This is a genomic window from Nonomuraea sp. N2-4H (assembly GCF_045291505.1).
GTDB lineage: Bacteria > Actinomycetota > Actinomycetes > Streptosporangiales > Streptosporangiaceae > Nonomuraea > Nonomuraea fastidiosa.
This window is the reverse complement of sequence record NZ_CP147987.1, coordinates 680,725-795,471: the sequence shown is the minus strand read 5'-3', so window position 1 is coordinate 795,471 and position 114,747 is coordinate 680,725. Positions and strand designations below refer to the sequence as shown.

101 protein-coding genes, 3 tRNA genes, 3 rRNA genes, 3 pseudogenes and 1 riboswitch (1 of these 111 only partly in view) are annotated in these 114,747 nt (G+C 69.9%); of the genes and pseudogenes, 43 read left to right on the top strand and 67 right to left on the bottom strand.

Annotated features, from left to right (window positions below; translation table 11 throughout):
• The 4 genes from WBK31_RS03660 to WBK31_RS03645 form a co-directional block, all read left to right on the top strand.
• Positions 1–1,266, top strand: the 3' portion of a protein-coding gene (locus WBK31_RS03660) for a Dyp-type peroxidase (RefSeq protein WP_406674321.1). The gene continues 105 nt to the left of window position 1, outside the view; 1,266 of the gene's 1,371 nt are visible here — the last part of the coding sequence; the start codon falls outside the window, past its left edge; it ends in the stop codon at positions 1,264–1,266.
• 234 nt (positions 1,267–1,500) lie between these two features.
• Positions 1,501–2,190 (top strand): GAP family protein, encoded by a 690-nt coding sequence (locus tag WBK31_RS03655; protein ID WP_364067135.1) that lies wholly within the window; start codon positions 1,501–1,503, stop codon positions 2,188–2,190.
• 79 nt (positions 2,191–2,269) lie between these two features.
• The gene (gene nhaA / locus WBK31_RS03650; RefSeq protein ID WP_364067137.1) at positions 2,270–4,066 is read left to right on the top strand and encodes a Na+/H+ antiporter NhaA; all 1,797 of its coding nucleotides are present in this window, start codon (positions 2,270–2,272) and stop codon (positions 4,064–4,066) included.
• A 43-nt stretch (positions 4,067–4,109) separates the two neighbouring features.
• A complete protein-coding gene (locus WBK31_RS03645; RefSeq protein WP_364067139.1) occupies positions 4,110–4,712 on the top strand; it encodes a hypothetical protein in 603 nt (200 codons plus the stop codon).
• Between the two features lie 38 nt (positions 4,713–4,750).
• On the opposite strand, the gene WBK31_RS03640 is transcribed toward WBK31_RS03645, so the two are convergent.
• Positions 4,751–5,548, bottom strand: a complete 798-nt coding sequence (locus WBK31_RS03640) for an NAD(P)H-binding protein (RefSeq protein WP_364067141.1) — start codon at positions 5,546–5,548, stop codon at positions 4,751–4,753.
• Between the two features lie 78 nt (positions 5,549–5,626).
• On the opposite strand from WBK31_RS03640, the gene WBK31_RS03635 reads away from it, so the two are divergent.
• Positions 5,627–6,058, top strand: coding sequence for a hypothetical protein (locus WBK31_RS03635; RefSeq protein WP_364067143.1), 432 nt, complete (start codon positions 5,627–5,629; stop codon positions 6,056–6,058).
• Here WBK31_RS03635 and WBK31_RS03630 read toward each other — a convergent pair.
• Complete coding sequence (locus WBK31_RS03630; protein ID WP_364067144.1) at positions 6,045–6,497, bottom strand: hypothetical protein; 453 nt, start codon at positions 6,495–6,497, stop codon at positions 6,045–6,047. The two genes, WBK31_RS03635 and WBK31_RS03630, sit on opposite strands and share 14 nt — an antisense overlap.
• A 45-nt stretch (positions 6,498–6,542) precedes the next feature.
• Here WBK31_RS03630 and WBK31_RS03625 point away from each other — a divergent pair, with 45 nt between their 5' ends.
• Both WBK31_RS03625 and WBK31_RS03620 read left to right on the top strand, forming a co-directional pair.
• Positions 6,543–7,520 carry a YafY family protein gene (locus WBK31_RS03625; RefSeq protein ID WP_364067146.1) on the top strand — a complete coding sequence of 326 codons (978 nt, stop codon included), beginning with the start codon at positions 6,543–6,545 and terminating at the stop codon, positions 7,518–7,520.
• A 193-nt stretch (positions 7,521–7,713) separates the two neighbouring features.
• Positions 7,714–8,067: an SPW repeat protein gene (locus WBK31_RS03620; protein WP_364067148.1), complete on the top strand. Its 354-nt coding sequence runs from the start codon at positions 7,714–7,716 to the stop codon at positions 8,065–8,067.
• 169 nt (positions 8,068–8,236) lie between these two features.
• Here WBK31_RS03620 and WBK31_RS03615 read toward each other — a convergent pair.
• The 4 genes from WBK31_RS03615 to nadD form a co-directional block, all read right to left on the bottom strand.
• A tRNA-Ala gene (locus WBK31_RS03615) sits at positions 8,237–8,309 on the bottom strand.
• Positions 8,310–8,530: 221 nt separating this feature from the next.
• Positions 8,531–9,160, bottom strand: a complete 630-nt coding sequence (locus WBK31_RS03610; RefSeq protein WP_378784687.1) for a histidine phosphatase family protein — start codon at positions 9,158–9,160, stop codon at positions 8,531–8,533.
• Positions 9,161–9,206: 46 nt separating this feature from the next.
• Positions 9,207–9,602 carry a ribosome silencing factor gene (gene rsfS, locus WBK31_RS03605; RefSeq protein ID WP_364067152.1) on the bottom strand — a complete coding sequence of 132 codons (396 nt, stop codon included), beginning with the start codon at positions 9,600–9,602 and terminating at the stop codon, positions 9,207–9,209.
• 102 nt (positions 9,603–9,704) lie between these two features.
• Positions 9,705–10,322, bottom strand: coding sequence for a nicotinate-nucleotide adenylyltransferase (nadD, locus tag WBK31_RS03600; RefSeq protein ID WP_364067154.1), 618 nt, complete (start codon positions 10,320–10,322; stop codon positions 9,705–9,707).
• Positions 10,323–10,409: 87 nt separating this feature from the next.
• On the opposite strand from nadD, the gene WBK31_RS03595 reads away from it, so the two are divergent.
• Entirely contained in the window at positions 10,410–11,429 is a 1,020-nt protein-coding gene (locus WBK31_RS03595) for a M48 family metallopeptidase (RefSeq protein ID WP_378784688.1), read from the top strand.
• A gap of 174 nt (positions 11,430–11,603) precedes the next feature.
• Here WBK31_RS03595 and WBK31_RS03590 read toward each other — a convergent pair whose 3' ends face one another.
• The 29 genes and pseudogenes from WBK31_RS03590 to WBK31_RS03450 all read right to left on the bottom strand — a co-directional run bounded on the left by WBK31_RS03590 (position 11,604) and on the right by WBK31_RS03450 (position 49,951).
• Entirely contained in the window at positions 11,604–12,473 is an 870-nt protein-coding gene (locus WBK31_RS03590; protein ID WP_406675578.1) for a hypothetical protein, read from the bottom strand.
• Between the two features lie 233 nt (positions 12,474–12,706).
• Positions 12,707–13,354, bottom strand: a pseudogene (locus WBK31_RS03585) (serine/threonine-protein kinase); the annotation flags it as partial.
• A gap of 142 nt (positions 13,355–13,496) precedes the next feature.
• Positions 13,497–13,673: a hypothetical protein gene (locus WBK31_RS03580; RefSeq protein WP_364067159.1), complete on the bottom strand. Its 177-nt coding sequence runs from the start codon at positions 13,671–13,673 to the stop codon at positions 13,497–13,499.
• Positions 13,674–13,722: 49 nt separating this feature from the next.
• Positions 13,723–14,997, bottom strand: coding sequence for a glutamate-5-semialdehyde dehydrogenase (locus WBK31_RS03575; protein WP_406674320.1), 1,275 nt, complete (start codon positions 14,995–14,997; stop codon positions 13,723–13,725).
• A 22-nt stretch (positions 14,998–15,019) separates the two neighbouring features.
• A complete protein-coding gene (gene proB, locus WBK31_RS03570; protein WP_364067162.1) occupies positions 15,020–16,138 on the bottom strand; it encodes a glutamate 5-kinase in 1,119 nt (372 codons plus the stop codon).
• Between the two features lie 435 nt (positions 16,139–16,573).
• Entirely contained in the window at positions 16,574–17,926 is a 1,353-nt protein-coding gene (gene obgE / locus WBK31_RS03565; RefSeq protein ID WP_364067164.1) for a GTPase ObgE, read from the bottom strand.
• Positions 17,927–18,079: 153 nt separating this feature from the next.
• On the bottom strand, positions 18,080–18,337 hold the full coding sequence (gene rpmA / locus WBK31_RS03560) for a 50S ribosomal protein L27 (protein ID WP_364067166.1): 258 nt from the start codon (positions 18,335–18,337) through the stop codon (positions 18,080–18,082).
• A gap of 14 nt (positions 18,338–18,351) precedes the next feature.
• Positions 18,352–18,654 carry a 50S ribosomal protein L21 gene (gene rplU / locus WBK31_RS03555; protein WP_364067168.1) on the bottom strand — a complete coding sequence of 101 codons (303 nt, stop codon included), beginning with the start codon at positions 18,652–18,654 and terminating at the stop codon, positions 18,352–18,354.
• A 218-nt stretch (positions 18,655–18,872) separates the two neighbouring features.
• Positions 18,873–22,097 (bottom strand): Rne/Rng family ribonuclease, encoded by a 3,225-nt coding sequence (locus tag WBK31_RS03550; RefSeq protein WP_364067170.1) that lies wholly within the window; start codon positions 22,095–22,097, stop codon positions 18,873–18,875.
• Positions 22,098–22,376: 279 nt separating this feature from the next.
• Positions 22,377–23,129 (bottom strand): TIGR03936 family radical SAM-associated protein, encoded by a 753-nt coding sequence (locus WBK31_RS03545; protein ID WP_364067172.1) that lies wholly within the window; start codon positions 23,127–23,129, stop codon positions 22,377–22,379.
• 153 nt (positions 23,130–23,282) lie between these two features.
• Complete coding sequence (locus WBK31_RS03540) at positions 23,283–25,193, bottom strand: TIGR03960 family B12-binding radical SAM protein (RefSeq protein WP_406674319.1); 1,911 nt, start codon at positions 25,191–25,193, stop codon at positions 23,283–23,285.
• Positions 25,194–25,426: 233 nt separating this feature from the next.
• Positions 25,427–26,593, bottom strand: coding sequence for a rod shape-determining protein RodA (gene rodA / locus WBK31_RS03535; protein WP_364067175.1), 1,167 nt, complete (start codon positions 26,591–26,593; stop codon positions 25,427–25,429).
• Positions 26,594–26,939: 346 nt separating this feature from the next.
• A complete protein-coding gene (gene mrdA / locus WBK31_RS03530; RefSeq protein WP_364067177.1) occupies positions 26,940–28,985 on the bottom strand; it encodes a penicillin-binding protein 2 in 2,046 nt (681 codons plus the stop codon).
• The gene (gene mreD / locus WBK31_RS03525) at positions 28,982–29,446 is read right to left on the bottom strand and encodes a rod shape-determining protein MreD (protein ID WP_364067179.1); all 465 of its coding nucleotides are present in this window, start codon (positions 29,444–29,446) and stop codon (positions 28,982–28,984) included. Before mreD ends, mrdA begins: the two co-directional genes overlap by 4 nt.
• 34 nt (positions 29,447–29,480) lie before the next feature.
• On the bottom strand, positions 29,481–30,359 hold the full coding sequence (mreC, locus tag WBK31_RS03520) for a rod shape-determining protein MreC (protein WP_378784697.1): 879 nt from the start codon (positions 30,357–30,359) through the stop codon (positions 29,481–29,483).
• A complete protein-coding gene (locus WBK31_RS03515; protein ID WP_364067183.1) occupies positions 30,359–31,390 on the bottom strand; it encodes a rod shape-determining protein in 1,032 nt (343 codons plus the stop codon). Before WBK31_RS03515 ends, mreC begins: the two co-directional genes overlap by 1 nt.
• A 308-nt stretch (positions 31,391–31,698) precedes the next feature.
• The gene (gene ndk, locus WBK31_RS03510) at positions 31,699–32,130 is read right to left on the bottom strand and encodes a nucleoside-diphosphate kinase (RefSeq protein ID WP_393204204.1); all 432 of its coding nucleotides are present in this window, start codon (positions 32,128–32,130) and stop codon (positions 31,699–31,701) included.
• Between the two features lie 235 nt (positions 32,131–32,365).
• On the bottom strand, positions 32,366–33,853 hold the full coding sequence (locus WBK31_RS03505) for a hypothetical protein (protein ID WP_364067187.1): 1,488 nt from the start codon (positions 33,851–33,853) through the stop codon (positions 32,366–32,368).
• A gap of 97 nt (positions 33,854–33,950) precedes the next feature.
• Entirely contained in the window at positions 33,951–34,289 is a 339-nt protein-coding gene (locus tag WBK31_RS03500; RefSeq protein ID WP_364067189.1) for a DUF4233 domain-containing protein, read from the bottom strand.
• On the bottom strand, positions 34,286–35,578 hold the full coding sequence (locus tag WBK31_RS03495) for a folylpolyglutamate synthase/dihydrofolate synthase family protein (protein ID WP_364067191.1): 1,293 nt from the start codon (positions 35,576–35,578) through the stop codon (positions 34,286–34,288). Before WBK31_RS03495 ends, WBK31_RS03500 begins: the two co-directional genes overlap by 4 nt.
• Before the next feature lie 580 nt (positions 35,579–36,158).
• A 5S ribosomal RNA gene (rrf, locus tag WBK31_RS03490) occupies positions 36,159–36,275 on the bottom strand.
• A 79-nt stretch (positions 36,276–36,354) separates the two neighbouring features.
• Positions 36,355–39,461 (bottom strand): 23S ribosomal RNA (locus WBK31_RS03485).
• A 315-nt stretch (positions 39,462–39,776) separates the two neighbouring features.
• Positions 39,777–41,300 (bottom strand): 16S ribosomal RNA (locus tag WBK31_RS03480).
• The 16S, 23S and 5S rRNA genes sit together here, the layout of an rRNA operon.
• A 456-nt stretch (positions 41,301–41,756) precedes the next feature.
• Positions 41,757–44,330, bottom strand: coding sequence for a valine--tRNA ligase (locus tag WBK31_RS03475; protein ID WP_406674318.1), 2,574 nt, complete (start codon positions 44,328–44,330; stop codon positions 41,757–41,759).
• 85 nt (positions 44,331–44,415) lie between these two features.
• Positions 44,416–45,699: an ATP-dependent Clp protease ATP-binding subunit ClpX gene (gene clpX, locus WBK31_RS03470; RefSeq protein ID WP_138691280.1), complete on the bottom strand. Its 1,284-nt coding sequence runs from the start codon at positions 45,697–45,699 to the stop codon at positions 44,416–44,418.
• Positions 45,700–45,883: 184 nt separating this feature from the next.
• The gene (locus WBK31_RS03465) at positions 45,884–46,507 is read right to left on the bottom strand and encodes an ATP-dependent Clp protease proteolytic subunit (protein ID WP_364057652.1); all 624 of its coding nucleotides are present in this window, start codon (positions 46,505–46,507) and stop codon (positions 45,884–45,886) included.
• 11 nt (positions 46,508–46,518) lie between these two features.
• Positions 46,519–47,151, bottom strand: coding sequence for an ATP-dependent Clp protease proteolytic subunit (locus WBK31_RS03460; protein WP_364057654.1), 633 nt, complete (start codon positions 47,149–47,151; stop codon positions 46,519–46,521).
• Between the two features lie 371 nt (positions 47,152–47,522).
• Entirely contained in the window at positions 47,523–48,905 is a 1,383-nt protein-coding gene (tig, locus tag WBK31_RS03455) for a trigger factor (protein ID WP_364057657.1), read from the bottom strand.
• A gap of 179 nt (positions 48,906–49,084) precedes the next feature.
• On the bottom strand, positions 49,085–49,951 hold the full coding sequence (locus WBK31_RS03450) for a helix-turn-helix transcriptional regulator (protein WP_364057660.1): 867 nt from the start codon (positions 49,949–49,951) through the stop codon (positions 49,085–49,087).
• Positions 49,952–50,185: 234 nt separating this feature from the next.
• Here WBK31_RS03450 and WBK31_RS03445 point away from each other — a divergent pair, with 234 nt between their 5' ends.
• Complete coding sequence (locus WBK31_RS03445) at positions 50,186–50,662, top strand: ATP-binding protein (RefSeq protein WP_364057663.1); 477 nt, start codon at positions 50,186–50,188, stop codon at positions 50,660–50,662.
• A 19-nt stretch (positions 50,663–50,681) separates the two neighbouring features.
• On the opposite strand, the gene WBK31_RS03440 is transcribed toward WBK31_RS03445, so the two are convergent.
• The 4 genes from WBK31_RS03440 to WBK31_RS03425 form a co-directional block, all read right to left on the bottom strand.
• Positions 50,682–51,182: a DinB family protein gene (locus tag WBK31_RS03440; protein ID WP_378784704.1), complete on the bottom strand. Its 501-nt coding sequence runs from the start codon at positions 51,180–51,182 to the stop codon at positions 50,682–50,684.
• A gap of 11 nt (positions 51,183–51,193) precedes the next feature.
• Positions 51,194–51,610, bottom strand: coding sequence for a hypothetical protein (locus tag WBK31_RS03435; protein WP_406674317.1), 417 nt, complete (start codon positions 51,608–51,610; stop codon positions 51,194–51,196).
• Between the two features lie 355 nt (positions 51,611–51,965).
• A complete protein-coding gene (locus WBK31_RS03430; protein ID WP_364057669.1) occupies positions 51,966–52,370 on the bottom strand; it encodes a DoxX family protein in 405 nt (134 codons plus the stop codon).
• Between the two features lie 104 nt (positions 52,371–52,474).
• Positions 52,475–52,975, bottom strand: a complete 501-nt coding sequence (locus WBK31_RS03425) for an MBL fold metallo-hydrolase (RefSeq protein ID WP_406674316.1) — start codon at positions 52,973–52,975, stop codon at positions 52,475–52,477.
• A 216-nt stretch (positions 52,976–53,191) separates the two neighbouring features.
• Between WBK31_RS03425 and WBK31_RS03420 the strand changes: the two genes are divergently transcribed.
• Positions 53,192–53,650 carry a DUF4231 domain-containing protein gene (locus WBK31_RS03420; RefSeq protein ID WP_364057675.1) on the top strand — a complete coding sequence of 153 codons (459 nt, stop codon included), beginning with the start codon at positions 53,192–53,194 and terminating at the stop codon, positions 53,648–53,650.
• 653 nt (positions 53,651–54,303) lie between these two features.
• Here the strand turns inward: WBK31_RS03420 and WBK31_RS03415 are convergent.
• Positions 54,304–54,380 (bottom strand) — tRNA-Pro (locus WBK31_RS03415).
• A gap of 89 nt (positions 54,381–54,469) precedes the next feature.
• On the opposite strand from WBK31_RS03415, the gene WBK31_RS03410 reads away from it, so the two are divergent.
• The 3 genes from WBK31_RS03410 (at position 54,470) to WBK31_RS03400 (ending at position 56,644) form a co-directional block, all read left to right on the top strand.
• A tRNA-Gly gene (locus WBK31_RS03410) sits at positions 54,470–54,543 on the top strand.
• Positions 54,544–54,666: 123 nt separating this feature from the next.
• Positions 54,667–55,329 carry a uridine kinase gene (locus WBK31_RS03405; protein WP_364057677.1) on the top strand — a complete coding sequence of 221 codons (663 nt, stop codon included), beginning with the start codon at positions 54,667–54,669 and terminating at the stop codon, positions 55,327–55,329.
• A 4-nt stretch (positions 55,330–55,333) separates the two neighbouring features.
• Positions 55,334–56,644, top strand: coding sequence for a TrpB-like pyridoxal phosphate-dependent enzyme (locus WBK31_RS03400; RefSeq protein ID WP_406674315.1), 1,311 nt, complete (start codon positions 55,334–55,336; stop codon positions 56,642–56,644).
• A gap of 43 nt (positions 56,645–56,687) precedes the next feature.
• Here WBK31_RS03400 and WBK31_RS03395 read toward each other — a convergent pair whose 3' ends face one another.
• The gene (locus WBK31_RS03395) at positions 56,688–56,765 is read right to left on the bottom strand and encodes a 50S ribosomal protein bL37 (RefSeq protein WP_378790134.1); all 78 of its coding nucleotides are present in this window, start codon (positions 56,763–56,765) and stop codon (positions 56,688–56,690) included.
• Between the two features lie 138 nt (positions 56,766–56,903).
• Between WBK31_RS03395 and WBK31_RS03390 the strand changes: the two genes are divergently transcribed.
• From WBK31_RS03390 to WBK31_RS03380, 3 genes and pseudogenes are all read left to right on the top strand, one after another.
• On the top strand, positions 56,904–57,683 hold the full coding sequence (locus WBK31_RS03390) for a DeoR/GlpR family DNA-binding transcription regulator (protein ID WP_364057683.1): 780 nt from the start codon (positions 56,904–56,906) through the stop codon (positions 57,681–57,683).
• Positions 57,680–58,760, top strand: a pseudogene (gene galT / locus WBK31_RS03385) (galactose-1-phosphate uridylyltransferase). The gene WBK31_RS03390 and the pseudogene galT overlap by 4 nt, the downstream one beginning before the upstream one ends.
• 70 nt (positions 58,761–58,830) lie before the next feature.
• Positions 58,831–58,972, top strand: a riboswitch (cyclic di-AMP (ydaO/yuaA leader).
• Positions 58,973–58,977: 5 nt separating this feature from the next.
• Positions 58,978–59,934, top strand: a complete 957-nt coding sequence (locus tag WBK31_RS03380; RefSeq protein WP_364057689.1) for a hypothetical protein — start codon at positions 58,978–58,980, stop codon at positions 59,932–59,934.
• 165 nt (positions 59,935–60,099) lie between these two features.
• Here WBK31_RS03380 and WBK31_RS03375 read toward each other — a convergent pair whose 3' ends face one another.
• Positions 60,100–61,008 carry a TIGR03620 family F420-dependent LLM class oxidoreductase gene (locus WBK31_RS03375; RefSeq protein WP_378784714.1) on the bottom strand — a complete coding sequence of 303 codons (909 nt, stop codon included), beginning with the start codon at positions 61,006–61,008 and terminating at the stop codon, positions 60,100–60,102.
• A 109-nt stretch (positions 61,009–61,117) separates the two neighbouring features.
• Here WBK31_RS03375 and WBK31_RS03370 point away from each other — a divergent pair, with 109 nt between their 5' ends.
• Positions 61,118–61,726, top strand: a complete 609-nt coding sequence (locus WBK31_RS03370) for a TetR/AcrR family transcriptional regulator (protein ID WP_406674314.1) — start codon at positions 61,118–61,120, stop codon at positions 61,724–61,726.
• A gap of 86 nt (positions 61,727–61,812) precedes the next feature.
• Here the strand turns inward: WBK31_RS03370 and WBK31_RS03365 are convergent, their stop codons facing one another.
• On the bottom strand, positions 61,813–63,117 hold the full coding sequence (locus tag WBK31_RS03365; protein ID WP_364057698.1) for a site-2 protease family protein: 1,305 nt from the start codon (positions 63,115–63,117) through the stop codon (positions 61,813–61,815).
• 154 nt (positions 63,118–63,271) lie between these two features.
• Between WBK31_RS03365 and WBK31_RS03360 the strand changes: the two genes are divergently transcribed.
• Positions 63,272–63,868: a response regulator transcription factor gene (locus tag WBK31_RS03360; RefSeq protein WP_364057701.1), complete on the top strand. Its 597-nt coding sequence runs from the start codon at positions 63,272–63,274 to the stop codon at positions 63,866–63,868.
• Positions 63,869–64,009: 141 nt separating this feature from the next.
• On the opposite strand, the gene WBK31_RS03355 is transcribed toward WBK31_RS03360, so the two are convergent.
• Positions 64,010–65,125: a PP2C family protein-serine/threonine phosphatase gene (locus WBK31_RS03355; RefSeq protein ID WP_378784716.1), complete on the bottom strand. Its 1,116-nt coding sequence runs from the start codon at positions 65,123–65,125 to the stop codon at positions 64,010–64,012.
• Positions 65,126–65,244: 119 nt separating this feature from the next.
• Here WBK31_RS03355 and WBK31_RS03350 point away from each other — a divergent pair, with 119 nt between their 5' ends.
• Together WBK31_RS03350 and WBK31_RS03345 are read left to right on the top strand one after the other, a co-directional pair.
• On the top strand, positions 65,245–66,474 hold the full coding sequence (locus WBK31_RS03350) for a GNAT family N-acetyltransferase (RefSeq protein ID WP_378784718.1): 1,230 nt from the start codon (positions 65,245–65,247) through the stop codon (positions 66,472–66,474).
• Between the two features lie 116 nt (positions 66,475–66,590).
• Positions 66,591–66,737: a hypothetical protein gene (locus tag WBK31_RS03345; protein WP_355420198.1), complete on the top strand. Its 147-nt coding sequence runs from the start codon at positions 66,591–66,593 to the stop codon at positions 66,735–66,737.
• Here the strand turns inward: WBK31_RS03345 and WBK31_RS03340 are convergent, their stop codons facing one another.
• Complete coding sequence (locus WBK31_RS03340) at positions 66,738–67,208, bottom strand: ribose-5-phosphate isomerase (protein WP_364057713.1); 471 nt, start codon at positions 67,206–67,208, stop codon at positions 66,738–66,740.
• A gap of 98 nt (positions 67,209–67,306) precedes the next feature.
• Between WBK31_RS03340 and def the strand changes: the two genes are divergently transcribed.
• Positions 67,307–67,792, top strand: a complete 486-nt coding sequence (gene def / locus WBK31_RS03335) for a peptide deformylase (RefSeq protein WP_364057716.1) — start codon at positions 67,307–67,309, stop codon at positions 67,790–67,792.
• Between the two features lie 10 nt (positions 67,793–67,802).
• The gene (locus WBK31_RS03330; protein WP_364057719.1) at positions 67,803–68,534 is read left to right on the top strand and encodes an SDR family oxidoreductase; all 732 of its coding nucleotides are present in this window, start codon (positions 67,803–67,805) and stop codon (positions 68,532–68,534) included.
• Positions 68,535–68,849: 315 nt separating this feature from the next.
• On the opposite strand, the gene WBK31_RS03325 is transcribed toward WBK31_RS03330, so the two are convergent.
• Complete coding sequence (locus tag WBK31_RS03325) at positions 68,850–70,253, bottom strand: aldehyde dehydrogenase family protein (protein ID WP_364057722.1); 1,404 nt, start codon at positions 70,251–70,253, stop codon at positions 68,850–68,852.
• 100 nt (positions 70,254–70,353) lie between these two features.
• The gene (locus tag WBK31_RS03320; RefSeq protein ID WP_364057725.1) at positions 70,354–70,974 is read right to left on the bottom strand and encodes a disulfide bond formation protein DsbA; all 621 of its coding nucleotides are present in this window, start codon (positions 70,972–70,974) and stop codon (positions 70,354–70,356) included.
• An 89-nt stretch (positions 70,975–71,063) separates the two neighbouring features.
• On the opposite strand from WBK31_RS03320, the gene pepN reads away from it, so the two are divergent.
• From pepN to WBK31_RS03305, 3 genes are all read left to right on the top strand, one after another.
• Positions 71,064–73,628, top strand: a complete 2,565-nt coding sequence (gene pepN, locus WBK31_RS03315) for an aminopeptidase N (protein ID WP_364057728.1) — start codon at positions 71,064–71,066, stop codon at positions 73,626–73,628.
• Between the two features lie 94 nt (positions 73,629–73,722).
• Positions 73,723–75,030, top strand: coding sequence for a protein kinase domain-containing protein (locus WBK31_RS03310; protein ID WP_406674313.1), 1,308 nt, complete (start codon positions 73,723–73,725; stop codon positions 75,028–75,030).
• Between the two features lie 170 nt (positions 75,031–75,200).
• Positions 75,201–76,151 (top strand): hypothetical protein, encoded by a 951-nt coding sequence (locus tag WBK31_RS03305; protein ID WP_364057734.1) that lies wholly within the window; start codon positions 75,201–75,203, stop codon positions 76,149–76,151.
• Positions 76,152–76,233: 82 nt separating this feature from the next.
• On the opposite strand, the gene WBK31_RS03300 is transcribed toward WBK31_RS03305, so the two are convergent.
• From WBK31_RS03300 to WBK31_RS03290, 3 genes are read right to left on the bottom strand one after another with little or no spacing between them, the layout of a single operon-like run.
• On the bottom strand, positions 76,234–76,596 hold the full coding sequence (locus WBK31_RS03300) for a TPM domain-containing protein (protein ID WP_364057737.1): 363 nt from the start codon (positions 76,594–76,596) through the stop codon (positions 76,234–76,236).
• A 54-nt stretch (positions 76,597–76,650) separates the two neighbouring features.
• Positions 76,651–76,941 carry a hypothetical protein gene (locus tag WBK31_RS03295; RefSeq protein ID WP_364057740.1) on the bottom strand — a complete coding sequence of 97 codons (291 nt, stop codon included), beginning with the start codon at positions 76,939–76,941 and terminating at the stop codon, positions 76,651–76,653.
• Positions 76,942–76,993: 52 nt separating this feature from the next.
• Entirely contained in the window at positions 76,994–78,400 is a 1,407-nt protein-coding gene (locus WBK31_RS03290) for an amidase (RefSeq protein WP_406674312.1), read from the bottom strand.
• Positions 78,401–78,540: 140 nt separating this feature from the next.
• Here WBK31_RS03290 and WBK31_RS03285 point away from each other — a divergent pair, with 140 nt between their 5' ends.
• The 4 genes and pseudogenes from WBK31_RS03285 to WBK31_RS03270 all read left to right on the top strand — a co-directional run.
• Positions 78,541–79,371 carry a nuclease-related domain-containing protein gene (locus tag WBK31_RS03285; RefSeq protein ID WP_364057746.1) on the top strand — a complete coding sequence of 277 codons (831 nt, stop codon included), beginning with the start codon at positions 78,541–78,543 and terminating at the stop codon, positions 79,369–79,371.
• Between the two features lie 232 nt (positions 79,372–79,603).
• Positions 79,604–81,442: a dihydroxy-acid dehydratase gene (ilvD, locus tag WBK31_RS03280; RefSeq protein WP_378784725.1), complete on the top strand. Its 1,839-nt coding sequence runs from the start codon at positions 79,604–79,606 to the stop codon at positions 81,440–81,442.
• 242 nt (positions 81,443–81,684) lie between these two features.
• Positions 81,685–82,185, top strand: coding sequence for a WYL domain-containing protein (locus WBK31_RS03275; RefSeq protein ID WP_364057752.1), 501 nt, complete (start codon positions 81,685–81,687; stop codon positions 82,183–82,185).
• 93 nt (positions 82,186–82,278) lie between these two features.
• A pseudogene (locus tag WBK31_RS03270) lies at positions 82,279–83,034 on the top strand (serine hydrolase); the annotation flags it as partial.
• 225 nt (positions 83,035–83,259) lie between these two features.
• On the opposite strand, the gene WBK31_RS03265 reads toward WBK31_RS03270, so the two are convergent.
• From WBK31_RS03265 to WBK31_RS03255, 3 genes are read right to left on the bottom strand one after another with little or no spacing between them, the layout of a single operon-like run.
• Positions 83,260–83,463, bottom strand: a complete 204-nt coding sequence (locus WBK31_RS03265) for a zinc ribbon domain-containing protein (protein WP_364059533.1) — start codon at positions 83,461–83,463, stop codon at positions 83,260–83,262.
• A gap of 18 nt (positions 83,464–83,481) precedes the next feature.
• On the bottom strand, positions 83,482–84,279 hold the full coding sequence (locus WBK31_RS03260; protein ID WP_406674311.1) for a GNAT family N-acetyltransferase: 798 nt from the start codon (positions 84,277–84,279) through the stop codon (positions 83,482–83,484).
• Positions 84,280–84,334: 55 nt separating this feature from the next.
• Entirely contained in the window at positions 84,335–84,841 is a 507-nt protein-coding gene (locus tag WBK31_RS03255; protein ID WP_364057758.1) for an HNH endonuclease, read from the bottom strand.
• 285 nt (positions 84,842–85,126) lie between these two features.
• On the opposite strand from WBK31_RS03255, the gene WBK31_RS03250 reads away from it, so the two are divergent.
• On the top strand, positions 85,127–87,184 hold the full coding sequence (locus WBK31_RS03250; RefSeq protein ID WP_406674310.1) for a prolyl oligopeptidase family protein: 2,058 nt from the start codon (positions 85,127–85,129) through the stop codon (positions 87,182–87,184).
• A gap of 38 nt (positions 87,185–87,222) precedes the next feature.
• Here the strand turns inward: WBK31_RS03250 and purU are convergent, their stop codons facing one another.
• Positions 87,223–88,077 (bottom strand): formyltetrahydrofolate deformylase, encoded by an 855-nt coding sequence (purU, locus tag WBK31_RS03245; RefSeq protein WP_364057764.1) that lies wholly within the window; start codon positions 88,075–88,077, stop codon positions 87,223–87,225.
• Positions 88,078–88,292: 215 nt separating this feature from the next.
• Between purU and WBK31_RS03240 the strand changes: the two genes are divergently transcribed.
• From WBK31_RS03240 to WBK31_RS03225, 4 genes are all read left to right on the top strand, one after another.
• Positions 88,293–89,243, top strand: coding sequence for an inorganic phosphate transporter (locus WBK31_RS03240; protein ID WP_364057767.1), 951 nt, complete (start codon positions 88,293–88,295; stop codon positions 89,241–89,243).
• Positions 89,244–89,310: 67 nt separating this feature from the next.
• The gene (locus WBK31_RS03235; RefSeq protein ID WP_364057770.1) at positions 89,311–89,901 is read left to right on the top strand and encodes a DUF47 family protein; all 591 of its coding nucleotides are present in this window, start codon (positions 89,311–89,313) and stop codon (positions 89,899–89,901) included.
• A 38-nt stretch (positions 89,902–89,939) separates the two neighbouring features.
• Complete coding sequence (locus tag WBK31_RS03230) at positions 89,940–90,272, top strand: ArsR/SmtB family transcription factor (protein ID WP_406674309.1); 333 nt, start codon at positions 89,940–89,942, stop codon at positions 90,270–90,272.
• Positions 90,269–90,718, top strand: a complete 450-nt coding sequence (locus WBK31_RS03225) for an NUDIX domain-containing protein (RefSeq protein ID WP_406674308.1) — start codon at positions 90,269–90,271, stop codon at positions 90,716–90,718. The genes WBK31_RS03230 and WBK31_RS03225 overlap by 4 nt, the downstream gene beginning before the upstream one ends.
• Before the next feature lie 176 nt (positions 90,719–90,894).
• On the opposite strand, the gene WBK31_RS03220 is transcribed toward WBK31_RS03225, so the two are convergent.
• The 6 genes from WBK31_RS03220 to WBK31_RS03195 all read right to left on the bottom strand — a co-directional run bounded on the left by WBK31_RS03220 (position 90,895) and on the right by WBK31_RS03195 (position 98,024).
• Positions 90,895–91,674, bottom strand: a complete 780-nt coding sequence (locus tag WBK31_RS03220; RefSeq protein ID WP_364057779.1) for a hypothetical protein — start codon at positions 91,672–91,674, stop codon at positions 90,895–90,897.
• Between the two features lie 75 nt (positions 91,675–91,749).
• Positions 91,750–92,202 carry a hypothetical protein gene (locus tag WBK31_RS03215; RefSeq protein ID WP_364057782.1) on the bottom strand — a complete coding sequence of 151 codons (453 nt, stop codon included), beginning with the start codon at positions 92,200–92,202 and terminating at the stop codon, positions 91,750–91,752.
• Positions 92,203–92,534: 332 nt separating this feature from the next.
• Entirely contained in the window at positions 92,535–94,241 is a 1,707-nt protein-coding gene (locus WBK31_RS03210) for a tetratricopeptide repeat protein (protein WP_406674307.1), read from the bottom strand.
• Positions 94,242–94,441: 200 nt separating this feature from the next.
• A complete protein-coding gene (locus WBK31_RS03205; protein ID WP_364057788.1) occupies positions 94,442–95,698 on the bottom strand; it encodes a DMT family transporter in 1,257 nt (418 codons plus the stop codon).
• A gap of 302 nt (positions 95,699–96,000) precedes the next feature.
• Complete coding sequence (locus WBK31_RS03200) at positions 96,001–96,489, bottom strand: GNAT family N-acetyltransferase (protein ID WP_364057791.1); 489 nt, start codon at positions 96,487–96,489, stop codon at positions 96,001–96,003.
• Entirely contained in the window at positions 96,486–98,024 is a 1,539-nt protein-coding gene (locus tag WBK31_RS03195) for an XRE family transcriptional regulator (RefSeq protein WP_406674306.1), read from the bottom strand. Before WBK31_RS03195 ends, WBK31_RS03200 begins: the two co-directional genes overlap by 4 nt.
• 276 nt (positions 98,025–98,300) lie before the next feature.
• Between WBK31_RS03195 and WBK31_RS03190 the strand changes: the two genes are divergently transcribed.
• The 4 genes from WBK31_RS03190 (at position 98,301) to WBK31_RS03175 (ending at position 101,960) form a co-directional block, all read left to right on the top strand.
• Positions 98,301–98,585: a hypothetical protein gene (locus tag WBK31_RS03190; protein ID WP_364057797.1), complete on the top strand. Its 285-nt coding sequence runs from the start codon at positions 98,301–98,303 to the stop codon at positions 98,583–98,585.
• A gap of 509 nt (positions 98,586–99,094) precedes the next feature.
• Entirely contained in the window at positions 99,095–100,042 is a 948-nt protein-coding gene (locus WBK31_RS03185) for a mechanosensitive ion channel family protein (protein WP_406674305.1), read from the top strand.
• Between the two features lie 10 nt (positions 100,043–100,052).
• Complete coding sequence (locus tag WBK31_RS03180; RefSeq protein ID WP_364057803.1) at positions 100,053–100,433, top strand: globin; 381 nt, start codon at positions 100,053–100,055, stop codon at positions 100,431–100,433.
• A gap of 18 nt (positions 100,434–100,451) precedes the next feature.
• On the top strand, positions 100,452–101,960 hold the full coding sequence (locus WBK31_RS03175; RefSeq protein ID WP_378790135.1) for a glycoside hydrolase family 13 protein: 1,509 nt from the start codon (positions 100,452–100,454) through the stop codon (positions 101,958–101,960).
• Here the strand turns inward: WBK31_RS03175 and WBK31_RS03170 are convergent.
• From WBK31_RS03170 to WBK31_RS03160, 3 genes are read right to left on the bottom strand one after another with little or no spacing between them, the layout of a single operon-like run.
• Positions 101,955–103,109: an MFS transporter gene (locus WBK31_RS03170; protein ID WP_364057806.1), complete on the bottom strand. Its 1,155-nt coding sequence runs from the start codon at positions 103,107–103,109 to the stop codon at positions 101,955–101,957. The two genes, WBK31_RS03175 and WBK31_RS03170, sit on opposite strands and share 6 nt — an antisense overlap.
• Before the next feature lie 13 nt (positions 103,110–103,122).
• Positions 103,123–103,542 (bottom strand): thioesterase family protein, encoded by a 420-nt coding sequence (locus WBK31_RS03165; protein ID WP_364057809.1) that lies wholly within the window; start codon positions 103,540–103,542, stop codon positions 103,123–103,125.
• A 23-nt stretch (positions 103,543–103,565) separates the two neighbouring features.
• On the bottom strand, positions 103,566–104,996 hold the full coding sequence (locus WBK31_RS03160) for an MFS transporter (RefSeq protein ID WP_364057812.1): 1,431 nt from the start codon (positions 104,994–104,996) through the stop codon (positions 103,566–103,568).
• Positions 104,997–105,071: 75 nt separating this feature from the next.
• Here WBK31_RS03160 and WBK31_RS03155 point away from each other — a divergent pair, with 75 nt between their 5' ends.
• Both WBK31_RS03155 and WBK31_RS03150 read left to right on the top strand, forming a co-directional pair.
• A complete protein-coding gene (locus WBK31_RS03155) occupies positions 105,072–105,971 on the top strand; it encodes an SDR family oxidoreductase (protein ID WP_364057815.1) in 900 nt (299 codons plus the stop codon).
• Position 105,972: 1 nt separating this feature from the next.
• A complete protein-coding gene (locus WBK31_RS03150) occupies positions 105,973–106,791 on the top strand; it encodes a MaoC/PaaZ C-terminal domain-containing protein (RefSeq protein WP_364057818.1) in 819 nt (272 codons plus the stop codon).
• On the opposite strand, the gene WBK31_RS03145 is transcribed toward WBK31_RS03150, so the two are convergent.
• Positions 106,788–107,402, bottom strand: coding sequence for a TetR/AcrR family transcriptional regulator (locus WBK31_RS03145; protein ID WP_364057821.1), 615 nt, complete (start codon positions 107,400–107,402; stop codon positions 106,788–106,790). The genes WBK31_RS03150 and WBK31_RS03145 overlap by 4 nt on opposite strands.
• A 91-nt stretch (positions 107,403–107,493) precedes the next feature.
• Between WBK31_RS03145 and WBK31_RS03140 the strand changes: the two genes are divergently transcribed.
• Both WBK31_RS03140 and WBK31_RS03135 read left to right on the top strand, forming a co-directional pair.
• Positions 107,494–108,666, top strand: a complete 1,173-nt coding sequence (locus WBK31_RS03140; protein ID WP_364057824.1) for an acyl-CoA dehydrogenase family protein — start codon at positions 107,494–107,496, stop codon at positions 108,664–108,666.
• A 5-nt stretch (positions 108,667–108,671) separates the two neighbouring features.
• Positions 108,672–110,759 carry an acetate--CoA ligase family protein gene (locus WBK31_RS03135; RefSeq protein WP_406674304.1) on the top strand — a complete coding sequence of 696 codons (2,088 nt, stop codon included), beginning with the start codon at positions 108,672–108,674 and terminating at the stop codon, positions 110,757–110,759.
• 167 nt (positions 110,760–110,926) lie between these two features.
• Here the strand turns inward: WBK31_RS03135 and WBK31_RS03130 are convergent, their stop codons facing one another.
• The 3 genes from WBK31_RS03130 to WBK31_RS03120 form a co-directional block, all read right to left on the bottom strand.
• On the bottom strand, positions 110,927–112,054 hold the full coding sequence (locus WBK31_RS03130) for a thiolase C-terminal domain-containing protein (protein ID WP_364057830.1): 1,128 nt from the start codon (positions 112,052–112,054) through the stop codon (positions 110,927–110,929).
• A complete protein-coding gene (locus WBK31_RS03125) occupies positions 112,051–112,458 on the bottom strand; it encodes a Zn-ribbon domain-containing OB-fold protein (RefSeq protein ID WP_364057833.1) in 408 nt (135 codons plus the stop codon). The genes WBK31_RS03130 and WBK31_RS03125 overlap by 4 nt, the downstream gene beginning before the upstream one ends.
• A 93-nt stretch (positions 112,459–112,551) precedes the next feature.
• Positions 112,552–113,064, bottom strand: a complete 513-nt coding sequence (locus tag WBK31_RS03120) for a VOC family protein (RefSeq protein ID WP_364057836.1) — start codon at positions 113,062–113,064, stop codon at positions 112,552–112,554.
• Between the two features lie 163 nt (positions 113,065–113,227).
• On the opposite strand from WBK31_RS03120, the gene WBK31_RS03115 reads away from it, so the two are divergent.
• Complete coding sequence (locus WBK31_RS03115; protein ID WP_406674303.1) at positions 113,228–114,547, top strand: MFS transporter; 1,320 nt, start codon at positions 113,228–113,230, stop codon at positions 114,545–114,547.
• Positions 114,548–114,747: the final 200 nt, after the last annotated feature.

Sequence of the window (114,747 nt, the reverse complement as noted above, 5' to 3'; positions counted from 1 at the left end):
GCCCACGTACGCGAGCACATGTCCGTGCTGTTCGTCCGTTTCAACGACGTGGCCGAAGGGCGGGCGTTTCTGCGCCGCCTGGCCACCACCAAAATGAAGTCGGCCCGCCGCCACCTTGAGGAGGTGCGCGATTTCGCGGCCGGCCGCCGGCCCGGCACCTCGTACGTCGGAGTCGGCATCAGCAAGGCCGGCTACCGCGACCTCGGCCACTCGGCCGAAGAGGTGCGCAGGTTCGGCGACCCGGTCTTCCGCGACGGCATGAAGCGGCGCGTCGCCATCGTCAACGATCCGCCCGTCGAGGAGTGGGAGCGCACCTACCAGCGGGAGATCCACGCCGTCATCCTCATCGGCGACGCCGAGCGCGCCCCGGTCGATCGGCTGCGCCAGGAGATCATCGACGACCTGCCCGAGAGCGCCAGGCTGCTGGGCGAGGAGCGCGGTCAGGGCATGCGCAACCCGGCGGGCGACGGCATCGAGCACTTCGGCTACGTCGACGGCCGCAGCCAGCCGCTGTTCCTCGCCGACGAGGTGGACAAGGAGCCGAGGAAGCACTGGGATCCGGCGTTCCCGCTGGGCAACGTGCTCGTGCCCGACCCGTTCGCGCCCGACCCCACCCGCCACCACGGCAGCTACCTGGTGTTCAGGAAGCTGGAGCAGAACGTGCGGGCGTTCAAGGAGATCGAGCGCGACCTGGCCGACGGCCTCGGCCTGCAGGGCGCCGACCGCGAGCGGGCGGGCGCCATGCTCGTCGGCCGCTTCAAGGACGGCACCCCGCTGACGCTGAAGCCCAGGCCGGCCGGAGGTCCCGTCGTCAACGACTTCACGTTCGACGCCGACGACGGCTCCAAGTGCCCGTTTTCAGGGCACGTCAGGAAGACGAACCCGCGCTCGTTCGGGCGCGAGGTGGTCATGGCGCGGCGCGGGCAGACGTACGGCGAGCGCACCGACGACCCGTGGGACGACTCCCCGCCGGAGGAGCGCCCGAGCGGCGAGGTCGGCCTGCTGTTCATGGCGTTCAACTCGAGCCTGCTCGGCCAGTTCGAGTTCATGCAGCAGACCTGGGCCAACAACCCCGACTTCGAGATGCCGGCGACCGGCCACGACCCGGTCATCGGGCAAGGCGAGCGTGACATCGAGGTGAGCTTCCCCAAGGTCTGGGGCAAGCCGGAGACGTCCGTTCCGCAGTCGCAGGTGGCGCAGACCGTCACGATGAAGGGCGGCGAGTACTTCTTCGCGCCTTCCTTGGCCTACCTGCGCAACCTCTGACGCCCGCGCCTCCTCCGGCCCCTCCGGCCCCTGGCCCTCCTCCGGGCCACCTCCGGCTCCTCCGGGCCTCGCCGGCCTTCCGGGCCTCCTCCGGTTCCTCTGGCCCCCTCCGGTTCCTCCGGGCCACCGCCAGCTCCTCCGGGCCCCCTCCGGAGGGGATGAGCATAAGGATGTACGCCGGGTTCAGCCCGCCGGAGGAGGCGGCCGGGAAGCCTCGGTCGGCATCATCGCTTCATGACCGTCGCGCTGCTGCTCACGCTCGCGGCTCTGGCGCTGATCGACAGCACGAGCTTCGGCACCCTCGGCATCCCCGTCTTCCTGCTGCTGACCACGGAACGGGGACGCGGCGGCCGGCTGCTCACCTACCTGGCCACCGTGGCGGGCTTCTACTTCCTGGTCGGGGTGGCGCTCATGCTGGGAGCCGGGGCCGCCATGGACGCGTTCGGCGGCGCGCTGCAGAGCCGGGCCGCCTACGCGGTGCAGCTCGCGATCGGTGTCGTGCTGTTCGCGCTGAGCTTCCGCTTCGACCCCAAGCGGCGGGCGAAGCGCGGGCTGCCGGAGCGCACGTTCACCCCCAAGGTGGGCGGGCCGCGCACGATGGTGCTGCTCGGGCTGACGGCCGGGGCGGTCGAGGTGGCCACGATGCTGCCGTACCTCGGCGCGGTCGGGATCATGACGAGCGCCGGACTGCGGGCGGCACAGTGGCTGCCGGTGCTGGCGGCGTACGTGCTGGTGATGATCCTGCCCGCGCTGGCCTTCATGGTGCTGCGCGCGGCGGCCGGAGCCCGGCTCGAGCCGAAGCTCGAACGGCTGCGTGCCTGGCTGGCCAAGCACTCCGGGTCGATGCTGAGCTGGGCGCTGGCGATCGTCGGCTTCCTGCTCGCCCGCGACGCCGCCTTCCACCTGTTCTTCGAGACCGGCTAGCGTCACTTGCGTCCCTCCTGGAGGCGGCGTTCTGCCACGCATCCCTCCCGCCTAGGATCGCTGCGAGGGGGGATGGGAGATGCTGCGGTCGTTCCTGCGGACCGAGGCGGGCAGCACCAGCGTGCTGCTCGTCGCCACCGTGCTGGCCCTGCTCTGGGCCAACTCGCCGTGGGGCGACACCTACGAGGCGTTCTGGCACACGCCGGTCGGCCTGTCGTTCGGCGACGCCCAGCTCAGCCTCGACCTGCGCCACTGGGTCAACGACGGGCTGATGACGCTCTTCTTCTTCCTCATCGGCCTCGAGGTCTCCTACGAGGTGCGGCTCGGGCAGCTCAGGGACCGGCGGCTGATCGCGGTACCGGCGGTGGCGGCGTTCGGCGGCATGCTCGTCCCCGCCGCGGTCTACCTGCTGTTCAACGCGGGCGGGCCCGGCGCCGGCGGATGGGGCGTGCCGATCGCCACCGACACCGCGTTCGTACTGGGCGTGCTGGCCGTGGTCGGGGCCCGGTGTCCCGAGCCGCTGCGGGCCTTCCTGCTGACGCTGGCGATCGTGGACGACGTGCTCGCGATCATGATCATCGCGATCTTCTACACCGCCGAGCTGTCGGTGCCCGCCCTGATCATCGCCGCGCTGGTGCTCGCGGCCATCGTCACGCTGCGGTGGCTGAAGATCTGGCGGGCGCCCGCGTACATCGTGCTGGGGTTCGCGCTGTGGCTGGCCACGCTGGAGAGCGGCGTGCACCCCACGCTCGTCGGCATCGCGCTCGGCATGCTCGTCTTCGTCTACGCCCCCACCGACCACAAGCTGCTGCTGGCCGGGGAGGCCGTGCAGGGGTTCACGGTCGCGCCGAGCGCGGCCGCCGCCAGGGAGGCCGCGCGGCGCGTCCAGCGGGCCGTCTCGGTGAACGAGCGGCTACAGCTCCGCCTGCACCCGTGGAGCAGCTACGTCATCGTGCCCGTCTTCGCGCTGGCCAACGCCGGCGTGCGGCTCGACGGCGAGACTCTGAGCGCCGCCGTGACCTCGCCCATCGCCATCGGCGTCGCGCTGGGCCTGCTGGTCGGCAAGTTCGCCGGCATCGCGCTCGGCACCTGGCTGCCGCTGCGGCTCAAGTGGGGCATCCTGCCCGGCAACCTCGTCTGGGGCCAGGTGCTCGGCGGGGCCGCCGTGTCCGGCATCGGGTTCACGGTCGCGCTGTTCATCGTGGACCTCGCCTTCGACGACCCGGCGCTGCACGACCAGGCGAAGATCGGCATCCTGGCGGGTTCGCTGCTGTCGGCCGCGCTCGGCTGGGTGATCTTCCGGCTGGCGTGGAACCGTGGCGGCGTGTGCGCCCCGCCCGACGCCGAGCCGTCGCAGGACCTGCCGAAGACGCTGGCCGTGCCCGTGGGGCGGGGCGACCATGTACGCGGGCCCGCCAGCGCCAAGGTGACGATCGTCGAGTACGCCGACTTCGAATGCCCCTACTGCGGCCGCCTCCAGCCCATCCTGGAGGAGGTCCTGCGGCAGAACCCCGATGTGCGCATGGTCTTCCGGCACTTCCCGCTGCGCACCCTGCACCCCCGCGCCGCCCCCGCCGCCATCGTCGCCGAGGCCGCCGCCGACCAGGGCCGGTTCTGGGAGATGCACGACATCCTCTACTCCAACCAGCGCTTCCTCACCGACGCCGACCTTGAGCGCTACGCCGCCCAGCTCGGCGTCGAGCCCTGGGCCGACGTACCGCGCCACGTCGCCAGGATCGCGGTGGACGAGGAGTCGGGGCAGGCGAGCGGCGTGCGCGGCACGCCCACGCTCTTCATCAACGGCGTACGGTACGAGGGCAGCCACGACCTCGACTCGATCACACGTGCGGTGGAAGATCTCCGCCGAGCCACGTAGCGTCGTCAGGTCACCTTTCGTCCCCCCATGGAGTCTTCACCGGATGGGCATGCTGAACCTCGTCATCAACATCATCAACGCGCTGCTCATGGTCATCGTCTTCGTCGGGGGGATCATCCTGCTGGCGGTGCGCAAGAAGGACCACGGTCGCGGCGCGAACCTCGGTATCGCGGGGTGCGTCGTGCTCCTCGTCGGGTTCATCGGCCAGGTCGGTGTCTCCTTCTCCATGAGCACGCTGATCGACAAGCTCGGGCGCACGGCGTACGAGATCGTCCTGCCGGTGGGCACCGGGCTCGGGACCCTGGCGCAGGCGGTCGGCATATCTTTACTGATCTTCGGCGTGGTCGCCCGCCGCACCCCGCAACCGGCCGCCGCCGGGCAGCCGCAGACCTGGCCCACCCAGCCCGGCCACCACGCCCAGCACGGTCAACCCGGCTGGCCGCAGCCCGACCAGGGTCAGCACGGTTGGCCGCAGCCCGGCCACCAGCCCGATCCCGGATGGTCCCAGCCCGGCGGGCACGGTGGGCAGGCACAGCCCGGCTGGGCACCGCAGCAGCCCGGCCAGCAGGCCCAACCCGGTGGACAGCCGCCGCAGCAGGGCTGGCAGCCGCCGTCCCAGGGCTACCAGCCTCCCTCCGAGCAGTAGCACGCGACCGGCACGGCAAATGGACGCAGGAGCCGACCTCAGACCTTGCCGGGACGATCCCCGCTGGAGCGCCCGGCCAGGTAGTCGTCCCAGGTGATAGCGCCCGCAGGGGCCGCCTCGGTGACGAGGTGACCGGCGCGGAAGGCACGGCCGAGCGCGCCGGGGACGCGTACCCGCAGCACCGGCCGCCGCAGCCCGCGCACCCGCAGCCACCGCCGTACGGCCTCCTCCATGGTGAGGGTCTGGGGCCCGCCGTACTCCTCGATCGCACCGGCGGGCCCGCGGGCGACCACCCCGGCCAGGTGCCCGGCCAGGTCGCGTACGTCCACCGGCTGAGCCGGGACGCCCGGATCGACGACCATGACGCCGAACCTGGCCATCCCCTGGAACGCCTCGGCCACGAACTCGTGAAACTGGGTGGCCCGCACGATGCTCCAGGGCACGCCGCCGTCCCGGACGAGCCGCTCAGCGCGTACCTTCGTACGGAAATATCCCCACGGCACCCGATCCACGCCCACGATCGAGACGTAGACGAGATGCCGCACCCCGGCCTCGCGCGCCGCCGCGAGCAGCGCCGCCGTGCCGTCGAGCTCCACCCGCCGGGTGTAGCGCCCCTTGTACGGCGCCGAGGCCAGGTGCAGGACGACGTCGGCCCCCGACACGGCCTCGGCCAGGCCATGCCCGGTCGTCAGGTCCGCCACCACCCATCGCACGCCTCCTGCGCCGGCCCTGCGTGACCGGCTCACGGCCCGCACGTCGTACCCGGCCGCGACCAGCTTCTCCAGCACCGCGCGGCCGAGCCGCCCGCTGCCTCCTGTGACGAGTACAGATGTCATGCAGGCTGGACGACACAGCCGGGAGAAGTGTGACAATGTCGGCGTAAATCCCTATCACGCAGCTCGTCTGAGGGGATCATGACGCGAGAGCAGCCCGGCCCGCACGAGCCCGCCCCCGACTCCGCTCCCGAACACACCCCCGGCCCTGACCCCGCTTCCGATCGCACCCCCGACTTCGAGCCCACCATCAACCTCGATTCCGGCTCCGCTCCCGGCGCCGACCCCGACCGGACGATCAGGCACCGCTTCCCGCGCCCGGCTCCGCTCCCCCAGGGCTCGGCGGAGTCGCCCCATACGCAGCGGCTCCCGTACACCCCCGACCTGCTCCCCGACGTGCCCGTCTACGAGGCCAAGCCGCCCAGGTCCGCCTGGTGGTGGGTGATCGTGGCAGGCGGGCTCGTCCTGCTGATCGCCGCCGGGGCCGTCGCCGCCGTCCTGTGGGCACGCAGCAACGCCGACGCGACCACGCGCCCGCTCCCCGCCGCGACGCAGGCGGTCACGCCCGGCTGAAGTCCATCGTCCAGTTCGTCTCCCACGTACGCCCTCCGTCATCGGAGAACGCCTGCTCCCACCGGGCCGCGCCGGGGCCCATCACCGTCCAGACGAACCTGCACCGCACCCGCCGCCCCGCCACGGTCTCCTCGCCGTGGAACTTCCCGCGGTCCCCGTCGAACCCGCCCACCATGGCCGAGGTGTCCAGCCGCCCCGTGGCGCTGTTCGCCCAGTAGATGGCCCATTGCCCGGCCCGCACGTCGTACAGCCGCACGGTCATCCCGCTGAACCCCTTGGTCGGGAACTCGATCTCATCGACGCTGGCCGCGCCGCCGAAGTGCCGGGTGGCCACCGAGAAACCGGGGAACTCCTCCCATGCGCCGCTTCCCGACAGAGGCTTGATGAGGCGGCGGCTGAGGACGTTCCAGCGGCCGGCGAGGAAGTCGAAGTCGTTCATGCGCGGCACGGTAAGACCGGGTCACTGACAGGTAGTGTCAGCGATGTGCGTGCCTCCCGCTTGGTCTCCATCCTGTTGCTGTTGCAGACACGGGGCCGGATGACCGCGCAGGAGCTGGCGGAGCGGCTTGAGGTGTCCGTACGCACCATCTACCGCGACGTCGAGTCCCTCCACGCGGCCGGTATCCCCCTTTACGGCGACGCGGGCCCCAAAGGGGGATACCGGCTCCTGGACGGCTATCGCACCCGCCTGACCGGTCTGACCGCCGACGAGGCCGAGTCGCTGTTCCTCGCCGGGCTGCCCGGCCCCGCCGCCGAACTGGGGCTCGGGGCGGTGGTGGCGGCGGCGCAGCTCAAGCTGATGGCCGCGCTGCCGGTGGAGCTGCGCGACCGCGCCGGACGCATCCAGGAACGCTTCCTCCTCGACGCGCCCACCTGGTACCGGGACCCCGAGCCGGTCACCCACCTGCCGGCCGTGGCCGACGCCGTCTGGAACGAGCGTCCCCTCCAGGTCCGCTACCGCCGCTGGCGGGCGCCTCAGGAGGTGGAGCGGCGGCTGGAGCCGTACGGGCTGGTCATCAAGGCCGGACGGTGGTACCTGGTGGCGCGCTCCGGCGAGCACGTCCGCACGTACCGCGTCTCGCAGATCCTCGACCTGCACACGCTGCCCGGCGGGTTCGCCCGGCCGGAGGATTTCGATCTGCAGGCGTACTGGCAGGGGTATCTCGCCGAGTTCGAGGCCCGGCTGCGCTGGGGCGAGGCGATCGTACGGCTGTCGCCGCGCGGCGTCGAACGCCTGGCCGACCTGATGACGCCCGGCGTGGTGGCGGCGGCCAGAGAGAGCGCCTCAGCGCCCGACGAGGAGGGCTGGACGCAGGTGACGGTGCCGATCGAGTCGATCGAGCACGCGGTGTGCGAGTTCCTGCGCCTGGGCACCGACGCCGAGGTCCTGTCGCCGCCGGAGTTACGCGAGCGGATGGCGACGACGACGTACGAGCTGGCCGCCCGCTACAACCGCCGGTGATCGAGCCGGCGCGAAGGCCCCCGCCCGGCCCTGCCGAAGTGCCGCCGAACGCCCCGCTACACCTCACGTGCCGGGACGTACACTGTGGAAAAGGTCACATAGCACAGTGGAATCGCTGCCGCCCCCGCCGGGTTGCAGCGATCGACTGACCGAAAAGGCCAGCCGAGTACAAACGCCGATGGCGGAGGTTCTCATGAAGGCATGGTCACGCTGGCAGGACTGGGTCACCCTGGTCGCCGGCATCTACGCGGCACTCTCCCCGATCTGGGTCGACGGCGCTTCGGGTGCCGCCGCTTCACTGATCGTCCTGGGTGTCCTCATCGCGCTCACCTCGCTCGTCTCCCTGGCGAAGCCGGGCACCGTGGCGACGGAATGGCTCAACGCCCTGTGGGGTGTGCTGCTGTTCGTCGCTCCGTGGGCCATCACGTACACCGAGGGCCAGGGGGCGTCCTGGACGTCCTGGGTCGTCGGGGTGGTCACGGTGGTCCTCAGCCTCACCGCCGTCCCTGCGAGCCGCGCCGCACACCGCGAGGCGGCCCAGCACTGACCCGTTCCTCCCCTCAAGGCCGGGCTCAGCGCCCGGCCTTTTCCCATGCTCACGGGCGCCGCGGCACCGCTCCGTCCGGCGGCGCCGCGCGCACGATGTCCCGCTGCTCGGAGCGCCCCGCACAGCAAAAAACCTTGCCCGGCGATCAGCGGGGCAAGGCTTTCGAACGTGGAGCTATGGGGATTCGAACCCCAGACCTCCTCCATGCCATGGAGGCGCGCTACCAACTGCGCTATAGCCCCTGGTCACCGCTCCGAGTCCACCCGTTGCGGCGCTCCGAGAGCATATAGCCAACCGCCCCGATTCACCTAATCGCAACCGTCCCAGTCACCCCGGCAGACCTCACCCGCCACTCCGGCGCCATGCCCGGGCATGCGAAAAGCCGGGTACAGCCCGTTCACACAGGCCGCACCCGGCGGGAGGGAGGCAGACCTACAGGCCGGGACCGCACCCGGGCAGGTGGTCAGACCTCCGCTTCCGGCTTGTCGTCGCTGCGCACCGGCTCGGGCAGCGTGCCGGCGTTGTGCTCGAGCAGCCGCCACCCGCGCCGCCCTTCCTGCAGCACGGACCAGGAGCAGTTGCCCAGCCCGCCGATCGCCGGCCAGAGCTGCTCGGGCAGCCCGAGCAGCTCGCAGATGCCCAGCCGCAGGGCGGCGCCGTGGGAGGCGACGACGAGCAGCCCGTCGTCGTCGAGGCGGGCCGCCCAGCGCCGCATCGCATTGGCGACCCTGGTGGCGACCTCGGTGACGGGCTCTCCGCCCGGAGCCTCCCAGGCGGCGTACTCCTCGGGCCACCGGGCGGCGATCTCCTCCCGGGTCAGCCCCTCCCATTCGCCGCCGCCCCGTTCGCGGAAGTCCTTGTCGATCGCCACGTCGAGGCCGACGAGCCGGCCCAGGGCCTGCGCGGTGTCGTTGGCCCGCTGGAGGTCGGAGGAGACGATCATGGTGGGCCGCAGTGCGGCCAGCAGCGAGGCCGCACGCTCGGCCTGCGCCATGCCGGTCTCGTCGAGGGGGATGTCGGAGTGGCCCTGGAAACGCTGCTCGACGTTCCACAGGGTCTGTCCGTGACGCAGGCACACGATCCTTCTGCTCATGCGGACCGCTCGCAATCGGCGCGAGGCGCCAGGTCGTGTCGGTCGGTCACGCGCGCGCCCGCTGGAGATTGGCCTGCATGACGCTCTCCGGCAGCGTGATGGCCGGGCAGTCCTTCCACAGGCGCTCGAGGGCGTAGAACGTGCGGTCCTCTTCGTGCTGTACGTGCACGACGATGTCGATGTAGTCGAGCAGCACCCACCGCCCTTCACGCTCGCCTTCGCGGCGTACGGGCTTGGCGTCGGCCTCGGTGCGCAGCCGCTCCTCGATCTCGTCGACGATGGCGCGAACCTGGCGGTCGTTGGTGGCGGAGCAGAGCAGGAAGGCGTCGGTGATGACGAGCTGTTCGCTCACGTCGTAGGCCAGAATGTCATCGGCCAGCTTGTCGGCCGCGGCCTCCGCGGCGATGCGCACGAGCTGGACGGCCTTGTCAGATGCGGTCACGATGCGGGTCTGTCCTCCTGTGTCGGCAGCATGCCCTTATGTTGAGGGTACCCTTCCGGGCCGAAACCCCTCACCTACGCCACGAGGACGCCCTGAGCAGGATCATCCGGCCGAGCGATACAGCCCTCGCTTGTTGATGTACTGCACGATTCCGTCGGGCACCAGATACCAGATCGGTTCGCCCTTGGCGACGCGCTGCCGGCACTCGGACGACGAGATGGCCAGCGCGGGGATCTCCAGCAGCGTCACCCGGCCCTCCGGCAGGCCGGGGTCGTGCAAGGTGTGCCCGGGGCGCGTACAGCCGACGAAATGGGCGAGCTGGAACAACTCGTCGGCGCTCTGCCAGCCGAGGATGGCGCCGAGCGCGTCGGCGCCGGTGATGAAGAACAGTTCGACCTCAGGACCGTAAATTTTCGAGATATCGCGCAAAGTGTCGATCGTGAACGTCGGTCCCGGACGGTCGATGTCCACCCGGCTGACGGAGAAGCGCGGGTTCGAGGCGGTCGCGATGACCGTCATCAGGTAGCGGTCCTCGGGCGCCGACACCTCCCGCTCCGACTTCTGGTACGGCCGGCCCGTCGGCACGAAGACCACCTCGTCGAGCTGGAAGTGGTGAGCCACCTCGCTGGCGGCGACGAGGTGCCCGTGGTGGATGGGGTCGAACGTCCCACCCATCACACCTACTCGCCGCTTCCCCTGCACACCAGGCGCATTCATCATGAAACGGACCTTACGCGGACGCTTCCGGACAACTCGACGGCACCCCCCTTCAGGATGACCGCGCATCACTTCCGTTGCGGACGTAGCATGCCGGGCATGACGACCACCCCGGACCGCAATCGCGTCCAACTGCCAGGCATCTCGTCCCGAGCCTACGAACACCCCGCAGACCGGTCCGCCCTGGTCGCTCTGCGCAAGTTGAGTGGGTTCGATACCGTTCTCAAGCAGATGTCCGGCCTCGTCAGTGAGCGCCGGCTCCGCTTGATGTACCTCGCGTCGGCCGTACGAGTGAGCGAGACCCAGTTCCGCTCCCTCTACGACATGGGCCGCGACGCCGCCTACACCCTCGACCTGCACCGGATCCCGGAGATCTACGTTCAGCAGGACCCGCAGGTGCAGGCGAAGGCGATCGGCTTCGACGACCCGTTCATCGTCGTGACCACCGGTCTGCTCAACCTCATGAACGAGGAGGAGCAGCGCTTCGTCATCGGCCACGAGACCTCCCACATCCTGTCGGGGCACGCGGTCTACCGGACGATGCTCGACATCCTCACCCGCCTCGCCACCCGCGTCGCCTGGATCCCGCTCGGCTACATCGGCCTGCGGGCGATCGTCGCGGGCCTGGAGGAGTGGTACCGCAAGTCCGAGCTGTCGTCCGACCGCGGCGGCCTGCTCGTGGGGCAGAACCCCGAGTCGGCCAAGCGCGCGCTGATGAAGCTCGCGGGCGGTGACTACACCCACGAGATGAACATCGAGGCGTTCCTGGAGCAGTTCCAGGAGTACGACACCGCGGGCGACCTTCGCGACGGCTTCCTCAAGGTGCTCAACCTGCTCGGCACGACCCACCCGTTCGCGGTGGTGCGCGTGGCGGAGCTGGACAAGTGGCAGCGCAGCGGCGAGTACGACCGGATCATCGGCGGCGACTACCCCCGTCGGGAGGACGACGCCAGTGCGAGGGTCACCGACGAGATCAAGGCGGCGGCGGAGTCCTACCGCGCCTCCTGGCAGCAGTCGCAGGACCCGTTCATCGGCGTGCTACGCGACGTCGCCGAGGGCGCGGTCAACGCGGGCGAGCGCATCTTCAACCGCTTCGCCCGCCGCGACTGAGCACGGCACCGCCCCAGGTGCGTACGACACCGCTGAGTACGACACCGCCTCCGCGCGGCGGATCCGCCTGATCGGCCGCGCCGGCCCGCCGCCCGTAGCGGCGGGCCACCATGAGCCTCACCGGCGAGCCGCAGGCGCACGGGACCCCGCGGCGAGAAGGCGGCGAGCCGAGGGTCAGAGCAGCAGGGCGATGGCGCGTACGGCGGCCGCGCACAGCGCGACGAACCCGCCCAGCACGGCCAGCGCGCGCAGCCCTTCCCTGCGCAGCTCGGGCAGCCGCTGCCCGACCCGCTCGATCTCGCGCCCGGTGATCCCGCCGCAGAGCATCCCGAACACCACCCCGGCCACGGTCACGGGCGCGGCCTCCTGCCACCAATCGGGCGTGATCTCACCGCCGCCGGTCGCCCACAGCGCACCGCCCGCCGCCACCGCGACGGGCACGCCAGGCCACACGACCGCCGACGAGGCCGCCCCGGCCAGCGCGACGGGGAAGAGCAGCACCCGCAGCAGCACCCGCATGCGCCGGGAGCTGCGCTTCCAGACCATCCAGTGGCTCATCCACAGGGTCCTGGTCAGCACCACGAACAGCGTCGTGATGGCGATCGAGGCGATCGGCCAGATCACCGACACCACCACGCACGGCACGGCCAGCACCGCGAGCAGCAGCAGCGCGCCGTTGCCCGCGGGCAGCGTGGTGTGCGTCTCGCGCAGCCCGGCGGTCTTGCGCCGGTCCTGCGTGGCCGTCCTGCTCCTGACGGCCGCCGCCGTACGCTGCCGCGACGCGGTGACCTTGGCCCTGGGCCCGGTGGTCTTGCCGTCCCCGCCGGTACGTCCGCGCGGCGGCGGCACCTTGCCCTCGGCCCGGCTGCGCGCGAGCGCCTGCCCCTTGCCGTCGGGCACCGCCCGGCTCCCGGCCCGGCCGCTCTCGGGCACGACCCGCCCGGCACGCCCGCCTTCCGGCAGAGCACGCCCGGGACGCCCGCTCTCCGGCACGGCCCGGCCGCCCCGGCTGCGCGGCGGCGGCACCTTGCCCTCGGCGGGCACATTGGCCGGCTCCTCGCTCTGGCCTCGCCGCGCGGCGTCGCGGCCTCATCCGGCGCCGCCCTGCCGCGCGCGGCCGTACCCTTGCCGGACTCCTCCGCAGCGTCGGCAACGCGCCCTGAGGCCGCCTGAGGCTCGCTCTCAGCCGCGCTCGTGGCCTTGGCCAGCCTGGACAGCCGATCGGCCAGCAGAGCCGCCGTGGGCCGCTTACCGGGCTCCCTGTTGAGCGCCGCCCGTATCAGCGGCAACAGCTCCACCGGCACGCCCTTGAGGTCGGCCTGGCCGTTGAGCACCGCGTACATCTGCGCCTCGGCCGTGCCCCGCCCGAACGTCGGCCGCCCCGTCGCCGCGAACGCCACCGTCGCGGCCCAGGCGTGCACGTCGGCGGGCGAGTCGACCTGCTCGTCGGCGAAGATCTCCGGCGCGGTGTAGCCGGGCGTGCCGAGGAACGTACCGGTCATGGTCAGCCGCGTCGCGTCGAGCACCTGGGCGATGCCGAAGTCGATGAGCACCGGGCCGCGCGCGCCCATGATGATGTTGCCCGGCTTGAGGTCGCGGTGCACGACGCCGGCCGCATGGATGATCGCCAGCGCGGCGGCGATGCCCTGCGCGAGCTCGACCAGCTCGGAGACGTCGAGCGGGCCCTCCTTGCGGACGCGCTCCAGCAGCGTGTCGCCCTCGATGTGCTCCATCACCAGGTACGGCCGCGCGCCGTCGAGGTCCGCGTCGAGCACTTTGGCGACGTACGGGCTCTCGACCCTGCGCAGCGCTCGGACCTCGCGCTCCAATCGGATGCGCGAGGTCTCGTCTTCGGCTAGGTCGTGCAGGACCTTGAGCGCGACTCGCTCGCCGCGGCGGGTGGTCGCGAGATACACCTCGCCCATGCCACCCCGGCCGAGCCGCTCGACCAGGCTGTACGGCCCGACCTTGCCGAGCTTGCTCACCGTCCCTCCCCGCCCGGCGCGCCCATAAGGGACACAACCCTAGCGCCGGTGCCGCTGTCACCGCTTGAGGCACGCCGAAGGTTTATCGGCGTGTGTGGTCGGAGAGCATGCTGTCGAGCCGCGTGACAGGCTCGTCCGACAGCCGCCTGCGCCCTTTCCCGCGCCAGTTGACGTGACCTCGGCGCTCCAGCCACAGCATGAGCCGGTCCGCGCCGAACAGCACCGCAGCGGAGAAGGCGAGGGCGACGACGATTTCCATGTGCCCCAGTCAAGCGACGCCACCCGCGCCGGTCAGGCCGACACGCCGACTAACCGGCCACCACCGTGCCCTCTGACGTGCGCAGATGTCCTTCGCCCGTGTAGACCCACTTGGTCGAGGTGAGCTCGGGCAGGCCCATCGGGCCGCGCGCGTGCAGCTTCTGGGTGGAGATGCCGATCTCGGCGCCGAACCCGAACTCGCCGCCGTCGGTGAACCTGGTGGAGGCGTTGACCGCCACGGCGGCCGAGTCGACGAGCGCGACGAACCGCCGGGCGGCCCGCTGCGACCGGGTGACGATGGCATCGGTGTGGGCGGAGCCGTAGCGCCTGATGTGGGCCACGGCCTCCTCCAGCGAGCCGACCACGGCGGCGGCGATGTCGAGCGAGAGGTATTCGGCGGTGAAGTCGTCCTCGGTCGCGGGCACGACCTGCGGGTCGTAGGCGGCGATCCGCTCGTCGCCGTGGACGGTCACGCCGGCCTCGCGCAGCGCCGCCAGCGCCTTGGGCACGAACGCGTCGGCGATGTCCTCGTGGACGAGGAACGTCTCGGCGGCGTTGCACACCGACGGCCGCTGCGCCTTGGCGTTGACCAGGATCTGCACGGCCAGCTCGACGTCGGCCTCGGCGTCGACGTAGACGTGGCAGTTGCCGACGCCGGTCTCGATCACCGGCACCGTGGACTCCTCGACCACCGAGTTGATCAGGGACGCGCCGCCTCGCGGGATCAGCACATCGACCAGGCCGCGGGCCCGCATCAGCTCCTTGACCGAGTCGCGGCTTCGTCCCGGCACGAGCTGGACGGCCCCGGCCGGCACCTCGGTGCCCTCCAGCGCCTCCTGCATGACGCGGACGAGCGCGGTGTTGGAGGAGTAGGCGCTGGACGAGCCGCGCAGCAGCACGGCGTTGCCGCTCTTGAGGCAGAGCGCGGCGGCGTCGACGGTGACGTTGGGGCGGCCCTCGTAGATGATGCCGATCACGCCCAGCGGCACCCTGATCTGGCGCAGCTCGAGACCGTTGGGCAGGGTCGAGCCGCGCACCACCTCGCCGACCGGGTCGGGCAGATCGGCCACCTGGCGTACGGCCTCGGCGATGGCGGCGATCCTGGCCTCGTCGAGCCGGAGCCGGTCGATCATCGCCTCGGATGTGCCCTGGGCCTTGGCCCGCTCGACGTCCTCGGCGTTGGCCGCGACCAGCTCGGCGGCGTGGGCGATCAGGGCGTCGGCGAGGGCGCGCAACGCCCGGTCCTTGGGCGCCCGCGGCAGCGGGGCCAGCTCGGCGGCGGCCTCTCGTGCCGCGCGGGCGACGCTCAGGAACTCTTCGGACATCGCGTGCTCCTCGTTGGAACGTTCAGTTGTGGGATTCCAGTATGACCATGTCGTCGCGGTGGATCAGCTCGCGTTCGTATTCGGGGCCCAGCGTGCTCGCGAGTTCCTTGGTCGAACGCCCGAGCAAGCCGGGGATCTCGGCGGCGTCGAAGTTCACCAGCCCGCGGGCCACCACGCCGCCGTGCGGGGCGCACAGGTCCACGGGATCGCCCGCGGCGAAGTCGCCCTCCACCGAGGTCACCCCGGCGGGCAGCAGCGACTTGCGGCGGCCCACGATGGCCTCGACGGCGCCCTGGTCGAGGTGGAGCCGGCCGCGCCCGGTGGTGGCGTGGGCGAGCCACAGCAGCCGCGTGCCCGGGTGGCGGCCGTCGGGGTGGAAGTAGGTGCCGACGTCGGCGCCGGCCAGCGCCTGGGCCGCGTGGGCGGCCGCGGTCAGCACCACGGGCACGCCGGCTCCGGTGGCGATCCTGGCCGCCTGCACCTTGGTCACCATGCCGCCGGTGCCGACGGACGCGCCGTTCTTGCCCAGCTCGACCCCGACGAGGTCCTCGGGGCCGCGGATCTCGGCCAGCCGGCGCGAACCGCTGCGGCTCGGCGGGCCGTCGTAGAGCGCGTCGACGTCCGACAGCAGAATGAGCGCGTCGGCGTGGATGAGATGCGTCACCAGCGCCGCCAGCCGGTCGTTGTCGCCGAAGCGGATCTCGTCCGTGGCCACCGTGTCGTTCTCGTTGATGATGGGCACGATGCCGAGCTCCAGCAGCCGGTTGAGGGTGCGCTGGGCGTTGGCGTGGTGCGCGCGGCGCATCATGTCGTCGGCGGTCAGCAGCACCTGGCCGACGCGCAGCGAGTAGCGGGCGAAGGAAGAGGTGTAGCGGGCCACCAGCACGCCCTGGCCGACGGATGCGGCGGCCTGCTGGGTGGCGAGGTCGCGCGGTCGCGTGCTCAGCCCGAGCGGGCCGAGGCCCGCCGCGATCGCTCCGGAGGAGACCAGGACGATCTGCGTCCCGGCCCGGCGCCGCGCCGCCAGCACGTCCACCAGGGCATCGACCCTATCGACGTCGATCGTTCCCTGAGGGGTGGTGAGCGAGGAGGAGCCGACCTTGACAACGACTTTCGACGCTGAGCTGATCTGTTCCCGCACGTGTGGAAGCCTATCCGCTCGCACCAGGACGGCTTGAATCGTGCTCAACCCCTGAGACGGGCCGGAAACCGGCTCGGGACACCGACCTGACGCACCGGCTCCACGGCCGCCCACCGCCCCGGAGAACGGCCCCCGGCCCAACCGTCCGGGCAGCCGCGGAAGCCGCCCCACGCGGCCACTGAACCCCCGCGGACGGCGCTTCTGCGCGGACGAGCCCGCGTCTTCGGAGCGGGGTGTGGCGGTCGCTCGCGCTCTCCGCACGGACCGTACGGACCTCACGGGCCGACCCAGCCGTCCGACCTCATGGGCCGACCGACCCAGCCGTCCGATCTCACGGGCCGACCCCGTCCGATCTCCCGGCCGACCCAGCCGTCCGCGAGGGGCGGAGGCCGGTGCGGGGCCGGCCGTCCGTGAACGAACCGGCCGGCGCTGTGGTCAGCCGAGCCGGTTGTCGGTGCCGCGCGGCCCCTGCCGTACGGACTCGGCGTTCACCGTCGGCTGCCAGTCGAAGACGTAACCGCCCTCCATCGGCCCGATGACCACCTCGGCCCCGGGCTCGGCCCCGGCCTTGACCAGCTCCTCCTCGACTCCCAGCCGCTCCAGCCGGTCGGCGAGGTAGCCGACGGCCTCGTCGTTGGTGAAGTCGGTCTGCCTGATCCACCGTTCCGGCTTCTCGCCGGTGATCTGGAACAGGTTGTCGTTGACCCGCCGCACCTGGAACCCGGCCTCGCCGAGCTGTTTGGGCCTGATCACCAGGCGCGTGGGCTCCTCGATCGGCTTGGCGGCCCTGGCCGCGGCGACCCACTCGCCCATCGCGTACGCCAGCTCGCGCAGCCCCTCGCGGGTCGCCGCCGAGATCGTGAAGACCCGCAGCCCCCGCTCCTCGAACTCGGGCCTGACCAGCTCGGCCAGCTCACGCGCGTCGGGCACGTCGGTCTTGTTGAGCACGACGAGCCGCGGCCGGTCCTCCAGCTTCCCGTACGCGTGCAGCTCGGCCTCGATGACCTCGTAGTCGGTGATCGGGTCGCGGCCCGGCTCCATGGTCGCGCAGTCGATGACGTGCACGAGCATGTCGCAGCGTTCGACGTGGCGCAGGAACTCGTGCCCGAGCCCCTTGCCCTCCGACGCGCCGGGGATCAGCCCGGGGACGTCGGCGACCGTGAACACGTTCTCGCCCGCGGTCACCACGCCCAGGTTGGGGATCAGCGTGGTGAACGGGTAGTCGGCGATCTTCGGCTTGGCCGCGCTCAGCGCCGCGATGAGCGAGCTCTTGCCCGCGCTCGGGAACCCGACCAGCGCGACATCCGCGACGCTCTTCAGCTCCAGCACCACGTCGAGCTCGTCGCCCGGCTCGCCGAGCAGCGCGAACCCGGGCGCCTTGCGCTTGGCGGTGGCCAGGGCCGCGTTGCCCAGACCGCCACGGCCGCCCTGCGCGATGACGTACCGCGTACCGGCGCCCACGAGGTCGATCAGCACCTCACCTGTGGCGGCGTCCTTGACCACGGTGCCGTTGGGCACCGGCAGGATCACGTCGTCGCCGTTGGCGCCGTCGCGGTGTGAGCCCTGCCCCTGCTTGCCGTTGGGCGCCTTGCGGTGCGGGCGGCGGTGGTAGTCGAGCAGGGTCGCCGTGTTGGGGTCGACCTCCAGGATGACGTCGCCCCCGCGCCCGCCGTTGCCCCCGTCGGGGCCGCCGAGCGGCTTGAACTTCTCCCGGTGGATGGAGGCGCATCCGTTCCCTCCGTCACCGGCCTTGACGTGCAGGACCACCTGGTCCACGAAGTCCGGCATGCCCTTATCCCTCCATCGCCCCGCAAGGAGGCCTCTCATACCCAAACGCCCCGGCCGTTATGGGAGCATCCCGGCCGTACGAACAGCAAAAGGGGCGGATCGACACGCGATCGGTCGATCCACCCCTGAAAAGTCGAAGGAGAAGGAGGAACCTTACTCCGCGACGGGAACGATGCTCACGGCTCGCCGGCCGCGCTTGACGCCGAACTGCACGTGGCCCGCCTTGAGCGCGAACAGCGTGTCATCGCCACCACGGCCGACGTTGTCGCCGGGGTGGAAGTGGGTGCCGCGCTGACGGACGATGATCTCGCCCGCGTTCACCAGCTGGCCGCCGAAGCGCTTCACACCAAGCCGCTGGGCGTTGGAGTCACGACCGTTCCGGGTGGACGACGCGCCCTTCTTGTGTGCCATCTCTCAAACTCCCGTCAGGCCTGCTCGATGCCGGTGATCTTCACCTGGGTGTACCGCTGGCGGTGGCCCTGGCGCTTCTTGTAACCGGTCTTGCTCTTGTACTTGAGGATGTTGATCTTCGGGCCCTTGGTCTCACCGATGATCTCGGCGTTGACCGTGAACTTGCCCGCCTCGGTCGTCACGTCGCCATCGTTGACGACGAGCACCGTCGGCAGCGCTACCGAAGAGCCGACCTCGCCGGCGACCTTGTCCACCTCGAGGACGTCACCGACGGAGACCTTCTGCTGCCTGCCGCCGCAACGAACGATCGCGTACACCGCGGAACCCTTCTACTGACTCACTGTTGCTTTCGATCATCAGCCGCCTCACGGAGAGGAGGCCGCCGAATGCTGCGCCCGTCATTCGGCCGGTCTGTGACCGACGAACCTTAGTAAGCGCGCCAACAGGGCACGTCACCTGACGCACCGGTTCACCAGGGTACCGGATTACCGGGCCCCTAGGCGAACCGGACGGATCGTCGGAAGCTCGCCGAGAGCTACTCGGCGGACTTGGCTCGGCGCGAGCGTCGCCGCCCCCTGCCGGAAGTCTGGTTTGCCTGGTCGTCCTCAGCCGGGACGTCATCAAGCGCACCGGTCACGGTATCACGGCCTGAGGTGTCCTTGGCCGCGGAAACCTTCTCCGCGACCGCCTTCTCGACCGCCATCTTGCCCTGCGTGCCGCGCGGCTCGGGCTTGCTCTCGACCGGCTCGGTCGAAATCAGCAGGCCACGCCCGTTGCAGCACTCGCACGGCGTCGAGAACGCCTCAAGCAGCCCCTGGCCGACCCGCTTACGGGTCATCTGGACCAGGCCCAGCGAGGTGACCTCGGCCACCTGGTGCTTGGTCCTGTCGCGGGCCAGGCACTCAAGCAGCCGCCGCAGCACCAGGTCGCGGTTGGACTCCAGCACCATGTCGATGAAGTCGATGACGATGATGCCGCCGATGTCGCGCAGCCGGAGCTGGCGGACGATCTCCTCGGCCGCCTCCAGGTTGTTCCTGGTGACGGTCTCCTCCAGGTTGCCGCCCTGGCCGGTGAACTTGCCGGTGTTGACGTCGACGACGGTCATCGCCTCGGTGCGGTCGATGACCAGCGAACCGCCGCTCGGCAGCCACACCTTGCGCTCGAGCGCCTTGGCCAGCTGCTCGTCGATGCGGTACTGCTCGAAGACGTCGCCCTGCTCGGTGTCCCACTTCGACAGCCGCTCGGCCAGGTGGGGAGCCACGTACTTGACGTACTCGTCCACCGTGTCCCAGGCGTCGTCGCCCTGCACCACCAGGTTCGTGAAGTCCTCGTTGAAGACGTCACGCACGACCCGGATCGTCAGGTCCGGCTCGGCCGACAGCAGCTCGGGCGGGCTGGCCGACTTGGCCTTCTTCTGGATGTTCTCCCACTGCGCCGACAGCCTGGCCACGTCGCGGGCCAGCTCCTCCTCCGAGGCGCCCTCGGCCGCCGTGCGCACGATCACGCCGGCGTTCTCCGGCATGACCTTCTTCAGGATGCTCTTGAGGCGGCTGCGCTCCTTGTCGGGCAGCTTGCGGCTGATGCCGGTCATCGACCCGTCGGGAACGTAGACGAGGTAACGCCCTGGCAGGCTGATCTGGGAGGTGAGCCGCGCGCCCTTGTGGCCGATCGGGTCCTTGGTGACCTGCACCAGCACCGACTGGCCGGACTTCAGCGCCGACTCGATCCGCTTCGGCTGCCCCTCCAGACCGACGGTGTCGAAGTTCACCTCACCGGCGTACAGGACGGCGTTCCTGCCCTTGCCGATGTCGACGAACGCCGCCTCCATCGAGGGCAGCACGTTCTGCACCTTGCCGAGGTAGACGTTGCCCACGTACGACTGGCTGGCCTCGCGGTTGACGTAGTGCTCGACGAGCACGCCGTCCTCGAGCACCGCGATCTGCGTACGGTCGCCCTGGCGGCGCACCACCATCATCCGGTCGACCGACTCGCGGCGGGCCAGGAACTCCGACTCGGTGATGATCGGCGGACGCCGGCGGCCCAGCTCGCGCCCCTCGCGGCGGCGCTGCTTCTTGGCCTCGAGCCTGGTCGAGCCGCGCACGCTCTGCACGCCGTCGGTGGCGGTGTCGAGCGCCGCCGTACGGCCGGAGCGCGGCGCGCGGATGCGCACCACCGTGTTCGGCGGGTCGTCGCTGGCCGGCTCGACGTTCTCGTCGGTGCCCCTGCGGCGGCGACGGCGACGGCGGCGCGAGGTGGAGACCTCTTCCTCCTGCGGCGCCTCCTCGGCGACCGGCTCCTCCTCGTGCTCTTCCTCCGGCTGCTGCTCTTCGGTGTCCTCGGACTCGTCGCGCTCGCGGGACTTGCCGCGGCCACGGCCGCCCCTGCGGCGGCGACGGCGGCGGCCGCCGGTCTCTTCCTCGTGCTCGTCGGGCGCGTCGAGGTCGGTCTCCTCGTCGGTGACCGTCTCGTCCACGACGTCGTCGGCGTCGGCCAGGTCGGGCTCGGGCTCCGGCTCGGTCCTGCGCGGCACGGCCGGCTTGGCCTTGCTCGGGTCGGGCGCCTGGAACAGCGGCTCGAAGATCGCGGCGGGCCGCAGGAACGCGGTGCCGGGCTCGGACTCCCTGCGCGCGTTCAGCGCGAACGGGTCGGCGAGCAGGCTCGGCCGCACGGTGTCCTCGTCGAGGTCCTCGCCGGCGGGCTCGTCGTCGAGCGGCTCGTCCTCGGGCAGGGTCTCGACGACGTCATCGTCGTCCCGGCCGGCCTCGGCGCTCCCGGCTGCGGCGGCCTGCGCGGTCACGTCCGCGGTGGTCTCAGCGCTCGCGGCGACCTCGGCGTCCTGGTCGCCGGCTGTGGCGCCGGCCGCGGCCTCGGCGCTCTGAGCGGCCTCTCCGGCCTGCGCACCGGCCACCTCGGTGGTCGCCGTCGCCTCCGCCCCTGCCGCGGCCTCTGCGCTCGCCTCAGGCTCGCCCTCGGCGCTCTCCTCGGCGGCGCGGGCGGCGCGGCTGCGCCTGGTCGTGCCGGTCGTCCTGGTGCGGGTACGCGTCGTCCGCGTCCGCCGGGCAGGCGCCTCCTCACCGGCCTCCTCACCGGCCTCAGCGGCGGCGGCAGCGGTCTCGCCGGCAACGGCACCGGCGTCCTGAACGCCCTCCGCCGCGGCACCGGCATCGGCCGCCGTACCGTCAGCGGCCGCACCCTGGACGGCCGCCGTGCCGTCAGCGGTCGCGGCACCGGCGGCGGTCTCACCGCCCGCGGCGGCGGCGCCTTCGGCCGGCTGCGCATCGGCGGCGGTCTCGGCCGTCGCCGCGGCCTTCTTCCGCGTCCTGGTCCGCTTGGCCGGCGCGGGGACCTCAGCCTCGGCAGGCTTCTCCTGCGCGGCAGCCGCACCCTCGGCGGGCTCTTCCTGAGCCTCCGCCTCAGCGGCCTTCTTGGTCGCACGCCGCCGCGTCGTCGTGGCGGTGGAACGCGTCCTCGTGGTCTTCTTCGGCTTCTCGGCGGCGGCCTCCTCGGCCGCCTCAACCCCGGTCACCTGGCCGTTCTCGGTCCGGCTCGTCCCCGACGCGCCGCTCGGCACGGTCTCCACGGCAGGCGTGGCCAGCATGGCCGTACCGGCTGGAACGGTCTTCACCTTCGGCGTGTCGTCCACGGCGGCGAGCAGCTCGGGCGCCGGCTCACCCGCCGCGCGCTGCACGGCGTTGATCTGCACCGGCTCCACCTTGACCACCGCCGGCGCCGTCCTCGCGGCGGCGACGGTGACCGGCACGGACGCCGGCTCCTCTGGCAGCTCCGGCGGAGGGCCCGCGGGCCTGCTGGAGCGGCGACGCCTGGTCACCTGGGGCTGTTCATTTGTCTCCCCGTCAGGGCCAGTGGCCCCGGCGTTGGGCTCGTTGTCGAGCATGCGGGCGCTCTCCCGTCAGCTCCCGGGCGCGTCGCCGCGCCGCGCAGGAGCCCTCGTGTCTCGTTGTCCGCCGGCGCTCTCGATGAGAGCGCGCCGGCGCCAAGTCCTGTCAGCGGTCGTGCTCGGCTCTCGCCGGGCACGTCCTTAACCGGCGACGTGCTCACCCGCCGGTTCCGCCTCGCCGCCGCGCGTCTCGTCGCGGTCCAGGCCGAGCGGATCGGCAAGCGCACCAGTAGTCGCGTCGAGCGGCCCCTGCGCCAGCCTGGTCACCTCGGGGGGAACCGGCGGCGCGAAGTCGGCCACAAGGCGCAGCCCTGTGAGCACGTCGTCGGGTCGAACGGCAGGCGTCATGTGCCGAACAACCATGCGCAGTATGACACACGGCTCCTCTTGCACCTGAGCTGCGGTTCTGGCGGTTCCCTCGGACACCGTGAGCCTCACGACGGCCTCCCGCGCGTCGAAGCGACGGGGGCCCTTCTTGGTGAGGCGCTCGACCTCCACCGTGCCTGCCGCGAGGAACTTCTCCACCGCCACCTCGGCGAGCTCGCGGTCGGCACCGGGCAGCCGCACCTCCCAGTCGGAGACCTCCAAGCGGTCGGCCAGGCCCCCCGGGCCCGCCTCCACAACGTCGAGAACGTCGAGACCGGGCGGCAGCGACGCGTCCAGGCCCTGTCTGACCTGGTCAGGGTCGCACTGCGCGGTGACACCGATCTCGAGGTATTCGGCCTCGCTGGCGACGCCGGTCGGCGCCGCGCCCGCGTAGGAGATCTTCGGGTGGGGCGAGAAGCCCGCGCTGTAGGCCACCGGAATGCCGGCACGGCGGACCGCCCTCTCGACGGCCCGCGAGATGTCGCGATGGCTGGTGAAGCGCAGGCGGCCGCGCTTGGCGTAACGCACACGAAGGCGCTGCACCGTGGGCGCGGGCGGTGGCCCGTCGGGAACAGGTTTCAGAGCTTGTCGTCCTTCCCTTGTAAGAGTTCCTACGTCTCAGGATAAGCCGCGTTCGCGCGTGAACGTGTACGCCGAGACACGGCTCGCCCACTGAGCGCGCTAGACCACCGTCAGAGGAAGGAGTTTCCGCCCCGTCGGGCCGATCTGAATCTCGGTGCCCATGGTCGGGCACACGCCGCAGTCGTAGCACGGGGTCCAGCGGCAGTCCTCGACCTCACCGCCGGAGATGGCGTCCTGCCAGTCCTGCCACAGCCACTCGCGGTCGAGCCCGGCGTCGAGGTGGTCCCACGGCAGGACCTCGTTCTCCTCGCGCTCGCGGGTGGTGTACCAGTCGACGTCGACGCCGACCTTCTCGGCGGCCTTCATCCAGCGCTCGTACGAGAAGTACTCGCTCCACCCGTCGAAGCGGCCGCCGTCCTCCCAGACGGCCCTGATGACGGCGCCGACCCTGCGGTCGCCCCGCGACAGCAGCCCCTCCACGATGGACGGCTTGCCGTCGTGGTAGCGGTAGCCGATGGCGCGGCCGTACTCCTTGTCGCTGCGCAGCGCGTCGCGCAGCGCCTTGAGCCGCCTGTCGACGGTCTCGTGGTCGGCCTGCGCCGCCCACTGGAACGGGGTGTGCGGCTTGGGTACGAAACCGCCGATGGAGACCGTGCAGCGGATGTCGCGGCTGCCGGTCACCTCACGGCCCGCCTTGATGACCTTCTTGGCCAGGTCGGCGATGCCGAGCACGTCTTCGTCCTGCTCGGTGGGCAGCCCGCACATGAAGTAGAGCTTCACCTGCCGCCACCCCTGCGAGTAGGCCGTGGTGACGGTGCGGATCAGGTCTTCTTCGGTGACCATCTTGTTGATCACCTTGCGCATGCGCTCCGAGCCGCCCTCCGGCGCGAACGTCAGGCCCGAGCGCCTGCCGTTCCTGGAGAACTCGTTGGCCAGGTCGATGTTGAACGCATCGACCCTGGTCGAGGGCAGCGACAGCGAGGTGTTGGTGCCCTCATAGCGGTCGGCGAGGCCCTTGGCGATGTCGCCGATCTCGGAGTGGTCGGCGGACGACAGCGACAGCAGGCCCACCTCGTTGAAGCCGGACTGCTTGATGCCGTTCTCGACCATCGCGCCGATCGTGGTGATCGAGCGCTCGCGTACGGGACGCGTGATCATGCCTGCCTGGCAGAAGCGGCACCCGCGCGTGCAGCCGCGGAAGATCTCCACGCTGAACCGCTCGTGCACCGTCTCGGCCAGCGGCACGAGCGGTTTCTTCGGGTACGGCCACTCGTCGAGGTCCATCACCGTGTGCTTGTGCACCCGCCACGGCACGTCGGGCCGGTTGGGCGCGACGCGCCTGATGCGCCCGTCGGGGTGGTATTCGACGTCGTAGAACTTCGGCACGTAGACCCCGCCGGACTCGGCGAGGCGCATGAGCAGCTCGTCACGGCCGCCCGGCCGGCCCTCCGCCTTCCACTCGCGGATGACCTCGGTGATGGCGATGGAGATCTGCTCCCCGTCGCCGAGCACGGCCGCGTCGAGGAAGTCGGCGATCGGCTCGGGGTTGAAGGCGGCGTGGCCGCCCGCGAGCACGATCGGGTCGTCCTGGCCGCGGTCGACGGCCAGCATCGGGATGCCGGCCAGGTCGAGCGCGGTCAGCAGGTTGGTGTAGCCGAGCTCGGTCGCGAACGACACGCCGAGCACGTCGAAGGCGCGGACCGGGCGGTGCGCGTCGACGGTGAACTGCGGCACGCCCTCTTCGCGCATGAGCTTCTCAAGGTCCGGCCAGACCGCGTACGTGCGCTCGGCGAGCGTGCCCGGCAGCTCGTTGAGAATCTCGTAGAGGATGGCGATGCCCTGGTTGGGCAGCCCGACCTCGTAGGCGTCCGGGTACATCAACGCCCACCGCACGTCGGCGGAGTCCCAGTCCTTGACGGTCGAGTTGAGCTCACCCCCGACGTACTGGATGGGCTTCTGCACCTTCGGCAGCAGCGCTTCCAGGCGGTGGAAAATCGACTCGACAGGCATACGTCCAAGCGTAGCGGCGCTCGGCACCTGCCGAGTCCGCCGTCACATTTCCCGTCGTCACGCCCTGCACCGACCCCACAAAACCACACTGACCAGCACAAACACCACCGTCTCCGAACGCGCACTCGCTAGCCTGCGGCTGCACCGCCACGAGGGCAGGACCAGCATGCGATGCACTGACAGAAGAGCAGACCGGCAGACGATGCGCAGAGTGGCAGGCAGACAGGCAGGCGCTAGTCGAACGACTGCCGCCGGATCTTGATGGCCTGCAGCAACCCGACCGCGATCAGGTTGGCGAAGGTGGCGGTACCGCCGTAGGAGACGAACGGCAGCGGCAGGCCGGTGATCGGCATGATCCCGATCGTCATCCCCACGTTGATGAACGCCTGGAACGCGAACCAGCACACGATCGTGCCCGCGACCAGCGTCCCGAACCGGTCCTCGCACTGCCTGGCGATCTTCAGCCCGCGTAGCAGCACCACGCCGAGCAGCATCACCACCGTCACCGACCCGAGGAACCCGAACTCCTCCCCCGCCACCGTGAAGATGAAGTCGGTGTGCTGCTCGGGCACGAACCGCCCGGTCGTCTGCCCGCCGCCGAGCAGCCCCTTGCCCAGCAGCTGCCCCGACCCGATCGCGATCATGGACTGGGTGCTGTTGTAGCCGACCCCGCGCGGGTCCACGTTCGGATCGACGAACGCCGTGAACCGCGCCACCTGGTACGGCTCCAGCATCTGGAAGTAGAACACCGAGAACACCGCGGCCCCGGCGGCCAGCGTCATCAGCGCGATGACCCGTTTGCGCACTCCCGAGATGACCAGCCCGGACGCCGTGATGATCGCGAGCACCATCGCCGTGCCCAGGTCGGGCTGGAGCATGACCATGCCCATGGTGACGCCGGCGGCGACGAGCGCCAGCACCACATCCAGCCCGCGTGGCCGGTCGGTGCCCTCCGCGGGTTGCGCCAGCAGCATCGCGATGATGAGCAGCAGCCCCACCTTCGCGAACTCCGACGGCTGCACGGCGAACCCGCCGCCCAGCAGGATCCACGAGTGCGACCCGTTGATCGTCGCGCCCAGCGGCGTCAGCACCAGCCCGAGCCCGACCAGCGACAGCAGGTACACCAATGGCGCGTACGCCCGCATCGCCCGATGGTCGATCATCGCCACGAGGCCGCACAGCACCATGCCGATGGTCTCGTTGAGTATGTGCTTCTTGACCAGCCCCGTGGATCCCGGCGCCCACGTCCTGGTCGACGACCACACCAGCAGCGTGCCGATCACCGACAGCCCCAGCACGGCGACCAGCATCAGCCCGTCGAGCCTGCGCACGACGGAGTTCTCGCGCGCCATCCGCCGCAGGAGGGAGGGTCGCCGGATCGCCACCGTACGCGCGTTCACCTCACACCCCTCCCCTCCAGGCCCCCGGCCCCACTCAGCCCCCGCCCAAGCCCGCTCAGTCCCAGCCCCAGCCCAAGCCCACTCAGTCCCAGACGACCAAGGCCCGCGCCCCCACTCGCCCCCCGACACCCCTCGGCCCCGAGCCTTCCCAAACCACAACCACCCTCGGCCGAAAGCCCGCCCCCGCCGCGGCCCCCGCCGACGCCATACCAGGTCATCCACCGACCGCTGCCGGCCGCTGACCCGCTCAAGCCCCGAGCATCGCCGACCCCGAGCCCGCTTCGGCTGAGGCCGCCAAGGGGTCTGAGCCCGCTCAAGCCCCGAGCACCGGCGACCGCAAGCCCGCTCATCCCCCGGCCACCGTTCCGTCGGGGGCGAACCTGGGCAGCCGGGTCGTCAGCCGCCCACCAGGCACCGCGGGCTTGCGCTTGATGCCGTAGATGCCCTCGTAGATCTCCCTGGCAGCCGGTGCGGCCGTCTGGGCGCCCATGCCACCCTGGGAGACCATCACGACGACGACGTACTGAGGATTCTTCGTCGGCGCGAACGACGCGAACCACGAGGTGTCCTGCTTGCCCCAGACCTCCGCCGTGCCGGTCTTGCCGCCCACGCGCACCTTGTTCATCGGGAACCCGGCGAAGGCCCCCGCCGCGGTGCCGTCCTCGGCGACGTGGCTGAGCGCGTTCTTGATGTAGCGCCGCTCCTTCTCGCTCAGCGGCAGCTTGCCGACGACCGGCACCGGGATGGTCCGCACGACCTTGCCGTCGGGCCGCACCTGCGCCCACCCGATGCGCGGGCTGCGCACCTTGCCGTCGCTCACCAGCGCCGCGTAGGCACGCGCGAGCTGCATCGGCGTGACGAGCACGTCGCCCTGGCCGATGGAGAAGTTGGCCGAGTCACCGGGCCGCAGCAGGAAGCCCTCGGTGCAGTTCTCCAGCGCCAGACGCTTGAGGAACTCGGCCCGCGCCTTGTCCTTGACCTCCGGGTACCCCTTGCGCGACCGCTCGCAGTTGGTGGCGCTGGTGCTCTGCCACATGGCCTTCTTCCAGGCCCGGTCGGGGATGCGGCCGGCGGACTCGCCGGGCAGGTCCACCCCGGTCGGCGAGCCGAAGCCGAACGCCCGCGCGGTGTTCGCGAAGATCTCCTTCGGCTTCTTCTTCGGGTAGCGCCCGCCGTCCTTGAGGTACTGCTCATAGGCCGCCTTGTAGAAGATCGTGTCGCACGACTTCACCAGCGCCGTGTGGAGGCTGAGCGTGCCCAGCGGGATGCCGCGGAAGTTGTTGAACGCCCGCCCGCCCACGTTGACGGAGCCGGGGCAGCCGTAGGTGCCGTTGAGCGGATAGCCGGCTCGCAGCATCGCCGTCACCGAGGTGATCTTGAACGTCGAGCCGGGCGCGAACTGCCCGTTGATCGCCCGCGACACGAGCGGCTTGCCCGACTTCTCCGACAGCAGCCACTGGTAGCCGCGCGCCGAGATGCCGCCCGCCCAGATCTCCGGGTCGTAGCTGGGCGCGCTGGCCAGCGCCACCACCCGCCCGGTACGGGCGTCGAGCACCACCGCCGCCCCGCCGTCGGCAGCGGGCGCCGACTTCATGGCCCGGTCGAGCGCCTTCTCCACGACCAGCTGCACCCGCGCGTCGATGCTGGTCACCAGGTGGTCGCCGGGGACGGGTGTGACCTGTTCCTCGACGCCGAGCGCCTTGCCCATGCGGTCGACCTGGACCCTGCGCCACCCGGCCTTGCCCCGCAGCGCGTCGTCGTAGACGTATTCGAGCCCGTCGCGCCCCACCAGGTCGACCCCGGAGAAGCTGGCCTTGAGCCCTTCGCGCTTCTCCAGCTCGGCCTCGGTGACGGGCTGCAGGTAGCCGAGCATCTGCGCCCCGGACCGGCCCAGCGGGTATTGCCGCACGGAGTGGATCTCCGCCGTCACCCCGGGGAACTCCTCCTGACGCTCCAGGATCTGCAGCGCCTCGCGGGTGTCGACCTTCTCGTCCAGCGGGACCGGCTGGTACGGCGACCCCGCCCAGCACGGCTTGCCCACCCCGGGCCCGCAGGGCGTGATGCGCTGCTGCAGGTCGGCGACCGGTTTGCCGAGCACCTGCGACAGCTTGCGGAGCACGCCGATGCCGCGATCCTTCATCCGCAGGAGCTGGTTGCGGTCGACGGAGACGACGAGCGCGGTCTTGTTGCGCACCAGGGGGCGTCCTTTGGCGTCGAGGATCTGCCCGCGCACGGCCGGCACGATGACCGTCCGCGTCCTGGTCTCGGTCGCCCGCGTCACGAACTCCTGCCCGCGCACGACCTGCACCTGCCAGAGCCGCATGGCCAGCACGACCAGCAGCGTCACCACGATGACGTGCAGCACCAGCAACCGCGCCCGCATCCTGGTCATGTCGAGAACCTCGCCTGTCTGCCCCTAGTCGTCAGCCAGATCACGATCGGCGAGACCAGCAGCGTGTAGACGATCGTGACCGGCACCTGCTCGGTGAGGGTGGCCAGCGATACGCGGGGGTCGGAGATCAGGCCGCCCACGGCCGCCGCGAGCAGCGGCGCCATCAGTACGCACAGCACGACCGTGGTGACGGGCCCGCCCGCGCCGCGCCCGGCGACGTAGCCGACGAGCGCCAGCACGAACGCGTATTGGCCCACGAGATGCGCGGTGGGCGGCATGACGTCGACCAGCAGCCCGGTGCAGAACCCGAGCACGGCCCCCGGCGCCGCCCCTCTGGTCAGGGAGGTGCCGATGACGGCGAGCAGCACCAGATCGGGCGCGCCGCCGCCGGGCAGCGCCATCCGGTTGACCAGCATGACCTGCGCCAGCAGCGCCAGCACCACGGAGAACCCGCCGATCACCACGCCCCCTTTCCGTAACCGCTCGCGCCTCGCCTCATCGCGCCGTCTCCTTCGAAGGCAGCACCGCGTCGCGCGGGTCGCGCTTGGGCGCCTCCACCACCACGCCCACCACGTCGAGCGCCGTCAGGTCCGCATACGGCCGCGCGTAGGCGATGCGGGTGAGCTCGCCGGGCGTGGACTCCACTCGCTCGATCACCCCGATCGGCACCCCCGGCACGTACGGCCGCCAGTTCTGCGACCCGAAGCTGACGATCCGCCCGCCCCTGCTCAGCGGCGCCGTCGAGTCGAGCAGCCGGAACTGCACCAGCCGCCCGTGCTCGCCTACGCCGTGCACGACGCCGATCTCCTTGCCGCCCTCGAGGCGTGCCCCGACGGATGAGGCGGGATCGCTGATCAGCGCCACCGTCGAGGTGTGGGAGGTCGCCTGAAGCACCCGCCCCACCAGCCCGTCGCCGTTGATGACGGTCATCTCCGGGTGTACGCCGTCGCCGGTGCCCACGTCGATCTGCACGGCATCCTCGAACCCGGGCAGCCCGCGCCTGGCGATCACGTTGGCGGGGACCGTCTTGTAGCCCCCGATGCCGGCCAGCCCGAGCATCTTCTTCAGCTCCTTGGACCGGTCGGCGTCGAGCTTGCCCGCCAGCAGCCCGGCCCGCAGCTTCGCGTTCTCCTCTTTGAGCGCCTCGATGCGCTCCTGCGCGGCCGGGGCGGTGACGAGCGCGTGCAGGAACGCGCCGACGGGCTGCACGACCACGCTGCTGAACTGCTCCGCCGTGCCGAACAGGTAGGCGCCGGCCGCGCGCAGCGGGCGCAGCGGCGAGCTGTCACCCGTGCGGTGGTCGACGGTCAGGATGACGAGTGCGGCCGCAAGCAGCACTCCCAGGACGAGCCGGGCACGGCGTGAGTCTCTCATCAGTGTCGCGACTCCGGCACCAGGACCTGCTGGAGCGCCTCGAACTCCTCCGCGCACTTGCCGGAGCCGATGGCCACCGAGTCGAGCGCGTTGTCGACCAGGTGGACCGGCATGCCGGTCTCGGCCTTGACCCGCTCGTCGAGCCCCTTGAGCAGCGCCCCGCCGCCGGTGAGCGCGATGCCACGGTCCATGATGTCGCCGGACAGCTCGGGCGGGCACTTGTCGAGCGTGGTCTTGACCGCGTCGACGATCGCGTTGACCGGCTCCTCGGTGGCCTTCCTGATCTCTTCGCTCGACACGATGACGGTCTTGGGCAGCCCGCTGACCAGGTCGCGCCCGCGCACCTCCGCGTGCGACTCCTCGCCGATCGGGCAGGCGGAGCCGATGGCGATCTTGATCTCCTCGGCGGTGCGCTCGCCCAGCATCAGCGAGTATTCCTTCTTCGCGAACGCGATCACCGCCTGGTCGAGCTCGTCACCGCCGATCCTGATCGACTGGCTGGTGACCACGCCGCCCATCGAGATGATCGCCACCTCGGTGGTGCCGCCGCCGATGTCGACCACCATGTTGCCGGTGGGCTCGTGGACGGGCAGCCCGGCTCCGATGGCCGCGGCCATGGGCTCCTCGACGATGTAGACCTTCCTGGCCCCCGCCTGGTAGCCGGCCTCCTTCACCGCCCGCTGCTCCACGCTCGTGATGCCGCTCGGCACGGCGATGATGATGCGCGGCTTGGCGAAATGACGTCTGCGGTGCACCCGCTGGATGAAGTAGCGCAACATCCGTTCGGTGACGTCGAAATCGGCGATCACACCGTCTTTGAGCGGGCGGACCGCGATGATGTTGCCCGGTGTGCGGCCGATCATCCGCTTCGCCTCGATGCCGACCGCCACGATCTTGCTGGTAGCCGTGTTGATCGCGACGACTGACGGCTCGTTGAGCACGATGCCGCGGCCACGCACGTAGACCAACGTGTTGGCGGTGCCCAGGTCGACCGCCATGTCACGGCCGAGGAACGCGAGCTTGCTGCCCATGGGGAACGGAGCCCTCCGTAACGTCGTTCGCGAGTGACTACGGAATGAATTCGAATCGTAACGTGACGTACCCACCGATGCGCGCAATGAGCCATCGCGCCTGTCAAAAATCTCCAGCCCCTACCTCAACCGCAGCTTTGCCCGGATTGCACCACAACATCCGATAGCCGACTGGAACGATCCACCACTTGAGCCACAGCGGTCCCGGCCGCCCACACCCGGCGTCCGCGATGCCAGAACCCTACGCCGCCCCACCGACAGAAAAGCCCGCGCAGCCGAGGCTGCGCGGGCTCGCCGAAGCGGATCGCTCAGAACCGGTCGGGGAAGAAGATCTTGATCTCCCTGGCGGCCGACTCGGGCGAGTCGGAGCCGTGAACGACGTTCTCGCCGATCTCGAGGGCGTGGTCGCCGCGGATCGTGCCGGGGGCGGCCTTGACCGGGTCGGTGGCGCCGGCCAGCGCGCGGAAGGACTCGATGGCCCGCGGCCCCTCGAGGACCATGGCGACCAGGGGCCCCGAGGTGATGAACTCGACCAGCTCGCCGAAGAACGGCTTCTCGGCGTGCTCGGCGTAGTGCGCCTTGGCGGTTTCGGCGTCGAGAGTGCGCAGGTCCATCGCCACGACCTTGAGGCCCTTGCGCTCCACACGGGCGATCACGTCACCGATGAGGCCGCGCTTAACCCCGTCGGGCTTGATCAGGACAAGAGTGCGCTCGGACACGTGGGGTTCTCCTTCGAACATGGGTGTGATCGCGGCCGCGGGCACCGGCCTGGCCGCGAGGTCGCGTCGCGGGGCACGCGCCCACGCGCCGCCGTAGCAGGGCACTCAGCTTACCGTGGCGCGCCCCTACCCTCGTTTCCTCCTCATCCGATCCCGTACGGCGGCGCCTCACCTGGAACCGGCGCCCTCGGGCGATCCCGTACGGCGGCGCCTCACCTGGAACCGGCATCCTCGGGCGATCCCGTACGGCGGCACCTCACCTGGAGCCGGAGTCCTCGGGCGACTGCCCGGGAGGAGGCACCGCGGGTGCGGGCTTGTCACCCGGGCTCAGCGACCCCCACGTCACGACGGGCTCGGCCACGCCCGGCGCCTCAGCGGCGAGCCGGTCGCCGGCGGGCGCGGACACGAGCAGCACGTCGGTGGGCTCAAGCGGCCCCGCGCAGGGCGTCTCGGGCACCGCGGGATCCCTGCCGGGCCGCCGTGCCGTCAGCGCGGCCAGCACGATGATCGCCACCATCAGGAAACCGCTGATCAGCGCCCACCAGTGCAGCGCCCCCATGAAGCCGTCGACCAGCTCCTGCGGCGACCGTACGCCTTCCAGCATCGCCATCTGCACGCCCGCGCCGAGCAGGAACCCCGCCAGCACGCCCGTGCAGCACAGCGTCAGCCCGTACGCGGCCGCGCCGACCCCGACCTCCTGCAGCGCCGCCGTGACCGCGACCGCCGCCCCCACGGCGAGCAGGCTGAACGGAACCGTCAGCACCATCCCGTCGGCCGACGGCACCACGAGCCGCACCGAGCAGAGCCCGACCACCATGGCCAGCAGCCCCAGCGGCACGAGCCAGCGACCGCCGCCGCGCGCGAGCAGCCGCACCGCCACCGCGGCCAGGATCGCGAGCACTCCGGCCACCGTGTACGCCACCCACAGGCCCCGCAGCCCAGGACCGCCGAGCCCGCCCATCTCGGCCATCGTGACCTGCGCCGCGCTCGGCAGCAGCACCACGCCGACCGTTACCATCACGTACGCCATCACACGCCGGTGCGCGCCGCCGACCGAGGCGAGCCCCAGCAGACCGGTCACCGCGAGCGCCGCGATCAGCATCACCGCCCCGGACCGCCAGCCGGCGCTCGCCGTGCTGACGGCCGCCGCGGCGACCACCGCCACCGGCCCCAGGAGCAGCAGCAGCCGCTTCAGCTCGCCGCGTTCGAAGCCCTCGCCGACCGGCCGCCCGGCCATCATCCACACGACCAGATGCACGGCCGCAAGCCCCAGCGCGATGCCCGTGACCATCGGGTACGGCTGCAGCGTCACCCGCCAGCTCGTCACCTCGTCCAGCGGCCACAGCGCGAGCGCCTGCGCCGTGAGCAGGCTCATCGCGAACACACCCGCCCACAGCCCGCGCAGCACCGGCGCCCGGTCCCAGACGGCGACGAGCGTGATCGCCAGCACCCCGCCGGAGCCGAGGCCGCGCAGCACCCGCACCACGCCGACGAGCAGCTCCGACGCCGCGTAGCCGCCCGCCGCGTCGGAAACGGCGACCAGCGCCAGCGCGCCGACTAGCAGCGGCGCCGCGGGCACCCGCCGCGTCAGCGCGACCGCGAGCGGCACCGCCAGCATCAGCGCTGGCAGCGCGAGCCCGTGCGTCCGCATGAGCCCGGCCCCGGCGAGGTCGGGGGGCAGCAGCCCGGCGACGACGGACAGCGTGTTGGGCACCGCGACCACCGCCAGAGGCAGCGAGATCACGATAAGGAGCCCGAGCAGAATGTCGAGCGACCACGATCGACTAGGGCGCGCCTGAAGCGGCGGCCGCGTACTTGGGGGACGGCCATAGTGGCCGACTTTAGCGGGAAGTAGCGCCCTCGACACGGCGAGCGACGATAATCGCCGTTATCCACAGCGCGGCGAAGATCGCGCCGAGGAAGAACATCGTCGGTACGAGGAACCCCGTGCAGATCGCGAGCACCTGCACGACGGTCCCGGCGATGTACCCGAACGGCCACTTGAGCAGGCCCGCGATGACCACGCACAGCACGGCGAGCCCGATGCCGACGGTCACGGCGAGCCCGGTCGCCACTCCGCCGTTGATCGCCACAGGCGTGACGAGCGCGGCGACGATGGCCTCCATGCCGAGCACGGTGCCGCCGAGCCTGCGCATGCCTGGAGTGACGTCGAACTTCATGGTGTTCCGTCCGCTTTGAGGAGCAACCGCGCGTCGCCGGCCGTGACGACGGACCCGGTGATGAACACGCCCGTGCCGCTGAACTCGCCCTCGGCGTCCGCGATGCCGATGGCCTGGTCGATGGCGTCGTCGAGGCGTTCGACGACGTGGATGCGGTCGTCGCCGAAGATCGGCTCGGCCAGCGCGGCCAGCTCCGCCACGGGCATCGACCTGGGCGAGGAGTTACGCGTGAGCACGACCTCGTCGAGCACCGGCTCCAGCAGTTCGAGCAGCGCCTCGACGTCCTTGTCCCGCATCACGCCGACCACGCCGATCACCTTGGCGAAGTCGAACGCCTCATGCAGCCCGTCGAGCGTCGCCTGCATGCCTCCGGGGTTGTGCGCCGCGTCGATCACCACCGTGGGCGAACGCCGCACCACCTCCATCCGCCCCGGCGAGGACGCCGTCGCGAACGCCTGGCGCACCAGATCGACGTCGAGCTGGTCGTCGCCGCCGGTCAGCGCCTCTACCGCGGCCAGCGCGCACACGGCGTTGCTCGCCTGATGAGCGCCGTACAGGGGCAGGTAGACGTCGTCGTAGACGCCCTTGAGCCCGCGGAAGGTGATCAGCTGCCCGCCGATCGCCACCTCCCGGCTCATGACCCCGAACTCCAGGCCCTCGCGCGCCACCACCGCGCCGACCTCGGCCACGCGGCGCATCAGCACCTCAGCCGCCGCCAGCTCCTGCTGCGCGAGCACCGCCGTCTGCCCCTGCTTGATGATGCCGGCCTTCTCCGCCGCGATGCTGGGGATGTCGGGCCCGAGCCGGTCGGTGTGGTCGAGCGAGATGGGCGTGATGACGGACACCACACCGTCCGCCACGTTCGTCGCGTCCCACGAGCCGCCCATGCCGGTCTCGATCACCGCGACGTCGACGGGCGTGTCCGCGAACGCCGCGAACGCCATCGCCGTCAGCAGCTCGAAGAACTGGATCCGCCGGCCTTGCGTGTCGGCCAGCTCGACGTACGGGATGATCTCCTCGTAAACCTGCGCGAAGCGCTCCTCGCTCAGCGGCTCGCCGTCCACCGTGATCCGCTCGCGCATCGACACCAGATGCGGGCTGGTGAACCGCCCCACCCTCAGGTTGCGCTCGCGCAGCAGCGCCTCGGTCAGCCGCGCCGTGCTCGTCTTGCCGTTGGTGCCGGCGATGTGTATGACGGGGTACGCCCGCTGCGGCGAGCCGAGCAGGTCAAGAAGGGCCGCGATCCGATCGAGCGTCGGCTCGAAATCCCACTCGACGCCACGATCCATGATCGCGCGTTCTACCGCACGATAATCCACCCCTCAACCCTACTGACCTCCCACACCGGTCCGTACGCCCCCGTAACGCGGAGGGCCTCCGACAACCCCGGCCAGAGCCCTCAGAGAAGCCGCAAAGCCCCCTCAGCGCCCCGGGCTTCCGAGCGCAAGAACCGCCTCTGAGCGCCACGGTAATGCTCCTGCAGAGGAATGCCTCCGCCCTCGAAAAAGCCCCGCATAAGACCGGCGAAGCAGCTCCGGTAGACCATTCAAGAGGCCGCCCCAGAGCCGCAGGAAAAGGCCCGTCAAGCGCACCACGACCCCGCGCCTGAAGCTTTGGCAGCCGACGAGAGACCGCATCTCCGACGAGCGATATGTCGACCTAAGAAACCAGAACCAGCCGAATCCCGACCCACCCACCACCAGCCAAAGAACCCGGACACACAAAAAGCCCGCACACACAAAAAAGCCCGGACACACAAAAGAGGGGCTCCGACACCACAACAGATGCCAGAACCCCACCCCAACACACACAAAAAAGAGGGGCCTTGGTATCCAAAACCAGATACCAAGACCCCTCTCATCAAAGATTGTCCGGCGGTGACCTACTCTCCCACACCCTCCCGAGTGCAGTACCATCGGCGCTGAGAAGCTTAACTTCCGGGTTCGGAATGTAACCGGGTGTTTCCTTCCCGCCATAACCGCCGTAACCCCACGAAACAGCACACCATTTGCTGTCTCAGAATTGCCTAGTGAACGCGAGCACACGACCCAAAAGAGTCTGCTTTGTGGTCAAGTCCTCGGCCTATTAGTACCGGTCAGCTCCACACGTTACCGCGCTTCCACCTCCGGCCTATCAACCCGGTCATCACCCGGGAGCCTTACCCCACAACGTGGGTGGGAGACCTCATCTCAAGGCGAGCTTCCCGCTTAGATGCCTTCAGCGGTTATCCCTTCCGAACGTAGCCAACCAGCCGTGCACCTGGCGGTACAACTGGCACACCAGAGGTTCGTCCGTCCCGGTCCTCTCGTACTAGGGACAGCCCCTTTCAAGTCTCCTACGCGCGCAGCGGATAGGGACCGAACTGTCTCGCGACGTTCTAAACCCAGCTCGCGTACCGCTTTAATGGGCGAACAGCCCAACCCTTGGGACCTACTCCAGCCCCAGGATGCGACGAGCCGACATCGAGGTGCCAAACCATCCCGTCGATATGGACTCTTGGGGAAGATCAGCCTGTTATCCCCGGGGTACCTTTTAGCCGTTGAGCGACACCGCTTCCACACGCCGATGCCGGATCACTAGTCCCAGCTTTCGCTCCTGCTCGACCCGTCAGTCTCACAGTCAAGCTCCCTTGTGCACTTACACTCAACACCTGATTGCCAACCAGGCTGAGGGAACCTTTGGGCGCCTCCGTTACCCTTTAGGAGGCAACCGCCCCAGTTAAACTACCCACCAGACACTGTCCCCGATCCGGATCACGGACCAGAGTTAGACGTTCAAAACGACCAGAGTGGTATTTCACCAACGACTCCACCCGAACTAGCGTCCGAGCTTCCCAGTCTCCCACCTATCCTACACAAGACGCTCCAAACGCCAATGTCAAGCTGTAGTGAAGGTCCCGGGGTCTTTCCGTCCTGCTGCGCGTAACGAGCATCTTTACTCGTAGTGCAATTTCGCCGGGTCTGCGGTTGAGACAGCGGGGAAGTCGTTACGCCATTCGTGCAGGTCGGAACTTACCCGACAAGGAATTTCGCTACCTTAGGATGGTTATAGTTACCACCGCCGTTTACCGGCGCTTAAGTTCTCACCTTCGCCAACTTACGTCAGCTAAGCGGTCCCCTTAACGTTCCGGCACCGGGCAGGCGTCAGTCCGTATACATCGTCTTACGACTTCGCACGGACCTGTGTTTTTAGTAAACAGTCGCTTCCCCCTGGCCACTGCGACCCCCACCAGCTCCAGCAGCAAGTGCCATCACCAGCAGAGGTCCCCCTTCTCCCGAAGTTACGGGGGCAATTTGCCGAGTTCCTTAACCACAGTTCACCCGATCGCCTTAGTATTCTCTACCTGACCACCTGAGTCGGTTTAGGGTACGGGCCGCCACAACACTCACTAGAGGCTTTTCTCGGCAGCATAGGATCATCCACTTCACCACAATCGGCTCGGCATCACATCTCAGGCAAAAGGAACGCGGATTTGCCTACGTTCCGCCCTACATGCTTACCCCAGGACAACCATCGCCTGGGCTGGACTACCTTCCTGCGTCACCCCATCGTTTACCTACTACCCGATCGGTTCAAGCGTTCACCCTGACAGTCATCCCGAAGGACAACCCGAGCTAAGGACTCTTAGCATCACGAGGTTCAGTATGGGCGCGTTGAAGCGGGTACGGGAATATCAACCCGTTGTCCATCGACTACGCCTGTCGGCCTCGCCTTAGGTCCCGACTTACCCTGGGCGGATTAACCTGGCCCAGGAACCCTTGGTCATCCGGCGCGAGGGTTTCTCACCCTCGATTCGCTACTCATGCCTGCATTCTCACTCGCACAGCCTCCACAACTAGATCACTCTGCTGCTTCACCGGCTGCACGACGCTCCCCTACCCACCAACAGGCTCAGTGTCCTGTCAGTGCCACGACTTCGGCGGTGTGCTTGAGCCCCGCTACATTGTCGGCGCAGAATCACTTGACCAGTGAGCTATTACGCACTCTTTCAAGGATGGCTGCTTCTAAGCCAACCTCCTGGTTGTCTCTGCGACTCCACATCCTTTCCCACTTAGCACACGCTTAGGGGCCTTAGTCGGTGATCTGGGCTGTTTCCCTCTCGACTACGAACCTTATCGCCCGCAGTCTCACTGCCACGCTCTCACTTACCGGCATTCGGAGTTTGGCTGACGTCAGTAACCTTGTCGGGCCCATCGGCCATCCAGTGCTCTACCTCCGGCAAGAAACACGCAACGCTGCACCTAAATGCATTTCGGGGAGAACCAGCTATCACGGAGTTTGATTGGCCTTTCACCCCTACACACAGATCATCCCCCAGGTTTTCAACCCTGGTGGGTTCGGTCCTCCACCCAGTCTTACCTGAGCTTCAACCTGCCCATGCGTAGATCACCCCGCTTCGGGTCTACAGCATGCGACTCAAACGCCCTCTTCAGACTCGCTTTCGCTACGGCTCCCCCACACGGGTTAACCTCGCCACACACCATAACTCGCAGGCTCATTCTTCAAAAGGCACGCAGTCACATCACAGCTGAGCAAGCCCAGCTAAGCTCCTACGGCTTGTAGGCACACGGTTTCAGGTACTCTTTCACAACCCCTCACCGGGGCACTTTTCACCTTTCCCTCACGGTACTCGTGCACTATCGGTCACCAGGGAGTATTTAGGCTTACCAGGTGGTCCTGGCAGATTCACACAGGATTCCTCGAGCCCCGTGCTACTTGGGATCCCCTCCAACAGTCCATCCAATTTCGCCTACCCGGCTCTCACGGTCTACGGCGCCCCTTCCCAGAGGCTTCAGCTATCAGACGGATTTATCACTGCTCGTGGCTCCGGCAGAAGCCACCGGAAGGTCCCACAACCCCGAACATGCAACGCCTGCCGGCTATCACACACGCCCGGTTTAGCCTCATCCGCTTTCGCTCACCACTACTCACGGAATCACTATTGTTTTCTCTTCCTACGGGTACTGAGATGTTTCACTTCCCCGCGTTACCACCAACCGCCCTATACATTCAGGCGGAGGCAACACCACATGACTGGTGCTAGGTTTCCCCATTCGGACATCCCCGGATCAACGTCTGGTTGGCGACTCCCCGAGGCTTATCGCAGCCTCCCACGTCCTTCATCGGCTCCTGATGCCAAGGCATCCACCGTGTGCCCTAAAAAACTTGGCCACAAAGATGCTCGCGTCCACTATGCAAATCTCAAACAACAAACAGCGATCCACATCCAAGCCCGATAATCACTGGACTCTTCAATGGCCCTGTCTCCAAGGAACCGGTCGCCCGTTTCCTCAGGACCCAACAGTGTGCCCGATACCCCACGACCCCTGAACCTGCCCTTCCCACTCCCAGCCATCCCCACGAAGGAGAAGACCAGACGGTACTAACCAGGCAGCGACCGCGCTGCGCCGAATAACCAGTGCTCCACTCGTGAGCTGTCACCACCCCACCAGACACTCGCCGGTGAAGAGTGAAGATGCTCCTTAGAAAGGAGGTGATCCAGCCGCACCTTCCGGTACGGCTACCTTGTTACGACTTCGTCCCAATCGCCAGCCCCACCTTCGACCGCTCCCCCCACAAGGGTTGGGCCACGGGCTTCGGGTGTTGCCGACTTTCGTGACGTGACGGGCGGTGTGTACAAGGCCCGGGAACGTATTCACCGCAGCATTGCTGATCTGCGATTACTAGCGACTCCGACTTCATGGGGTCGAGTTGCAGACCCCAATCCGAACTGAGACCGGCTTTTAGGGATTCGCTCCACCTCACGGTATCGCAGCCCTCTGTACCGGCCATTGTAGCATGTTTGCAGCCCAAGACATAAGGGGCATGATGACTTGACGTCATCCCCACCTTCCTCCGAGTTGACCCCGGCAGTCCCCCATGAGTCCCCAACCCTCCGAAGAGGTTGCTGGCAACATGGAGCAAGGGTTGCGCTCGTTGCGGGACTTAACCCAACATCTCACGACACGAGCTGACGACAGCCATGCACCACCTGTCACCCAGCCCAAAAGGGAAACCCCATCTCTGAGGCGGTCCGGGTGATGTCAAACCTTGGTAAGGTTCTTCGCGTTGCGTCGAATTAAGCAACATGCTCCGCCGCTTGTGCGGGCCCCCGTCAATTCCTTTGAGTTTTAGCCTTGCGGCCGTACTCCCCAGGCGGGGCGCTTAATGCGTTAGCTCCGGCACGGAGATCGTGGAAGACCCCCACACCTAGCGCCCAACGTTTACAGCGTGGACTACCAGGGTATCTAATCCTGTTCGCTCCCCACGCTTTCGCTCCTCAGCGTCAGGTAAGGCCCAGCAAGCCGCCTTCGCCACCGGTGTTCCTCCTGATATCTGCGCATTTCACCGCTACACCAGGAATTCCACTTGCCCCTACCTACCTCTAGCCGGCCCGTATCCACCGCAGACCCGCAGTTAAGCTGCGGGCTTTCACGGCAGACGCGACCAGCCACCTACGAGCTCTTTACGCCCAATAATTCCGGACAACGCTTGCGCCCTACGTATTACCGCGGCTGCTGGCACGTAGTTCAGCCGGCGCTTCTTCTGCAGGTACACGTCAACTTCGTCCCTGCTGAAAGAGGTTTACAACCCGAAGGCCGTCATCCCCCACGCGGCGTCGCTGCGTCAGGCTTCCGCCCATTGCGCAATATTCCCCACTGCTGCCTCCCGTAGGAGTCTGGGCCGTGTCTCAGTCCCAGTGTGGCCGGTCGCCCTCTCAGGCCGGCTACCCGTCGTCGCCTTGGTAGGCCACTACCCCACCAACAAGCTGATAGGCCGCGAGCCCATCCCCAACCGAAAAAACTTTCCACCACCAGACCATGCGATCGGTGGTCGTATCCGGTATTAGACCCAGTTTCCCAGGCTTATCCCAGAGTCAGGGGCAGGTTGCTCACGTGTTACTCACCCGTTCGCCGCTCGAGTACCCCCGAAGGGGCCTTTCCGCTCGACTTGCATGTGTTAAGCACGCCGCCAGCGTTCGTCCTGAGCCAGGATCAAACTCTCCAAACAATGTCTGGAAAACAATCCCAGCCGACATCAACAACATTGATGCCAACTAAAAGGAATCCACGTCATGGAAACATGACGGGGTAATGCATCATGCACTGGCTTTTAACACACTGTTGAGTTCTCAAGAAACGGACGCGTACATCCGCACCAGAATCCTTGGGAGACCCTGGTGCGCGAGGCGCACACTTCGTTTCCTCCAGATTACCCGATCCGGACGAATCTTGTCAAACCGCCCGTTCCGGGATCTTCCGGACTCGCCTCTCTCCGAGGCAACCCTTCAAACTTACTCCAACATTCGGCTCTTGTCCAACCGCACGGCGGACGCAACCCGAAGATCGGGGTTCGTTCACTGGGATGTCAGGGCCGGGCGGCCCTGCGGTTCAAAACTTTACCAGCCTCTGGGACCGGGAAGGTCCATCTCCGGTAACAAATGGACCTTCCCGGCGACCGTACGGTCTAAACGCCCAGAGCGGCGAGCTGTGCCTCAAGGCGCTCGATGTCCGCGGACGCCTGCTCGGCACGTGCCTTGACCTTGGCCACCACTTCCTGCGGCGCCTTGGCCATGAACTGCTCGTTGCCCAGCTTGGCGGCCACCTGCGCGGCCTCCTTGCGGGCGGCGGCGAGATCCTTCTCCAGGCGCTTGCGCTCGGCCGCGACGTCGATGGCGCCGGCGGTGTCGAGCTCAACGGTCACACCGCTCACCGTCAGGCGCGCGGTGGTGCTGAACGACTCCCCAGGCTCCGTCAGGCGCAGCAGCGCGCGTATGGCGCTCTCCTGGCCGGTCAGCGGCGTGCCGGACAGGCCGAGCCGCGCGGCCACCTTCTGGCCGGGCTTGAGCCCCTGATCGGAGCGGAACCGGCGGACCTCGGTCACCAGCTCCTGCAACGCCTCGATCTCCGCCTCGGCGGCCGGGTCGGTGTAGCGCGGGTCGGCCGTGGGCCACGGGGCGATCACGATCGACTCGCCGCCGGTGACGGCCCGCCACAGCTCCTCGGTCACGAACGGCACCAGCGGATGCAGCAACCGCAGCAGCGCGTCGAGCACGTGGCCGAGCACCAGCCGGGTGTGCTCAAGGCCCTCGGCGAGCTGGATCTTGGCCAGCTCGAGGTACCAGTCGCACACCTCGTCCCAGGCGAAGTGGTAGAGCAGGTCGGACGCCTTGGCGAACTCGAACTCCTCGAACGCCGCGTCGGCCTGGGTGATGACGGACTGCAGCCGCGACAGGATCCACCGGTCGGCCGCCGTCAGCTCGGCGCCCTCCAGCGAGCCCACGGCGGCGCCGTTCATCAGGGCGAACCTGGTGGCGTTCCAGATCTTGTTGCAGAAGTTGCGCGAGCCTGCCGCCCACTCCTCGCTCACCGCGACGTCGGCGCCGGGGTTGGCGCCGCGCAGCAGCGTGAAGCGGGTGGCGTCGGCGCCGAAGCGCTCGACCCAGTCGAGCGGGTCGACCACGTTGCCGAAGGACTTCGACATCTTCTTGCCGTACTGGTCGCGGACCATGCCGTGCAGCGCGACGACACGGAACGGCGGCTCGCCGTCCATGGCGTACAGGCCGAACATCATCATCCTGGCGACCCAGAAGAACAGGATGTCGTAGCCCGTCACCAGCACCGAGGTCGGGTAGAAGCGCTCCAGGTCGGGCGTGCGGTCGGGCCAGCCGAGCGTGGAGAACGGCCACAGGCCCGAGGAGAACCAGGTGTCGAGGACGTCGGGGTCCTGGACGTAGCCGGCGGGCGGCTCCTCGTCGGGGCCGACGCAGACGACCTCACCGTTGGGGCCGTACCAGACCGGGATGCGGTGGCCCCACCAGAGCTGGCGCGAGATGCACCAGTCGTGCATGTCGTCGACCCAGTCGAAGTAACGCTTGGCCATCTCCGGCGGGTGGATGCGGGTGCGCCCGTCGCGCACGGCGTCGCCGGCGGCCTTGGCCAGCGGCGCGACGTTGACGAACCACTGCAGCGACAGCCGCGGCTCGACCACCGTCTTGCAGCGCGAGCAGTGGCCGACGGAATGGAGGTAGGGCCGCTTCTCGTCGACGATCTTGCCTTCGGCGCGCAGCGCGGCCACCACCGCGGGACGCGCCTCGAACCGGTCGAGCCCCTCGAAGGGCCCGTGCGCGGTGATCACGCCGCGCTCGTCCATGATGGCGATCGACGGCAGGTCGTGGCGGCGGCCGATCTCGAAGTCGTTGGGGTCGTGGGCGGGCGTCACCTTGACCGCGCCGGTGCCGAACTCGGGGTCGACGTGCTCGTCGGCGACCACCGGGATCATGCGGCCGGTCAGCGGCACCTCGACCATGGTGCCGATCAGGTGCGCGTACCGCTCGTCCGACGGGTGGACGGCCACGGCGGTGTCGCCGAGCATGGTCTCGGCGCGGGTGGTGGCCACCACGATCTCGTCGGAGTAGCGGATGGAGACGAGCTCGCCTTCGTCCTCGCTGTGCTCGACCTCGATGTCGGAGAGTGCGGTCAGGCAGCGCGGGCACCAGTTGATGATGCGCTCGGCGCGGTAGATCAGCCCGTCGTCGAAGAGCTTCTTGAAGATCGTCTGTACGGCCCGCGACAGCCCGGTGTCCATGGTGAACCGCTCGCGCGACCAGTCCACGCCGTCGCCGAGCTTGCGCATCTGGCCGAGGATGCGGCCGCCGGACTCCTCCTTCCACTCCCAGACGCGCTTGACGAACGCCTCGCGCCCCAGGTCGTGGCGGGACTTGCCCTCCTTGGCCAGCTCACGCTCGACCACGTTCTGCGTCGCGATGCCCGCGTGGTCCATGCCGGGCAGCCAGAGCGTCTCGTAGCCGCGCATGCGGGCACGGCGCGTCAGCGCGTCCTGGATGGAGTGGTCGAGTGCGTGGCCGATGTGCAGCACGCCCGTCACGTTGGGCGGCGGCAGGACGATGGTGTACGGCTTGCGCGAGCTGCCCGGGTCGGCGCGGAAGTAGCCTTCGGATACCCAGCGCTCGTAGCTGCGGGTCTCGACGTCGGCCGGTGTGTATTGGGTGGGCAGCTCTGGCGTTGTCACAGCATCCAATTCTAGGGAGACGGAAAAGCGGAACGCCCCATGGTTTATGACCACGGGGCGCCGGCGGTGTCGGCTGCGCTGCCGGAGGCGGCGCTCAGGCCGACTTCTCGCGCGGGGTGCGCTGCTGCTTGGCGGCGAGCTGGTCGCGCGGTACGAGGGTCGGGATCGCGTGTTCGAGCACCGACTCTCGGGTGATGACGACCCTGGCGACGTCTTGCCTGGAGGGCACCTCGTACATGACGGACTGGAGCACCTCCTCCAGGATGGCGCGCAGGCCGCGGGCGCCGGTGCCGCGCAGGATCGCCTGGTCGGCGATGGCCTCGAGGGCGCCGTCGGTGAACTCCAGCTCCACGCCGTCGAGCTCGAGCAGCTTGCGGTACTGCTTGACCAGCGCGTTGCGGGGCTCGGTGAGGATCTGGATGAGGGCCTCGCGGTCGAGGTTGTGCACCGAGGTGATGACCGGGAGCCGGCCGACGAACTCGGGGATCATGCCGAACTTCAGCAGGTCCTCCGGCATCACGTCGGCGAAGATGTCGGCGGTGTCGACTTCTTCCTTCGACCGGATGATCGCGTTGAAGCCGATGCCCTTCTTGCCTATGCGCGACTCGATGATCTTTTCCAGGCCGGCGAACGCACCACCGCAGATGAACAGCACGTTGGTGGTGTCGATCTGGATGAACTCCTGGTGCGGGTGCTTGCGGCCGCCCTGCGGAGGAACCGAGGCGGTGGTGCCCTCCAGGATCTTCAGCAGCGCCTGCTGCACGCCCTCGCCGGAGACGTCGCGCGTTATCGACGGGTTCTCGCTCTTACGGGCGATCTTGTCGACCTCGTCGATGTAGATGATGCCGGTCTCGGCCTTCTTGACGTCGTAGTCGGCGGCCTGGATGAGCTTGAGGAGGATGTTCTCGACGTCCTCGCCGACGTATCCCGCCTCGGTGAGCGCGGTGGCGTCGGCGATGGCGAAGGGCACGTTGAGCATCTTCGCCAGCGTCTGCGCCAGCAGCGTCTTGCCCGAGCCCGTGGGCCCGAGCAGCAGGATGTTGCTCTTGGCCAGCTCGAGACCGTCGTCTCTGCCCCGGTCGCCCGACTGCACCCGCTTGTAGTGGTTGTACACCGCTACCGAGAGAGCCTTCTTCGCCTTGTCCTGACCGATGACGTAGGCGTCGAGGAACTCGTAGATCTCCCTCGGCTTGGGCAGGTTGTCCCACTTGAGTTCGGAGGACTCGCTCAGCTCCTCCTCGATGATCTCGTTGCAGAGATCGATGCACTCATCGCAGATGTAGACGCCTGGACCGGCAATGAGCTTCTTGACTTGCTTCTGGCTCTTTCCGCAGAAAGAGCACTTCAGCAGGTCTCCCCCGTCGCCGATGCGTGCCACCCCAGATACTCCTTTGCGTGGGACCGCCCTGCTCACGAGAGCAGTGTCTCCGGACATCCTCCGGACTAGGCCGAACCGCTCAGGTTTCGACGTTACCGTCTTCTGGGCCCTCAGTGAGCCCCCTAGCGGCGAGTCGCACCGGAACGTGCCCTATCGGGCAGCGCCCCGGTGCGTCACGTCTCGTCTAGGAAGCGACGGCCTGAGCTCGCTTCTTCCTGGACGGGATGATGTCATCGATCAGACCATACGCCTTTGCCTCGACCGCGTTGAGAATTTTGTCGCGTTCGATGTCCTTGCGGATCTGGGCGGAGGTCTTGCCCGTGTGGTTCGCGATGATGTCCTCGAGCAGCGTGCGCATGCGCAGGATCTCGCGGGCCTGGATCTCGATGTCGCTTCCCTGGCCACCGCCCTCGGTGGACGGCTGGTGGATCAGCACCCGGGCGTTGGGCAGCGCGAACCGCTTGCCCGGGGTGCCGCCGGCCAGCAGCACGGCCGCGGCGGAGGCGGCCTGGCCGAGGCAGACGGTCTGAATCTCCGGCCGGACGAACTGCATCGTGTCGTAGATCGCCGTCATGGCGGTGAAGGAGCCGCCGGGCGAGTTGATGTAGATGCTGATGTCACGGTCGGGGTCGAGCGACTCCAGCGTCAGCAGCTGGGCCATCACGTCGTTGGCCGACGCGTCGTCGATCTGCACTCCGAGGAAGATGATGCGGTCCTCGAAGAGCTTGTTGTAGGGGTTCATCTCCTTCACGCCGTACGACGTGCGCTCGACGAAGGAGGGGAGAACGTAACGGCTCTGGATGTTCATGTCAGCTCCCCCTAGGAAACCGGGCCCGCGGAGGGCACCTGACGCGCACTGCGCACCACGTGGTCGATGAAGCCGTAGTCCTTGGCCTCCTCGGCCGTGAACCAGCGATCGCGGTCGGAGTCGGCCTCGATCTGCTCCAGCGGCTGCCCGGTGTGGTAGGCGATCCGCTCGGCCAGCGTCTTCTTCACATAAAGCATCTGCTCGGCCTGGATGGCGATGTCGGCGGCGGTACCGCCGATGCCGCCGGAAGGCTGGTGCATCATCACCCGGGCGTGCGGCAGAGCGTAACGCTTGCCCTTGGCCCCGGCCGTGAGCAGGAACTGCCCCATCGATGCCGCCATGCCCATGACCACGGTGGACACGTCGTTAGGTACGTATTCCATCATGTCGTAGATGGCCATGCCGGCACTGACGGAGCCGCCGGGCGAGTTGATGTAGAGCGTGATGTCGCGCTCGGGGTCGTCGGCCGCGAGCAGCAGCAGCTCGGCGCAGATGCGGTTGGCGATCTCGTCGTTGACCTCCTGCCCGAGCACAATGATGCGCTCCCGGAGCAGGCGCTGGTAGAGCTGGTCCTCAAGCCGGAAGGCGGAGCCGTTCTCACGGCCTCGAGACTCAGGCTGATAGAAGGTCGGCGGGCTGGTCACAGCGTCACCTTCCGATGCGTCGTAATCGATTGGCTTTGCTTGTGACCTTAACGCGCGCCGCCTACAGCTCATGCCCGGTCCCTGGCGCTGTTCGCTGACGGCGCAGGTTCGGGCGGCGCGGCGGCTGTCCTCGCGTGCGGCTTTCGTGACCGTACGAGGTGTAAGCCCCTGCGGAACGCAGGGTCGGAGACGCGGGCGGGGCGCTGGGAGCGCTGAGACGGCTTCTGAGAGCGTCACGTGCCCGAGACGGCTCTCGTACGCCCCGCGCGCCCACGATGCGTGCTGGGCTCTCTCAGCGCCGGTCACGGCCGACCGGGCATGGGAAAGCCCCCGGGACCGTCCCCAGGGGCTTTCCGAAGCCGGGTGAGGCGTCAGGCCTCGGGCTTGGCCTCCTCGGAGGACTCGCTCTCCTCCTGAACGACCTCTTCACCGTTGATCTCGGTGTAGATGGCCTTGAGGTCGACCTCGTTGCCGTCGGTGTCGACGACCTTGGCGGCGTCGCCCAGGACGGACTTGGCCTTGTCGCGCACGATCTCGACCATGGCCAGCGTGAGCTGGTCGTTGTCGGCGAGGTGCTTGGCCAGGTCGTTGGGCTGGACGCCCATCTCCATGGCGCGGCGCACGACGAAGTTGGTCAGCTCCTGCTCGGAGACGCCCAGCTCCTCGGCCTTGACGATCTTGTCGAGCACGAAGCCGACCTTGATGGCGCGCGCGGAGTTCTTCTCGAACTCGGCGAAGCGCTCCTCCTCCGTCGTCTGGTAGAGGCGGAAGAAGGCCTCGCGGCTGAGGCCGCTCTCGGCGATCTGGTGGTCGAGGTTGTGCTTGCGGGCGTCGATCTCGGCCTTGAGCGCGCTCTCGGGGATCGGAATGTCGATCTTCTCGAGCAGCGCGTCGAGCGCCTTCTCGCGAGCCTGCACGACCTGGTCGATCAGCTTGTTGCGGCGGGCCTGCTCGCGGATGCTGGCCTTGAGCTCGTCGAGCGTGTCGAACTCGCTGGCGAGCTGGGCGAACTCGTCGTCGAGCTCGGGGAGGACCTTCTCCTTGACCGACTTGACGTTGATGATGACGTCGGCTTCCTCGCCGGCGTTCTTGCCGCCGACCAGCTCGGTCTTGAAGCTCTTCTCCTCGCCCGCGGACATGCCCTGGAGCGCGTCGTCGAGGCCCTGCAGCACGGAGCCGGCGCCGACCTCGTAGGAGACCTCGTTGGCCTGCTGCTCCTCGATGTTGACGCCGTCGATCTCGGCGCGCAGGTCCATCACGACGAAGTCGCCGTTGGCCGCGGGGCGGTCGACGCCGGTGAGCGTGGCGAACCGCTGGCGCAGCGCGTCGAGCTGGGCGTCGACGTCTTCGTCGGAGACCTCGGCGGAGTCGACCGTGACCTCGATGCCCTGGTAGTCGGGGACCTCGAAGTTGGGCCGGATGTCGACCTCGGCGGTGAACTCGATCTGCTCACCGTCGTCGATCTTGGTGACTTCGATGTCCGGCTGGCTGACCGGGAACACGTCGACCTCGTCGACGGCCTGGCCGTACAGCTTGGGCACCGCGTCGTTGAGGGTCTCCTCCAGCACTACCGCCCGGCCGAAGCGCTGCTCGATGATGCGGGCCGGAACCTTGCCAGGCCGGAACCCGGGGACGCGCACCTGCTGCGCGACCTTCTTGTACGCCGCATCCATGCTCGGGCGCAGCTCGTCGAACGGCACCTCGACAGTGAGCTTGACCCGGGTCGGGCTGAGCTCCTCGACAGCGGTCTTCACGGAATGGTCTCCTTGATCAAGCTACGAGTGATCGCGGGCGCGTCCATTCGGTACGGCTCACGCGCCGCGCCCACATGAGCGGTGTTGGGCATGCTCCGCCACGGCGGCATCCAACGCCGATGGCCAGTCTAGGGCAGATGCATACCCAACCACGACGCCACCGCTTTGAGAAAACGCGATCAGAACTCGTCCGCGATCGTCCTCAGCAGCTCGATCGTCTCATCCGGGGTGGTGCTGACGGCGCACAACCGCTCCATCACCTCGGTGTATCGGTCCACATCCTCACGCTTGTCCAGGTAGAGCGCGCTCGCCAGCTGCTCGACGTAAACGACGTCCGGCAGGTCGGTGTCGGCGAAGCGCAGGATGCTGAACGCGCCCCCTTCCGCGCTGTGCCCGCCGTAGCTGAACGGCATGATCTGGATGGTGATGTTCGGCTGACGCATGAGGTCGATGAGGTGCTCGATCTGCGCCCTCATCACCTCGACGCCGCCGATCGGCCGCCGCAGCGCGGCCTCGTCGATCACCGCCCAGAAGACGGGTCCGTCGGGCTTGTCGAAAATCCGCTGGCGCTCCAGACGGAGGTCCACCCTCCTGGCGATCTCCTCCGCCCCGATGCCCGCCGCCCCGGCGGTCACCACAGCCCTTGCGTACTCCTTGGTCTGCAACAGTCCCGGCACGAACTGGACTTCATAGGTCCTGATCCTGGTCGCGGCCTCCTCGAGGCCGACGTACGCCTGGAACCACGTGGGCAGGACGTCGTTGAACCGGTGCCACCAGCCCGGTTCGTTGGCGGTGGCGACCAGGTCGAGCACCGCGGCGCGAGCCTCCTCATCCACCACCCCGTACAGGGTCAGCAGGTCCGCCACGTCACGTTCTTTGAACCCCACTCGGCCGAGTTCCATCCGGCTGATCTTGGATTCCGACCCGCGGATGATGTGGCCGGCCTCCTCGCGAGTGACGTTCTTCGCTTCCCTGAGCTTGCGCAGCTGGGAGCCCAGGAGGATGCGCAGCGCCGTCGGCCCGGAACCCGGCTGGTTCTGCGTCACTTTGCCTCCTATCAAGGTCCGCACACACAGTGACACCACACCGCCAGGTATGACAAGGTCTCAGCGTGGTGTCCGATTCGGATACCTATGACCCCGAAACGCCGCTTGCGGTTGCACATTGCACCTGCACGTGCATTTGGGTCTTGCAGCTGCCGCGTTCGTGACCCATGATGGCTTAGTGCATATTGGGCCATACATGCACTGACCAAGGCTTTACGGGGAGGTATCGGCAGCATGGTGGAGGACCCTCTGGCCACTGCCGACTGCCTGCAGATCACCCGTGAGGTGGGCTTCGACCACCTGTTCACGGGTGGCAAGCCCTACACCACCTCGTGCCCGCTGCCCTTTCAGGCCGACTCGGTCAAGACCGCGCGGGACGTCACCCGCAACACGCTGCGCCGCTGGGGCCTGCACGAGCTGAGCGACGACGCCGCCCTGGTGGTCTCTGAGCTGGTCACGAACGCGGTCAGGTACGCGATGTACGCAGGCGGCCGGCACGGGATCGAGCTGCTGCTCATGCGGGTCGCGCCGCACGTGCTGCTGGCCGTGGCCGACCCGAGCGACGAGGTGCCGACGCCCAAGGAGCCCGACTTCATCTCCGAGAACGGGCGCGGGCTCTACATCGTCGAGACCTACAGCCAGTGCTGGGGCTGGGACCCGCTGGCGCGCGGCGGCAAGGCGGTCTGGGCGCTGTTCCGCGCCGACGCCTGAGCGGGTCTCGAAGGCGGGCTCACTCGCCGGTGACGCCGTCGATCCGTTCGCGCAGCAGGTCCGCGTGACCGTTGTGGCGGGCGTACTCCTCGATCATGTGCACCAGGATGTAGCGGTGGGTGCACTCGCGCCCGTTACGGTCTCCCACCGCGTCGAGCGGCTTGGCGGCCGAGATGGCGCGGGCGCGCTCGATCTCCTCCTGCCACACGTCGAACGCCTCCTTCACCGAGGCGGTGTCCACCTCCTTGAAGTCGGCGTCGTTGTCGCGGTCCTTGTCCCAGAGCTTGGGCAGGGCCTCGCCGTCGAGCACGACGCGAAACCATACGCGTTCGACGTGGGCCATGTGCCTGACCAGGCCGAGCAGGGACATCGCCGAGGGCTCCGCCGAGCGCAGGCGCAACTGCTCGTCGGTGAGGCCGGCGCACTTGACGGCGAGGGTGGCGCGGTGCCATTCGAGCCAGTTGGTCAGCATGGTCCGCTCGTCGCCGGTCAGGGGCGGAACGGTTCGGGTGTCGATCACGCCGACCGACCTTATTCCGATATGTCATCTTGTTCGGCGCGAAAGTGGCTTTGGAGGATTTTGTAGGCGGCCGCGCGTACGGCGTCGTGCCTGACGTTCGCCACGAACTTCTCGGGCGTGTCGCCGCACAGGCGGCGCAGGGCGGCGGAGCCGTCGAGCAGCGACCCGATCAGCGTGCGCTGGGCGGTCAGGCGGCGCGGGCGGCCGTCGCCGTCCGAGTCCCTCAGGCAGCCGTGCCTGCCCTCGTAGACGAACGGAGGCGGCAGGCGGGTGCCGCCCTCCAGGGTGACGGAGTGCGCGAGCGGGCGGCGTACGTAATTGGGCTCGGTGCGGTCGAGCGCGGCGAGCTGCTGCTCGTCGAGCCAGAGCACGAACAGCCTGGCGATCTCCCCCGGGCCGGCACCGGCGCGGCGGGCACATACCCCCATTTGGTGACATGTGCGGAGACGCCCGGAGCGATGCCCGGCACGTCGGCGACCGTCATGGGGACGACCGGGCGTACCCCGTGATTCAGGAACTTCCTGCGCACCTGGCTGGGCGCGGCGTTGGACCCGACGGCGATCACGCGGTGGCGGGCGTGCAGCGGCGCGCACCCCCGCGCCGCCAGCAGCCCGCTGAGCGTCCCCTCCCCTGCCCGCCACGTCTCCGGCCGGCCGTGGGGCCGCAGCGGCACGTACGCGTCTCCGTCCAGCACCCCGGAGCCCTCGGGGATCCGGCCCGGGTAGGTCAGCGGCTCGGCCATGGGATCGCCGTCGAAGAGGTCCATGGCCGCCATGATGCCCCTCAGCGCCTCGAGACCAGCGACCACAGGCGCTTCGTCGAGTCCCTGCGGCCCCATGCGATCACCGCGCAGAGCACGAGCACGGAGAGCGGCAGCACGCCGGGTCCCCCGAGCACCAGCCACTCCGTCAGCGCCGCGCACGCGGTCAGCGCCACCAACGCCAGCCCGGCCAGCCCGGCCAGCGGCGGCACCACGAGCCCCACCGCCCCCGCCGCCTCCAGGACGCCGGTCAGATGGCGGAACCAGTCACCCCACCCGATCGCCTCGAACGTGGACTTCGCAGGCTCGGCCCCGGTGAACTTCCCCAGTGCGCTCATCACGAAGAACCCGGCCAGCACGACCTGCAGAACCCACAGAGCGACGTGCGCGACCCTGCCGGTGGTGCGGCTTTGCGGTGCTATCGCCATGATCTGCCTCCCCTTGATTCGGTACGTCCGACGCTAAGGACGCGGACGCGCGGGGGGAATCGCGCTGGCTACCCGATGAAGTGCAGGTAAATGCACCCTTCTGCTCAGGCCCGGCATGCAGGCCCGGCATGTTCAGGACGGGCATGTTCAGGACGGGCATGCTCAGGGCGGGCATGCTCACGGGGCGACGCCACCAGGGGGCAGCCACGAGCAGACACCGCCGGTCTCGGTGGCGAGCCGATGGTTGACGGCTTCCCGGCCGCGCTCGTTGATCTGGCCGTCGTGGATGCCGAACGCCCGCTCGGGCGCGACGGCTCGGGCGAGTCGAGGGAGTCGCCGGGGTGGTAGAGGCGGTCGTCGACGACGTAGCCGAGGTTGGGGCAGTCGGGGCTGTCGCCGTAGACGATCGCGTGCCGCCCGCCCACCGTCCTGACGTGGAAACCCGCCGCGTCGAAGTCCTCGCCCGTGGCGTGCCCGACGACGTCGAGACCCGGGAGGCGCGCTCCCTCGGGGACGTGCACGGGAACGCCGAGACCGGCCAGGCGCAGCCTGTCGATGTGGTCGTAGTGCTCGTCGGCCCAGTTCGCATTTCGCCCTGCGAGCATGGCCCGACCCGGTCACGCATGTCCACACCTGTACGCCTGGACCGTTACACAGTCAGTCACTCAGCTGGCAAAGCGACATCGCCGACCAATAAGATCACCCGCGCCAGTCCTCAGCTTGGGGCTGCACATAAGGGTGCGTGCCACTCCGATCCGAAGCGTGCGGGAGGTTAGAGCATGCCAGGAGACCCGTCCTCCTCGTCAGCGGAACCGCCTCAGATGGGCACGACGCTCGGACCGACCGAGTACATCGAACAGCGCCTAGAACAGTACAGGGGTTGGTACGACCGCAAGGCGATCAAGGCCAAAGCCCTTCACCTCCGGCTCAGTACCTTGGCTGTGGTCGGAGGAGCAGTCGTCCCTGTGCTCGTGAACATCGACCTTCCCTTCATCGACATCGCCACCACGCTGATCAGCCTGATGGTCGTGACGCTGGTCTCACTGGAGAGCGTGTACCACTACAGGGAGCAGTGGAAGAACTATCGATCCACCGAGCAAGCACTCGGCCACGAGCTGTTCCATTACAAGACCCGTACAGGGGTCTATGAGGGTCTCAATGACGATTCGGCGTTCAAGACGCTCGTGGAGCGGGTGGAGAACGCTATCGCCTCCGAGAACGCGTCCACCCTAAGCACCATGACTCTAGCCAGCCCGTCCTCCCACCAAGCGCTGCAATGAGCAGCAACTGTACTGCGCGACGGTCACCCCAGATCGGAGCGCAACCTCAAGGCATCCTTTGAACTCATCGGCCCTATTCGGCTACTCCGGCCTTCATGGCGTACCACCTGGCGCATCTGTGGGTCTTACTCCGTTATCGCTTGTGACCCAGGTAGGCGGTGCTTCGACCACTGTGTCAACCCGGCCTGGGCGAGACAGTCCCTAGCTCGTCGGCGCCGGAAGTCGCGGTGACCTGCTCTCCCAATACCCACACCGCGCAGATCACCAGGCCCTGCCCAAGCCGCGCGGCTGAGCGGGCCATGGCCAAGTACACCTAGTGATCGAACGGAGCGGAACATCGCCAACTCTGAGCGACGCCTGTGGGGCGAAGGCCCGCCAGCGTACAAGGCCTTTCGAACCACCCCGTGGCGCTGCGGGGATTGCCCCGAAGCTTCGTGTAAATGATCTCGGACAACAGCGTGCCACCTGGGGAGATCTCGGCGGCGAGTCGGCCACAGCGGCACCGCAGTGACGAAGCCGTCCGCCGGAAGCAGGCTTGGCCGGTACCCCAGGCCCGGCGCTGTGGCGATGGACCACATGTTCGCGCCGTCGAGGCTCAATCACTCACCAATTAGGCGAAAGACCCCTCCCGGCTCGGGAAGGGCCTTTTGCGCTGGTCGGGGCGACAGGATTTGAACCTGCGACTTCTTGCTCCCAAAGCAAGCGCGCTGCCAAGCTGCGCCACGCCCCGTCTCGCCGGTTGCGCAAGCGCCCCGGGACTCCGGTACGCTTACGCTCTGACGACCGGATGAAGTCTAGACCAGAGTTCGACCGGTTCGCGCGGACGTAGCTCAATGGTAGAGCCCTAGTCTTCCAAACTAGCTACGCGGGTTCGATTCCCGTCGTCCGCTCCAAGAGACGGAAAGGCCAGGTCAACCCCCACGCCGGGGAGCCTGGCCTTCCGCGTCTTCCGCGCCGGGCGAACACCGGATGCCGTCCTTTCCGTCCCGATGCGTCACGCTCGTAGGCTGGGTGGGGTGCGTGCGCGACCGATCTCCCGTGAGGCTCTCGTCGAGGAGCTGGCCGAGCTGATCTGTGACCGCCCGCCCGGCTCGTACGTCCGGGTGGCGGTGGACGGCGCGCCCGCGGCACGGCCAGCGGCGCTGGCCGACGAGCTGGTCGCGCCGGTGCGGCTGCGCGGGCGGCCGGTGCTACGGGTGTCGGCGGGCGACTTCCTGCGGCCCGCGTCGTTGCGGCTGGAGTTCGGCAGGACCGACCCCGACGCCTTCTACGACGACTGGCTGGATGTGAAGGCCCTGCGCCGGGAGGTGCTGGACCCGCTGGAGCCGGGCGGTTCGGGGCGGGTGCTGCCGGCGCTGTGGAACAGCGCGATCGACCGGGCGTACCGGCTGCCGTACGAGGAGCTGCCGCCCGGCGGGGTGGTGCTGGTCGACGGGACGCTGCTGCTGGGGCGGGGGCTGGCGTTCGAGGTGAGCGTGCACCTGTGGCTGTCGCCGGGCGCGCTCGAACGCGGCACGCAGGAGGAGGAGCGGTGGCGGCTGCCCGCGTACGAGCGGTACGAGCGCGAGGCCGCCCCTCAGCACAGCGCGGACGTGGTGGTGCGGTCGGACCATCCGGCGCGGCTCGCGGTGCTGATGCCGGGCGGTACTGGAACGCGGGCACGCGGCGGCGCACACTGAGGCGATGATCCCCAACAACTGGTACAACATCGTTCCGGACCTGCCGGAGCCGCCTCCGCCGCCGCTGCATCCCGGCACGCGGCAGCCCGTGGGCCCCGACGATCTCGCGCCGCTGTTCCCTGCGGAGCTGATCGCGCAGGAGGTGAGCGGCGAGCGGTTCGTGCCGATCCCGCAGGAGGTCCTCGACGTCTACCGGCTGTGGCGGCCGACGCCGCTGATGCGGGCCCGGCGGCTGGAGAAGGCGCTGGGCACGCCGGCCAGGATCTACTACAAGTACGAGGGCGTCTCGCCCGCGGGCTCGCACAAGCCGAACACGGCGGTGCCGCAGGCGTACTACAACGCGCGCGAGGGCGTGCGGCTGCTCACCACGGAGACGGGCGCGGGACAGTGGGGCTCGGCGCTGGCGTTCGCCTGCTCGCAGTTCGACGTGGAGTGCCGGATCTGGATGGTGCGCGCCTCCTACGACCAGAAGCCGTACCGGCGCTCTCTCATGCAGGTGTACGGCGCGACCGTGCACGCAAGCCCCTCCCCCGTCACCAAGGCGGGCGGCAAGGTGCTGGCCGACGACCCCGGCTCGCCGGGCAGCCTGGGCATCGCGATCAGCGAGGCGGTGGAGGTGGCCGCCGCGAACCACGATGCCAGGTATGCGCTCGGCTCCGTGCTCAACCACGTGCTGATGCACCAGACGGTCATCGGCGAGGAGGCGCTCGCGCAGCTTCCCGAGATGCCCGACCTGGTGATCGGGTGCACCGGCGGCGGCTCGAACTTCGCCGGCCTGGCCTTCCCGTTCCTGCGGGAGAAGCTGGCGGGGCGGCTGGAGACGGAGTTCAGGGCGGTCGAGCCGGCGGCCTGCCCGTCGTTCACGCGCGGCGTGTACGCCTACGACTACGGCGACGCGGCCGGGTTCACGCCGCTGCTGAAGATGCACACGCTGGGCCACTCGTTCGTGCCCGACCCGATCCACGCGGGCGGCCTGCGCTATCACGGCATGTCGCCGCTGCTGTCGCACATGTACGAGCTGGGCCTGTTCACGGCGGTGACCCGGTCGCAGCGGGAGTGTTTCGCGGCGGGCGTACGGTTCGCGAGGACCGAGGGCATCCTGCCCGCGCCCGAGCCCACGCACGCGCTGGCGGAGACCATCGCGGAGGCGCTGCGGTGCAAGGAGAGCGGCGAGGGGAAGGTGATCCTGACCGCGCTGTGCGGTCACGGGCACTTCGATCTGGCCGCCTTTGACCGGTATCTGGCGGACGAGCTGGAGGACTACATGCTGCCGCAGGAGCGCATCGACCAGGCGCTCACGGAACTGCCTGGTTAGGCGGGCGGGTGACCGCGATCGGCGGCGGCCACCCTGCCGTCCGTCATCGCGCGGTGGGGCGCTTTCCGTGGTTCGCCTTCTTCTTCTTGCGTGCCCTGGCCTTGCGTGCGCGCCTTGCCATAGGTCGCCTCCCGGTGATCGGCACTGCTTCTGACTCAACGTCTCCCCACCCGGTGACCAGCGCAAGCGCTCCGCACGAACTAACATTCCCCAACATGTCCATGTCATAATTTGGTGGAATGTGTTGGAAGGAGCGGGTGTGCTCGCACAGCAGCGTCAGCAGGCGATACTCGAACGCGTCCGCAGGCTCGGCGGCGTGCGAGTGGCCGACCTCGTACGCGAACTCGGCGTCTCCGACATGACCATCCGGCGCGACCTCGAGGTGCTGGCCGAGCGCGGCTTGCTGGAGAAGGTGCACGGCGGAGCCACCGCACTGGGCCCCGGCTCGACCGAGGAGCCCGGCTTCACCGCCAAGTCGGCCAGGCAGCAGCAGGAGAAGGAGGCCATCGCCAAGCGTGCGGCCATGCTCGTACGCCCCGGCACGGCCGTGGCGCTGTCGGCGGGCACCACCACGTGGGCGCTGGCGCACCACCTGATCGGCGTGCCCGAGCTGACCGTGATCACCAACTCGATCCCGGTCGCCGAGGTCTTCCACCGCAACCCGCGCGCCGACCGCACGGTCGTGCTGACGGGTGGCGTGCGCACGCCGTCCGACGCGCTGGTGGGGCCGGTCGCGGTGGCCGCGATCCGCCGCCTGCACGTCGACACGCTCTTCCTCGGCGTGCACGGCATGAGCGTGCGGGCCGGGTTCACCACGCCCAACCTGCTGGAGTCGGAGACCGACAGGGAGCTGGTGGCGGCGGCGAGCCGGCTGGTCGTCCCGGCCGACCACACGAAGTGGAACACGGTGGGCATCAGCACGATCGCCGAGCTGGACGAGGCCGACGTGGTCGTCAGCGACGCGGGCCTGCCGGAGGAAGCACGTACGGAGCTGGCTGAACGGGCCGGCGAACTGATCATCGCGGAGGGCTCGTCGTGAAGCGCACCATCACCCATCTCGCCGACGGCCGGGAGCTGATCTACTACGACCGGCGCGACGACGCCGACAGGAGCGCGATCGACCGCCGCCGGCTTCGACCCCCGGCCGCCGGCCTCGGAGCTGCGCTACGACCCGCTCACCGAGGAGTGGATCGCGATCGCGGGGCACCGGCAGACGCGGACGTTCCTGCCGACCGGCGGCACGGCCGAGTGCCCGCTGTGCCCGTCGTCGGACGAGCGCGCGACGGAGATCCCCTCGTACGACTACGACGTGGTCGTGTTCGAGAACCGCTTCCCCTCCTTCTCCGGAAATTTCGGGACTTATGAGGCCGTGGGCGGGCTGAGCGAGGTCCGTCCGGGTGTGGGGCGGTGCGAGGTCGTGTGCTTCACCTCCGACCACGACTCCTCCTTCTCCGCGCTCTCCGACGAGCAGGTGGTGCTGGTCATGGAGGCGTGGGCCGACCGTACGGCGGAGCTGTCCGGCATCGAGGGCGTCGAGCAGGTCTTCTGCTTCGAGAACCGGGGCGCGGAGATCGGCATCACCATCGCGCACCCGCACGGCCAGATCTACGCGTACCCGTATGTCACACCCAGGACGAAGCTGCAGCTCGGAGCCGCCGAGCGCTACAAGGGGCCGGGGAACCTGTTCGCCGACGTGCTGGCCGCCGAGCGGGCCGAGGGCACGCGGGTGGTCGCCGCAAACGAGCTGTGGACGGCCTTCGTGCCGGCCGCCGCGCGCTGGCCGTTCGAGGTGCACATCTATCCGCACCGGCAGGTGCCGGACCTGGCGGCGCTGACGGACGCCGAGCGCGCCGCGTTCGCGCCGCTCTACACCTCGGTGCTGCGGGCGTTCGACGGGCTGTTCGGGGTCGTCATGCCGTACATCTCGGCCTGGCATCAGGCGCCGGTGCGTACGGGGCGCGATCTGGCATACCTGCACCTGGAGCTGTTCTCCATCCGGCGGGCGCCCAACAAGCTCAAGTACCTGGCAGGCTCGGAGTCGGCGATGGGGGCGTTCGTGAACGACGTGCGGCCCGAGGAAGCGGCGCGCATGATCCGATCACAGATCGATCACTAATAGATTTCTACTTAAGGTCGCATGACTCATGATCTACCACTAATATCCCCATATGCATCGGCCGTAACGCGGCTGATGCCCGCCTAATCCTGGGCGCGTCGCCCGGGAGCCGGGGACCCAACCGCACCTTGGGGTGAATCCGCTACGGCGGTAGGGAGCGACTCCCATGCCCGAACCCGTCAGCTAACCCGGCCGGCAGAGGGAGAGGAACTCATACGTGGCGGCTTCGTCCCCCGCGAAACTTGCCATCGGTCTCATCGCCGCCGCCGCCATCGCCGTCCTCCCGGCGCACGCGGCGACGGCCGCCCCGAAACCGAAAGAGTCCGAGCTCCGCGCTCAGCTCAAGCAGCTGAACAGCAAGGTCGACAAGCTCATCGAGAAGTACAACCTCAAGCGCGTCGAGCTGGCCAAGGCACAGGAGGCCGCCAGAGCCGCGCAGGCCAGGCTGGCCGCCGCCGAGCAGACCCTGGCCGCCGCCGAGCAGCGGGTCGCCGAGATCGCCCGCCTGCGCTACCAGAACATCGACCCGTCGCTGCCCGGCTTCATGATGCCGGGCGACGCCGGCACCGCGGCCCTGCTCGAACAGCTCACCGCCGAGCAGCAGGCCATGGTGGCGAGCGTCGCCAAGGCCCGCGACGAGCGCAAGAAGGCCAGCGATGAGGCCGCCGCGCTGACCGCCAAGATCAAGAAGGACGCGGCCGAGGTGGCGAAGCAGCGCCGCGAGGCCGAAGGCGTCATCAGCGACATCGAGAAGAAGCTGCGCGACCTGGTGCCGGTCGCCACGGGCCGCAGGTCCAACGGCACCTGGGCGCCCGAGCTGCCCGGCGGCCCCGACAACATCACCCCGCGTACGCGGCTGATGAAGGCCCAGATCGAAAAGAACTTCTCGCTGCCGTACACGGTGGGCTGCTTCCGCGCGGGCTCCAGCGGTGAGCACCCGCTCGGCCGCGCCTGCGACTTCATGATGAGCACCGGCGGCACCATGCCGACGCCCGCCAACAACGCGCTCGGCGACCGCATCGCCGAGTGGGCGCTGCAGAACAAGGACAAGCTCGGCGTGAAGTATGTGATCTGGAAGCAGCGCATCAACTCCGGCACCGGCTGGCGCGCCATGGCCGACCGCGGCAGCATCACCGAGAACCACTACGACCACGTGCACATCTCGATGAACTGAAACCAGGGGATGACCAGGGGATGACCAGGGGATGACTAGGGGATATCGCATCTGGCGATGTACATCCACGAATCGAGACGGCGTTTGCGCCGGCGGCCCCTATGCGGTTGAGCGTTCGGAGTGCCGGGTCCGCGATGGGGCCCTGGGTCGCCTGAACTGACAGCCTCACCCCCATCCAGGAGGCAATGCAGACGCAAGGTGTTCGAGTTGCTCGATGGCCGTGGACATGTCATCTGCGAGGGGATGGACAAGCACGTGGTCGGCGCCGGCGTCGAGTTGCGCTTGAACGCGCGCGGCGATGGCGTCCGGGGTGCCCCACGCGACCAGCGCGTCGACCAGCCGATCGCTTCCTCCGTTGGCCATGTCCTGGTGGCCATAGCCGAGACGTAGCCAATTGCGCGCGTACGGCGAATCGGAGCTGATCTTGCCTCGGTACCGCCGCGCGATGGCACGGGCTTGCTCAGGATCGGGTTCGATGACGAACGCCTGTTCGGGGATGAGCAACTTGTCGCTCCCCAGGGCCTCGCGGACGAGCGCGGTGTGTTCGACCGGGGCCGCATACGAATGGACGCCGTCGGTGCGGTCGCGGGCCAGTTGCACCATGCGGGGCTGCAAGGCGGCCAACACCCGGACGAACGGCGCAGCCGGCGGGTTGCGCGTCATCGCTTGGTCCATCTCGTCGAGATAGTCCCGCATGACCTTGAGGGGACGGCCGTAGTCCAGCCCGCCGGCTTCGACCAGAAGCCGTTGGCTGACGCCTATTCCGAGGACGAACCGTCCGGGGTAGGCCTCGGCCAACGTCGCGGCGCCGCCCTGCATTGTGGCGGGATGACGCGCCCAGATGTTGGCGATTCCGGTACCGATCAGCAAGTGCCTGCTCGCGGCGAGTTGAATGCCTGCGTTGGCCAAGGCGTCCTTGCCGCCGATTCCTTCAGGCCCCCATAGCGAGCCATACCCGAGTTGCTCAATGCGCCGCACCGCGTGGCGCCAGCTTTCGACCGGGGTGTCATGGAAGCGGCGTCCGCCAAGCCACACTCCCACGCGTCCCAGCTTCGCCTTCACTTCTGTGATCACTGCCGTAGCCTCCTTGCCACACGACGGCCGCCATCCGGGGATTATCTCCGGTAAGACTGACCGTATCCGGAGACAGTCCCCGCTACAATGGTTCGAGCGGAAGGGAGCAATGGGCGACAAGAGGGCATCGCGTGCAATGCGGGCAATGCGGGCAGACGCGCAGCGCAATCGGGAAAGGCTGCTCGCTGCGGCGAGGGCAGCGTTTGCGCGCGCGGGCGTGGAGACCTCGCTCGATGACATCGCCCGCGACGCCAACGTCGGTTCAGGTACGCTCTACCGCCACTTCCCCACCCGCGAGGCTCTGGTGGCGGCCGTACTCGACGACCGTTACGAAGCCCTCGCCGCCGAGGCCGCCAGGCTTCAGGCTGAGCACTCACCAGGGGAGGCGCTCGTGGCCTGGTTGAAGCTCTTCGTCAACCACCTCATGACGTATCGAGGGCTGGCAGCGAGCGTCGCCACCGTGCTCCACGACGAAACGTCGCCGCTGTACTCGGCCTGCCATGCCATGCGCGCCGCTGCGTACGAACTCGTCGCGACGGCCCAGCGCGGCGGCGCCGTCCGGGATGACATCGACGCCTCGCAGGTCCTTTACCTGGCCGCCGGTGTCGCCTGGGCCGGCGAGCAGTCGGCCGCCGACCGGGCCGGTGTGGAGCACATGCTGGCGGTCCTCGTGGACGGGCTGCTGTGCAACGGCCGCGTTCCGCGGCCGTTCGGCTGATCCCACCGGAAAGCCTGGAAAGCCCGCGCGCCATCGGCGGCCGGTGCTCCCTCCCTCGCCGCCTCAGCGCAGCGGCGGCAGCCGGGTCAGTTGGTCAGCGTGAGCGGGTTGACGAGGTCGGCGTACACGAGGAGACCGGCCATGATGATCATGACGATGGCCACCGCGTACGTCACCGGCAACACCTTGGCGATGTCGACGTACGCGGGCTCCGGCCGGCGCATGATCTTGGCGTACGCCCGCTTGATGCCCTCCCACAGGCCGCCCGCGATGTGGCCGCCGTCGAGCGGCAGCAGCGGCAGCAGGTTGAACATGCCGATCGCCAGGTTGAAGCCGGCCAGCAGGTTGACGAAGATGGCGATCTTCTTCTCGGTGGACAGGTCGGAGGCGAGGATCTCGCCGCCCATGCGGCCCGCGCCCACGACGCCGACCGGGCCCTCGGGGTCGCGCTCCTCGCCGGAGAAGGCGGCGTGCCAGACGCCGACCATCTTGTTGGGCAGGTTGAGCAGGGAGCCCGCGACCCGGACCGACAGGTCGCCCATGTAGCCGATGACCTGGCCGATGCTCTGCTTCTGCATCACCTCGGTGGGCAGCACGCCGAGGAAGCCGACGTTCCTGTCGATCTTCGACGGGTCTTCGAGGTTGGGCCGGTCCTGGGCGATGAGCGTGACGTCGAGCGTCATCGGCTTGCCGTCGCGGATGATGCCGATCTTCGCCGGGCCGGGGCCGTGGGAGCGGATGAGCTTGGTGGCGTCCTCCCACGAGCCGATCTTCTTGCCGTCGAAGGTGACGAGCTTGTCGCCGGGCTTCATGCCGGCCTGCGCGGCGGGGGTCGGCTTGTCGCCGGGCGCGCACTGCGTACGCTGCTCGCTGATGGGGATCACGCACGTGTTGGTGTCGGGCGAGACGATCGGCGCCCAGGTGGGCAGGCCGATGCCGACCAGCAGGATGCTGAAGAAGACGAAGGCGAGTACGAAGTTCATCGCCGGGCCGCCCGACATGATGATGACCTTCTGCCACCACTTCTTGCGGTAGAAGACACGGTCTTCGTCGCCGGGCCGCACCTCTTCTTGCGCGGCGTCGCGGGCGGACTCGATCAGCCCCTGGAACGGCCCTGTGGCGGTGCTGCGCACCTTGCGGGGGTCGTCGCCGGGACGCGGCGGCAACATGCCGATCATCCGGATGTAGCCGCCGAACGGGATCCACTTGATGCCGTATTCGGTCTCGCCCTTGCGCCGGGACCACGCCGTGCCGCCGAAGCCCACCATGTATTGGGTGACCTTGACGCCGAAGAGCTTGGCGGGGACCAGGTGGCCGAGCTCGTGCAGCGCGATGGAGACCATCAGACCGAGGAGGAACAGGATGATCCCCACGGCGTAAAGCCAGTTCATCTAGGCGCGCTCCCGGCAGACGATTGGGACAGACGATTAGGTCCGACAGCCCCAGAGTAGTCGAACTCGCCACGCCTTACGGCTTACCGCTTTTGACAAGCATTGACAGTTTGCGATCAGACGATCACCCTAAGAGACGATGGAGGGGGGCGTCTTGATCCGCATACTGATCGCCGAGCACCTGCCGCTGGTGCGCCGTGGTCTGCTCGCCACGCTCGGGGCCGAGCCCGACATGCGGGTGGTCGCCGAGACCGGACACGCCGACGAGGTCGTCCTGGCGGCGCAGAGCGCCGATCCCGACGTGGCCGTCGTCGATCTCGACCTTCCCGGGCCGCCGGCGCGCGACCTGCTCGCCGAGCACGCGCCCCGGTGCGGGGTGCTGATCCTGTCGGCCTCGCCCAACCCGGCGCAGGTGCGCGAGGCGCTGGCGGGTCCCGCGCTGGGGTTCATGAGCCTGTGCGTACGCCCCGAGCGCCTGGCCGAGGGCGTGCGCCAGGTGGCCGCGGGCCGGCGGGCGATCGAGCCGGAGCTGGCGGTGGCCGCGCTGCGCTGCGCCGACAACCCGCTGACCAGGCGTGAGCTCGACGTGCTGCGCATCGCGGCGGGCGGCGCGCGTTCGACGGAGATCGCCGACCAGCTCTTCCTGTCGGTCGGCACCGTGCGCAATCACCTGTCGCGCATCATGTGCAAGACGGGCGCGCGCAACCGGCTCGACGCGGTCCGCATCGCGAGCGACTGCGGCTGGCTGTGAGCGGTCCGGCGCGCGGGAGAGTGTCGTGACGGGCCCCGGTGGAGCCGCGCCGCTCCGCCGGGGGCCCGACCCCCTAGAGGATCTCAAGCGGACGGCGGGCGTCGCCAGTGACCGCTGTCACGACTCGTCCCGTGTGAAACGTCACGGGCGCCAGATGAGCACCAGCGCGCAGTCGTCGTTGTGGCCGGAGACCATGGCGTTGACCAGGGCTCTTGCGCCGTCGCGGAAGCCGGAGGGCAGCAGCCGCTCCGCCTCGCCGAGCAGCCGGTCGAGCCCGGCGTCGATGTCGCGGCCCGGCTGCTCGATGAGCCCGTCGGTGAAGAGCAGCAGCGCATCGCCCTTGCGCAGGGTGCCGCTGTCGGGCTCGCAGTGCAGGTCGGGTACGACGCCGAGCACGACGCCCTTGGCGGAGGCGACCTGCCAGTTGCCGGTGCCCGCGTCGAACTTCACCACCGGTGGATGCCCGGCCGAGGTGATCGTGTAGTCGCCGGTGGCGAGGTCGAGTCGCAGGTGCACGGCGGTGACGAAGCCCTCGTCGGCTCGCTGCCTGTGCAGGTAGGCGTTGCAGGCGGGCAGGAAGTCGTCGACGGAGCCGAGCAGCCCGCCGAACGTGCCCGACAGCAGCAGCGCCCGCGTGCCGGCGTCGACGCCCTTGCCCGAGACGTCGACCAGCGCGATCTCGACGGTGTCGCCGTCGCGCATCGAGACGAGGAAGTCGCCGCCGAACGACGAGCCGCCGGCCTGCTTGAGCACGACCTTGGCGCCCCAGTCCTTGGGCAGCGGCGGCAGCTCGCCCTGGCTTTTCAGCCGGTCGCGCAGCTCCAGCAGCATCGCGTCGCCGCGCAGGCCCTGCACGCCGAGCTTGCCCCGGGTGCGCGCCATGAGCACGGCGAGCACGGAGGTGAACAGGATGGTCACGCCGAGCCCGAGCCCGATCCGGCCGACGCCGAGATTGACGGCGATGTAGCCGAGCGCGACACCGACGCCCACCAGCAGCTTGACCAGGCTGCGCAGCCGGAGCTGGAGCCCGCCGACGAGCGTGACGAGGATGAGCAGCGAAGGCGAGAACCACTCGTGGGAGACCTCGGCCGCGAGGAACCCGATCACCAGCGCCAGCACGGTGAGCGTGATGAGCAGGTTACGGTCGCGGGCGATCAGCACGCGCCGGACAAACCGAACGACATGCACCAAGAACGGCACCCGCACCAAGGCGGCGCGGACCCGTGGCGGGATCAGCGGCGCCGGACGGGAACTCATGATGGGCCTGACTGTATCGGTCTGACCCGTGTTTGGGCAGCCCACTTGACCAACGCCTTGATCATTAAGCAGGGATAATTCGGTGGCCCCACCCCTTTGCCCGCTCCTACCGTGGATGAATGACGTACCCGATCCGTCCGATAGACGAGTCGGAGTGGCCGGCGTTCAACCGGGTGCTCCAGGAGGCGTTCGGCTGGACGCTGCATCCCGCTCTTCTTGAGCGGAACAAGGCTCGAACCGAGTTCGACCGTACTCTCGCCGCCTTCGACGGCGACCAGATGGCCGGCGTCACCTCCATCTTCAGCTTCACGATGACGGTGCCAGGCGGGCAGCTGCCCGTCGCGGGGGTGACGGCCGTCGCCGTGCTGCCCTCGCACCGCCGCCGCGGCGTGCTGTCCTCGCTCATGCGCAGGCAGCTCACCGACATCCGGGACCGCGGCGAGCCCGTGGCCGCGCTCTACGCCTCCGAGTCGGTCATCTACGGCCGGTACGGGTACGGAAGGGCGTCCACCAACCTGCCGTTCCGCATCGACACCCACCGCTCGGCGTTCGTGCCGAACGCTCCCCAGGACCCGTCGCTGCGGCTCAGGGTGGCGCAGCCCGCCGAGGTGCGTGCGGAGCTGGAGGAGCTGTTCGCCTCCGTCGTCACCCAGCGCCCGGGCCGTTACGTGCGCAGCCGGGAGATCTGGGACGAAATCTTCGCCGACGAAGAGCCCGATCAGAACGGCCACGGCCCGCTGCGCTCGATCCTGGCCGAAGACGACCAGGGTGTCCGCGGCTACGCGCTGTTCCGCATCAAGGCGTCGTGGGACGACAACGACCTCCCCGCGGGCACGCTGTACCTGGGCGAGATCGAGGCGGCCGACCCGGCCGCCTACGCGCTGCTGTGGCGCAGCGTGCTCGACCGCGACCTGGTCACCCGCGTCGAGACCTACGGCAGGCCGGCCGACGACCCGCTGCTCGCGCTGCTCGCCGACCACCGCCAGGTCCGCGCCCGCTGGTCCGACGAGCTGTGGGTGCGCCTGGTCGAGGTGGACCGCGCGCTGTCGGCGCGGTCGTACTCGGCGCCGGTGGACGCGGTGATCGAGGTCGAGGACGACGTGTGCCCGTGGAACGCGGGCCGCTGGCGGCTGACCGCCGACCTGTCGGGCGCCGAGTGCAAGCCGGTGGACGACGAGCCGGACGTCACGCTGCCGGTGGCCTCGCTCGGCTCGGCCTACCTCGGCGACGGCCTGCTCACCGAGCAGCTTCACGCGGGCCTGCTGCGCGAGCACACCGCGGGCACCGTGCGCAGGCTCGCCACGGCGATGTCGTGGAGCCCGAAGCCGTGGACGGGGCTGGTCTTCTAGGGCCGGTCTTCCAGGGCCGGTCTTCCAGGGCCGGTCTTCCAGGGCCGGTCTTCCAGGGCCGGTTTCCCGGCGCCGGTCCCGCGACCGGCGCCGGATCCTGGCGTAGGCTCGAAGTCATGGCACTGCAAAGTCTGCAGATCACGCCGGTGGTCGCCATGCGCGCCCGCGACGTGTCGAGACCGTCGAAGCAGCAGCAGGAGGCCGCCGACCGGCGGCCCCTGCGTGATGAGATGCCCAGGCGCGAGGCCAAGCGCAAGGGCTGACTACGACGGCAGCGAGGGCAGCTGGCCGATGGTCTCGTAGGAGGTCAGCTGCGCGATGCGCCTGCTGTGACGCTCGCTGCCGGAGAACGCCGTGGAGAGGAAGACCTCCACGAACCTGGTGGCGTCCTCGATGGAGTGCATGCGAGCGCCGACGCTGACGATGTTGGCGTTGTTGTGCTCGCGGGCCAGCCTGGCCGTCTCCTCGCTCCAGGCCAGGGCGGCGCGGATGCCGCGCACCTTGTTGGCGGCGATCTGCTCGCCGTTGCCCGATCCGCCGATCACGATGCCCAGGCTGCCAGGGTCGCCCGCGACGCCCTCGGCCGCGCGCAGCACGAACGCGGGGTAGTCGTCCTCGGCGTCGTAGACGAAGGGACCGCAGTCGGTCACCTCGTGCCCATGGTCCTTCAGCCAGGACACGAGGTGGTTCTTGAGCTCATAGCCGGCATGGTCGGCACCGATGTAGACACGCACGGTTCCAGTCTTTCACAGCCCCCGATGAAGGGTTGCGGCCGCTACAGTAAGGACTCCTAGCCGCATCCAGTCCTTACACGGAAGCGAGAGCAAGACCCATGCGAGAGATCCGGGCCATCGGCGACCCCGTCCTGCGCACGCCCGCGGAGCCGGTGACCGACTTCGACCGCGAGCTGCGCAGGCTCATCGAGGAGATGTTCGAGGCCATGTACGCGGTCAACGGCGTCGGTCTCGCCGCCCCGCAGATCGGCGTGTCGCGGCGGCTGTTCGTCTACGACATCGCCGGGCGCAGGGGACACGTGATCAACCCGGTGCTGACCGTCGACGACTCCGAAGAGGTGATCGACCAGGAGGGCTGCCTGTCGGTGACCGACCGGGGAACGGGCAAGCCGCTCTACGCTCCGGTCGCCCGCGCGGCGGGCGTGTCCGTCGAGGGCCTCGACCGGCTGCAGCGGCCCGTACGGCTCAAGGCCCGCGGCTCGCTGGCCCGCTGCCTGCAGCACGAGACCGACCACCTCGACGGCAAGCTCTATGTTGATCGCCTGCCGCGAACCGAGGCCCGGACGATCCTGCTTCAGGCGTAGCTTGGGCGGCATGAGCGTACTTTCCGGCAAGGGCGCGCTGGTCACCGGCGGCGCCAGAGGCATCGGAAAGGCGATCGTCGAGCGCCTGGCCGCCGACGGCGCCGACGTCGTCTTCTGCTACCGCAGCTCCGACGAGGCGGCCGAGCAGGTCGCCAAGGAAACGGGCGCACACGCCGTACGCGCCGATGTGGGCGACGAGGAGGACCTGCGGCGGCTGTTCGCCGAGGCGGAGGCGCGGCTGCCCGGCCTCGACATCCTGGTCAACAACGCCGCCACCGCCGAGGCGCAAAAGCCCATCGACGCGATCACGAACGAAGATTACGACCGGGTGTTCGCGGTCAACACCAAGGCCGTCTTCCTGGCCATCCAGTGGGCGGGCCGGGTGATGCGCGACAACGGGCGGATCATCAACGTCTCCTCGCTCAACACCCAGGTGCCCGCGCCCACCCTGGCCCTCTACTGCGCCAGCAAGGCGGCGATCGAGCAGTTCGCCAAGGTGGCCGCGCGCGAGCTCGGCGGGCGCGGCATCACGGTCAACGCGGTCTCGTCCGGCGCCACCGACACCGACATGCTGCGCGGGGCCAACCCGCCCGAGGCGCTGGAGCGCACGCCTGCCATGACCGCGCTGGGGCGGCTCGGCAGGCCCGACGACATCGCGGCGGTGGTGGCGTTCCTGGCCGGGCCCGACGGGCGCTGGGTGACCGGCCAGAACATCCTGGCCACGGGCGGCCTGCTCGTCTGAGCCCACGGCGGCGGCACGGGCGGCTGCGCGCCTGAAACGCTCGTGCCGACCGGCCGGGCCGCCCGGCAACCCGGCGGGGCCGACACCAGCAGGGGCGCAAGGTCCCTGTGATGAGGGCGCAGAGCCGGTGAGAGGAGGAGCGCCGCGCGGAGGCGCAGCACCGCCCAGAGGCGCAGAGCCACTCACGCGCAGCGCCACTCGCAGACGCAGCCCCGCTCTGAGGCGGAGCGCTGCTGCGAGAGGCGCAAGGCCGCTTCGCGGCGTGGAGGCGCGTGAGGCAGCGCGGGACGCCGGTCAGAGGTGCCGGGACGCCGGTCAGAGGTGCAGGGCCTTGATCTCGAAGAATTCTTCCAGGCCCTGTTCGCCCAGCTCGCGGCCCAGCCCCGACTGCTTGTAGCCGCCGAAGGGGGCCATCGGGTTGAAGCGGCCGCCGTTGATCGACACCTGACCGGTGCGCAGGCGGCCGGCGACCTCGAGCGCGCGCTCCTGGGTGCCCGCCCAGACGGCACCGGCCAGGCCGTACCGGGTGCCGTTGGCGATCTTGACGGCGTCGTCCTCGTCGAGGTACGGGATCAGCGACAGCACCGGGCCGAAGATCTCCTCCTGCTCGATCGTCATGCCCGGCTCCACGCCCGCGAAGACCGTGGGCTCGACGTAGTAGCCGCGCTCGTGCGGCCGCTCGGTGCCGCCGGCCACCAGCCGGGCGCCCTCCTCCTCGCCCCGGATGATGTAGCGGATGACCCGGTCGCGCTGGGCGGCCGACACCAGCGGGCCGATCTTGGTGGAGTCGTCGAAGGGGTCGCCGACGCGGTAGCCGCGGGCGTACTCGACGGCCAGGCGCACGGCCTCGTCGTACTGGTCGCGCTGGACGAGCATGCGGCTCCAGGCCGAGCAGGTCTGCCCGGCGTTGACGAAGCAGTTGGCCACGCCGACCTTGACCGCGAGCGGCAGGTCGGCGTCGGGCAGGATGACGTTGGCGGACTTGCCGCCGAGCTCGAGCGCCACCCGCTTGACGGTCTCGGCGGCCAGCGAGGCCACCCTGCGGCCCGCGGCGGTGGAGCCGGTGAAGGAGACCATGTCGACGTCGGGGTGGGTGGCCATGGCCTCGCCGACGACGGGCCCGCGGCCGCTGACGAGGTTGAACACGCCGGGCGGCAGTCCCACCTCGTCGAAGATCTCGGTCAGCGCGTACGCGGCGAGCGGCGCCACCTCGCTCGGCTTGAGCACCACCGTGCAGCCGGCGGCCAGCGCGGGCGCGACCTTGCACACGATCTGGTGCAGCGGATAGTTCCACGGCGTGATGGCCGCGACGACGCCGGCGGGCTCCTTGACCACCAGCGAGTTGCCGGTGCGCGTCTCGCGCTGGTGGCTTTCCGCCAGCTCGGCGTAGGAGGCGAGGACGGTCGCGGGCATGAGCGTCTGCACCTTGAGCGCGAACCCCAGCGGCGCACCCATGTCGGTGGCGATCGTCTTGGCCATGTCATGCGATCGCTGTCTCAGCAGCTCCGCCGCCTCGGCGAGCAGCCTGCCCCGCTCGGCGGGGCTCGTGCGCGCCCACGCCGGGAAGGCGCGCCGCGCCGCGGCCACGGCCGACTCGACGTCGTCGGGGGTGCCGGCGGGCACATGGTCGATGACGTCTTCCGTGGCCGGGTTCACGACCTCGATGGGTTCGGCGGAAGCCGATGCGGTCCAGGAGCCGTCGATGTACAGCTGACGCATGACCCCATACTGACAGCGACCGGGCCCTGGACGCGAGGGCTCATCCATAATCAGGGATAAGCCCCTTTACACCGCGACCGACTTTTCTGCTCCCGGAGTGTCAGTCGAACTGCGGACGCTTGGTCCGGGTGCGCTTCAGTTCGAAGAAGTCGTCGTACTGGGTGACCTGGAGGACGCCGTCCCAGAGCTTGCCCGCGTCCTCTCCGCGCAGGATCTTCGTGATCACCGGGCCGAAGAACGCGTTCTGGCCGACGCGGATGATCGGGGTGCCGACCTCCTCGCCGACCAGGCCGATGCCCTCCTCGTGGGAGGCGCGGATGGCCGGGTCCCACTCCTCCGAGCGCATCTCGTCGGCGAGCGAACGGTCGAGGCCGACCTCGTCGAGCGAGTCTTCGATGACCTCGCGCAGCCGCTCGGGCTCCTTGCCGAGGCCCTGGTTGTGCAGCCGGGTGCCGATGGCGGTGTAGAGCCGCCCGATGTACTCCTCGCCGTGCTTGGCGGCGGCCGCGGCGATGACCCGTACGGAGCCCATGCCCTTCGCGGCGCGCTCAAGGTAATCGGCGGGGACGTCCTTCTCCTCGTTGAGGAAGTACAGCGACATCTGCCGCCAGCGCGGCTCGATCGGCCGGACCTTCTCGACCTCGAGCAGCCACCGCGATGTGATCCAGGCGAACGGACACGCGGGGTCGAACCAGAGGTCCACGGGAATCTTCTCTGTCATGTCAGCCCGTAACCTGAGGTGGTTCGGGTCCTATTCCCGGCGTGGCAGGATACCGACAACCCCGACGAAGTGGTGAAAAGGAGCACAAGTTGGCAGGCAACCTGACCCGGGACGAGGCTCGCGAGCGCGCCCGGCTGCTGACGGTCGAGTCGTACGACGTGGCACTCGACCTGACCGAGGGAGACGAGCGCTTCGAGAGCGTCACGAAGGTCCGCTTCACCAGCACCGCTCCTGGGTCGTCCACCTTCATCGACCTGCACGGCGCCAACGTCAGGCGGGTCACGCTCAACGGCGAGGACCTCGACGTGTCGGCCTACGACGCCGAACGCGGGCGCTTCCCGCTGCCGTCGCTGGCCGAGAGCAACGAGCTCGTCATCGACGCCGACTGCACCTACATGCGCACCGGCGAAGGACTCCACCGCTTCGTCGACCCGGTTGACCAGAAGGTCTACCTGCACAGCCAGTTCGAGACGGCCGACGCGCACCGCATGTACGCGTGCTTCGACCAGCCCGATCTCAAGGCGGCGTTCAAGCTCACCGTGCTGGCCCCCGCCGACTGGGAGGTCGTCTCCAACGCGGCCGTCGAGACGGTGACCGACTTGCCCGAGCACAAGGGCAAGCACGGCACGGTGCAGGCGGCCAAGCGGTGGGAGTTCCCGCCCACCCCGGCCATCTCCACCTACATCACCGCGCTGGTGGCCGGGCCGTACCACAAGGTGACCTCCGAGCACGACGGCATCCCGCTCGGCGTCTACTGCCGCGCCTCGCTGGCCGAGCACCTCGACGCCGACAACATCCTCGAGGTCACCCGGCAGGGCTTCGACTTCTTCCACCGGGTGTTCGGCGTGCGCTACCCGTTCGGCAAGTACGACCAGCTCTTCGTGCCCGAGTTCAACGCGGGCGCGATGGAGAACGCGGGCTGCGTGACGTTCCTGGAGGACTACGTCTTCCGCTCCCGTGTCACCGACGCCCTGGTCGAGCGGCGCGCCGAGACGATCCTGCACGAGATGGCCCACATGTGGTTCGGCGACCTCGTCACCATGCGCTGGTGGGACGACCTGTGGCTCAACGAGTCGTTCGCCACCTACATGTCGGTGCTCGCCCAGGCCGAGGCCACCCGGTGGGGCGGCGGCGCGTGGACGACGTTCGCGAACGTGGAGAAGGCCTGGGCCTACCGCCAGGATCAGCTCCCCTCGACGCACCCCATCTCCGCCGACATCCCCGACATGCAGGCGGTCGAGGTCAACTTCGACGGCATCACGTACGCCAAGGGCGCCTCCGTGCTCAAGCAGCTCGTCGCGTACGTGGGGCTGGACAACTTCCTGGCCGGCGTACGCGACTACTTCGCCCAGCACGCCTGGGGCAACACCGAGCTGAAGGACCTGCTCGACGCCCTCGAGCGCACCTCGGGCCGGGACCTGTCCTCCTGGTCGAAGGAGTGGCTGGAGACCTCCTGGGTCAACACGCTGCGGCCGGAGTTCGAGGTGTCCGACGGCCGCTTCACCTCGTTCGAGGTGCTGCAGGAGGCCCCCGCCGACTACCCGACGCTGCGTTCGCACCGCATCGCGATCGGCCTGTACAAGCTCGCCGACGGCGAGCTGACCAGGACCAAGCGGGTCGAGCTCGACGTCGTCGGCGCCCGTACGAAGGTGGCCGAGCTGGTCGGGGCCGAGCAGCCCGACCTGGTGCTGCTCAACGACGACGACCTCACCTACGCCAAGATCCGCCTCGACGAGCGCTCGCTGCGGACGCTGGTCGACGGCGGCATCGCGAAGTTCACCGAGTCGCTGCCGCGCGCGCTGTGCTGGTCGGCGGCCTGGGACATGACCCGCGACGGCGAGATGTCCACCCGCGACTACGTCAGGCTCGTCGTCTCCGGCGTCGCCACGGTCAGCGACCTCACGGTCCTGCAGGCGGTGCTGCGCCAGGCCCGCCAGGCCGTGCAGCAGTACGCCGACCCGGCCTGGCGCGCGGAGGGCCTGGCGCTGCTGGCCACCGAGCTGCGCAAGCTGATCGCCGCCGCAGAGCCGGGCTCCGACCACCAGCTCGCGTTCGTGCAGGCGTTCGCCGCCGTCGCCACCTCGCCCGCCGACCTCGACCTGCTGCAGGACATCCTCGACGGCACCTCGGTGCCCGAGGGCCTGGCCGTGGACACCGACCTGCGCTGGACGCTGCTGCAGGCGCTGGTCTCCGGCGGGCGGCGCGGCGCGGACGACATCGAGGCCGAGCTGCGCCGCGACCCCACCGCCACCGGCGAGCGCTCGGCCGCCACGTGCCGGGCCGCCATCCCGACGGCCGAGGCCAAGGCGGCGGCGTGGGAGCGCATCGTGAGCGGCAAGCTGGCCAACCACATCGCCAGGGCCACCATCGCCGGGTTCCAGGACCCGCACCACGTGGAGCTGCTCGCGCCGTACCGGGAGAAGTACTTCGCCGAGGTCGGGCGCATCTACAAGGAGTGGACGTTCGACCAGGCGTCGACGTTCGCCACGGGCTGCTTCCCCGCGCTGCTCATCGAGCCGGCCACGGTGGAGGCCGCCCAGCGCTTCCTCGACGACGCCCAGCCGCCGCAGGCGCTGCGCCGGCTCGTCCTGGAGGGCGCCGACGGCGTCGGCCGCGCCCTGCGCAACCGGGAGAAGGACGCCGCTTCGGCCTGAATCGGGTCTCATCGGTGTAGCCGGTAGGTCTCGGTGGCCTACCGGCTACACGGAGTTGACGGTGTCGCCGCGGCAGCGGTGTTAGCCTCGAACAGTGCTAGGCCCGGGGACCACCCTCAACGACCGCTACGTGCTCGGCGACCGCCTCGGCGGAGGCGGCATGGGCGAGGTCTGGCGTGCCGACGACACCGTGCTCGGCCGCACGGTCGCGGTCAAGGTGCTGATGCCGGCGCTCAGCGAGGACCCGACCTTCATCCAGCGCTTCCAGAACGAAGCCAGGGCCATGGCCACCCTGCGGCACCCCGGCGTCGTCGACGTCTACGACTACGGCGTCTGCGAGGTGGAGGGCCGGCGGGTCAGCTTCCTGGTGATGGCCTACGTCGAGGGCGAGTCGCTCGACCGCGTGCTGCGGCGCGGACCGCACGGCGTCGAGGCCACCATGCGGCTGGTCGCGGAGGTCGCCGACGCGCTGGCCGCCGCCCACGCCCAGGGCATCGTCCACCGCGACGTCAAACCGGCCAACCTCATGGTCAGGGCCGGCGGCGGCGTGGTGCTCACCGACTTCGGCATCGCCCACTCGGCCTCGGCGGGCAACCTCACCGCGACCGGCACCATGCTCTGCTCGGCCGGCTACTGCGCGCCCGAGATGGCCACCGCCAGCGACGTCACGCCGGCCGTCGACATCTACGCGCTCGGCGTGGTGGCGTACGAGTGCCTGAGCGGGCAGCTGCCGTTCCAGGGTGACACCCCCGTACAGATCATCTTCAAGCACCTCAATTCGCCCGTGCCCCGGCTGCCCGACAGCGTGCCGCCGGGGCCGCGGCAGGTCGTCGCCAGGGCGCTGGAGAAGTCGCCCGAGGCGCGCTGGCAGTCCGCGCCGCAGATGGCCGAGGCGGCGCGCAGGGCGCTCAGCGCGCCGCGCGAGCTGCCCGCGCCGCGGCGGCGCAGCAAGGCCCTGCGGGCCGGGCTCACCATGGCCGTCGCCGTGCTCGTGACGGCCGTCATGGCCGGGTGGGTGTGGTGGCGTCCCGCCGAGCCGACCAGCGGCGGGGCCACCGTCTCGCCGCCCACCTTCCTCGGCACGCCGGTCGACATCGAGCCGCCCACGCCGACGGCCGGCACCAAGCGGCCTACGACGCAGCCGGTCAAGCGCTCACACACCCCCAAGCCGACGGCGTCCGTCAAGTCGCCCGTGCCCACCGCCCCGCAGCCCAGTGTGGAGCCCACCACCCCCACCCGCACGCCCACGTCGCCGCCCACCACGACCTCCGAGCCCGAGCCAGAGCCCGAGCCGACGGACGAGCAGCCGACGCTGACGCCCGGGCCGGAGGAGCCCACCGCGGAGCCGTCGATCGGCAAGCCGCCCGGCAAGATCCAGTGCATCCGCGCCCCTTGCCCCTGACCTCCGCCCGCTGGTGGCCGTAGCGCCAGTTCGGCTTGTGCTGACGGGCGCCGCTGCGGCGGCTCACGCGTTCGGTTCCGGCGCGCCTCGGCCGGGGCGTTCCACGCTCGGGTCGCGGCGAGAAGGGGTTCATTTCCGTAATCGTCGGCCGAACGTGAGAAAGTCGTCGCGTGGACTCGACTCGTGACCTGCTCATCGCCCTCGCCCGCCGCTACGCCTTCGCCGATCTCGGCGCGCTCGTATCCGCCGCGGAGATCGCGGACGTGTGCGAGTTCGGGCAGCGGCTGCTCTCGCTCGACGCCGAGGACTTCGCGGCCGAGGCCCGCGCGGTGCCCGCCGACCTGCGGCGGCAGGCCCGCGCATGCCACATGCCGCAGACCCCGCGCCAGCAGCCGCGCGGTGCCCTGGAGTCGCTGCGGCCCGCGTACGGACTGCTGCTGGAGGTCATCGCGGCCCGGTGGGACCGGCGCGAGCTCAGCCCGATGATCGCGGCCGTGCACATCGCCAGCGAGTACCTGCCGCTGCTGGCGTTCGAGCCGCAGCTCGGCCACGCCGGGGACCCGGCGAAGTGGCCGGAGGGGCTGAGCGCGGTGGGGAGCAGGTTCGGGGTGATCGGGGATCGGGAGTGCGATCACACCAAGTCCGAGCAGTCCGCCACGAACCGTACGTTGCGCGTGTCGGTGGAGCCCGCCGAGGGGTGGCGGGCGTACTTCGACCGGCAGCACAGCCAGGTGGCCGGGGCGCTGGCGGTGTGCGTGGCCACCTGCCGCAACCCCTGCACGGCCATGGATTGGATCGATCCCGAGGCGCGGGCCGGCCTGGAGACGCGGGCCCGTACGGCGCTGGCCTTCGCCGACACCCCGCTCGTACGGCTGCGCCACGCGGCGCCGGTGGGCCACGGGTTCGGGGTGCCGTCGCCGGAGGAGGTGCTGGACGCCTGGGAGCGCAGCCGGGCCACGCTGGACAAGAACGCCGTGGGCGCGGCCGCGCTGAAGGACGACGGGTTCCCGCTGCCGGGGCTGCCGTCGCTGTTCTCGGCGATCGCCGACTCCCCCATTGAGCCGTCGAGGCTGCTGGAGGGCGTCAGCAAGCACATCATCACCCTCCTCGAACGTCTCTGAGTCCCCTCCTCGCCGTCCCCTCCCCGCCGTCCCCTCCTCGCCGCCGTCCTGCCGCTCCCGGCGCGGCGGTACGCGACCGAGGTCAGCGGCGGGCCGTGGCCTGCTCGCCCAGGGCGGCGACGCCGTACAGGAGGCCGCCGGCGATGTCGCCCACGCTGAACGCGGTGGCCATCGACATCGCGACGAGGCGGCAGGCGGCATCGCTGAGCCGCCGCCTGGCGTTCTCGCCGGTGACGATCTCCAGGCCGCGCCCCGCCGGGTCGACGAAGACGACCACGGCGTCGGGGGCCTCGGGGCCGAGCGCGGCGTGCAGGCGTTCGGCGAAGTGGCGGCGCGGGCCGGCGGGTTCGCCCAGGTAGAGGGCGAAGCGCAGGCCGCTGCGACGCTCGGCGGTGTGCAGCGCCTGCCTGATGTCGTCGGCCTGCGCGGCGGTCAGTCCCCGCATCGGGCACCTCCCCGCGACCCGGCTTGCGCGGCGGTCAGTCCTCGCACGGCCGCCTCACCAGCCCGCTGAGGCGCCGCCGACGCGGCCGCTCGGTTCGGCGGTCTCGGCGAGGGCGCGCCAGTCGTGCTCAGGCGTCTCGGCCCACTGCGGCACCCGGTCCGCCAGCACCACGCCGGACGTGCTCACTCCGCGTTCGCTCCTGGAGGGACCGCCCAGCCAGACGGGGCCGGAGCGGTCGGGGCGGGGCCCGCCGCGTCCGGGCACCAGGACGAGCAGGCTGATCAGAACGAACAGCCCCATGGACCCCCCGATGAGGACGAGCAGGATCTCTGCCGCGCTGTTCATGCCATGACCGTAGACCGCACCGTTGAGTCCGGCCAGACCCGGCGCGGGTGTCTCACCAGATCGGTGGCCGCCGGTCGCCCCAGAAGCCGCCCTTGGCCGCCTCGACCTGGGCCGACAGGGAGATCAGCAGGCCCTCGCCGCCGATCCGGCCGGCCAGCATGACGCCGATGGGCAGCCCGTCGGCGCTCCAGTGGAGCGGGAGGTTCACGGCGGGCTGGCCGGTGACGTTGTAGATGGCGGGGAAGGCGGCGAAGCGCTTCATCCGCTCGAACGTCTCCTCGGGATCGTGCACGTCCTCGAACCAGCCGACGGGGCGCGGCGGCTGGGTGACGGTCGGGGTGAGGACGGCGTCGTAGGCGTTCGTGATCTCCAGGGCGGCGCGGGTGGCGAGCTGGAGCCGTGCCTGCGCCTGGAGGAAGTCGGGCGCGGTGGTGGCGTCGCCGCGCTCGCGCAGCCAGCGGGTGAGCGGCCGCAGCAGGTGCTCGTTCTCCTTGGGTACGGGGTGCATGCAGGCGAAGGCGTACCAGAGGGTGACGAACGCGGGCACCAGCTCGGGGCCGAAGGGCCGGGGGATCTCGACGACGTCGTGGCCGAGGTCGGCGAGGGTCTTGGCGGCCTCCTCGTACGCGAGCAGCACCTCAGGATGGACCTCCGCCTCCGGCACGACGGGATCGGCGTAGCGGGCGATGCGCAGCCGTCCGGGTTCGCGGCGGGCGCACTCCAGGAACGTGCCCTCGTGCGGCGGCGCCAGGTAGAGGTCGCCGGGCATGTTGTGCGCCATGACGTCGAGCAGGGCGGCGGCGTCGGCGACGGTCCTCGCGATGGGGCCGTTGGTGGACAGCCCGGCCAGGTCGGGGATGATCGGGGCGAAGCTGATGCGGCCGCGCGTGGGCTTGATGCCGTACAGGCCGCAGACGGAGGCGGGGATGCGGATCGAGCCGGCGCCGTCGCTGCCCTGGGCGGCGGGGGCGAGCCCGGCGGCCACGGCCGCGGCGGCTCCCCCGCTGGATCCGCCCGCCGACGTGCGCGGGTCCCACGGGGAGCGGGCGGGCGGTCCGACCGCGGTCTCGGTGTAGCAGGGCAGGCCGAACTCGGGCGTGGCGGTCTTGCCGAGCATGATCGTGCCGGCCTCGCGCAGGCGTACGACGATGGTGTCGTCCACGGGCGCCACGAAGTCACGGTACGTGGCCGAGCCGAAACCGATCGGAACGTCCTTCACCAGGTTAAGATCTTTCACCGGGACGGGCACTCCGGCGAGCGGTCCGTCGGGCAGCTCGCGTTCCATGCGTCGTGCCTGGTCGAGTGCCTGCTCGCCGGTCACGGTCACGTACGCTCCGATGCCCGGGTCGATGCGTTCGATCCGGTCGAGGTAGTGGCGCGTGAGCTCGACGGGTGAGATGTCGCGCGAACGGATGGAGCGGGCTTGATCGAGCGCGGAGAGCTCATGGAGTTCAGGCACGTTCGGACCCCTCGGGCATCTCTAGAGAAGAACAGAAGACATACCCCGAAAACCTGCGTGGAACACGATGAGCCGGGCCATAAAACTATGGACGCGGCAACACTAGGAATCGATTGAAACCCCGGGCTACGGTGAGTTGCGTGGACTCCGACAACCAGCGTGAAGACGGTCACAACACCTCGCCCATCTGGGTGAGCGACCGGCCAGAAAGCAGCGAGCAGACCGCCGCTGCGAAGCCTTCGGCGCCCACTTCCACGTACGCGCCGGTCGAGCGCGCGTCCGTGCTCAGCCTGCTGCAGCAACCACGGGTCCGCCGCCTGCGCAACCGCGTCCTGCTGGGCGTGGCCGTCGCGATCGTGGTGGGCTTCCTCGTGCGCGACTGGCGGATCGGAGTGACCGCCGGTGTGATCGCGGCCATCGCGGAGGCGATCTACCGTTCGCGGTCCAACTCGTCCGTGCCCGCGTGGCGGCGCACGTCGGTGGCCGAGCGCCGCACCGAAGCGCAGTTGCGCAGACTCGAACGCAGCGGCTACCGCACGCTGCACGCCCGGGCGATTCCGGGCAGCGAGGCGCAGATCGACCATCTGGTGGTGGGTCCCACGGGCGTCTACGCGGTCGACTCCGAGAAGTGGGATCGCCGTCTGCCCGTACGCGTGCAGATGGGCAAGAAGCTCTTCCACGGCCCGTTCGACAAGAAGGACCGGCTCTCCGAGGCCAAGTGGGAGGCGTCCGAGGCCAGCAAGCTGATCAGCGAGAAGTTCGGCCGCGAGATCTCGGTCGTGCCGTCGCTGGCCATCTACGGCCCCGCGGTCCCATGGAAGATCATGACCATTCGCGACGTGGACGTCTACGAGGGCCACCGGGCTCGCAAGTGGATCACCAAGCGCGAGCGGGCGCTGACCGCCGCCGAGATCGACCGCATCTACGAGATCGCCGCGCAGGTGCTGCCCCCGCGTTACGGCGAGGACTGATCCCCCCACGCCCCTTCGGCGAGCCCCTGCTCTCCGCCGGGATCCCCGCGATCCCCCGCTGACGTCACCGGCCGCCCGCCTCGCTCTCCGAGGCGGGCGGCCGCTTGTCATGGCCTCGTCGATCTTGAAGGGCACGATCGGATAACGGCTGTCCGCCGTCTGGACAGTCGTCTCATTTACCGGGCGGTGGTCGTACCATGTGAAGACTCACTAAGCGATGGGAGAAGCGCCAATGCCCGCCCTCAGGTCACGTACAGTCACCCATGGCAGGAACATGGCCGGTGCCCGGGCCCTGCTCCGGGCGACCGGCGTAGCCGGGAGCGATTTCGGCAAGCCCATCATCGCGGTGGCCAATAGCTTCACGCAGTTCGTCCCCGGTCATGTGCATCTGCGCGAGGTGGGCGATGTGGTGTCCGCGGCGATCAGGGAGGCCGGGGCGATCCCCCGCGAGTTCAACACGATCGCGGTCGACGACGGCATCGCCATGGGCCACGGCGGCATGCTCTACTCGCTGCCGTCGCGCGAGCTGATCGCCGACGCCGTCGAATACATGGTCAACGCCCACTGTGCCGACGCGCTGATCTGTGTCTCCAACTGTGACAAGATCACGCCGGGCATGCTGCTCGCGGCGTTCCGGCTGAACATCCCGACGATCTTCGTGTCGGGCGGTCCCATGGAGGCCGGCAAGACGCCCGGCAAGAAGCTCGACCTGATCGACCCCATGATCGCCTCCGCCGACGACTCCGTCTCCGACGCCGAGCTGCTGCAGATGGAGGAGAACGCCTGCCCGACCTGCGGCTCGTGCTCCGGCATGTTCACCGCCAACTCGATGAACTGCCTGACCGAGGCCATCGGCCTGGCGCTGCCCGGCAACGGCACCGTGCTGGCCACCCACAAGGCCCGCAAGCAGCTCTTCGAGGACGCCGGCAGGAAGCTCGTCGAGATCACCCGCCGCTACTACGAGGACGGCGACGAGTCGGTGCTGCCGCGCTCGATCGCCACCCGCGAGGCGTTCGAGAACGCGATGGCACTCGACGTCGCCATGGGCGGCTCGACCAACACGATCCTGCACCTGCTGGCCGCCGCCCGCGAGGCGCAGGTCGACTTCGGGCTCAAGGAGATCAACGAGCTCTCGCTGCGGGTGCCGTGCCTGTGCAAGGTCGCCCCCGCCACCGCGAAGTACCACGTCGAGGACGTTCACCGCGCCGGCGGCATCCCCGCCATCCTGGGCGAGCTCGACCGGGCCGGGCTGATCCACCGCGACGTGAACACGGTCGCCGGCGGCACGCTCGGCGACGTGCTGGCCGCCTGGGACGTGCGCTCGCCGTCGGTCAAGCCCGAGGCCGTCGAGCTGTGGCACGCGGCGCCCGGCAACGTCCGCACGGTCAAGGCGTATTCCCAGGACAACCGCTGGGACACCCTCGACCTCGACCGCGAGAACGGCTGCATCCGCGACATCGAGCACGCCTACACCGCAGACGGCGGCCTGGCCGTCCTGTACGGCAACATCGCCCGCGACGGCGCCGTGGTCAAGACCGCCGGCGTGGACGAGTCGATCTGGAAGTTCAGCGGCCCCGCCGTGGTGTTCGAGTCGCAGGAGCAGGCCGTCGACGGCATCCTCGGCGGCCGGGTCAAGGCCGGCGACGTGGTCATCGTCCGGTACGAAGGCCCCAAGGGCGGCCCCGGCATGCAGGAGATGCTCTACCCGACGTCCTTCCTCAAGGGCAAGGGCCTGGGCAAGGCGTGCGCGCTGATCACCGACGGGCGCTTCTCCGGCGGCACCTCCGGTCTGTCCATCGGCCACGCCTCCCCCGAGGCGGCCGAGGGCGGGGCGATCGCGCTGATCGAGGACGGCGACATCATCGACATCGACATCCCCAACCGGACCCTGGAGCTGCGGGTCTCCGATGACGAGCTGGCGCGGCGGCGCGAGCGGCTGCTGGCCGACCTGGGCGGCTACCGTCCGCGCGACCGCAACCGGCCGGTGAGCGCGGCGCTGCAGGCGTACGCGGCGATGACGACGTCCGCCTCCACGGGCGCCTCTCGCGACCTCTCGCAGCTCTCCCGCTGACCTCTGACGGAACGAACCCCCGCCGCCCTCCGGCGGGGGTTCTTCCATGAACGCGGTCGTGGCGTCCGGCTCGGAGCCGTTCGTCGTTCGTCCTGGCCTTCCGCGCGGGCCTCATCCCGCTCGACCTGCCGCGCCTCCGGCCGGACCGGCTGTGGAGCACCCTTCCTGCAGCGCCTGATGAGAGGACTGTCCTTCCGGACAGACTTTCGAAAACTGTCGGCGGTCATCTCTATTGTTGGGGTATGACGACAGTCGTGAAGCACGATTCCCGCCCGCTGACGACCGCCGAGATCGCCGCCCTCGCTCTCTCCCTCGCCCACCTCGGGGCGGGGCCGCAGGCCGTCACCGCACGGCGTGGCCTGCAGCACGCCTTCCAGCACCTCGACCTCGACGACGACGTCATCGCCACCACGCTCACGACCCTCACCGAGCCGCTGCCCGCCGACGTCGCCGCGCGGGCCAGGCTCATGGCCGACGCCATCACCAGCCGGCTCAACGTCCGCCTGCACTACCGCGACGCCTCCGGTCACGTGACCGTCCGTGACGTGGAGCCGGTGACGTGCCTGGTGCACCGCGAATACTGGTACCTCGTCGGCGTGTGCCGGATGCGCCGGGCGATCAGGGCGTTCAGGTTCGACCGGATCATCGCGGTCGAGCCGACGCTGACGCCGTCCAGGCCGCACCTCGCCGACCGCTTCCTGCCGTTCCAGCGCCGCAAGCGGCGCGCGTCCAACGCCGCGTAACACCCGGTCGCCCCTGGGCGCGGCGCGAGATCTGGCCGGGGCTTGACCTGCGACGTCCCGGCCGTTGAAGTGGCGGCTGGCAGGCTCCCGCACATGCGCGTACGGGAGCTGTCGCTGTTCGCCGCCCTGCTGCTCGCCCTCCCCGGCAGTGCCGGGACCAAGGAGGCGGCGCCGCCCCCGAGCCTCCCCGTCCAGCACGCGCCGGCGCCGGCCGAGAGCGCGCCGCCCGCCGACGTGTGGCGGGCCCTCGACCGGCGGCTTGAGCGCTATCTGCGCGGGCGTCCCGGCCGGGCGGCGCTGGCCGTCCACGACCGCACCACGGGCGCCCGCTACGCCTTTCGGGAGCGCGCCTCGTTCCTGCTGGCCAGCGTGGCCAAGGTGGACGTGCTGCTGGCGTTCCTGATGCGGGCGCGGGACCGGCGGCTCAGCGCGTCCGAGCGGCGCCTGGTCTCGCAGATGATCCGGCACAGCGACAACCACTGCGCCCGCGAGCTCTACGCGGCGGTCGGCGGGGCGGACGGCCTGGCCCGCACGCTGCGCAGGCTGGGCGTCAGACACATCGAACCGGGCGCGGCCACGGAGGTGGGCTACACCCGCAGCCGGGCGTCGGAGCAGGTGGAGGTGCTGGAGCGGCTGCTCGTACCCGGTGGGCCGCTGCCCGACCGGGCGCGCCGCTACGCGCTGGAGCTGATGTCGTCGGTGGAGCCGTCGCAGGCGTGGGGCGTCAGCGCGGCGGCCGCGGGCGGCGAGGCGGCGCTCAAGAACGGCTGGCTGCCCGCCGAGCAGCACGGCGGGCTGTGGACGGTCAACAGCGTGGGCCGGCTCATCGTCGCCGGCCACGACCTCGTCATCGCCGTGCTGTCGGAGCGCAGCCCCACCATGGAGGCGGGCGTCGCGACGGTCGAGCGGATGGCGAGGATGGCGGTCGCCGCCGCCACGGGCTGGCCGGCGGCGACCGGAGCACGGCCGCAGGACCACAGCGATGACCGGCCGCGAGGCCGGAACGGTGACCGGCCGGAGGACCGGAGCGGCGACCGGCCGGAGGACCACAGTGACAACCGGCCGAGAGACCGGCTAGGAGGCGCAGCACCCGCCCCCGCAGCAGCCGCCGCCCGCTCGGGGCGCGGCGGCGCTGCCGGTCATCGCGACCGTGGACAGCAGCTTCACCGTGTCGTCGTGGCCCTCGGGGCAGACGGCCGGGTCGTCGGAGGCCGACATCGGACGGGACACCTCGAAGGTGGAGCCGCAGGCGCGGCATCTGAAGTCGTAACGCGGCATGCAGCCATGGTAACCGCGTCAGGCGTACATGACATGGGCGTAGTCGCCGACCGGTTCGTAGCCGATGGCCTGGTAGATGGCGTTGCTGGTGGGGTTGTCCAGGTCGGCGAAGAGCACGACCTCGGCCCCGCGCTCGTCCCTCCCCGTACGGCTGGCGTACGCCGTGACGGCGGCCCCGTAACCGCGTCTGCGGCGTGACGGCGGCGTGTAGACGGGCCCGATGCGGCACACCCCGCCACAGGCAGGCGAGAGCGCGGCCATGGCGACGGGAACGCCGTCGGCCTCCCACACGAACAGCTCCCTGCCGGCCAGCCGCCTGGCGACCCGCTCGACCTCGTCCCCCTCGCCCATGCCGACCTCTTCGCCGAAGGCGTGATACCAGCTCACCAGCAGCGGGAAGTCGCCGGGCACGCAGGGACGGCCCCGGCCCGCGACGTCGGGCACGGCGAGCGTGCCGAGGCGGTAGAGCCGCTCGGAGAGCACCCGCTTGGGCGCGCCGAGCAGCCGGGCGACCTCGGCGGTCACGTCCAGCGGGCCGACGGCCACGGGCAGATCGCCGCCGAACCCGGCCACCAGCGGGGCGACCGCCTCCACGGGCACCGCGAAGAGCCCGGCGGGATGCGGCGGCGTGTGGAAGACCGCGCCGCGCACCTCGCCGTCGACCGTCCACCAGCCGAAACGGGCGCCCTTGGCGGGCATGCCCGCGCGCAGAGCGGCCAGCACCGTGAGCGCGACGGTATTGCGGACCGGGTCGCCGAGCAGGAAGGGCTCGGCGACCGCGGCGTACTCCTCGACGTCCGAGGTGAAGGTCCACATGCCTGACCATGCTGTCAGGCGCGGCCTCCACCCTCAATGTGGTGTTATGCCGGACTTATGCGGCGGCTTCCAAGTAAGGCGCCCATTGCGGGTCGCCGACGAGGGAGGCGCCGATGAGCCGCCAGTGGGCGCCCCTCGGCACCGCGGGGCGCACGCGCAGCGTCCACCCCAGCTCCTCGAGGTACTTGTCGGCCTTCCTGTGGTTGCACGTGGTGCACGAGGCGACGCAGTTCTCCCACGTGTGGGTGCCGCCTCGCGACCGGGGGATCACGTGGTCTATCGTCTCGGCCTTCTGCCCGCAGTAGGCGCAGCGGTAGTCGTCGCGCCGCATGAGGGCGGCCCTGGTCAGCGGAATGCGGGAACGGTAGGGGATACGGACATATCTGCGGAGCCTGATCACCGAGGGCACGTCGAGCGTGCGGCTCGCGGAGCGCAGCACCGCGCCGCGGCCGTCGCGGTGGACGACCTCGGCCTTGTCCCGCAGCACCAGGACGATCGCCCGGTGCAGCGACAAGGTGGTCAAGGGCTCGTAGGTGGCGTTGAGCAGCAGGACCTGGCGCATTATCGGGCCTCTCCGTACTGCGCGCGTATCAAAGGGGACATGCCGCGGCATGTCCCGTCTATCGACCCCTCCTGGGGCACTCGTGCTTCCGTCACAATGGACCTCCGCCGGACGGCCCGACGGGTGGTCACCACGGCACCGTCCTGTCACCCAGTTTGGCGTTTGCACCGCGGTCCCCGCCACCCCAAAAAATCTCACCCTGGAATGACCAGTGGGACGCACGATACGTTTTATGCCCGCTCGACCAGCACTTTACGCATGCCCGTTGGCAGTAGGGTTCGGTCCATGACGCGAGAGCCGTACCCGAGCGCACGCCGCGAAGACACCGTCGACATCCTGCACGGAACCCCCGTCCCCGACCCGTACCGCTGGCTCGAGGACCCGGACAGCCCCGAGACCAAGGGGTGGCTGAACGCGCAGGCCGAGCTGTACGCCCAGGAGCGAGGTGAGCAGCGGTTCAAGGACCGCATCGCCGAGCTGCTCAAGTCCGGCTCTGTGGGGGTGCCGGCCTGGCGCGGCGATCGCTACTTCTTCTCCCGGCGTACGCCCGACAAGGAGCACGCCGTCTACTACGTGGTCGAGCCGGACGGCACCGAGCGCGCCCTGATCGACCCGACGGCGATCGACCCGTCGGGGCTGACCACGCTCGACGCGGTGCAGCCCGACAAGGAGGGGCGGCTGCTCGCCTACCAGCTCTCGGTGGGCGGCAACGAGGAGTCGGTCCTGTACGTCATGGACGTCGCCACGGGCGAGCGTGTGGAGGGGCCGATCGACCGCTGCCGCTACTCCCCCGTGGCCTGGCTGCCGGGCGGCGAGGCGTTCTACTACGTGCGCCGGCTGCCGGCGCACGAGGTGCCCGAGGACGAGCGGCAGTTCCACCGCCGTGTCTACCTGCACCGCGTCGGCACCTCCGCCGAGGACGACGTGATGATCTTCGGGCAGGGCCTGAAGATGACCAACTACTACGGCGTCTCGGTCTCCCGCGACGGTCGCTGGCTGCAGATCTCGGCCCATGAGGGCACCGCGCCGCGCAACGACCTGTGGGTCGCCGACCTGACGGCCTCGCCGATCGACCGGCCCGAGCTGCGGGTCGTGCAGGAGGGCGTGGACGCGCAGACCGGGCTGGTGTTCGGCCGCGACGGCAAGCTGTACATCCACACCGACCGCGACGCGCGGCGGGGCCGGGTGTGCGTCACCGACCCGTCCGAGCCGGGCTTCGAGAGCTGGCGCGACCTGATCCCCGAGGACCCCGAGGCGGTGCTGTCCGACTTCGCGATCCTCGACGACCTGGAGCGCCCGGTCATGCTGGTGGGCTGGACCCGCCACGCCATCAGCGAGATCACCGTGCACGACCTGGCGACCGGCGAGCGCATCGGCGAGGTGCCGACACCGGGGCTCGGCACGATCGGCGGCATCGCCGAGCGTCCCGAGGGCGGCTACGAGGCGTGGTTCGGCTACACCGACAACACCACCCCGCCCACCGTGCAGCGCTACGACGCGCGGACGGGCGAGACCACGCTGTGGGCGGCCTCGCCGGGCGTGGTGGAGGTGCCGCCGGTCCGTACCGAGCAGGTGGTCTACCGCTCGAAGGACGGCACCGACGTCCGCATGCTGATCATCTCGCCGGCGGGTGAGGCGTCCGGCCCGCGGCCCACCATCCTGTACGGCTACGGCGGCTTCGGCCTGTCCATGACCCCCGGCTACTCCGCCTCGATCCTGGCCTGGGTGGAGGCCGGCGGCGTCTACGCCATCGCCAACCTGCGCGGCGGCGGCGAGGAGGGCGAGGAGTGGCACCGCGCGGGCATGCTGGCCGACAAGCAGAACGTGTTCGACGACTTCCACGCCGCCGCCGAGCACCTCATCGCCACCGGCGTCACCACGCGGGAGCAGCTCGGCATCTCCGGCGGCTCCAACGGCGGCCTGCTGGTGGGCGCGGCGCTGACGCAGCGTCCCGAGCTGTATGCGGCCGTGGTCTGCTCGGCGCCGCTGCTCGACATGATCAGGTACGAGAAGTTCGGACTCGGCGCCACCTGGAACGTCGAGTACGGCTCCGCCGACGACCCCGAGCAGTTCCAGTGGCTGCTGGGTTACTCCCCCTACCACCACGTCAAGGAGGGAGTGGACTATCCGGCGACGCTGTTCACGGTCTTCCAGTCCGACACGCGGGTTCACCCGCTGCACGCCTGGAAGATGTGCGCGGCGCTGCAGCACGCCTCCGCCTCGGGGAAGCCGGTGCTGCTGCGCAACGAGGCCGAGGTGGGTCACGGTGCCCGCGCGGTCAGCAGGTCGGCGGACCTGTGGGCCGACACGCTGACCTTCCTCGCCCGGCACACCGGGCTATAGAACCGAGCTCAAGGGCCGGGCTCCAGGACGTACCGGTCCTAGCGCGGGAAGACGATCGTCTTGTGGCCGTCGAGCAGCACCCGCTGCTCGGCGTGCCACTTGACCGCCCTGGCCAGCGTCAGGCACTCGACGTCGCGCCCCATCGCCACCAGGTCCTCGGGCGAGTGGCTGTGGTTGACCCTGACCACCTCCTGCTCGATGATCGGGCCCTCGTCGAGGTCGGCGGTCACGTAGTGGGCGGTCGCGCCGATGAGCTTGACGCCGCGGTTGTGGGCCTGGTGGTAGGGCTTGGCACCCTTGAACGACGGCAGGAACGAGTGGTGGATGTTGATGGCCCGCCCCGCCAGCTTCTCGCAGAGCTCCTCCGACAGCACCTGCATGTAGCGGGCCAGCACCACCAGATCGACCTGGTAGTGCTCGACCAGCGCCATCACCTCGGCCTCCTGCTTGGGCTTGGTCTCGGGGGTGACCGGCAGGTGGTGGTAGTCGATGCCGTACGACTGGGTGAGCGGCCGCAGGTCAGGGTGGTTGGAGACGACGGCGACGATCTCGATGCCGAGCGTCCCGGACCGTACCCGGTAGAGCAGGTCGTTGAGGCAGTGGCCGAACTTGCTCACCATGATCATCACGCGCGGCCTCCTGGCCACGTCGCGGACCGTGAACTCCATCGCGAAGTCGGGCGCGAGCGCGGCGAAAGCGGCGTTGAGCTCGTCCTCGCCCAGCGGCGCCGAGAACTGCACGCGCATGAAGAAGCGCTGCCCCACCCTGTCGCCGAACTGCTGGCTCTCGATGATGTTGCAACCGTGTCCGGCGAGCAGGCCGGAGACGGCGGCCACGACGCCGGGCCGGTCGGGACAGGACAGCGTCAGGATGTATTCGGCGGGGCTGGTCATGCCTTCACTCTCGCGGACTTCGAACAATGGGCCGCCCCCGAGCGTCAGACTTCCGGGCTGGGCGGTCACCGTCGAGGGTACCCGGGAAGTCCCGAGGCAGTGATGCTGTTGGTTCTGTTCCAGGGTAGTTAAGTCGGTTGAAACCTGGACCGATACCGTAGGTGGCGTGAATTGCCTCGTCGCAGGCCGGCGGGGCGGAGATGGAGCACGTTTCCTTGGACGCCGTCGTACTGATCGTGGTGGCCTGTCTGTTCGCCGTGATTTCAGGGGTCAACGACGGCGGTGCGCTGGTCGCGACGGGGCTCAAGCTGCCCACCGTGCGGCCGGTGACCGGGGTCGCCGTGCTCGTCGTCGCGGTGGCCACCGTGCCGCTGCTCACCCACCAGGTGGCGCTGACGTTCGTCAACCGGCTGGCCTCCTTCGACGACCCCGGCGGGCGCGCCGCGATGACGATCGCGGTCGTGGCCGCGCTGATCGTGGTGACCGTGCTCAGCGCGAAAGGCCGCCCGACCAGCCTGACGCTGGCCGTGGTCGGCGGGCTCACCGGGGCCGGGCTCGGCTGGGGCCTGCCGGTCTCCGGCGGGTCGGTCGCGCTGGTGCTGGCGTTCGGCATCGCGGCGCCCTTCGTCGGCGGGCTGCTGGCGTGGGTGCTCATCCGGGTGCTGGTCGCCGCCACCACCGCCAGGGGCCTGTGGCGCTGGCACTGGGCCGGGTTCCTGCTGCAGACGCTGGCGTACGCGGCCAACGACGCCCAGAAGATGCTGGCCGTGTTCATGGTCGCGGCCGGGTTCACGGGGGCGCCCGTCCAGTACACGGTGCTGGTCGCGCTGCTGTTCGGCATCGGCACCATGTACGGGCTGCCCAGGGGCGGCCGCACGCTCAGCCGCGAGATCATCGTCTCGCGGCCCCCGCACGGCGTCGCCGCCGAGCTGTCGGCCGGCACGGCCGTGATCGCGTCCGCGGCGGCCGGCATGCCGGTGAGCATGACCCAGGCCATCGCCGGTGCGCTCATCGGCGCGGGCGTCGCGCAAGGCGGCGGGCGGGTCCGCTGGTACGCCGCGAGCAAGATCGCGGCGGCCTGGCTGCTGACGTTGCCGGCCAGCGGGCTCCTGGGATGGGGCCTCGCACTACTGGTGAAGGGATTCGCGGGCGTGAGGCTGTCGTGACGATCTCGTTAGTGGGGGTGCGTACGTGAAACGACTGAGGCGGATCCGGGACCTCATGACAGGGCGCATGGACAGCGCGCTGTCCGAGGCGCTGCTCGGCCAGCTCGAGGCCACGAAAGAGGGCGCGTGGCTGGCCATGGCCATGATCGGCGGAGAGGTCGGCAGAACGGGCGCGCACGAGCAGATGCGCTCGATCGAGCACCTCGGCGACGAGGAGCGGGCCCGCCTCATCGACGAGCTCAAGACCGCCCTCGTCACCCCCATCGACCGCGAGGACCTGTTCCGGCTCTCGCGCTCGATCGACGACGTGCTCGACTCGCTGCGCGACTTCGTCCGCGAGTCCCACCTGTACCGGGTGCCCGACCAGATCCGCTTCACGCCGCTGCTCGACCAGGTCATCGTCGGCATCGACGCCCTGGAGAACGCCGTGCGCAACCTCACCTCGCGGCCCTCGGTGGTCGCCCAGGACGCGCTGGAGGCGAAGAAGGCGGGCGGCGCCATCCGGCGCATGTACCAGTACGAGATCTCCCGCATCTTCTCCGGCGAGCTGTCCGCCGAGGCCATGAAGGAACGGGAGCTGGTGCGGCGGCTGGAGATCGTGGGCGTGGCCATCGGCGAGGCGGCCGACGCGATCGCCGACGGGGCCATGAAGCGGTGAACCCGCAGGTAGGATGTTCGACTGAGATGGAACAGAACGTGCGTACCACGTCGAGCAGGGCCCGCGGGCTCACCCACACCGCGCCCGCCGAGGTCACGCTCCAGGCCGCCCTCGAGGCGCTCGCCGACCCGATCCGCCGCCGCATCGTGCGCGAGCTGGCCGAGGTGCCCGACTGGGAGCGGGCCTGCGGCACGTTCAACCACCTGCCCGTCGCCAAGTCCACGCTCAGCCACCACTTCTCGGTCCTGCGCAACGTCGGGCTGCTGGAGCAGCGCGACGAGGGCGCGCGCCGCCTCAACCGGCTGCGCCGCGCCGAGTTCGACGAGCGCTTCCCCGGGCTGCTCGCGCTCGTGATCGCCGAGGACGCATGACCGAGGTCCAGGACACCCCCGCCGCCCGCGTCGTCTGCCTCGACCGCGACGGCCGGGTGCTGCTGATGCACTGGTACGACTGGATCGCCGGCATCGACATCTTCGAGCCGCCCGGCGGCCGGCTCGAACCCGGCGAGAGCCCGCTGGAGGCCGCCAAGCGTGAGCTGACCGAGGAGACCGGGCTGCCCGGCGCGGCGGTGTCGGAGCACATGGTGGAGATCGATCGCGACTTCACCTGGCTCGGCGTACGGTACGTGCGGCGCGAGCCGTTCTACCTCGCCCGCTTCGACGAGGCCAGGCCCGCCGTGGTGCCCAGTGCGCTGACCGACGAGGAGGTCGCCGGTTTCCGCGGCCATGTGTGGGCCGAGGAGCTGCCGGAGGGCGTCGACCCGCCGGAGCTCGCGCAGATCATCGAGGCATTGAAGCGGGCTCAGCGCCCGGCCTGACCTCACGCTCAACGTCGACCTGGCTCCCCGATCAGCGCCCGACCTGACCCCGCGCTCAGCGCTCGACCTGACCCCACGCTCAACGCAACCTGACTCACCGCTCAGCGTCCGGCCTGACCCGGCTCCGGCCTGACCCGGCTCCGGGCTGGGCGCTCGGGGCGGCCGCGGCTCGACGCTCAGCGCTCGGTGTGGCCCAGTTCGGTCATCGTCCGCGTCATGAGGCCGCGCAGCAGCTCGCCCGCCAGCTTCTCGTGCCGGTCCTCCACGGACATGCCGGTGTTGACCCGCTCGCGGTAGACCTCGCGCTCGTACGGGTCGGTGTAGGGCAGCGCGGTCATGGCCACGACCACGCTCACCCTCGTGCCTCCTTGCGGCACGACCGCCACCGCGTGCGTACGCAGGCACGTCTCGTCGGGGCCGCCATACCAGCCGCACTTGACCGCGGCATCCGCACTGCCCACCGCCTGGCGCGCCCCGAACGTCTGCGACTCCGGCACCTCCGTCATCCAGCCCAGCACCGCGGCCGCCACCGGGTCGCCGGTCGCGGCGGCCTGGGCGAGCACCGCGTACGCGGCGGCCACCTCGCCGGCCGCGACCTCGACCGAGCCGAACCGCGACGGGTCGCCGTTGGGCGGCCTCCAGCGCACGCCGGTGCGCTCGTACAGGTCGTCGAGGATGACGCGGGGCCCGACCGACAGCCACAGGGCGAGCGTGTCGGCGTTGGACGAGACGACCACCGCGGGCTCGGCGTGCCGGCGCCACCGCTCGGCGTCGGCGATGCGGCCGGCCGCCACCCACGCGTACAGGGGCTTGAGCAGGGAGGCGCAGCGCAGCCTGGTCAAGCCCGAGCTGACCTCGACCGTACGGGCGGGCGGCCCGCCGTAGCCGCGCCTGATGCCCGCCGCCTGGGCTCCGGCGCTCTGGTCGAGGTCGTCGAGCAACTCGTTGAAGCTCACGCCCCAACCGTAGACCCACCGGCCGCCCGCCCCGCGCCATCCGGGCCGTCGGCCGTACACGGATAAGAGGGTTCGTCACAGGTCGTACAGGGTGAGGGTGATCGCCAGAGCGGCGGGAAGCAGCGCGATGACTCCCGCGATCGCGGCGATCCGCCCTCCACGCGACGTCCGGGGCTCCGTCACGTACGCCGCCAGCGCACCCGCCCCGGCGAACATCGCACCGGTGGCCGCCAGGTGCGCGAGCGTGGACGTCCACGACGGCAAAGGCTCCGCCGCGAGCCTGAACACCACGTACATCCCCGCCGCGACCAGCGCCACCCGCCGTCCGGGGCGCACGTCCGCCCCGTCCAGCGCGTACGCCGCGACGGCCAGCAGCGCCAGGCTGATGGCGGCGACCACGCCGATGGCCGGAACCAGGCACCCCCAGTCCCCGCACCCGACGCCCGCCCAGGCCAGCCGCACGCTCGCCCACCACCACGCGCCGAGCGCCCCGCACACCGCGGCACCCCGCCCGATTCGCCGCCCCATGCCCTACATGCTCCCACCACGCAGAACGCGCCGCCCTGCCCACGCCGAGCGGGGCGGGACATGAGAACGGGTGAATCGGCGACGGCCCTCCCCGCCTGCGCCCCACGGATGCGATGGGCTCGGTGCCGTGCAGGGCCGCCCCGCCGGGCGCGGACAGGATCGCGCCAACGGTCTCGCGGACAAGGGCGGAAAGGCGACCGCAGGCGCGAGACGACGTCGCCCAGGCGCGGCGAGGGCGGGCGGCGCGAGGCGATGTCGGGCAGGCAAGCGCGGTGGGCGCACGGCGCGGCCTCCGGTCCGTGCCTTGCCGGCGAGTCAACGCGTGGACGGCGTCACAGTGCGGCGGCGCGGTGGTCGTCGGCGGCGGCCTCGGGGTGGCGGCCCATGGCGCGTAAGACGATGGCGCGGTCGGTGTACAGGTCGGGCTGAGGGTCGAGGGTGATGGCCTGGGTGAGGTCGGCGAGGGCGCCTTCCAGGTCGCCGGTCGCGTAGCGCAGGATGCCACGGTTGCCCCAGGCCGCGGCCAGGTCGGGGGCGTGTTCCACGGCGAGGCCGAGGACGGCGGCGGCCTCGGGGAAGCGGCCGGCGGCGGTCTCCAGCTGGCCGAGCACGGTGAGCAGGTGCGGGTTGCCGGGTGCGAGGGCGAGCCCGGCTTCGACGTCCGCCCTGGCCGCGTCGTCGCGGTCGAGCGCGGCGAGCAGCCCGGCGCGGTTGATGTAGGCGTCCAGGTAGCCGGGGTCGAGCTCGATCACGCGGGTCAGGTCGGCGAGGGCTCCGTCGATGTCGCCCCGCACGGTACGCAGCTCCGCCCGGTTGTAGTACGCCTCGGGCAGCGGCGGCCCGGCGGCGATGGCCTGTTCGAAGTCGGCCAGCGCCTCCTCGTGCCGCCCGAGCCGGAAGAGCAGGTTGCCGCGTTCCAGGTAGTAGTCGGGGAAGCCGGCGTCGAGAGCGATCGCGGCCGCGTAGTCCTCCAGGGCCTCCTTGTGGCGCCCCTGAGCGGCCAGTAACTGGGCGCGGTTGGCCAGCAGCACCATCCGGTGTACGGGGTGCCGGGCGCCGAGCTCGCGGGCCAGCTCGATGGCGGATTCGACGAGGGACAGCGCGGCGTCGATCCGGCCTTCGCGCAGCTCGACGAGCGCCAGGCCGTTGCGGTCGAAGCCGAGCTTGAAGGCGCGCTCTGCGGGGTCGGGCAGCAGGCCGGAGATGGCGATGGCGAGGTTGATCCAGGCGCGGGCGCGGGTGAGGTCGCGCCGGGCGGGGTCGGGGTGGCGGGCGTCGAGCATGGCGGTGCCGTACGCGGCCGCGGCGTGCATGGCGGGGTCCTGGCCGGCCACGCGTACGCGGTCCCAGAGCGCGCGGGCCTCGTCGGTGCGCCCGAGCCCGCCGAGCGCGGTGGCGGTGCGCTGGGCGAAGTCCCACCAGCGGGATCCGCCCGCCTCCGTGCGCGCCATGCCCAGCCGGCCCAGCTCGATGGCCGCGTGCAGGAACCCTTCGCGCATGCAGCGATCGACGAGCGGCCACAGCTCCTCGGGGTCGCTGGGCCCCGGCGGGGGTTCGGGGCCGCCGGAGTAGACGGTGATCGCCAGGATGCCGGGCGGTACGCGCCGCATCAGCACGTCGAGCAGCTCGGCGTCGGTGGGGTCGGCGGCGGCCGCGTTGCACACGGCGATGGCCGACCCGGGCGGCACGGCGTCGCGGACGAACTCGGCGATCCCGTTGGCCAGCCGCAGCGTGCGGCGGGGTGCGGGCACGAGGATGCGTTCCTCGTCGGAGAGCCCGGCGTCGATCGTGCCGCGCCGCACGGGCACGTCGCCGGCCAGCTCGGGCGCGGCGGCCAGGATCTCGATGTCGTGCGCGGCCACCAGTTCTGGAGCGTCCCGCAGTGCCGCCGGCACCAGGTGGCCGAGGAGGGCGGCGGCCAAGGTGTAGGGGCCGCGCGGCCTGCGATGCGCGTCGATCATCGGCATCAGCAGCCGCGCGGCCCCGTTCTGGGCGGGTGGTCCGCCCTCGACCTTGAGGTGGGACCTCTCCTCAGTCACCCCTTGTGAATGACGCTGGAGGTCCCTGCGAGCCTCGCGGTACCAGGCTTGCGGACGACGATGCGCTTCATGGCGTGCCTCTCCACTCGGGGTTAATCACCCATTATTGGGACACCCCACCGAATAGCAAGATTTATCCGAATTAAGTGGGAGGCTAATGGATAAAATGCACTTGCCTTTCGAATGGTATATGTAACCCATTAGGAGCGAAACCAGCGCTGCAATCGTGTGGTATGAGACCGCTCGGAATCCTCCATGAGATCGCACAGGCACCGTCCCAGCAGCGTGATCGATTGGCAGCATCCCGGCCCCGGCGAGCTCTTGGCCCGCACGATGCGGGTGGCCCGGTCGAGCAGGCGCTCCAGGCTGGGCTCCGCGCCGCCCTTGAGCGAGCGGGTCCGCCAGGGGCACGACGCGACGTCCGTGCAGGCGCCGCTGTTGATGTACGGCACCGGCCCGCTCTTGAGCCGCAGCCGGTCCTCGCGCTTGACGCGGTGCTCGGCCAGCACGTGAGCGGCCCTGCGGGCGACCGAGAGCAGGTGGCGGCGGCGCCGCTCCTCCGGCGGCGGCGACCCTGCGGGCCTGGGCAGCGCGAGCAGCGTCGCCCCGCCCATCAGCACGCCGCCGAGCACCATCCCCCAGCCCATCGGCTCGTCGAACCAGATGACCGCGATCGCGGCCACCCAGACGGGCTGCGTGGACATGAGAATCTGGCTCGGCATCGCGGGCACGTGGGCCTGCCCGTACGAGCGGGCGAGAAAGCCCAGCGCGCACGACACCACCGACAGGTGGGCGAGGATCAGCCAGTCGGTCAGGCCGCCCGGCAGGCTGACCCCGTCGCGTACGGCGAAACCACCGGTCAGCACCCCGATGGTGAGCAGCTGGACGGTGGTCAGACCGTACGCGGGAAAGCCGGACGGCCGCTTGGACAGATGGGCGAGAAAGAGCGTGTGACCCGAGTAGAGAGCGGCGGCGAGGAGCGTGACCCCCAGCGCGGACACGGACATGTCGTCGGCGTCCATGCCGCGTACGAGCGTGAACACCCCCATGCCGGCCAGTGCGAGCGCCACCCCCGCCCAGATGCGCCGCGGCACCCGCTGGCGGAAGAGCACCAGCGACAGCAGCGGCGTGATGACCACGCTGCACCCCACGGCGAACCCCGACACCGCGGACGGCAGGTCGTTGAGCGCCATGGCCTGCGCCGTCTGCCCCACCCCGAACAAGACCCCCAGGATCACGCCGTGAAACCAGGAGCGGCGCGACATCCCCCGAAGGCCGCGCGGCCTGATGACGATCAGCGTGAAACCCGCGATGAGATACCGCTCGGCGAGCAGATCCTCCACCGGTAAACGGGGGATGAGATCTTTCATCAGCGGGAACGCCGACCCCCAGGCGGCGCTGACGAACAAGAGAAGCGCGGCTCCCAGTAGGGGGCGGGGAGCGGGCAAGACTGCCATGGCAAAAGCATGGCACTACTAATCGCGACGTCAGATGTACAGGGCGCAGCCGGTGAGGGTTGCTTACACCTCGGTGGTAAGAGCCTCACCCGCGGGTTCGTACAACCTCATCCGTGAGGGCTGAAGGGGGCGTCTCGGACACGTTCCGCTCAGATATCGGGCCCGGTCGGGCGGGGCCGCGGAACGGCCTTAAAAGGAACCGGCGGGCATGTCACGCCGGGAGACCCGGAAATGGTCACCGGGAAAAGCAGAGGTGGCGACCCCAGGAGGGGGTGTTTGGGGTCGTATGTGAGCGGGGCTGTTCAGCTTTCCATTACGGTACGCGGGACGAGCCGTTTCTCTCCGTAGATCACGGTGTGTTCACCGACCCGCTCGCGGGAGAGCTCGCGCCAGCCCCGGCGCTGATAGAGCGCCAGCGCGGCCTCCTGATTCAGCGTGGTGTCACCGCGCACCCGCTGGAAGCCGAGCTCGACGGCGCGCCGCTCGATCGCGGCGAGCATGGCCGCGCCGTAACCGCGCCGTTGATATTCGGGATGCACGCGCAGCCGGCAGACCTCGGCCGTGGAGGTGTCGATGGGTTTCAGACCGCCCATCGCCACGACCCGCGAGCCCACCTCGCCCACCAGGAAGTCGCCGCCGCAGGCGAGATAGACCTCCTGGATGCGGGGGAAGTCGTCTTCGTAGTAGACGCCGTCTCCCGGCACCAGGCCCACCTCGGCGAGGCAGATCCGGTGCAGCGCGAGCAGGGTGTCGAGGTCGGACCAGCGATAGCGCCTGATCCTCAGCTTCATTTATCGCCCCCTTGCATCTGGTGCTGTCTGGGTCGTCGAAGCTGCGCGAAGTACTCGTCCACCCCTGGCGCGCCGGCCGCCTTGAGCGCCTCTCCGAGCGCGAGCGCAGGACGGACGATGAGGTCGGTGAAGTATTCGTCGCCGACCAGGCTGAGCGCGCGGGTGCCGATGGCCACCGCCTCCCCCAGCTCGCCGTCGATCAGCTTGCACTGGGCCTGGTCGAGCCTGATCAGCGTCTGGTCGAGGATGTGGTCTTCGTACTTGGTGAGCGCCTGGCCGAGCACGACCTCCGCCTCGATCGTCTGGCCGAGCTTGGTGAGCACGTCGCCCTGATAGAAGTAGAGCTGCTTTTCGGTGTAGCCGAAGGCGACGTCCTCGCGGTCTTCGGCCTTCATGTGGGCGAACGCGTTGCGCGCCCGCGCCAGCGCGCGCTTGGCCTGATCGACGATCTCCTTCTTGTTCTCGCCCGCGGCCATCGCGGCCAGCGCCCTGGCCTCGACGACCGGCGCCATGGCCTGCGCGGGGCACGGCATGGAGCCCGCCATGTCGCGGCTCTTCTTCGCGAGGTTGAGCGCCTCGCGGGCGTCGCCGAAGTAGAGGGGGACGAGCGACTCGCGAGCGCAGATCCACGCCCGCAGCGCGCGGTCGCCGGTCTCGTCGGCGGCGGTGCGCCCGGTGCGGAAGAACGAGCGGGCCAGCCGGTGATCGCCGAGGTTGATGAGGATCATCCCGCTCAGGCCGGCGAGCTGGGCGGCCATCCTGCACAGCCGCTCCTGCAGGTCGATCGGCTGGCGGCGGGACATCGCCGTGCGCACGGCGCTCAGCTCGAGCAGCACGTCGCACAGCAGCCGCAGCGGCGCCGTCGTCGTGTACTGGCGGCCGAAGCTGACCGTCGCCTCCTCCCACTGGTCGAGCATCGCGGCCGAGACGGTGGCCGAGACCAGCGTCTCGTCCATCCTGCGCCGGATGCCCTCGCACGCCCCCAGCACCGGCCCGTCGAGCTCCACGCCCTTGCTGTCGTTGTTGAGCAGGTTTAAAAGGGTGCGCCGGAGGATGTTCTCGTCCTCCTCCACGTCGGGCTCAGGGTCCATCGGCTTGATCGTCAGGTCGCGCTCCTGCTGCCCGCAGCGCTCCTTGATCTCGATGCCGGCGCTCGGGGCGCGGTGGCTGTGGCCGCAGATGCAGGGCGCGTCGTAGCCGAGGGCGAGCGGCTCGACGCGATAGACGGTGCACAGATAGTGCAGGTATTCGGGGCCGGGGCGTTTCAAGCCGCTCTCGTACGCCGACAGCAGCGTCTCGCCGATGCCGGGCATCGGCTTGTTGTCGCGTTCGAACAGGGCGCGCACCTGTTCGATCACGTCGGCGAGCGCAATGCCGTACGCCAGACGATGCGCCTTGATGCGGGTCGTGCTGAACTGCGCAGTGCACGCCTCATGGATCTCATCGGCTATCTGGGCCGTGGTGCGCCCCGCGGCGAGGCCCCTGGCCCTGATCCGCCGAGCGATCTCAGTCTCTCGGTGCTGTCTGCCGGACATCCCCGGCCCCTCTCACGCAAGTCTCGACCGGTCCGCAACTGGTGACTCAGCGTAGCCCTTGAGTCGCTGTACGCCTACCCATGACTATGAAGCAATGACGGCGGGATGGGAAACGCCGATAGGGAGCCTACGGTTAAGGATCGTCCTCCCGAGGACTGTTTCTTACAACCCATGAGTGAGAAGCGACTCCCCGTGAACGAATAGCGCCGTTGCGCAATCCCCTGACTTGGGCCATGTTTGGCGCACCGGCTAGGAATCCCAAGGGAGGGACGAACGGTGGGGGACGACAACTTCGAGCACCTTGAGCGTCTGGTGACCGAGCTCGGTGCTCGCGGTCTGCTCGCACGAGTGGTCCGGACCCAGAGCGGGCGCACCTTCGTCCGGGTGATCAACCCGGACGCCACGAGCCTGTCCGAGAACGTCACGTGCCGACCGGCCGCCGTCTCGGAGGCCTCGTCCTGGTGGTACTGCTGGTCCTGGGGCGACCGGATGCACACGGCCGACGATCCGGCCGGTGCGGCGAACAAGGTCGCCCGCGTGCTCGCCGTCGCGGGTGAGTGAACGACGTGGCGACCCGGGTGGAGCGCAGCCACCGCGGCTCGTCACGGCACACGGCGGTGAACCGGGTGGAGCGCAGCCACCGCGGCTCACCGCGACCCACGGCGGCTCCTGGGAGCCGGCGGGGTGGCCGGTGCGGAGGGGCGCCGGCGTACCGGGCCTCTGGTCACCCCGCCGGTTCCGGCCGGCCGTACAGGCCGCACCACGAGCCACCCGTCCGCGCAGCCGGGCGGGTGTCCGGGGGATCCCTCCCGGAACCGGCTCGGGGCACGCTTCCGGGTGCGTGTCCCGTCCGAGCCGTCCGTCATCGGAGCGCCGTCTCTCTCCCTCCGCGGCCCAGAGAGCCGGCGACCCCGTCTTCCCCGGCGTGATGTGACGGCGGGCGGTTCGGCCGGCTGTATTTTTGGATCGAAACGGTCCAAAGAGTCGGCCGTTCCGCTTCCGGAGGGGGATCCACCATAGTGTTACTGCTGGTGACGCCGTCGCCACAGCCGACGTCGCCGTCTCCATCGTTGCTGCCCGACGTCGACCAGATCACCACGCAGATGTCGGCCGTCTGCCAAAGCGACACCATCCTTTGCTCTACGCTGGTCAAGGTGTTCGGCAACGAGCCTTGGGCGCCGCTGGTGTCCAACGCGATAACCATCGTCCTCATCCTCGTGCTCGCCTTCGTGGTGCGGAACATCGCGCACCGGATCATCACCAAGGTGGTCAACCGGGCGGCCACGGGCGGCTCGCTCACGAGCAGGTTCCGCAGAGGAGCGGCGACAGACGGCATCGACGCGCTGCTGCACGAGCGGCGCAGGCAGCGCGCCGAGACGATGGGCTCGATTCTCAAGCACGTCGCGTCGGTCGTGGTGCTCGGCACCGCGGTGCTGACGGTGCTCGACCGGCTCACCATCCCGATCGCCCCGCTGCTCACCAGCGTCGGCATCGTGGGCGTGGCGGTCGGCTTCGGCGCCCAGGAGCTGGTCAAGGACTTCATCGCCGGCATGTTCATGCTGCTCGAAGACCAGTACGGCGTCGGCGACGTGATCGACGCGGGCCCCGCCGTGGGCACGGTCGAGGCGGTCACGCTGCGGATCACCCGGCTGCGCGACGCCGACGGGCGGGTGTGGTACATCCGCAACGGCACGATCACCCGGGTCGGCAACGAGTCGCAGGGCTGGTCCCGGGCGTACATGGACGTGCCGGTGCCGTACGACGCCGACGTGGTGGGCGTCAAGGTGCTGCTCGAGCAGGTGGCCGAGGAGATGTGGGCCGACCCCGAGCTGCGCGAGGCCAAGATCGTGGAGCAGCCGCAGGTGTTCGGCGTGGAGCAGCTCTCCGACAGCTCGCTGGTGTTCCGCATCGCCACCAAGACGCTGCCGGCCGCGCAGTCCGAGGTGGCGCGCGAGATGAGGCTGCGGGTCAAGCAGGCGCTCGACACGGCGGGCATCCAGCTTGTAGGCAGCGCCTAAGCTAGTAAGCGTGACAGAAACCTCCTTTTACGACGCCGTCGGGGGCGAGGAGACGTTCCGGCGCCTCGTACACCGCTTCTATGAGGGGGTTGCGGAAGACCCGCTGCTGCGGCCGCTCTATCCGGAAGCCGACCTCACCGGCGCGGAAGAGCGGCTGCGGGGCTTCCTGATCCAATACTGGGGCGGTCCCAAGACCTACAGCGAGCAGCGCGGCCACCCCCGGCTGCGCATGCGCCACATGCCGTTCGTCATCGGCGAGCGCGAGCGGGACGCCTGGTTGCGCCACATGCGCGACGCGGTCGACGAGCTCGACCTGCCGGAGGAGTACGAAAAGCGGCTGTGGGACTACCTGGTGTACGCCGCCCACAGCCTGGTGAACTCACCCACGTAACGGGGCATGACACGCCACATGGAGATCCCCTGGTGGCGTGACGCGGTCGTCTACGAGATCTACGTCCGGAGCTTCGCCGACGCCTCTGGAGACGGTGTCGGCGACCTGGCCGGCATCCGCGAGCGCCTGCCCTACCTGCGGCGGCTGGGCGTCGACGCCATCTGGCTGACGCCGTTCTACCCCTCCCCCATGGCCGACGGCGGCTACGACGTGGCCGACTACCGCGGCGTGGACCCGATGTTCGGCTCGCTCGCCGACTTCGACGCGCTGGTGGCGAGCGCGCACGAGCTGGGCCTGCGGGTGATCGTGGACATCGTGCCCAATCACAGCTCGTCGGAGCACCCCTGGTTCCAGGAGGCGCTGCGCGGCGCAGGCCGCGACCGGTACATCTTCCGCGACGAGCCCAACAACTGGCAGTCCACCTTCGGCGGCTCCGCCTGGACGCAGGTCGCCGACGGGCAGTACTACCTGCACCTCTTCGCGCCGGCGCAGCCCGACTTCAACTGGCGCAACCGTGAGGTGCACGAGATGTTCCTCGACGTGCTGCGGTTCTGGCTGGATCGCGGGGTGGACGGGTTCCGCATCGACGTGGCGATGGGCCTGTACAAGGCGGAGGGGCTGCCCGATGTGGACGGCCAGGCGTTCGGCACGGTCTCGCCGATGTGGGGACGGCCGGAGGTGCACGGCGTCTACCGCGAGTGGCGGCGGCTGCTCGACTCCTACCCGGGCGAGCGGATGGCCGTGGGCGAGGTGTGGACCGACGACCACGAGGACTTGGCCCGCTACGTACGCCCCGACGAGCTGCACCAGAGCTTCAACTTCGCCTGGCTGCAGGCGCCCTGGTCGGCCGAGGCGTTCCGCAAGGTGATCGGCGACACGCTGGCGGCGGTGCCGCACGCGACCTGGGTGCTGTCCAACCACGACGTCGTACGCCACCGCACCCGCTACGAGACCTCCGAGCCCGGCACGGGCCTGGCGCGGGCCAGGGCGGCGCTGCTGGCGATGCTGGCCCTGCCCGGCTCCGCCTACCTCTACCAGGGCGAGGAGCTGGGGCTGCCGGAGGTGACGGACCTGCCGGACGCCGCCAGGCAGGACCCGGTGTTCTTCCAGTCGAAGGGCGAGCAGCCGGGGCGCGACGGGTGCCGGGTGCCGATCCCGTGGACGGTGGATCCGCCCTCGCACGGGTTCTCGCCGGGCGGGGTGGAGCCGTGGCTGCCGCAGCCCGCCTCGTTCGCCGAGCTGAGCGTGGAGAAGCAGGAGGGCGTGGCGGACTCGACGCTGGAGTTCTATCGGCGGGCGCTGGCGCTGCGCCGCGAGCTGGTGGGGGAGATTCCTTACACCTTGGAGTGGCTTGATTCCCCTGAGGGAGCGCTTTTCTTCATCAGGGGGTCGCTGATCTGCGCGATCAACTGCGGCACCGCCCCGGTACGCCTGCCCGAGCACGACGAGGTGCTGCTGCCGAGCGGCCCGCTCAGGCGCGACCTGCTGCCACCGGACACGGCGGTGTGGCTGCGCCGCCGGTCATGATCGCTCGGCCCGCAGCGGGATGACGGGCAGCGAGATCAGCGCGCAGCCCAGCCCGGCGGCGAAGCCCGCCCAAGAGCCGGAGCCCTCGATGAGCAGGCCGAGCAGCGGTGTGGCGGCGAGTGCGACGGTGTTCTGCACGGTGTTGTGCGTGCCGAGCACCCGCCCCGCCCAGCCGGGCCCGGCCAGCTCGCCCGCCGCGAGGTAGGCGAGGCCGTTGCCGGCCACGGTCATCACCGAGGCGAGCGCGAGCATGGCCACGCCGAACGCGGCCCCGGTGAAGCTCCCGGCGACCAGCAGGGCGAGCACGACGAGGTTCCAGAGCGTGATCAGCAGCAGGGGCCGCATGCGCAGTCCGGTGCGGTCCGACCAGCGACCGGCCGCGATGCGTACGGCGGCGCCGGCGATCGCGGCAACCCCGAACAGCCGCCCGGCCGCGACGCCGTCCCAGCCGTAGGAGGTGACCAGGCAGTCCACCCCGTACGTGGTGACGACGATCTGCGGCACCGCGTGAAGGGCGCTGGTGGCGTGCACCCGCCACAGGGCGGGCTGCCGGTACGGCGACCCCGCCGCGGCGGGCCTGCTCTCCGGCGTCGCGTGCGGCGGCTCGGCCAGGAAGAGCCCGGCCAGTACGGCGGCGAGCAGCGCGAGCCCCGAGCAGAGCAGCAGCACGCCGGTCAGGCCGTGAGCGGCGGCCACGGGCGGCAGCACGAAGGCGGCCACGGCCATGCCGAGGGTGTAGGAGACCTGGCGCACGCCCATGGCGACGCCGCGCTCCGGCGGCCGGAACCAGCGCAGCACGATCCGGCCGCCGCCGACCATCGCGGCCGAGCCGCCCGCACCGGCGGCGGCCAGCAGCGCGATGACCGCCCAGGTGCTGGTGGCGAAGGCGGCCCCGGCCAGCGTCACGGCGGCCAGGCCGACGCCGAGGCCGAGCACGAGCCGTTCGCCGTGGCGGTCGGCGAGCGCGCCCCAGGCGACCAGGGCACTCAGAATCCCTATCGCCGGGGCGTTACCGATCAGGCCGCCCACGGGCAGCGAGACACCGAAATGGCGCAGAATTTCGGGCATCACCAGAGGCAGCCCGTACAGCCCTAACGTGACGCTGGCGTGCGCGTTGACGCCCAGCGCCAGCATCCACCACCGTCTCATCGGGCGAGACGGCTCAGACCGCGTAGCGCTTGAGGTAGGCCAGCTCGCTCTCGGTCAGGCGGCGCGGGGCGGCCCGCTCGGCGTCGTAGGCCGCGAGCACCGACTTCGCCGTGACGTAGAGGTCCTCGTCGTCGCGGATCTCGTACTGCAGGGTGAACCGTACCGGGCGGATCTCCGTGACCCAGGTCTCGACGCGTACGGGCGCCGCGCGGAAACCCAGCGGGCGGCGGTAGTCGATCTCGTGGCGGGTCACCACGAGCCCTCCGAAGGGCTCGTGGCCCTCGTTGTACGGGTCGATGCTGAGCATGCCGAACCGCGCGTCCTCCAGGTAGTCGAGGAAGCGCACGTTGTTCACGTGGCCTTGGGAGTCGATATCGCCGAATCTGACCACGCGGGGATAGATGTGCCGTCGTGCCGGGGAAGGTGCAACCACGTCCGCCACCGTACCGGGCGCGCTCAGGTGGCGCGGCGGCGGGCCAGGCAGGTCAGCACGGTCAGCACCGAGACGGCGGCCATCGTGCCGAGCGCCCACCGGTAGCCGGTCACGAGTTGTCCCACGGCCTCCCCCGACAGCAGGCCGAGCGTGCCGGCGAAGACCTGCTGGTGCAGCGCGGCGGGCAGCGGCGCGACGAGGATCGACAGCACCATGCCGGTGCCGACGACGTTACCGGTGTTCTGCAGCATGAGGCGCATCGCGTTGACGATGCCGAGCCTGCTGGACGGCAGGCCGTCGAGGATGGCGGTGTTGTTGGCGGGCAGGAACACGCCGGAGCCGAGCCCGATGAGCACCAGCCCGGCGGCGACGGCCGCGTACGGCATGGTCGTGGACATCACCGCCATCATGACCGCAAGGCCGCAGGTGGTGGTGGCGGCCCCGGCCACGGCCAGGGTGCGGGCGCCGAAGCGGCGCTGCAGGAAGCCGGAGATCACCGAGGCGGTCATGGCGGCGACGGCCAGCGGCAGCACCTTGAGCCCGGCCTGTACGGGGTCATCGCCGCGTACGGCCTGGAAGTAGAGCGCGACGAGGAAGACCATGCCCATGCGCGCGACGGCGTTGAGGAAGGAGGCGAGACTCCCGAAGGCGAACGACGGCTCGCGGAAGAGGCTCATGTCCACCACGGGGTGCGGGGCGCGCCGTTCCCTGAGCACGAACAGCGGCAGCCCCAGCAGGAAGAGCACCGCGCCGCCGAGCACCAGGGGGTGCCCCCAGCCGAGCCTGGTGAACTCCGACAGCGCGAGCAGCAGCCCGCCGAGCGTCAGCAGAACGAGCAGGCTGCCGGGCCCGTCGAGCCCGCCGTCGCGCCGGTCGGGCGCCGTCCTGCGCAGCGTGAGCGAGCCCCACAGCAGGCAGATCAGCCCGATCGGCACGTTGAACCAGAACACCCAGCGCCAGCCCAGGCTCTCGGCGAGCACGCCGCCCAGCGTGGGGCCGATCAGGCCGGCGATGGAGAACGAGGCGACGTACACGCCCATGCCCTCGCCCAGCCGCTCGCGCGGAAAGGCGTCGCTGACCAGCGCGGCGCTGTTGGTGAGCAGCATGGCGGCGCCCGCGGCCTGCACCACCCGCATGGCGACGACCAGCCAGGGGTTCGGGGCGAGCCCGGCGAGCAGGGCGGCGGCCGTGTACGTGGCAAGCCCCAGCAGGTACATCCTGCGCCTGCCGAACAAGTCGGCCAATCTCCCGAATACCACCATGAGGACGGTCGTGGTCAACTGGTAGCCGAGGAGTATCCAGCTCGCCGCCGTAGCGTCGGCGCCGGTCTCCCTCGCGATCTCGGGGAGCGCGACGTTGATCGCGCTGCCGCCGAGCCCGGTCAGGACGCTGGCCAGGCTCACGACCGACAGGGTCCGCCAGGCGTAGCCGAGGGTCGGGGTGGTCGCCGCCAAAGGCCCTTATCCTTTCTAGATTTCAATACTAGAATCTTATTCGCATCGTCAGCCGGTCAAGGATCGAGGTGTCGGATGAGCGGGATAGTCGAGGGCCGCGTGGTGATCGTCACGGGCGCGGCCAGAGGCATCGGCCGGGGGCACGCCCTGGAGTTCGCCAGGCAGGGCGCGAAGGTGGTGGTCAACGACCTCGGAGCGGAGGTGGACGGCACCGGCAGATCGGGGGCGGCTGCCGAGGTGGTGGCGGAGATCGAGGCCATGGGCGGCGAGGCCATCGTCAACGGCGAGGACGTCTCCGACTTCGACGGCGCAGAGCGGCTGATCCGCGCCGCCATCGACCGCTTCGGCACGCTCGACGTGCTGGTCAACAACGCGGGCATCCTGCGCGACCGGATGCTGGTCAACATGACGGCCGAGGAATGGGATGCGGTCATCAGGGTGCACCTGCGCGGCACGTTCGCTCCCCTGCGCCACGCCGCCGCCTACTGGCGCTCGAAGGCGAAGGCGGGCGAGCCGGTGGACGCCCGCGTCATCAACACGACATCGTCCTCCGGCATCTACGGCAACCCAGGACAGGGTAACTACGGCGCCGCGAAGGCCGGCATCGCGGGGCTGACCATCATCGCCGCCAGGGAGCTCGAGCGTTACGGCGTGACGGTCAACGCCATCGCGCCCGCCGCGCTCACCCGCATGACCGAGAACCTGCTGCCGAAGGGCGCCAAGGGCGCCGATCCCGAGGACATCGCGCCGCTGGTCGTCTGGCTGGCCAGCGCGGAGGCACGCGGCATCACCGGGCGGGTGTTCAACGTGCGCGGCGGCGCGATCAGCGTGGCCGAGGGCTGGCACGCCGGCCCCGGCGTGGACAAGGGCAGCCGCTGGGACCCGGCCGAGCTGGGCTCGGTCATCCCCGGCCTGGTCGAGAAGGCCCAGCCCAACGCGCTGACCAACGGCCGCATCCCCGGGCGGGAGGACTGACATGCCACTCGATCACAGCGTCATCGGCGTGGAGAGCGAGCCGTACGAGCGCACGTGGACGGCCAAGGACACCATGCTGTACGCGCTCGGCGTCGGCGCGGGCGTCTCGGAGCTGGAGTTCACCACGGAGAAGGGGCAGCGGGTGCTGCCGACGTTCGCGGTGCTGGCCGCGCAGGCGCCGGGGCGGCGGCTCGGCGGCTTCGACCCGGCCATGCTGGTCCACGCCGAGCAGGGCTTCGAGCTGCACCGCGAGCTGCCGCCCGCGGGCGGCGTGCGGACCACGTCGAAGGTGACCGGCATCTACGACAAGGGCTCGGGCGCGCTGGTGGTCTCCGAGTCCAGAGCCGTCGACCTCGGCACCGGCGAGCTCGTCGTCTCCTCGCGCAGCTCGGTCTTCATCAGGGGCGAGGGCGGCTTCGGCGGCGACCGGGGGCCGCGCGACGCGTGGGCGGCGCCGGACCGGGCGCCCGACCACAAGGTGACGTACGAGACCCGCCCCGAGCAGGCGCTCATCTACCGGCTGTCGGGCGACTACAACCCGCTGCACAGCGATCCCGAGTTCGCCGCGCGGGCCGGGTTCGACCGGCCGATCCTGCACGGGCTGTGCACGTACGGGGTGACCGGGCGGGCGCTGCTGCACAGCGTGGCCGGCTCCGACCCGGCCCGGTTCAAGGCCATGTCGGGGCGCTTTTCCGCCCCGGTCTTCCCCGGCGAGTCGCTGACCGTCTCGATCTGGGTGGACGGCACGGACGTGCTGTTCAGGACCGCGAAAGACGACGGGACCGTGGTGATCGACCGGGGCCGCGCGACGATCGTCTAGTCGCCGGTGTGCAGCGCCTTGAGTGGGTCGAGGCGGCGGATGAGCGTCACCGCCGCCTCGATGACCTCCTGCGCCTCCTCCTCGCTGTCGGAGGTGGCGACCTCGCGGGCGGCCTCGCCGATGATGCTGGTCAGCACGGCCACCGTGAACCGGTCGAGCGGGTCGCCGCCCGCGCCCAGCAGCACCGCGTTCTGGCGCACCCACTCGCGCCCGCGGGTGCGGCGGATCAGCTCGAAGCCCGGGGGTCCGTCGCCGTCGATGAAGAGCCTGACCAGGTCGCGCCGCTCCCACGCGCCCGCGAGGTAGGCCCGCGCGCCCGCGATCAGCAGCTCGACCGGGTCGGTGACCCCCTCCTTCTTGGCCTTGGCCACGCTGGCGGCCGACGCCTGCTCGTGGGCCGCCTGGTGGTCCTCGTACAGGGCGAGGAACAGCTCCGTCTTGCCGCCGAAGTGGTGGTAGAGGCTGCCCACGCTGGAGCCGGCGCGCGCGACGACGTCGGAGACGTTGGAGTCGGCGAAGCCGTGCTCGCTGAAGACCTCTCGGGCGGCCTGCAGCATGCTCTTGCGGGTCTGGGCCGAGCGGCTCCACTCCCACGAGGACTTGCGTGCCATGCCGGTAATCGTAGCGCAGTCAATTCTAGAATCCGATTCTTGACACCGGCCCGCGGAGGCTAGAACCTCTTCCTAGGAAACGATTCTAGAAATGCCCAGGGAGGCGGCTGTGGACTTCTCGCTCACCCCCGAGGAACGGCAGATCCGTGACACCGTCAGGTCCTTCATCGAGAAGGAGGTCATGCCGTTGGAGCCGGAGGTTCTGCGCAACGAGCGCGAGGGCCGCCCTGGGCTCTCCCCCGACGTGCTGAAGGAGCTGCGGGCCAAGGCCAGGAAGTCGGGCTTCTGGGGCATCAACACGCCCGAGGAGTACGGCGGCGCCGCGCTCGGTCCCATCATGTCCGCGATCATCGCCATGGAGACCGGCAGGACGTTCGTGCCGTTCTCGTTCGGCGGCAGCGCCGACAACATCCTGTACGCGGGCACCGAGGAGCAGAAGCAGCGCTACCTCATCCCCACCATCGAGGGCGAGCGGCGTTCCTGCTTCGCGATCACCGAGCCGGGGGCGGGATCCGACGCCCGCAACATCCGCACCCGCGCCGTCCGTGACGGCTCGGAGTGGGTGATCAACGGTGAGAAGACGTTCATCACCGGTGGCAACGAGGCCGACTTCGTCATGGTCTTCGCCGTCGCCGAGGGGTACGGCGTCACCTGCTTCCTGGTGGACAGGGACATGGGCTGGAAGTCCGAGCCGATCCCGACCATGGGCCAGTGGGGGCCCGCCTCGCTCGTCTTCGAGGACGTACGGGTGCCCGAGGAGAACATCCTGGGCGAGCTGGGCAAGGGCTTCGACCTGGCCATGCAATGGATCGGCCAGGGCCGCTACATGATCCCCGCCCGCGCCATCGGCTCGGCCGAGCGCATGCTCCAGATGGCCATCGACTACGCCAAGATCCGCAAGTCGATGGGCCAGCCCATCGCGAACTACCAGGCCATCCAGTGGATGATCGCCGACTCGCAGGTGGAGATCGAGGCCGCCAAGTGGCTGACGCTGTACGCCGCCTGGCGGGTGAGCCAGGGCATGGACGCCCGGCACGCCTCCTCCATCGCCAAGCTCAACGGCGCCGTCATGGCGAACCAGGTCGTGGACCGCGTCCTCCAGATCCACGGCGGCATGGGCTACACCAAGGAGCTGCCGATCGAGCGGTGGTATCGCGAGCTGCGGCTGCTGCGCATCTTCGAGGGCACCGACGAGATCCAGCGGCGTACGATCGCCCGCAACCTCATCAAGGGGCACGTCAGACTCGGCCTCATCGGAGAGTGAGCGGCATGTCCGTCCGCGAGCTGTTCAACCCGCGCTCGATCGCCCTGGTCGGCGCGACGGACAAGTCCGGCTGGTCCATCAGCACGCTGAACAACCTGCGCGCCCATGGCTTCCCCGGGCCCGTGCACCTGGTCAACCCCCGGGGCGGCGTGGTGCACGGCATGCCGGCGCACAAGAGTCTCAGCGACATCGCCGAGCCCGTTGATCTGGCGTACGTGATGGTGCCGACCACGGCCGTGCTCGGCGTGCTGCGCGAAGGCGCCAAGCTGGGCATCGGCTGCTACGTGATCCTCACGGCCGGGTTCGGTGAGGCCGGCGAGGAGGGTGCGCGGCTGGAGGCGGAGGTCGCCGGCTTCGCCGCCGAGCACGGGCTGACCGTCCTCGGCCCCAACGGCAACGGCTACATCAACGCCGCCGCCGGCATCACTCCGTACGGGCTGCCGATCCCGCCGCCGCTGCTGCGCGGCGAGGTCGGCGTGGTGCTGCAGAGCGGCGCGCTGGCCAGCTCGGTGCTCTCCTTCGCGCAGGCCCGCAACGTCGGCATCAGCCTGCTCACCTCCATGGGCAACGAGGCCGTCGTCAGCGTCACCGACGTCATCGACTACCTCGTGGACGACCCGGCCACCAGGGTCATCGCGCTGTTCCTGGAGACCGTGCGCAACCCGGCCGAGTTCTCCCGGGTGGCGCGGCGGGCGCTGGAGGCGGGCAAACCGATCGTGGCGCTCAAGATCGGCCGCAGCGCGCTCGCCTCGCACACCGCGCAGGCCCACACCGGCGCGCTCGTGGGCGACGACGACGTCATCGACGCGGCGCTGCGGCAGCTCGGCGTGCTCCGGGTGCGCTCGCTGGAAGACCTCATCATCACCGCGGGGCTGCTCGCCTCCTGCGGGCCGCTGCCGGGGCCGCGCGTCGGCGTCGTGACGCCGTCCGGGGGCGCATCGGAGATCATCGCCGACCGGGCCGAGGACGAGGGTCTTGAGCTGCCGCCGTTCGCACCCGAGACCGTGGAGCGGCTGCGCGAGATCGTGCCGTCGTTCGGCACCGTGCAGAACCCGCTCGACGTCACCGGGTACGTGCTCATCGACCGCACCCTGCTCGGCCGCGCGCTGGAGACGGTCTCCGCCGACCCGAACATCGACCTCGTCATGCTGCTGTCCGAGCCGCCCAAGCTCGCACCGCCCGACCCCGCCCCCGTGCTCGCCCAGTACCGGGCCAGCGCCGAGCGCATCGCCGCCTCCCGGGTGCCGGTCGTGGTGGTGAGCAACGTGCTGACCGACGTCACCGCGTTCGGGCGGCAGGTGCAGCAGGAGACCGGGTTCCCGTACGTGGCGGGCGGCATCGAGCACGGCATGACCGCCATCGGGGCCGCCGTACGGTGGTCGCGCACGCGGGCCAGGCTGCTGTCCCGGCCCGCACCACTCCCCCGCACCGGCGAGACGCGGCGCCCGCGCGGCGCGCACGGGGTGTGGGCCGAGCACCGCGCGGCGGCGCTGCTGGCCGCGTCCGGGCTGCCGGTCGTGCCGTCCGAACTGGCCCGCTCGGAGGCGGAGGCGGTGGCCGCGGCCGAGCGGTTCGGCTACCCCGTCGTGCTCAAGGCCGCCGCCGAAGGGCTCGGGCACAAGAGCGACGTCGGCGGGGTCCGGCTCGGGCTCGGCGACGCGGAGGACGTACGGCGGGCCTACCGCGAGGTGGCCGCCGCCGTGCCGTCGCTCGACGGCGTGCTCGTCCAGCCGCAGCGCGAGGGCGGGGTCGAGCTGCTGGTCGGCGTCGTCCGCGATCCCGCCTGGGGGCTGACGCTGGCCGTGGGGCTCGGCGGGGTCTGGGTCGAGGTGCTGCGCGACACCGCGCTGCGGGTGCTGCCGGTGGACGCCGCCGAGGTGCGCACGGCGCTGACGGAGCTGCGCGGGGCCGCACTGCTGAACGGGGTGCGCGGCGGTCCGGCCGCCGATCTTGACGCGGTGGCCGATGTGGTGGCCAGGATCGCCGACCTCGCCGAGTCGCTGGGGGACGGGCTGGAGTCGTTGGAGATCAATCCGCTGCTGGTCACAGGGTCTCGGGTGGAGGCGCTGGACGCACTGGTGACCTGGCGCTGACCTCTTCTGGCCCGCCGGCCTGGCCCTGATCCCGCATGACACCGGCCATGCCCACGCGGGCCTTGCGGCCTGGCGGCGGCTCCGCTGTTCAGGGCGGCCTGAGCCCGTGCTCGGGTCGCCTGGAACCGGGCCCGGCAGGAGAGGCGTCCCCTCCCGCCGGGGCCGTCTCATGGCAGGCGGTTGGCCAGGACGAGGGTGGCGGCCGAGGCGAACATGCCGCCGTTGCCCAGCACCACGCTCACCTCCACGCCCGGCACCTGCGCCGCCGCCTCGCCGCGGAGCTGACGCACCGACTCCTGGATGGCGAACATGCCGTACATGCCGGTGTGGGTGTACGACAGTCCGCCGCCGTTGGTGTTCATCGGCAGCCGGCCGCCCGGCGAGGTGTGGCCCTCGGCGATGAACGCCCCGGCCTCGCCGCGCCCGACGAAGCCCAGGTCCTCCAGGCCGTAGATGGGCACGTGGGCGAAGGCGTCGTACACCATGAGGTGATCGACGTCCTCATGGGTGATCTTCGCCTCGGCGAAGGCCGCCTCGCCCGAGAGCCGGAAGCCCTTCGAGGTGGTGAAGTCCTCCATCTGGGAGATCAGCGGCGACTCCGCCGCCTCCCCCGAGCCCAGCAGGTAGACCGGGGAGCGCCGGGCCCGTTCGGGCGTGGTGACGATCAGCGCGCCGCCTCCGTCGGTCACCAGGCAGCACTCCAGCAGGTGGAACGGGTAGGCGACCATGCGCGATGCGAGCACGTCCTCGACCGTGATGAGATCCCGGTACATCGCCCTGGGGTTGAGGTGCGACCAGCGCCGCTGCGCCACCGCGACCTCGGCGAGCTGCTCGTGCGTGAGCCCGGTCTCCTTCATGTAGCGCAGCGCGGTGATCGTGAACGACGTGGTCGGGCCCATCACGCCGTACGGCAGCTCGAACTGGCCGAGCAGCGAGTCCGGCGTGATGCCGAACCGTCCCGCGCCCACCCGCGAGCGCCCCGACTCGCCGTGCGTGATGAGCACGGTGTGGCACATTCCCGCCTTGATCGCGGCGGCGGCGTGCCGGACGTGGAACAGGAACGACGAGCCGCCCACGCCGGTGCCGTCCAGCCAGGCGGGCGTGATGCCGAGCGCGTGGGCGACCTGGATCGGGCCCGGCGTGCCGACCGTGGCGATGCCGTCGATGTCGTGGATGGTCATGCCCGCGTCGGCGAGCGCGTTCCTGGCGGCCTCCAGGTGGAGCTGCAGGGTGGAGTGGCCGGGCAGGCGGCCCACCTCGTCGGTCTCGGCGGCCCCGGCGATCACCACGGTCATCGGGCACCCCCGGCCGGCTCGAACAGCGGCACCGTCACATCGCCGCGCCGCTCGAACACCACCCGCAGCTCCATGTCCAGCTCCAGGTGCTCGGGATCGTTGGGCACGCCCACGATGTTGGTCATCATCCGCACGCCCTCCTCCAGTTCCACGACGGCTATCGCGTACGGGGCCTCGTCCTCGAACCCCGGCGCGGGGCGGTGGTTGATGACGTACGAGTACAAGGTCGCGCGCCCGCTGGCGCGGACCCATTCGACCTGGTCGCCACCGCACCGCGGGCAGCCCGGCCGGGGGTAGAAGTAGTGGCGCTCGCATGCCGTGCAGCGCTGGATCCGCAGCTCGCCCGCGGCCGTCCCGTCCCAGAACGGCTGGGTCTCCGGTGTGGGCTTAGGTGCCGGCTTCATCGGCCTCCCCAATCCTAGTTCTAGAATTCAACTCTAGATCTAAGTTCTACAGCCGCTCAAGAGGCCGGCACACGGGACGGGAAGGCCGACCACTCAGGGGCTGGGGATGCCGTTGCCGTTCCTGCCGCGACCGGCCAGCACGTCCTCAAGCGTCGGGCGCTCCTCGCCGGGCTCGCGCGGCCCCGGCTTGGCGAGCTGGATGAGCACGCCGTGCGCCTCCTTGGGGTGCAGGAACACCTCCTGCCAGCGCGGATCCGACAGGTTGAGGCCGTGCAGCCGGTAGCCGCGCTCGGTCAGCTTGGCCACCGCCGCATCGATGTCGGAGACGTGGAAGTTCAGGTGGTGGACGCCGCCCCTGCCCCTGGTGAGCTCGAAGAAGCTGTCGAAGAACGTGGATCCGGCCAGCGGCTCCATCAGCTCGACCTTGCCGCCGTTGCCGTACGTGAGCTGCAGCGTCCGATAGCCGGCCCGCAGGTTGTCACCACCGCCGCCCAGGTGACGACCGCCCAGCAGGTCGCGGTAGATCGGCAGCAGGTCCCTGATCCGGGGCGCCGCCACGGCGGTGTGGTCGAAGTGCACGTCGAGGCCGTCCAGTTCCAAGTTCACGCGGGGGCTCCTCGCTCTCGGCAATCCTAGAATTTCATTCTAGCCATGGACGGGCTCTTCACTCTTGACGGAGCCACCTGTGAGAGGCAGCATCGCAGAAATAGATTCTAGAGGCGCCTTCTAGAACTACACGGGGGTCAAGACCCGACCAGAAAGGCTGGCCATGAGGCTGTCCTACGTCCGTGAGCTCGACGAGTACCCGACCGGCGCCCGACGCATGAAGATCCTCGCGATGGCCGTGCTGGCCATCCTCATCGGCTCGTACGAAGGGCAGATCGCGCCCGTCGTCCCGCTTCTCCTCAAAGACCTCGACATGTCGCTGGCCACGTACGGCGCCGTGTCCGGCGGCGCCGCCATCACCGGGGCCATCGCCTCCATCATCGGCGGCCGCCTCACCGACCGGCTGGGCCGGGTCCGGCTGCTCATCCCCCTCATGGCGCTGACGGCGGTGCTCTGCTTCACCATGACCCTCGTGCACACCCCGCGCGACCTGCTGATCGTCAGGGTCGTGCTGGCGTTCGTCGACGGCGTGGCCATGGCCAGCACCGCGCCGCTCATCCGCGACTTCTCACCGCGCCTCGGACGCGCTCAGGCGTTCGGTTTCTGGACGTGGGGTCCCGTCGGCGCCAACTTCCTCGCCGCCGCCATCGCAGGCTGGACGCTGCCCATCTTCAACGACTCCTGGCGCTCCCAGTTCGTCATCATGGGCTGCTTCTCGCTGGTCATCTCGATCGTCATCGCGTTCAACATCGCCGACCTCTCCCCCGAGCTGCGGGCCAGAATCCAGCACACGGAACGCGCCGCCACCCAGGTCGTGGACCTCTCCCAGCCGCCGACCCTGCGCTCGCTGTTCAGCCGCCGCAACATCTGGGCCCACGTCGTCGGCATCTCGCTGTGGCTCGTGCTCTACATCACGCTGTCGCTCTTCGGGCAGACCATGCTGGTCGGCGCACTCGGCATCAGCAGCGCGGAAGCGTCCACGATCATGGCCGCCTTCTGGAGCCTCAACCTCATCACGCTCATCGTCACCGGCCGCCTGTCCGACCGTACGCAGCTGCGCAAGCCGTTCTCGCTCGGCGGCACCATCGCGGCCGTCCTCGTCACCGCGTACCTGGCCTTCTCGCTCGGCCAGGAACGCGTCTCCACCGGCCTGCTCATGGTCGTCGGCGCGCTGCTCGGCGGCTCGCTCGGCGTCGCGTACGCCCCCTGGATGGCCAACTACTCCGAGGACGCCGAGGACGCCGACCCGCGTCTGCAGGGCACCGCGTGGGGCCTGTTCGGGTTCCTCAGCAAGGGCATCGCGGTGGTCGGGCTGCTCGTCATCCCGCACGTCGTCGAGGCCACCAACTGGCAGACGTGGCTGTTCGTGGCGCTCGGATGCCTCGTCCTGTTCATCCCCGCCATCCTGATGTTCAACGGCCCCTGGCGCCGCCCCGCCCAGCCCGCTCCGGCGGCGGTGGGCATCGGGGAAGCGGAGGCGTGACGTCAGCCGTACGAGCTCGCGGAGCCCGGCTTCACGCCGGGCACCGCACCGAACGCCCAGCCCAGCACTTCACCCCGGGCACCGCACCGAACGCCCAGTCCCGCGCTTCCCGTCGGGCACTGCACTGAGCGCCCGGCTCTGCACCGAACGCCCAGCCCAGCACTTCACCCCGGGCACCGCACTGAGCGCCCAGCCCCGTA

Coding starts and splice junctions, on each gene's coding strand:
- WBK31_RS03655 (WP_364067135.1), top strand. CDS start 1,501: ATGACCGTCGCGCTGCTGCTCACGCTCGCGGCTCTGGCGCTGATCGAC.
- nhaA (WP_364067137.1), top strand. CDS start 2,270: ATGCTGCGGTCGTTCCTGCGGACCGAGGCGGGCAGCACCAGCGTGCTG.
- WBK31_RS03645 (WP_364067139.1), top strand. CDS start 4,110: ATGGGCATGCTGAACCTCGTCATCAACATCATCAACGCGCTGCTCATG.
- WBK31_RS03640 (WP_364067141.1), bottom strand. CDS start 5,548: ATGACATCTGTACTCGTCACAGGAGGCAGCGGGCGGCTCGGCCGCGCG.
- WBK31_RS03635 (WP_364067143.1), top strand. CDS start 5,627: ATGACGCGAGAGCAGCCCGGCCCGCACGAGCCCGCCCCCGACTCCGCT.
- WBK31_RS03630 (WP_364067144.1), bottom strand. CDS start 6,497: ATGAACGACTTCGACTTCCTCGCCGGCCGCTGGAACGTCCTCAGCCGC.
- WBK31_RS03620 (WP_364067148.1), top strand. CDS start 7,714: ATGAAGGCATGGTCACGCTGGCAGGACTGGGTCACCCTGGTCGCCGGC.
- WBK31_RS03610 (WP_378784687.1), bottom strand. CDS start 9,160: ATGAGCAGAAGGATCGTGTGCCTGCGTCACGGACAGACCCTGTGGAAC.
- nadD (WP_364067154.1), bottom strand. CDS start 10,322: ATGATGAATGCGCCTGGTGTGCAGGGGAAGCGGCGAGTAGGTGTGATG.
- WBK31_RS03595 (WP_378784688.1), top strand. CDS start 10,410: ATGCCGGGCATGACGACCACCCCGGACCGCAATCGCGTCCAACTGCCA.
- WBK31_RS03580 (WP_364067159.1), bottom strand. CDS start 13,673: ATGGAAATCGTCGTCGCCCTCGCCTTCTCCGCTGCGGTGCTGTTCGGC.
- WBK31_RS03575 (WP_406674320.1), bottom strand. CDS start 14,997: ATGTCCGAAGAGTTCCTGAGCGTCGCCCGCGCGGCACGAGAGGCCGCC.
- obgE (WP_364067164.1), bottom strand. CDS start 17,926: ATGCCGGACTTCGTGGACCAGGTGGTCCTGCACGTCAAGGCCGGTGAC.
- rpmA (WP_364067166.1), bottom strand. CDS start 18,337: ATGGCACACAAGAAGGGCGCGTCGTCCACCCGGAACGGTCGTGACTCC.
- WBK31_RS03540 (WP_406674319.1), bottom strand. CDS start 25,193: ATGCCTGTCGAGTCGATTTTCCACCGCCTGGAAGCGCTGCTGCCGAAG.
- mrdA (WP_364067177.1), bottom strand. CDS start 28,985: ATGACCAGGATGCGGGCGCGGTTGCTGGTGCTGCACGTCATCGTGGTG.
- mreC (WP_378784697.1), bottom strand. CDS start 30,359: ATGAGAGACTCACGCCGTGCCCGGCTCGTCCTGGGAGTGCTGCTTGCG.
- WBK31_RS03515 (WP_364067183.1), bottom strand. CDS start 31,390: ATGGGCAGCAAGCTCGCGTTCCTCGGCCGTGACATGGCGGTCGACCTG.
- ndk (WP_393204204.1), bottom strand. CDS start 32,130: ATGTTCGAAGGAGAACCCCACGTGTCCGAGCGCACTCTTGTCCTGATC.
- WBK31_RS03500 (WP_364067189.1), bottom strand. CDS start 34,289: ATGAAGTTCGACGTCACTCCAGGCATGCGCAGGCTCGGCGGCACCGTG.
- WBK31_RS03495 (WP_364067191.1), bottom strand. CDS start 35,578: ATGGATCGTGGCGTCGAGTGGGATTTCGAGCCGACGCTCGATCGGATC.
- WBK31_RS03465 (WP_364057652.1), bottom strand. CDS start 46,507: ATGAACATCCAGAGCCGTTACGTTCTCCCCTCCTTCGTCGAGCGCACG.
- WBK31_RS03445 (WP_364057663.1), top strand. CDS start 50,186: ATGGTGGAGGACCCTCTGGCCACTGCCGACTGCCTGCAGATCACCCGT.
- WBK31_RS03435 (WP_406674317.1), bottom strand. CDS start 51,610: ATGGGGGTATGTGCCCGCCGCGCCGGTGCCGGCCCGGGGGAGATCGCC.
- WBK31_RS03430 (WP_364057669.1), bottom strand. CDS start 52,370: ATGGCGATAGCACCGCAAAGCCGCACCACCGGCAGGGTCGCGCACGTC.
- WBK31_RS03425 (WP_406674316.1), bottom strand. CDS start 52,975: ATGCTCGCAGGGCGAAATGCGAACTGGGCCGACGAGCACTACGACCAC.
- WBK31_RS03420 (WP_364057675.1), top strand. CDS start 53,192: ATGGGCACGACGCTCGGACCGACCGAGTACATCGAACAGCGCCTAGAA.
- WBK31_RS03400 (WP_406674315.1), top strand. CDS start 55,334: ATGATCCCCAACAACTGGTACAACATCGTTCCGGACCTGCCGGAGCCG.
- WBK31_RS03395 (WP_378790134.1), bottom strand. CDS start 56,765: ATGGCAAGGCGCGCACGCAAGGCCAGGGCACGCAAGAAGAAGAAGGCG.
- WBK31_RS03370 (WP_406674314.1), top strand. CDS start 61,118: ATGGGCGACAAGAGGGCATCGCGTGCAATGCGGGCAATGCGGGCAGAC.
- WBK31_RS03365 (WP_364057698.1), bottom strand. CDS start 63,117: ATGAACTGGCTTTACGCCGTGGGGATCATCCTGTTCCTCCTCGGTCTG.
- WBK31_RS03355 (WP_378784716.1), bottom strand. CDS start 65,125: ATGAGTTCCCGTCCGGCGCCGCTGATCCCGCCACGGGTCCGCGCCGCC.
- WBK31_RS03350 (WP_378784718.1), top strand. CDS start 65,245: ATGACGTACCCGATCCGTCCGATAGACGAGTCGGAGTGGCCGGCGTTC.
- WBK31_RS03345 (WP_355420198.1), top strand. CDS start 66,591: ATGGCACTGCAAAGTCTGCAGATCACGCCGGTGGTCGCCATGCGCGCC.
- def (WP_364057716.1), top strand. CDS start 67,307: ATGCGAGAGATCCGGGCCATCGGCGACCCCGTCCTGCGCACGCCCGCG.
- WBK31_RS03330 (WP_364057719.1), top strand. CDS start 67,803: ATGAGCGTACTTTCCGGCAAGGGCGCGCTGGTCACCGGCGGCGCCAGA.
- WBK31_RS03325 (WP_364057722.1), bottom strand. CDS start 70,253: ATGCGTCAGCTGTACATCGACGGCTCCTGGACCGCATCGGCTTCCGCC.
- WBK31_RS03320 (WP_364057725.1), bottom strand. CDS start 70,974: ATGACAGAGAAGATTCCCGTGGACCTCTGGTTCGACCCCGCGTGTCCG.
- WBK31_RS03300 (WP_364057737.1), bottom strand. CDS start 76,596: ATGCGGGGACTGACCGCCGCGCAGGCCGACGACATCAGGCAGGCGCTG.
- WBK31_RS03295 (WP_364057740.1), bottom strand. CDS start 76,941: ATGAACAGCGCGGCAGAGATCCTGCTCGTCCTCATCGGGGGGTCCATG.
- ilvD (WP_378784725.1), top strand. CDS start 79,604: ATGCCCGCCCTCAGGTCACGTACAGTCACCCATGGCAGGAACATGGCC.
- WBK31_RS03275 (WP_364057752.1), top strand. CDS start 81,685: ATGACGACAGTCGTGAAGCACGATTCCCGCCCGCTGACGACCGCCGAG.
- WBK31_RS03265 (WP_364059533.1), bottom strand. CDS start 83,463: ATGCCGCGTTACGACTTCAGATGCCGCGCCTGCGGCTCCACCTTCGAG.
- WBK31_RS03260 (WP_406674311.1), bottom strand. CDS start 84,279: ATGTGGACCTTCACCTCGGACGTCGAGGAGTACGCCGCGGTCGCCGAG.
- WBK31_RS03255 (WP_364057758.1), bottom strand. CDS start 84,841: ATGCGCCAGGTCCTGCTGCTCAACGCCACCTACGAGCCCTTGACCACC.
- WBK31_RS03250 (WP_406674310.1), top strand. CDS start 85,127: ATGACGCGAGAGCCGTACCCGAGCGCACGCCGCGAAGACACCGTCGAC.
- purU (WP_364057764.1), bottom strand. CDS start 88,077: ATGACCAGCCCCGCCGAATACATCCTGACGCTGTCCTGTCCCGACCGG.
- WBK31_RS03235 (WP_364057770.1), top strand. CDS start 89,311: ATGGACAGCGCGCTGTCCGAGGCGCTGCTCGGCCAGCTCGAGGCCACG.
- WBK31_RS03225 (WP_406674308.1), top strand. CDS start 90,269: ATGACCGAGGTCCAGGACACCCCCGCCGCCCGCGTCGTCTGCCTCGAC.
- WBK31_RS03215 (WP_364057782.1), bottom strand. CDS start 92,202: ATGGGGCGGCGAATCGGGCGGGGTGCCGCGGTGTGCGGGGCGCTCGGC.
- WBK31_RS03205 (WP_364057788.1), bottom strand. CDS start 95,698: ATGGCAGTCTTGCCCGCTCCCCGCCCCCTACTGGGAGCCGCGCTTCTC.
- WBK31_RS03200 (WP_364057791.1), bottom strand. CDS start 96,489: ATGAAGCTGAGGATCAGGCGCTATCGCTGGTCCGACCTCGACACCCTG.
- WBK31_RS03195 (WP_406674306.1), bottom strand. CDS start 98,024: ATGTCCGGCAGACAGCACCGAGAGACTGAGATCGCTCGGCGGATCAGG.
- WBK31_RS03175 (WP_378790135.1), top strand. CDS start 100,452: ATGGAGATCCCCTGGTGGCGTGACGCGGTCGTCTACGAGATCTACGTC.
- WBK31_RS03170 (WP_364057806.1), bottom strand. CDS start 103,109: ATGAGACGGTGGTGGATGCTGGCGCTGGGCGTCAACGCGCACGCCAGC.
- WBK31_RS03155 (WP_364057815.1), top strand. CDS start 105,072: ATGAGCGGGATAGTCGAGGGCCGCGTGGTGATCGTCACGGGCGCGGCC.
- WBK31_RS03150 (WP_364057818.1), top strand. CDS start 105,973: ATGCCACTCGATCACAGCGTCATCGGCGTGGAGAGCGAGCCGTACGAG.
- WBK31_RS03145 (WP_364057821.1), bottom strand. CDS start 107,402: ATGGCACGCAAGTCCTCGTGGGAGTGGAGCCGCTCGGCCCAGACCCGC.
- WBK31_RS03140 (WP_364057824.1), top strand. CDS start 107,494: ATGCCCAGGGAGGCGGCTGTGGACTTCTCGCTCACCCCCGAGGAACGG.
- WBK31_RS03135 (WP_406674304.1), top strand. CDS start 108,672: ATGTCCGTCCGCGAGCTGTTCAACCCGCGCTCGATCGCCCTGGTCGGC.
- WBK31_RS03130 (WP_364057830.1), bottom strand. CDS start 112,054: ATGACCGTGGTGATCGCCGGGGCCGCCGAGACCGACGAGGTGGGCCGC.
- WBK31_RS03125 (WP_364057833.1), bottom strand. CDS start 112,458: ATGAAGCCGGCACCTAAGCCCACACCGGAGACCCAGCCGTTCTGGGAC.
- WBK31_RS03115 (WP_406674303.1), top strand. CDS start 113,228: ATGAGGCTGTCCTACGTCCGTGAGCTCGACGAGTACCCGACCGGCGCC.